Source organism: Cupriavidus gilardii, from assembly GCF_013314895.1.
GTDB lineage: Bacteria > Pseudomonadota > Gammaproteobacteria > Burkholderiales > Burkholderiaceae > Cupriavidus > Cupriavidus gilardii_C.
On record NZ_JABTYE010000021.1, the window covers coordinates 1 to 98,765 of the forward strand.

General features: G+C 66.6%; 95 protein-coding genes, 1 tRNA gene, 2 pseudogenes and 1 riboswitch. Of the genes and pseudogenes, 35 read left to right on the plus strand and 63 right to left on the minus strand.

Features of this window, described 5'->3' with window-relative positions; all coding sequences use genetic code 11:
• Positions 1–20: 20 nt before the first annotated feature.
• Positions 21–737, plus strand: a pseudogene (locus HTY53_RS18995) (BspC domain-containing protein); the annotation flags it as partial.
• A gap of 43 nt (positions 738–780) precedes the next feature.
• On the opposite strand, the gene HTY53_RS19000 reads toward HTY53_RS18995, so the two are convergent.
• Together HTY53_RS19000 and yaaA are read right to left on the minus strand one after the other, a co-directional pair.
• Positions 781–1,938, minus strand: a complete 1,158-nt coding sequence (locus tag HTY53_RS19000; protein WP_174108066.1) for a M14 family metallopeptidase — start codon at positions 1,936–1,938, stop codon at positions 781–783.
• Between the two features lie 77 nt (positions 1,939–2,015).
• Positions 2,016–2,813 (minus strand): peroxide stress protein YaaA, encoded by a 798-nt coding sequence (gene yaaA / locus HTY53_RS19005; protein ID WP_174108067.1) that lies wholly within the window; start codon positions 2,811–2,813, stop codon positions 2,016–2,018.
• Positions 2,814–2,851: 38 nt separating this feature from the next.
• On the opposite strand from yaaA, the gene HTY53_RS19010 reads away from it, so the two are divergent.
• Positions 2,852–3,388 (plus strand): putative toxin-antitoxin system toxin component, PIN family, encoded by a 537-nt coding sequence (locus HTY53_RS19010; RefSeq protein ID WP_174108068.1) that lies wholly within the window; start codon positions 2,852–2,854, stop codon positions 3,386–3,388.
• Positions 3,389–3,498: 110 nt separating this feature from the next.
• Entirely contained in the window at positions 3,499–4,662 is a 1,164-nt protein-coding gene (locus HTY53_RS19015) for a pyridoxal phosphate-dependent aminotransferase (protein WP_174108069.1), read from the plus strand.
• Positions 4,663–4,834: 172 nt separating this feature from the next.
• Here the strand turns inward: HTY53_RS19015 and HTY53_RS19020 are convergent, their stop codons facing one another.
• Entirely contained in the window at positions 4,835–5,476 is a 642-nt protein-coding gene (locus HTY53_RS19020; RefSeq protein ID WP_174108070.1) for a glutathione S-transferase, read from the minus strand.
• Positions 5,477–5,636: 160 nt separating this feature from the next.
• On the opposite strand from HTY53_RS19020, the gene HTY53_RS19025 reads away from it, so the two are divergent.
• The 7 genes from HTY53_RS19025 (at position 5,637) to HTY53_RS19055 (ending at position 13,579) form a co-directional block, all read left to right on the plus strand.
• Positions 5,637–7,160, plus strand: a complete 1,524-nt coding sequence (locus tag HTY53_RS19025; protein WP_174108071.1) for a 3-hydroxyacyl-CoA dehydrogenase — start codon at positions 5,637–5,639, stop codon at positions 7,158–7,160.
• A gap of 66 nt (positions 7,161–7,226) precedes the next feature.
• Positions 7,227–8,006, plus strand: a complete 780-nt coding sequence (locus HTY53_RS19030) for an oxepin-CoA hydrolase, alternative type (RefSeq protein ID WP_174108072.1) — start codon at positions 7,227–7,229, stop codon at positions 8,004–8,006.
• Between the two features lie 72 nt (positions 8,007–8,078).
• On the plus strand, positions 8,079–9,164 hold the full coding sequence (locus HTY53_RS19035) for a phosphotransferase (protein WP_174108073.1): 1,086 nt from the start codon (positions 8,079–8,081) through the stop codon (positions 9,162–9,164).
• A gap of 262 nt (positions 9,165–9,426) precedes the next feature.
• On the plus strand, positions 9,427–10,413 hold the full coding sequence (locus HTY53_RS19040; protein WP_217435677.1) for a Bug family tripartite tricarboxylate transporter substrate binding protein: 987 nt from the start codon (positions 9,427–9,429) through the stop codon (positions 10,411–10,413).
• 183 nt (positions 10,414–10,596) lie between these two features.
• Positions 10,597–10,782 (plus strand): oxidoreductase-like domain-containing protein, encoded by a 186-nt coding sequence (locus HTY53_RS19045; RefSeq protein WP_368041039.1) that lies wholly within the window; start codon positions 10,597–10,599, stop codon positions 10,780–10,782.
• Between the two features lie 20 nt (positions 10,783–10,802).
• Entirely contained in the window at positions 10,803–11,669 is an 867-nt protein-coding gene (locus tag HTY53_RS19050) for an NAD-dependent protein deacetylase (protein ID WP_174108140.1), read from the plus strand.
• A gap of 305 nt (positions 11,670–11,974) precedes the next feature.
• Positions 11,975–13,579, plus strand: a complete 1,605-nt coding sequence (locus HTY53_RS19055) for a hypothetical protein (RefSeq protein ID WP_174108074.1) — start codon at positions 11,975–11,977, stop codon at positions 13,577–13,579.
• A 44-nt stretch (positions 13,580–13,623) separates the two neighbouring features.
• On the opposite strand, the gene HTY53_RS19060 is transcribed toward HTY53_RS19055, so the two are convergent.
• Complete coding sequence (locus HTY53_RS19060) at positions 13,624–14,574, minus strand: LysR family transcriptional regulator (RefSeq protein ID WP_174108075.1); 951 nt, start codon at positions 14,572–14,574, stop codon at positions 13,624–13,626.
• 191 nt (positions 14,575–14,765) lie between these two features.
• On the opposite strand from HTY53_RS19060, the gene HTY53_RS19065 reads away from it, so the two are divergent.
• The 3 genes from HTY53_RS19065 (at position 14,766) to HTY53_RS19075 (ending at position 17,797) form a co-directional block, all read left to right on the plus strand.
• The gene (locus tag HTY53_RS19065; RefSeq protein ID WP_174108076.1) at positions 14,766–16,028 is read left to right on the plus strand and encodes an acyl-CoA dehydrogenase family protein; all 1,263 of its coding nucleotides are present in this window, start codon (positions 14,766–14,768) and stop codon (positions 16,026–16,028) included.
• A 223-nt stretch (positions 16,029–16,251) separates the two neighbouring features.
• Positions 16,252–16,944 (plus strand): glutathione binding-like protein, encoded by a 693-nt coding sequence (locus tag HTY53_RS19070; protein WP_174108077.1) that lies wholly within the window; start codon positions 16,252–16,254, stop codon positions 16,942–16,944.
• Positions 16,945–17,404: 460 nt separating this feature from the next.
• Positions 17,405–17,797: a helix-turn-helix domain-containing protein gene (locus HTY53_RS19075; RefSeq protein WP_174108078.1), complete on the plus strand. Its 393-nt coding sequence runs from the start codon at positions 17,405–17,407 to the stop codon at positions 17,795–17,797.
• 17 nt (positions 17,798–17,814) lie between these two features.
• On the opposite strand, the gene ureG is transcribed toward HTY53_RS19075, so the two are convergent.
• From ureG to HTY53_RS19280, 42 genes are all read right to left on the minus strand, one after another.
• Positions 17,815–18,438: an urease accessory protein UreG gene (gene ureG, locus HTY53_RS19080; protein ID WP_174108079.1), complete on the minus strand. Its 624-nt coding sequence runs from the start codon at positions 18,436–18,438 to the stop codon at positions 17,815–17,817.
• A 32-nt stretch (positions 18,439–18,470) separates the two neighbouring features.
• Positions 18,471–19,163 carry an urease accessory protein UreF gene (locus tag HTY53_RS19085; protein ID WP_174108080.1) on the minus strand — a complete coding sequence of 231 codons (693 nt, stop codon included), beginning with the start codon at positions 19,161–19,163 and terminating at the stop codon, positions 18,471–18,473.
• Between the two features lie 15 nt (positions 19,164–19,178).
• Positions 19,179–19,820, minus strand: a complete 642-nt coding sequence (gene ureE, locus HTY53_RS19090) for an urease accessory protein UreE (protein ID WP_174108081.1) — start codon at positions 19,818–19,820, stop codon at positions 19,179–19,181.
• A gap of 2 nt (positions 19,821–19,822) precedes the next feature.
• Positions 19,823–21,541 carry an urease subunit alpha gene (ureC, locus tag HTY53_RS19095; RefSeq protein ID WP_174108082.1) on the minus strand — a complete coding sequence of 573 codons (1,719 nt, stop codon included), beginning with the start codon at positions 21,539–21,541 and terminating at the stop codon, positions 19,823–19,825.
• Positions 21,541–21,846, minus strand: a complete 306-nt coding sequence (locus HTY53_RS19100; protein ID WP_174108083.1) for an urease subunit beta — start codon at positions 21,844–21,846, stop codon at positions 21,541–21,543. The genes ureC and HTY53_RS19100 overlap by 1 nt, the downstream gene beginning before the upstream one ends.
• Before the next feature lie 29 nt (positions 21,847–21,875).
• Positions 21,876–22,502, minus strand: coding sequence for a HupE/UreJ family protein (locus HTY53_RS19105; RefSeq protein WP_174108084.1), 627 nt, complete (start codon positions 22,500–22,502; stop codon positions 21,876–21,878).
• Positions 22,503–22,605: 103 nt separating this feature from the next.
• Positions 22,606–22,908: an urease subunit gamma gene (locus HTY53_RS19110; RefSeq protein WP_174108085.1), complete on the minus strand. Its 303-nt coding sequence runs from the start codon at positions 22,906–22,908 to the stop codon at positions 22,606–22,608.
• Positions 22,899–23,024, minus strand: a complete 126-nt coding sequence (locus HTY53_RS24960) for a hypothetical protein (protein ID WP_302480487.1) — start codon at positions 23,022–23,024, stop codon at positions 22,899–22,901. The genes HTY53_RS19110 and HTY53_RS24960 overlap by 10 nt, the downstream gene beginning before the upstream one ends.
• Positions 23,024–23,908 (minus strand): urease accessory protein UreD, encoded by an 885-nt coding sequence (locus HTY53_RS19115; RefSeq protein ID WP_174108086.1) that lies wholly within the window; start codon positions 23,906–23,908, stop codon positions 23,024–23,026. Before HTY53_RS19115 ends, HTY53_RS24960 begins: the two co-directional genes overlap by 1 nt.
• Positions 23,909–23,937: 29 nt before the next feature.
• The gene (urtE, locus tag HTY53_RS19120) at positions 23,938–24,630 is read right to left on the minus strand and encodes an urea ABC transporter ATP-binding subunit UrtE (protein ID WP_174108087.1); all 693 of its coding nucleotides are present in this window, start codon (positions 24,628–24,630) and stop codon (positions 23,938–23,940) included.
• A gap of 50 nt (positions 24,631–24,680) precedes the next feature.
• Positions 24,681–25,541: an urea ABC transporter ATP-binding protein UrtD gene (urtD, locus tag HTY53_RS19125; RefSeq protein ID WP_174108088.1), complete on the minus strand. Its 861-nt coding sequence runs from the start codon at positions 25,539–25,541 to the stop codon at positions 24,681–24,683.
• Positions 25,538–26,737, minus strand: a complete 1,200-nt coding sequence (urtC, locus tag HTY53_RS19130; RefSeq protein WP_174108089.1) for an urea ABC transporter permease subunit UrtC — start codon at positions 26,735–26,737, stop codon at positions 25,538–25,540. Before urtC ends, urtD begins: the two co-directional genes overlap by 4 nt.
• A complete protein-coding gene (urtB, locus tag HTY53_RS19135) occupies positions 26,734–28,383 on the minus strand; it encodes an urea ABC transporter permease subunit UrtB (RefSeq protein ID WP_254600023.1) in 1,650 nt (549 codons plus the stop codon). The genes urtC and urtB overlap by 4 nt, the downstream gene beginning before the upstream one ends.
• A 335-nt stretch (positions 28,384–28,718) precedes the next feature.
• The gene (gene urtA / locus HTY53_RS19140; RefSeq protein WP_174108090.1) at positions 28,719–29,975 is read right to left on the minus strand and encodes an urea ABC transporter substrate-binding protein; all 1,257 of its coding nucleotides are present in this window, start codon (positions 29,973–29,975) and stop codon (positions 28,719–28,721) included.
• A 196-nt stretch (positions 29,976–30,171) separates the two neighbouring features.
• Positions 30,172–30,651, minus strand: a complete 480-nt coding sequence (locus HTY53_RS19145; protein WP_174108091.1) for a MaoC family dehydratase — start codon at positions 30,649–30,651, stop codon at positions 30,172–30,174.
• Between the two features lie 94 nt (positions 30,652–30,745).
• Entirely contained in the window at positions 30,746–31,198 is a 453-nt protein-coding gene (locus HTY53_RS19150; protein ID WP_174108092.1) for a MaoC family dehydratase, read from the minus strand.
• Positions 31,199–31,429: 231 nt separating this feature from the next.
• Positions 31,430–32,548, minus strand: a complete 1,119-nt coding sequence (locus tag HTY53_RS19155; protein ID WP_174108093.1) for an acyl-CoA dehydrogenase family protein — start codon at positions 32,546–32,548, stop codon at positions 31,430–31,432.
• Between the two features lie 13 nt (positions 32,549–32,561).
• Positions 32,562–33,764 (minus strand): acyl-CoA dehydrogenase family protein, encoded by a 1,203-nt coding sequence (locus HTY53_RS19160; RefSeq protein WP_174108094.1) that lies wholly within the window; start codon positions 33,762–33,764, stop codon positions 32,562–32,564.
• Between the two features lie 89 nt (positions 33,765–33,853).
• Positions 33,854–34,306 (minus strand): DUF1178 family protein, encoded by a 453-nt coding sequence (locus HTY53_RS19165; protein WP_174108095.1) that lies wholly within the window; start codon positions 34,304–34,306, stop codon positions 33,854–33,856.
• A 146-nt stretch (positions 34,307–34,452) separates the two neighbouring features.
• Positions 34,453–35,097: an NUDIX domain-containing protein gene (locus tag HTY53_RS19170; RefSeq protein ID WP_238510473.1), complete on the minus strand. Its 645-nt coding sequence runs from the start codon at positions 35,095–35,097 to the stop codon at positions 34,453–34,455.
• A gap of 48 nt (positions 35,098–35,145) precedes the next feature.
• A complete protein-coding gene (locus tag HTY53_RS19175; RefSeq protein WP_006576683.1) occupies positions 35,146–35,454 on the minus strand; it encodes a DUF2818 family protein in 309 nt (102 codons plus the stop codon).
• Positions 35,455–35,488: 34 nt separating this feature from the next.
• A complete protein-coding gene (gene nuoN, locus HTY53_RS19180) occupies positions 35,489–36,964 on the minus strand; it encodes an NADH-quinone oxidoreductase subunit NuoN (RefSeq protein ID WP_174108096.1) in 1,476 nt (491 codons plus the stop codon).
• Positions 36,965–36,982: 18 nt separating this feature from the next.
• Positions 36,983–38,449, minus strand: coding sequence for an NADH-quinone oxidoreductase subunit M (locus tag HTY53_RS19185; RefSeq protein WP_174108097.1), 1,467 nt, complete (start codon positions 38,447–38,449; stop codon positions 36,983–36,985).
• A gap of 14 nt (positions 38,450–38,463) precedes the next feature.
• Positions 38,464–40,569, minus strand: coding sequence for an NADH-quinone oxidoreductase subunit L (gene nuoL, locus HTY53_RS19190; protein WP_174108098.1), 2,106 nt, complete (start codon positions 40,567–40,569; stop codon positions 38,464–38,466).
• A 72-nt stretch (positions 40,570–40,641) separates the two neighbouring features.
• Complete coding sequence (gene nuoK, locus HTY53_RS19195; protein WP_174108099.1) at positions 40,642–40,947, minus strand: NADH-quinone oxidoreductase subunit NuoK; 306 nt, start codon at positions 40,945–40,947, stop codon at positions 40,642–40,644.
• 15 nt (positions 40,948–40,962) lie between these two features.
• The gene (locus tag HTY53_RS19200) at positions 40,963–41,604 is read right to left on the minus strand and encodes an NADH-quinone oxidoreductase subunit J (RefSeq protein ID WP_174108100.1); all 642 of its coding nucleotides are present in this window, start codon (positions 41,602–41,604) and stop codon (positions 40,963–40,965) included.
• Positions 41,605–41,740: 136 nt separating this feature from the next.
• Entirely contained in the window at positions 41,741–42,232 is a 492-nt protein-coding gene (gene nuoI, locus HTY53_RS19205; protein WP_006576689.1) for an NADH-quinone oxidoreductase subunit NuoI, read from the minus strand.
• A 98-nt stretch (positions 42,233–42,330) separates the two neighbouring features.
• Positions 42,331–43,395 (minus strand): NADH-quinone oxidoreductase subunit NuoH, encoded by a 1,065-nt coding sequence (gene nuoH, locus HTY53_RS19210; protein ID WP_174108101.1) that lies wholly within the window; start codon positions 43,393–43,395, stop codon positions 42,331–42,333.
• Between the two features lie 30 nt (positions 43,396–43,425).
• The gene (gene nuoG, locus HTY53_RS19215; protein WP_174108102.1) at positions 43,426–45,792 is read right to left on the minus strand and encodes an NADH-quinone oxidoreductase subunit NuoG; all 2,367 of its coding nucleotides are present in this window, start codon (positions 45,790–45,792) and stop codon (positions 43,426–43,428) included.
• A 12-nt stretch (positions 45,793–45,804) separates the two neighbouring features.
• Positions 45,805–47,100 carry an NADH-quinone oxidoreductase subunit NuoF gene (gene nuoF / locus HTY53_RS19220; protein WP_053821438.1) on the minus strand — a complete coding sequence of 432 codons (1,296 nt, stop codon included), beginning with the start codon at positions 47,098–47,100 and terminating at the stop codon, positions 45,805–45,807.
• A gap of 1 nt (position 47,101) precedes the next feature.
• Complete coding sequence (gene nuoE, locus HTY53_RS19225) at positions 47,102–47,602, minus strand: NADH-quinone oxidoreductase subunit NuoE (protein WP_053821437.1); 501 nt, start codon at positions 47,600–47,602, stop codon at positions 47,102–47,104.
• A 166-nt stretch (positions 47,603–47,768) separates the two neighbouring features.
• The gene (locus HTY53_RS19230) at positions 47,769–49,022 is read right to left on the minus strand and encodes an NADH-quinone oxidoreductase subunit D (RefSeq protein WP_174108103.1); all 1,254 of its coding nucleotides are present in this window, start codon (positions 49,020–49,022) and stop codon (positions 47,769–47,771) included.
• A 19-nt stretch (positions 49,023–49,041) separates the two neighbouring features.
• Positions 49,042–49,641, minus strand: coding sequence for an NADH-quinone oxidoreductase subunit C (locus tag HTY53_RS19235; protein ID WP_174108104.1), 600 nt, complete (start codon positions 49,639–49,641; stop codon positions 49,042–49,044).
• 1 nt (position 49,642) lies between these two features.
• Entirely contained in the window at positions 49,643–50,125 is a 483-nt protein-coding gene (locus tag HTY53_RS19240; protein ID WP_151023252.1) for a NuoB/complex I 20 kDa subunit family protein, read from the minus strand.
• 6 nt (positions 50,126–50,131) lie between these two features.
• On the minus strand, positions 50,132–50,491 hold the full coding sequence (locus tag HTY53_RS19245; protein ID WP_006576543.1) for an NADH-quinone oxidoreductase subunit A: 360 nt from the start codon (positions 50,489–50,491) through the stop codon (positions 50,132–50,134).
• A gap of 169 nt (positions 50,492–50,660) precedes the next feature.
• Positions 50,661–50,745: transfer RNA gene (locus HTY53_RS19250), tRNA-Leu, on the minus strand.
• A gap of 199 nt (positions 50,746–50,944) precedes the next feature.
• Positions 50,945–51,313, minus strand: coding sequence for a preprotein translocase subunit SecG (secG, locus tag HTY53_RS19255; protein ID WP_174108105.1), 369 nt, complete (start codon positions 51,311–51,313; stop codon positions 50,945–50,947).
• A 45-nt stretch (positions 51,314–51,358) separates the two neighbouring features.
• A complete protein-coding gene (gene tpiA, locus HTY53_RS19260) occupies positions 51,359–52,099 on the minus strand; it encodes a triose-phosphate isomerase (RefSeq protein ID WP_174108106.1) in 741 nt (246 codons plus the stop codon).
• Between the two features lie 113 nt (positions 52,100–52,212).
• On the minus strand, positions 52,213–53,217 hold the full coding sequence (locus tag HTY53_RS19265) for an NAD(P)H-quinone oxidoreductase (protein WP_174108107.1): 1,005 nt from the start codon (positions 53,215–53,217) through the stop codon (positions 52,213–52,215).
• A gap of 221 nt (positions 53,218–53,438) precedes the next feature.
• Positions 53,439–55,610: a polyribonucleotide nucleotidyltransferase gene (gene pnp / locus HTY53_RS19270; RefSeq protein ID WP_174108108.1), complete on the minus strand. Its 2,172-nt coding sequence runs from the start codon at positions 55,608–55,610 to the stop codon at positions 53,439–53,441.
• A 535-nt stretch (positions 55,611–56,145) separates the two neighbouring features.
• Positions 56,146–56,415, minus strand: coding sequence for a 30S ribosomal protein S15 (gene rpsO / locus HTY53_RS19275; RefSeq protein ID WP_006577035.1), 270 nt, complete (start codon positions 56,413–56,415; stop codon positions 56,146–56,148).
• A 198-nt stretch (positions 56,416–56,613) separates the two neighbouring features.
• On the minus strand, positions 56,614–57,861 hold the full coding sequence (locus HTY53_RS19280) for a branched-chain amino acid ABC transporter substrate-binding protein (protein ID WP_174108109.1): 1,248 nt from the start codon (positions 57,859–57,861) through the stop codon (positions 56,614–56,616).
• Positions 57,862–58,011: 150 nt separating this feature from the next.
• On the opposite strand from HTY53_RS19280, the gene HTY53_RS19285 reads away from it, so the two are divergent.
• Positions 58,012–58,536, plus strand: coding sequence for a hypothetical protein (locus HTY53_RS19285; protein WP_174108110.1), 525 nt, complete (start codon positions 58,012–58,014; stop codon positions 58,534–58,536).
• 23 nt (positions 58,537–58,559) lie between these two features.
• Here HTY53_RS19285 and HTY53_RS19290 read toward each other — a convergent pair whose 3' ends face one another.
• The 9 genes from HTY53_RS19290 to HTY53_RS19330 all read right to left on the minus strand — a co-directional run bounded on the left by HTY53_RS19290 (position 58,560) and on the right by HTY53_RS19330 (position 67,898).
• Positions 58,560–59,123 carry an ankyrin repeat domain-containing protein gene (locus tag HTY53_RS19290; protein WP_174108111.1) on the minus strand — a complete coding sequence of 188 codons (564 nt, stop codon included), beginning with the start codon at positions 59,121–59,123 and terminating at the stop codon, positions 58,560–58,562.
• Entirely contained in the window at positions 59,120–59,839 is a 720-nt protein-coding gene (locus HTY53_RS19295) for a hypothetical protein (RefSeq protein ID WP_174108112.1), read from the minus strand. The genes HTY53_RS19290 and HTY53_RS19295 overlap by 4 nt, the downstream gene beginning before the upstream one ends.
• Before the next feature lie 284 nt (positions 59,840–60,123).
• Positions 60,124–61,662 carry a 2-isopropylmalate synthase gene (locus HTY53_RS19300; RefSeq protein ID WP_053821427.1) on the minus strand — a complete coding sequence of 513 codons (1,539 nt, stop codon included), beginning with the start codon at positions 61,660–61,662 and terminating at the stop codon, positions 60,124–60,126.
• A gap of 373 nt (positions 61,663–62,035) precedes the next feature.
• Positions 62,036–62,539, minus strand: a complete 504-nt coding sequence (lysM, locus tag HTY53_RS19305) for a peptidoglycan-binding protein LysM (RefSeq protein ID WP_174108113.1) — start codon at positions 62,537–62,539, stop codon at positions 62,036–62,038.
• A 208-nt stretch (positions 62,540–62,747) separates the two neighbouring features.
• Entirely contained in the window at positions 62,748–63,635 is an 888-nt protein-coding gene (gene pssA, locus HTY53_RS19310; protein WP_174108114.1) for a CDP-diacylglycerol--serine O-phosphatidyltransferase, read from the minus strand.
• A 26-nt stretch (positions 63,636–63,661) separates the two neighbouring features.
• Complete coding sequence (locus HTY53_RS19315; RefSeq protein WP_174108115.1) at positions 63,662–64,306, minus strand: phosphatidylserine decarboxylase; 645 nt, start codon at positions 64,304–64,306, stop codon at positions 63,662–63,664.
• A 194-nt stretch (positions 64,307–64,500) separates the two neighbouring features.
• Positions 64,501–65,607, minus strand: coding sequence for a ketol-acid reductoisomerase (gene ilvC, locus HTY53_RS19320; RefSeq protein ID WP_174108143.1), 1,107 nt, complete (start codon positions 65,605–65,607; stop codon positions 64,501–64,503).
• A gap of 36 nt (positions 65,608–65,643) precedes the next feature.
• Positions 65,644–66,135, minus strand: coding sequence for an acetolactate synthase small subunit (gene ilvN / locus HTY53_RS19325; protein WP_006577027.1), 492 nt, complete (start codon positions 66,133–66,135; stop codon positions 65,644–65,646).
• Positions 66,135–67,898, minus strand: a complete 1,764-nt coding sequence (locus HTY53_RS19330; protein WP_174108116.1) for an acetolactate synthase 3 catalytic subunit — start codon at positions 67,896–67,898, stop codon at positions 66,135–66,137. The genes ilvN and HTY53_RS19330 overlap by 1 nt, the downstream gene beginning before the upstream one ends.
• 305 nt (positions 67,899–68,203) lie before the next feature.
• Between HTY53_RS19330 and HTY53_RS19335 the strand changes: the two genes are divergently transcribed.
• From HTY53_RS19335 to HTY53_RS19380, 10 genes are all read left to right on the plus strand, one after another.
• A complete protein-coding gene (locus HTY53_RS19335) occupies positions 68,204–68,770 on the plus strand; it encodes an RNA polymerase sigma factor (RefSeq protein WP_174108117.1) in 567 nt (188 codons plus the stop codon).
• Positions 68,767–69,195, plus strand: a complete 429-nt coding sequence (locus HTY53_RS19340; protein ID WP_174108118.1) for a DUF3619 family protein — start codon at positions 68,767–68,769, stop codon at positions 69,193–69,195. The genes HTY53_RS19335 and HTY53_RS19340 overlap by 4 nt, the downstream gene beginning before the upstream one ends.
• Positions 69,170–70,018 carry a DUF3106 domain-containing protein gene (locus HTY53_RS24965; RefSeq protein WP_302480488.1) on the plus strand — a complete coding sequence of 283 codons (849 nt, stop codon included), beginning with the start codon at positions 69,170–69,172 and terminating at the stop codon, positions 70,016–70,018. The genes HTY53_RS19340 and HTY53_RS24965 overlap by 26 nt, the downstream gene beginning before the upstream one ends.
• Positions 70,019–70,248: 230 nt before the next feature.
• Complete coding sequence (locus HTY53_RS19350) at positions 70,249–70,806, plus strand: RDD family protein (protein ID WP_438820974.1); 558 nt, start codon at positions 70,249–70,251, stop codon at positions 70,804–70,806.
• Positions 70,807–70,824: 18 nt separating this feature from the next.
• Positions 70,825–71,835 (plus strand): esterase/lipase family protein, encoded by a 1,011-nt coding sequence (locus HTY53_RS19355; protein ID WP_174108119.1) that lies wholly within the window; start codon positions 70,825–70,827, stop codon positions 71,833–71,835.
• Between the two features lie 205 nt (positions 71,836–72,040).
• Positions 72,041–73,066, plus strand: a complete 1,026-nt coding sequence (locus HTY53_RS19360; RefSeq protein ID WP_174108120.1) for a UDP-2,3-diacylglucosamine diphosphatase — start codon at positions 72,041–72,043, stop codon at positions 73,064–73,066.
• A gap of 74 nt (positions 73,067–73,140) precedes the next feature.
• Positions 73,141–74,256 carry a glycosyltransferase family 4 protein gene (locus HTY53_RS19365; RefSeq protein ID WP_174108121.1) on the plus strand — a complete coding sequence of 372 codons (1,116 nt, stop codon included), beginning with the start codon at positions 73,141–73,143 and terminating at the stop codon, positions 74,254–74,256.
• Positions 74,177–74,656, plus strand: a complete 480-nt coding sequence (locus tag HTY53_RS19370; protein WP_149319401.1) for a diacylglycerol kinase — start codon at positions 74,177–74,179, stop codon at positions 74,654–74,656. The genes HTY53_RS19365 and HTY53_RS19370 overlap by 80 nt, the downstream gene beginning before the upstream one ends.
• A gap of 141 nt (positions 74,657–74,797) precedes the next feature.
• Positions 74,798–75,544, plus strand: a complete 747-nt coding sequence (locus HTY53_RS19375) for a TetR/AcrR family transcriptional regulator (protein ID WP_174108122.1) — start codon at positions 74,798–74,800, stop codon at positions 75,542–75,544.
• Positions 75,541–76,125 (plus strand): TIGR00730 family Rossman fold protein, encoded by a 585-nt coding sequence (locus HTY53_RS19380; RefSeq protein WP_174108123.1) that lies wholly within the window; start codon positions 75,541–75,543, stop codon positions 76,123–76,125. The genes HTY53_RS19375 and HTY53_RS19380 overlap by 4 nt, the downstream gene beginning before the upstream one ends.
• A 48-nt stretch (positions 76,126–76,173) precedes the next feature.
• Here HTY53_RS19380 and HTY53_RS19385 read toward each other — a convergent pair whose 3' ends face one another.
• From HTY53_RS19385 to HTY53_RS19405, 5 genes are all read right to left on the minus strand, one after another.
• Positions 76,174–76,794, minus strand: a complete 621-nt coding sequence (locus tag HTY53_RS19385; RefSeq protein ID WP_174108124.1) for a DUF924 family protein — start codon at positions 76,792–76,794, stop codon at positions 76,174–76,176.
• Between the two features lie 98 nt (positions 76,795–76,892).
• Positions 76,893–77,381, minus strand: coding sequence for a group II truncated hemoglobin (locus HTY53_RS19390; RefSeq protein WP_254600024.1), 489 nt, complete (start codon positions 77,379–77,381; stop codon positions 76,893–76,895).
• Between the two features lie 75 nt (positions 77,382–77,456).
• Positions 77,457–80,162, minus strand: coding sequence for an ABC transporter permease (locus HTY53_RS19395; protein WP_174108125.1), 2,706 nt, complete (start codon positions 80,160–80,162; stop codon positions 77,457–77,459).
• Positions 80,163–80,233: 71 nt separating this feature from the next.
• Complete coding sequence (locus tag HTY53_RS19400) at positions 80,234–80,833, minus strand: DUF4126 domain-containing protein (protein WP_174108126.1); 600 nt, start codon at positions 80,831–80,833, stop codon at positions 80,234–80,236.
• Positions 80,834–80,936: 103 nt separating this feature from the next.
• Positions 80,937–82,028, minus strand: coding sequence for a substrate-binding domain-containing protein (locus HTY53_RS19405; RefSeq protein ID WP_174108127.1), 1,092 nt, complete (start codon positions 82,026–82,028; stop codon positions 80,937–80,939).
• Between the two features lie 165 nt (positions 82,029–82,193).
• Between HTY53_RS19405 and HTY53_RS19410 the strand changes: the two genes are divergently transcribed.
• Positions 82,194–83,090 (plus strand): substrate-binding domain-containing protein, encoded by an 897-nt coding sequence (locus HTY53_RS19410; protein WP_438820973.1) that lies wholly within the window; start codon positions 82,194–82,196, stop codon positions 83,088–83,090.
• Positions 83,091–83,164: 74 nt separating this feature from the next.
• Here the strand turns inward: HTY53_RS19410 and HTY53_RS19415 are convergent, their stop codons facing one another.
• Positions 83,165–84,115, minus strand: coding sequence for a LysR substrate-binding domain-containing protein (locus tag HTY53_RS19415; protein ID WP_174108128.1), 951 nt, complete (start codon positions 84,113–84,115; stop codon positions 83,165–83,167).
• 276 nt (positions 84,116–84,391) lie between these two features.
• Here HTY53_RS19415 and xdhA point away from each other — a divergent pair, with 276 nt between their 5' ends.
• From xdhA to HTY53_RS19450, 7 genes are all read left to right on the plus strand, one after another.
• On the plus strand, positions 84,392–85,921 hold the full coding sequence (gene xdhA, locus HTY53_RS19420) for a xanthine dehydrogenase small subunit (protein ID WP_174108129.1): 1,530 nt from the start codon (positions 84,392–84,394) through the stop codon (positions 85,919–85,921).
• A 17-nt stretch (positions 85,922–85,938) separates the two neighbouring features.
• On the plus strand, positions 85,939–88,350 hold the full coding sequence (gene xdhB / locus HTY53_RS19425) for a xanthine dehydrogenase molybdopterin binding subunit (protein ID WP_174108130.1): 2,412 nt from the start codon (positions 85,939–85,941) through the stop codon (positions 88,348–88,350).
• Between the two features lie 31 nt (positions 88,351–88,381).
• Complete coding sequence (gene xdhC / locus HTY53_RS19430; protein WP_174108131.1) at positions 88,382–89,458, plus strand: xanthine dehydrogenase accessory protein XdhC; 1,077 nt, start codon at positions 88,382–88,384, stop codon at positions 89,456–89,458.
• 61 nt (positions 89,459–89,519) lie between these two features.
• Positions 89,520–90,575, plus strand: coding sequence for an adenosine deaminase (locus tag HTY53_RS19435; protein WP_174108132.1), 1,056 nt, complete (start codon positions 89,520–89,522; stop codon positions 90,573–90,575).
• Positions 90,576–90,645: 70 nt separating this feature from the next.
• Positions 90,646–91,977, plus strand: coding sequence for a guanine deaminase (guaD, locus tag HTY53_RS19440; protein WP_174108133.1), 1,332 nt, complete (start codon positions 90,646–90,648; stop codon positions 91,975–91,977).
• 144 nt (positions 91,978–92,121) lie between these two features.
• Entirely contained in the window at positions 92,122–93,243 is a 1,122-nt protein-coding gene (locus tag HTY53_RS19445; RefSeq protein WP_174108134.1) for a fatty acid desaturase, read from the plus strand.
• Positions 93,244–93,344: 101 nt separating this feature from the next.
• Positions 93,345–93,521, plus strand: a riboswitch (yybP-ykoY riboswitch).
• A 55-nt stretch (positions 93,522–93,576) separates the two neighbouring features.
• Complete coding sequence (locus HTY53_RS19450) at positions 93,577–94,152, plus strand: TMEM165/GDT1 family protein (RefSeq protein WP_174108135.1); 576 nt, start codon at positions 93,577–93,579, stop codon at positions 94,150–94,152.
• Between the two features lie 160 nt (positions 94,153–94,312).
• On the opposite strand, the gene HTY53_RS19455 is transcribed toward HTY53_RS19450, so the two are convergent.
• Together HTY53_RS19455 and uraH are read right to left on the minus strand one after the other, a co-directional pair.
• On the minus strand, positions 94,313–95,521 hold the full coding sequence (locus HTY53_RS19455) for a urate hydroxylase PuuD (protein ID WP_174108136.1): 1,209 nt from the start codon (positions 95,519–95,521) through the stop codon (positions 94,313–94,315).
• Between the two features lie 31 nt (positions 95,522–95,552).
• The gene (uraH, locus tag HTY53_RS19460; RefSeq protein WP_149319441.1) at positions 95,553–95,906 is read right to left on the minus strand and encodes a hydroxyisourate hydrolase; all 354 of its coding nucleotides are present in this window, start codon (positions 95,904–95,906) and stop codon (positions 95,553–95,555) included.
• A 293-nt stretch (positions 95,907–96,199) separates the two neighbouring features.
• On the opposite strand from uraH, the gene HTY53_RS19465 reads away from it, so the two are divergent.
• The 3 genes and pseudogenes from HTY53_RS19465 to HTY53_RS24840 all read left to right on the plus strand — a co-directional run.
• Positions 96,200–96,940, plus strand: coding sequence for a GntR family transcriptional regulator (locus HTY53_RS19465; RefSeq protein ID WP_006576976.1), 741 nt, complete (start codon positions 96,200–96,202; stop codon positions 96,938–96,940).
• 185 nt (positions 96,941–97,125) lie between these two features.
• Positions 97,126–98,532, plus strand: coding sequence for a nucleobase:cation symporter-2 family protein (locus tag HTY53_RS19470; protein ID WP_174108137.1), 1,407 nt, complete (start codon positions 97,126–97,128; stop codon positions 98,530–98,532).
• Between the two features lie 102 nt (positions 98,533–98,634).
• Positions 98,635–98,765 (plus strand): annotated as a pseudogene (locus HTY53_RS24840) (allantoinase); the annotation flags it as partial.

Sequence of the window (98,765 nt, forward strand, 5' to 3'; positions counted from 1 at the left end):
GCTTGTCGGAGTAGGAAGTCGCGCCCGCACCGCGCGGCGCGACTTCCTACTCCGACAAGCAGGCGGTGCCACCGCCGGACAACGACAACTCCCCGACCAAGACCGTCACGCTGCCGTCCACGGGCCGCGTCAGCCTGGCCGAATACCGTGCGCAGATGCGCCAGCAGCTGATGCAGAGCGAGAACGCCAGCGCAGATGTGGCCGATTGCGCCGCGCATGCGAGCTGGGTGGTGCCGCGCTCGGCCACCTACGACGCGCTGCGCATCCCGACCGGCGCGCTGGCATCCGGACAGGCCTCGGTCGAAAGCTGGGAAGGCCGCTTCTCGCGCGGCAAGCAGGCGGTGCCGGTGACCTCGGTGGTCACCTTCTCGGCCGCCGCGCATCGCCGCAACGGCCAATCGGGCCAATCGGGCCAATCGGGCCAATCGGGCCAATCGCGCTGGGACCCGGTCAAGGTCCGCTGCGGCTACGACGACGGCATGATGCTGGCCTACGAACTGCTGGACGACGACGGCGACATCATCGTCGAGCCGGCCGCCAAGCCCGCGGTCAGCGTGGCCCCGCGCAATGCGACCGCCCGGGGCGCAAAGGCGAAGGCGAAGGCCACCAGGTCGAACCGGTCGGGGAAGGCCACGTCGGCCAAATCGTCGGGCAGCGCGAAGAAGGCCACGGCGAAGTCCGGCGGTTCGAGCAGCGCCGGCAAGTCGGCGAAGAAGACCAGCAAGCCGTCGCGCTGAACTTCCCCGCCGCATCGCTGCCGGGTCGGTCCGGCAGCGGCGCTCAGTCGAGCTGCGCCAGGATCGCCTGCAGCATCGCCGCGCCGAGCAGCGCGCTGCGGGCGCCGTTCCATCCGACCTCCGGCTGCGGCAGGTCGGCGTTGTCCTTGAACGGCATCTCCAGCGTCAGCGACAGGCAGCCGAACGCGTGGCCGATGTACTTGGAAGCCAGCTTCAGCGCATCGGCGTTGTACTTGCTCGCCGCATAGCCATGCACGTCCTGGAAGTCCGGCGTGGCGCGCTTGAACGCCTCGACGAAGCGCGCCTGCGCGACGCGCTGGGACTCGGTGAAGCTGGGCAGCATCTCGCTGCCGGCGATGAAGTTGTACGGCAGCCCCTCGTCGCCGTGGATGTCGAAGAACAGGTCGCAGCCGGTCGCTTCGATCGCGCGGCGCACGTGATAGACCTCGGGGCTGGTATCGAGGCTCGGCGCCATCCATTCGCGATTCAGATTGGCCCCGGCGGCGTTGGTGCGCAGATTGCCCAGCGCCGAGCCATCCGGGTTCATGTTCGGCACGATATGGAACACGGCCTTTTGCAGCAGCCGCTCGGCCACGCCGTCGCCGGCCCAGATACCGGTGCCCGTCAATCGCTGCAGCACGCCTTCGACGAACCATTCGGCCATGGTCTCGCCCGGATGCTGGCGCGCGATCATCCAGATCGTCTTGCGGCCGTCATCGCCGCTTTCCGCGGGCGCGCCGATCGTCACCGCCGTCATGGCGCGGCCCTGCACCGTGCTGCCCAGATGCGTCAGCCGCGCGCGCGGCGAACGCTGACAGGTGCCCAGCAGCGCCAGATGGCGCTCCTCCGGATACGGCTCGAAATAGGCGAACCAGATGCTGTCGTGGGCCGGCGTGAATTCGACCGTCATCACTTGCCCGTCGAAGCGCGTCGGCACGCGAAACCACTGCACGCGGTCATACGAGGCCACGGCGCGGTAGTCGCGCCAGCCGTCCGGATAGGTGCAATCGCCGGCGTTCAGGAATTGCAGCCGGCAGGCCTGGCCTGCCGCGCCATGCAGCCCGAAATGGAACCACTGGCGAAAGTCGGCATGCGAATCGGCGCGGATGCGCAGCCGGATATCGTCGGCGCGGTCCAGCGCCTCGACTTCGATCGCACCGGAATCGAACCGGCTGGAGATATGCAGCGCTGCGGTCTTCATGTCAGAGCCTCGCAAGACGAATTCGTGATGGGACGCCGTGGCGCTTTGCCGCCGGCCGATACGCCGGCGCGGCGGCGTCAGTCTTCCAGCCGGCGCCGGAACACCCAGCGCGTCGCGTCCGACGCCTTCGCGTCGTAGGCATAGCCGTCCTCGGCGAATTTTTTCAGGCCGGCCGGGTCGGTGATGCGGCGGGTTACGGCAAAGCGGGCCATGGTGCCGCGCGCCCGCTTGGCATGGAACGAGATGATCTTGTAGCGGCCGCCCTTCCAGTCCTCGAACACCGGCGTGATCACGCGCGCGTTCAGCACCTTGGGACGGACCGCCTTGAAATACTCCTCGGAAGCGAGATTGACCAGCGTCGGCGCGCCCTCGCCCTTCAGCGCGGCGAGATCCTTGTTCAGCAGCTGCGTTACGTCGTCGCCCCAGAACGCATACAGGTCCTTGCCGGCCTCGTTCGCCAGCCGCGTGCCCATCTCCAGGCGGTACGGCTGCATCCAGTCCAGCGGCCGCAACACGCCGTACAGGCCCGACAGGATGCGCACATGGCGCTGCGCGAAGGCGAGGTCATCGTCCAACAGGCTCGGCGCATCGAGCCCTTCGTAGACATCGCCGTTGAAGGCCAGCACCGCGGGCTTGCTGTTGCGCGCGGTGAATTTGGGTGACCAGTCGGCGTAGCGGGTCGCGTTCAGCACCGCCAGCTTGTCGGAGATGTCCATCAGCGTGCCGATTTCCTGCGGCGCCAGCGCGCGCAAACGCTCGATCAGCTGCGCCGAACGCGGGATCAGCCGCGGCAGGTGGCTGGCATTGAGCGGAGGCCGGACGCGGGGCGGCGTCTCGTAGTCCAGCGACTTGGCGGGCGACAGAACGATCAACATGGCAGAATGCGGCAGAAACAAAGTCCAGATTGTAACGAATGCTCAACCCCTCTACCGGGCCGGACACCGCATCCGGCACCGAATCCTTTGCCGACCGTGCATCGCCGCCGCCCGCCGTTTCCGCACCCCGCGTGGTACTGGACTCCAACGTCTGGATCGATCTGCTGGTCTTTCGCGATCGGCATGCCGAGCCGATCCGCACCGCGCTGCAGGACGGCGCGATCGCGCCGCTGATCCGCGCCGATTGCCGCGAGGAATTGCGCCGCGTATTGGCTTATCCGCAGTTCGCTCGCTTCGAGGTCGATATCGACGAGGCGCTGGCCACCGTGGACCGGCTGACCACCGCGGTCGCGCCGCCCTGCCCGACGCAGGCCGAGGCGACCCGGCTGCCGCGGTGCCGCGACGGCGACGATCAGAAGTTCATCGAGCTGGCGCACTTTGCCGGCGCCGATTGCCTGGTGTCGAAGGACAAGGCGGTGCTCAAGCTCGCCGGGCGGCTGCGCCGCAGCAGCGGCGTCGCGGTATTGACGCCGCAGGCCTTCGCGCCGTGGCTGGCCGCACGGCCGGCGCGCTAGAATCGCCGGTCGATGCGGCGCGAGCGAGCCCCGGCGCGCGACTGCGCCGCTCGCCCCGGTTCCTCTCGACATCTCCCTGCCAACCGATTGACGAATTGACGATTGACGCCATGTCCGCCGACGCTCCGCTCAGCCCTCCCCCGTCCCGCCTGCCCAAGGTAGGCACCACGATCTTCACCGTGATGTCGGCGCTCGCCGCCGAGAAGAATGCGGTCAATCTGGGCCAGGGCTTTCCGGACTTCGACTGCGATCCGAAGATCGTCGACGCGGTCACGCGCGCGATGCAGGGCGGCCTGAACCAGTACCCGCCGATGGCCGGCGTGCCGAAGCTGCGCCAGGCCATCGCCGACAAGATCGGCAAGCTTTACAAACGCGCCTACGACGCCGACAGCGAGATCACGGTGACTGCCGGCGCCACGCAGGCGCTGCTGACCGCGATCCTGTGCGCCGTCCATCCTGGCGACGAAGTGATCGTGCTGGAACCGTGCTACGACAGCTATCTGCCCGCGATCGAGCTGGCCGGCGGCAAGCCGGTGCCGGTGATGCTGGACGCCCCGCACTTCCGCATCCCGTTCGACCGCCTCGCCGCCGCGATCACGCCGCGCACGCGGATGATCCTGATCAACACGCCGCACAACCCGACCGGCACGATCTGGCGCGAGGACGATATGCGGCAGCTGGCCGCGCTGCTGGCGGGCACCGATATCCTGCTGCTGTCGGACGAGGTCTACGAGCACATGGTCTACGACGGCCAGGCGCATCAGTCGGTAGCGCGCCATCCGGAACTGGCACGGCGCAGCTTCGTCGTGTCCAGCTTCGGCAAGACCTATCACGTGACCGGCTGGAAAGTCGGCTATGTGGCCGCGCCGGCCGCGCTGATGGCCGAATTCCGCAAGGTCCACCAATTCAACGTGTTCACCGTCAATACGCCGGTGCAGCACGGGCTTGCCGACTACATGGCGGACCCCGCGCCCTATCTCGAATTGCCGGCGTTCTATCAGGCCAAGCGCGACTTCTTCCGGGCCGGGCTGGCGGGTACGCGCTTCAAGCTGCTGCCGTCGGACGGGACCTACTTCCAGTGCGTCGACTATTCGGCCATTTCGGACATGAGCGAAGCGGATTTCGCGATGTGGCTGACGCGCGAGATCGGCGTCGCGGCGATTCCAGTGTCGGCGTTCTATTCGCAGCCGCGCGAATCGGGCGTGGTGCGGTTCTGCTTTGCCAAGCGTGAGGAAACGCTGGCGCTCGCGCTGGAGCGGTTGCGCAAGCTGTAAGGTAGAGCGTGCGGTCGCCGCAATGCGACCGCACGCTGCCCTCTCCGCGGCCCTCTCCCGCAAGCGGGAGAGGGAGTACACCGACGGGATATGAAGCCCATGGTGTTCTCCCTCTCCCCCTCAGGGGGAGAGGGTTGGGGAGAGGGGGTGGTATTGAAGCGCCCTCGCGCCCTTACTTGTTCCGGCTCAGCATCAATTCGGTATTGGCCTTGCGGTCCGCGTTGACCTTCTGCACCGTCGCCCGCTCGCTCATCCGCTTCAGATAGTCCTTGACCGGCAGATCGGCCAGCATGTCGGCGCCGTAGATGATCCTGGTCGCGGCCGACACCAGCGGCAAATGCACCACCGCCGCGCAGTCGGCCAGCGTGAAGCGGTCGCCGGCGATATACGGCGAGAATTTCGCCAGCTTGGCGAAGGCGGGAATGTAGCGGTTCAGCAGCTTCTGCTGGCGCTCCTTGACGCCATCGCTGACCTTGCCGCCGAAAAACGCCTCGGGGTAGAGCTCGCGGACCGTCAGTTCCAGATACAGTTCGAGATACGTGACCAGCTCGCGCACCTTGCCGGCCGCCAGCGGGTCGGCCGGCAGCAGCGGGTTCTGCGGATAGGCGGCCTCCAGGTATTCGGCAATCACCTCCGATTCGCACAGCGTGCCGCCATCGACGACGATGTACGGCACCTTGCCCAGCGGCGAGGCGTCCAGGTCGGTCTCGCCGATCCAGGCCAGCACCTCCTCGAACGGCACATTCTTTTCCATCAGCGCCAGCTTGACCTTGTTGTAGTAGTTGCTGGCGGCAAAGCCGCAGAGCTTCAGCATGGGGTGTCTCCCTTGTTGTGCTGCGTTCTCCCGGACGGGATCGGTGGCCGCGCCTCGGCATTTTGGCCGATCAGCGCACGCGCCTGCGCGGCGGTGTTCACGCAACGGGTGCAAAAACCGCACGAGCGTGCTAATTTAACCACAACTTTTTGGAAGCACGATGAGCACTTTGACTATCGACACCCTCGGCATCGTGGGCACCGGCGCGATGGGCCGGGGCATTGCCCAGATCGCCGCGCAGGCCGGCCTGACCGTCCGCCTGTTCGACACCAATCCCCAGGCCGTCGCGGCCGCCCGGCAGTATCTGCAGGACACGCTGGCCAAGCTTGCCGACAAGGGCAAGATCAGCAGCGACGATGCTGCCGCCACGCTCGCGCGCGTGCAGCCCTGCGGCGCGCTCGAGGAAATGGCCGACTGCGACATGGTGCTCGAGGCCATCGTCGAGCGGCTCGAGGTCAAGCGCGATCTGGTCGCCAGGCTCGAGGCGATCGTGCGTCCGGACGCGGTGATCGCCTCCAATACCTCCTCGCTGTCGATCACCGCGATCGCGGTCGGCGCGAAGCACCCGGGCCGCGTCGTCGGCTATCACTTCTTCAACCCGGTGCCGCTGATGAAGGTGGTCGAGGTGATCGACGGCCTGTCCGGCGATCCGGCGGTCGGCGATGCGCTGATGGCGCTGTCGCGCCGCATGGGCCATACGCCGGTGCGCTGCAAGGACATGCCGGGCTTCATCGTCAACCATGCCGGCCGCGGCATGAACATCGAAGGGCTGAAGGCCGCGCAGGAAGGTGTGGCCGAGTTCGCCGACATCGACGCGATCATGCGCGAGCAGGCGGGCTTCCGCATGGGCCCGTTCGAGCTGATGGACCTGACCGGGCTCGACGTGTCGCACCCGGTGATGGAGTCGATCTACAACCAGTTCTACCAGGAGCCGCGCTATCGCCCGTCGCCGATCACGGCGATCCGCCAGGTCGGCGGGCTGCTGGGGCGCAAGACCGGCGGCGGCTTCTACCGCTATGTCGATGGCCAGAAGCAGCTGCCCGCCACCGCACCGGTGCCGAGCGCGCGTCCGCCCAGCGTCTGGGTCAGCCGCGACAGCGAGCGCGGCCATGCGATGGTGGTCAAGCTGCTGACTGCCATGGGCGTCACGCCCGAGGGCGGCAACGCCCCGTCGGCCGATGCGCTGATCGTGGTGACGCCGCTGGGACTGGATGCCACCACCTGCGCGCTGCAGCAGGGTCTCGATGCGAGCCGTGTGATCGCGATCGACACGCTGCTGCCGTTCGAGGCCACCAAGCGCCGCACGCTGATGACGACGCCCGCCACCAGCGCCGCGATGCGCGACGCCGCCCACGGCCTGTTCGCCAGCGACGGCGTGCCGGTCACGGTGATCCGCGACTCGGCCGGCTTCGTCGCCCAGCGCATCGTCTCGTGCATCGTCAATATCGCCTCCGACATCGCGCAGCAGCGCATCGCGACGCCGGCCGACATCGACCTGGCCGTCAATCTGGGCCTCGGCTATCCGAAGGGCCCGCTGGCGCTGGGCGATGCGATCGGCCCGCAGCTGATCCTCGAGGTGCTGCGCAATATGGAGCGGCTGACCGGCGACATGCGCTACCGTCCGAGCCCGTGGCTGTGGCGCCGTGCGAGCCTCGGCCTGTCGCTGCTGACCGAGGAAGCCTGACGTTTCCGGGCCGCCCTTCCCCGGGGGCGTTCCTTCCATCCAACACGCCAACCGAGCCGAGCCGCCATGCCTGCCCAACTGCTGTCCGAACGCGTCGATGCGACGCTGGTGCTGACCATCTCCAATCCGGAAATGCGCAATGCGCTCGGCCCGGAGATCTACCACGCGACAAAGGAAGCCCTGCAGGCGGCCGAGCAGGACAGCAGCATCCGCTCGGTGGTGCTGACCGGCGCCGACGGCATGTTCTGCGCCGGCGGCAACCTGAACCGGCTGCTGGGCAATCGCGCGCAGCCGCCTCAGGTGCAGGCCGACAGCATCACGATGCTGCATGCGTGGATCGAGAGCCTGCATGCGTTTCCGAAGCCGATCATCGCCGCGGTGGAAGGCGCGGCCGCTGGCGCGGGCTTCTCGGTGGTGCTGGCCTGCGATTTCGTCGTCGCCGCCAGCAATGCGAAGTTCGTGATGGCCTACGTCAAGGTCGGCCTGACGCCGGACGGCGGCGGCTCGTACGAACTGGCGCGCGCGCTGCCGCGCCAGCTGGCGTCGGAGCTGCTGATCGAAGGCAAGACCGTCGACGCGCAGCGCCTCGCGCAGTTCGGCCTGGTCAATCGCGTCACCGAGCCGGGCCAGGCTCTGGCCGAGGCGCTGCGCCTGGGAGAATCGCTGGCCGCGCAGTCCTCGCACGCGATGGGCCGCATCAAGGGGCTGATCAATCAGGCCGGCACGCTGTCGCTGAACGAACATCTGGCCCGCGAGCGCGAGAACTTCGTCGCCGCGCTGCATCATCCGGACGGCGGCGAAGGCATCAGCGCCTTCCTCGAAAAGCGCAAGCCCAACTATGGTTGAAGACCGCGGCTGAACCCCGCCGCGCCGCATCGTTACCGACCCGATCCCGATAAAAAAGATACCGGAGACAGCATGAGCAGCAATCTTTCCCAGTTCGAGGGCACGCGCCCGGTCGCCGAGCAGCAGCGCTTCGATACCGCGGCGCTCGAAGCCTGGCTGCGCGACCATGTCGAGGACTTCGCCGGGCCGCTGACGGTCGAGCAATTCAAGGGCGGCCAGTCCAATCCCACCTTCAAGCTGATCACACCGGGCCGAACCTACGTGATGCGCGCCAAACCAGGGCCGAAGTCGAAGCTGCTGCCGTCCGCGCACGCGATCGAGCGCGAGTACCGCGTGATGGCGGCGCTGGCGAACACCGACGTGCCGGTCGCGCGCATGTACGCGCTGTGCGAAGACGAGACCGTGATCGGCCGCGCCTTCTACATCATGGAGTACGTCAACGGCCGCGTGCTGTGGGACCAGTCGCTGCCCGGCATGAGCCCGAGCGAACGCACCGCGATCTACGACGAGATGAACCGCGTGATCGCGGCCATGCACAGCGTCGACTATCAGGCGATCGGCCTGGGCGACTACGGCAAGCCGGGCAATTACTTCGCGCGCCAGATCGAGCGCTGGACCAAGCAGTACAAGCTGTCCGAGACCGAGAAGATCGAGGCGATGGACGCGCTGATGGACTGGCTGCCGCACCATATCCCCGAGGAAGACCAGGACCTGACCAGCATCGTCCATGGCGACTACCGGCTCGACAATCTGATGTTCCACCCCACCGAACCGCGCGTGCTGGCGGTGCTCGACTGGGAGCTGTCGACGCTGGGCCATCCGATGGCCGACTTCGGCTACCACTGCATGAGCTGGCATATCGCACCGGGCCAGTTCCGCGGCATCGCCGGGCTCGACTATGCGGCGCTCGGCATTCCCGACGAGGCGACCTATCGCCGCATGTACGAGCAGCGCACCGGCCGCGAGATCACCGGCGACTGGAACTTCTATCTGGCCTTCAGCATGTTCCGCATTGCCGGCATCCTGCAGGGCATCGCCAAGCGCGTGGTCGACGGCACCGCGTCGTCGGCGCAGGCGGTCGACGCCGGCAGGCGGGCCCGGCCGATGGCCGAGATGGGCTGGCAGTACGCGCAGAAGGCGAAGCAGCGGATCGCCTGAACGCGAGACGTACGCACCAGGCTGGCTGACAAGGGCTGGCGCGGCGACGAGCCGTGCCAGCCCTTTTTCGTTATGCGTCGCCGAGCTGCCGTGCAGATCGCATTGTCTGACGACATATAACGACGCCGCTACCGCCACCCCCGGGATTTCCCTGAATCGAGCGAAATTTCCCGGTTTTCCCGCTAGACGGCGCGAGGACCGGCTCTTATGATGGCGACCATTGTTGTATGACGACTGACAAATAACCCGTTCCGGAGACATCATGCACGCACGCCGCCGCTTCCTCAGACTGGCCTCCACCGCCGCCCTCGCCGCTGCCGCCGCCCCGCTGGCGGCACCTGCCCTCGCCGCCGACAGCTGGCCGAACCGACCGATCCGGCTGGTGGTGCCCTACCCCGCCGGCGGGTCGTCGGACATCATCGCTCGGCTGATCAGCAAGCAGCTCGGCGAAGCGCTCGGCCAGCCGGTAGTGGTCGACAACCGCCCCGGCGCCAACGGCAACGTCGGCGCCGCCTTCGTGGCGCAGTCCGGCGGCGACAACCACACGCTGCTGCTGTGCGACGTCGGCGCGCTGGCGATCAGCCCGTCGGTCTACACCAAGCTGACCTTCGACCCCGCCAAGGACCTGAAGGGCGTCTCCATGCTGGCCTATTCGCCGCACATGCTGGTGGTCAACCCGTCGGTGCAGGCCAATACGCTGAAGGATCTGGTGGAGATGTCCAAGCGCGGCGAGCTCAATTTCGCCGTGACCGCGATCGGCAGCGCCCCGCATCTGGCCGGCGTGGCCGTGCAGCAGGCCACCGGCGCCAAATGGCAATACGTGCCGTACAAGGGCGGGGCGCAGGCGATCGCCGATACCGTCGGCGGCACCGCACAGGTCCTGATGAACGGCATGCTCGCCACGCTGCCGCACGTGCAAAGCGGCAAGCTGAAGGCGATCGCGGTGTCCAAGCGCACCCGCATGCCGCTGGTGGGCAATCTGCCGACCATCGCCGAACAGGGCGTGGCGAACTTCGAGTCGGGCACGTGGCAGGGCGTGATGGCGCCGGCCAAGATGCCGGACGCGGCGGTGACGCGCCTGAACGCGGAACTGGTACGCATCATCCGTTCGCCGGAAGTGCGCGCGCAACTGGCCGGCCAGGGCGCCGAGGTGGTGACGATGACGCCCGCCGAGACCAACCGCTTCTTCGCGACCGAGAAGACGCGCTGGGCCGCGGTGGTCAAGCAGGCGGGCATCAAGCTCGACTGATGGGTGGTCTGGGGGCCTGAGGGGCCTGAGGGGCCTGAGGGGCCTGAGGGGCCCGAGGACCTGAGGGCCTGAGGGCCTGAGGGCCTGGGACGCTCGACGGGCCTGCCTTGCCCGGCTCGGCACGGGCAAGGCCGAAGCGGCAAGCGTATACTGGCCGTTGCTATAGGTTTTCGCCCGTTCGCTGTGTCCACCCCATCTCCCCACGACGATCCCCGCCCGCTGCCGCCCAACCGGCCCGACGACGACGCCTGCTGCGGCAGCGGCTGCAGCCCCTGCATCTTCGATTTCTATTACGAGGAAATGGAGCGCTACCGGCAGGAATTGAAGGACTGGCTGGCACGGCATCCCGAGGAGGCCGCTTCGTCGTGAGGCTGGACGCTGTCGCCTCGATCGACGCGACCGGCTCCCTGGCGGCCGGCGTACCGCCGCTTGGCGACGTCGATGCGCTGATCGACTTCGTACGACGGCACCCGCGCCTGCTGGTGCTGACCGGCGCCGGCATCAGCACCGATTCGGGCATCCCCGGCTATCGCGACGCCGATGGCAACTGGCGTGCAAGCACGCCGATCCAGCATCGCGAATTTCTCGACTCGCATGCGCGCCGCCAGCGTTACTGGGCGCGCAGCATGGTGGGCTGGCCGATCATGTCACGCGCCCGGCCCAATGATGCGCACCTCGCGCTCGCGCGGCTGCAGCAGGCGGGACACATCGAGGCGCTGGTCACGCAGAACGTCGACGGTCTGCATCAGGCGGCGGGCAGCACCGGCGTGATCGAACTGCATGGCAGCCTTGGCTCGGTCGTCTGCCTGGCTTGCGGCGAACGGCATCCGCGCGCCGACATCCAGCGCGAACTCGAAGCGGCCAACCCGGCCATCGCCGGCCTGTCCGCCGTGCCTTCGGCGGACGGGGATGCGCACCTCGAAGCCGAGGACCTGCACGAATTCTCCGTGCCCCATTGCCGGCGCTGCGCCGGCGTCATCAAACCCGATGTGGTGTTCTTCGGCGACTCGGTGCCGCGCGATCGCGTGGCGGCAGTCCACGGTGCTCTGCAACGCGCCGATGCGCTGCTGGTGGTGGGGTCTTCGCTGATGGTCTATTCGGGCTATCGCTTCTGCGTCGCCGCCGCGCAGGCCGGCAAGCCGGTGGTCGCCATCAACCTCGGCCGCACCCGCGCCGATCCCCTGCTGACGCTGAAGGTGCCGGCGTCCTGTGCCGAGACTCTGGGCCGGATTGCACAGGCATTCTGCGGTCGCTGACGCCAACCGTCGGCCGGCCCCGCTGGGATTACGAAAGTGTCAAAACGTGATAATCCAGCTTCACTGTTGATAGCACCATGGGGCAGCAGCGAGGAACAATTCGACCTTCCGCGCACAAGCGACCGCCACCATTGCGATACAGCGCCGTGAATTCACGCGTTGCCTTGCATGGTGCGGTGGTAATCGAGCGTCCGGCTGCACGCCCGCCATATCGTGACAACCATGCAGTGAATAAACGATAGCACCAAGGGCGGCGCGCGGCATATCGCTCCCGTTGATTTCATCCCCTATCAATCGGACATCCCATGCCTGGTGAATCTCGAATTCAGCAACGCGCCAGAACGTTTGTCGACATTGCGCAGATCGACATCCCCTTCCCGGAATTCCCGAAGACAGCAAAAAGCAATATCCAGCAAATGGGCATGGACCTTGCGACGAGCGCGTACGCGCTGTTTTTCACGCAAGGTTGCCGCATCGAGTTCGCCGGCGAACAAGATGGCGATACGGACCGGAAGGTTCTGTCACTGATGCACAGCAGCGCAGCCGCGGATTCGCAGGAAGACGCCGGCGCCAGGCTGCTGGAGTTCATTCAGAGCAAGCTGCAATCCCAACTTCAGGCGAGCGGCAAACTTTGGCATCCGGGACATGCCGCCGTGCTCGCGGCAACGCTGGGACAGTCGGCGATCTGGAATGCAGAAGGCGAGGCGCTGGCGCGGATCTTTCACGAGCGCAAGTTTGGTCTGCATGCGAAGCCAGCCGAGATCACGATGCGCATTTCGCCGTTGGCCGACGGAAGCGGATGGCGGATCAACAAGCTGATGAACTGGTATTCCTATCGGGACGAGGCCGGGATAACGCATTGCATGGGCACGCTCAATCCGATTCTCGAAATCGACCACCAGATCGATGTCTATTTCGATTCAGCGCACACGCCGATCCGCAACGCCTGGAACTGGCTCACCGGTCGGGAGACCACCGAGTTTCACGGAAAAATCCGCGCCGAAATCAGCCAGATCGCCTGGCGCGACCCGCATCTCGACGTGCCAATGCTTGCCCGTGGCCTGGCCAGACGCTCAAATGGTTTGTCCGACATCGTTTCCGCCCTGATGGAATCGGTTGCCCAGGCTTTTGCCAATGCTTTCCGGGATGGCCGACGCCGCGTGGACGGCGTTGCATTCAAGCCGCTGTCCGCACAGGAGCGCAACACCTTCCTGATGCATCGGCCCCATTCGCTATATGGCCCTCGGGACAACGCAGCATTGGCGCACGACGACAATGAGCTCGCTGCCGTGCAGCAGCTCGAACCCAACCTGGCTGCCCTCGCGCCGACGCGCGCCATGCTGCTCCACCGGCTCGAGCGCGGCGACCGGGACCTGCAGCGTGTACCCGATGTCCCCGGCGCGCTCCGATCCTTTGCCGCTCGCAAGCTCGACAAGCAGGACAGCGGCGCTGCGGAATTCGTCATCGTTCCGACAAATGGCGACGAGCAACTGCATCGACGTACGGGGACACGGCGAACGGACTTGCACTATCCGGCAAGCGCCGCACTGAGCACGGCGCGGGGCACCCAGAGGCCGAGGGCCGCACCAGCGCCGGCCGCTCCTGACGAACAAGCCTCGTCGGCAGAAGAGGCGGCACGACGGCTGCGCGACATTCCTCGGCTCGACGCTTCCGTCCCGCCACCGCAGCAAGAGGCGCCGGTGTCGCCAGTGCCGATGGGTAACTCGGCCGAACATGTCGATCCGCAGCCCCAGGAGCCGGTCGACGCTCCGGCGGAAGAACCTGCGGTACACGATCCATCGCCCGACGAATCGCCGCCCGACCTTCGGCCCGCTCGGTCGCGCACCAGTTCCGTCGAGCAGCGACATGGCGAACCGCAAGTCGCTGCTCCGGTCGCCGAGTCGCCGTGAGCGCCGGCTCGCGGCGCGATCGGGGCAACGCGTGCCGTTGCAGTTCAGGTATTGGCGCCCTTCGGGGCATTGACCTCCGCGGTACCACGACCCAGTTCATCGATCACCGCCATCAACTGCTCCCGCAACCACCGGTTGGCGCCGTCATTCTCACCGCCTGCATGCCAGTACAAGTGCAGTTCCAATGACGGCACCTTGAACGGCAGCGTCAGCAGGCGGTTGCCATACGCCTCGTTGGCGATGCGGGCATAGCGCAGCGGCAGCGTCGCCAACAGGTCGGTGCAACTGACGATGCGGCACGCCGCCGCGTAGTGCTGGCAGCGCAGGCGCACCCGGCGGGTCATACCCATCCGGTGCAGCGCCTGGTCCTCCAGCCCCGCCCCGCGCCGCCGGGACGACACGTGAACGTGCTCGGCCGCCAGATAGCGCTCCAGCGTCAATTCCTTCTTCACCAAGGGATGGTCGCGCCGGGCCAGCACCACCATCGGGTCGGCCATGAACTGCGCGTGGTGAATCGCCGGCGAGACCGGCAGCAGGATATCGATCGCGGCATCGAGCGTGCCGGCCAGCAGTTCCGATTCCATCTCGCGGCGATCGAAGCGGACTGCCGCGATATCGACGTGCGGCGCCACCGCGGCGACGCGCGACATCAGCGGCGGCAGCAACGTCGATTCGAGCGCGTCGCGCATGCCGATGGTGAAGCGGCGCACCGTCGCCGCGGGATCGAAGTGCGGCGTGTCCTGCAGCGTGCGCGCGAACGACTGCAGCGCAGTGCGTACCTCTCCGGCCAGCGAGCGCGCCAGCGGGGTCGGTGCCATGCCCTGCCCGCGCCGCTCGAACAGCGGGTCGTCGAACAGCGTGCGCAGCCGGCCGAGCGCATGGCTGACCGCCGGCTGCGTCAGGTTCAGCTGCCGGGCGGCCGCCGTGATGCTGCCTTCGGTGTAGATGGCGTCAAACACGACGAACAGGTTCAGGTCGATGCGGGAGAGCTGCATGGCGGCGATTGTGTCATGGAATGCAGCAGATTGATACCATCGAATCCAGAAAATTCATTTTTCATATTCCGCGCAATGAGATAGAGTGCCCTCAGTCGGCGTATATCGCGCCCGCCCGCCGCCTGCCGGCCCGTCGCTGTACGGTCCTGCAGCGCGGCGGGGCCAAATCGCAGGGGTTGTGAGGAGACACCATGGATTTCGAATACTCGCCCAAGGTCAAGGAGATGCGCGCCAGGCTGCTGGCCTTCTTCGACCAGCACATCTATCCGAACGAGAAGCGCTTCCACGCCGAGATCCAGGCCAACCGCAAGGCGGGCAACGCCTGGGTACCGAGCAAGCTGATCGAGGAGCTGAAGCCGCTGGCGCGCGAAGCCGGCCTGTGGAACCTGTTCCTGCCGCGCTCGAAGCGCGCGCCCGAAGGGCTGTCCAATCTGGAATACGCGCCGCTGTGCGAAATCATGGGCCGGGTGCCCTGGTCGCCGGAAGTCTTCAACTGCGCCGCGCCGGACACCGGCAACATGGAAACGCTGGAGCGCTACGCGTCGGAGGAACTGAAGGACCAGTGGCTCGAGCCGCTGCTGCGCGGCGAGATCCGCTCGGCCTTCCTGATGACCGAGCCCGACGTGGCGTCGTCCGACGCGACCAATATCCGCTGCCGCATCGAGCGCGATGGCGACCACTACGTGATCAACGGCACCAAGTGGTGGTCGTCGGGCGCCGGCGATCCGCGCTGCAAGGTCTATATCGTGATGGGCAAGACCAATCCCGACGCGGGCCGCCACGAGCAGCAGTCGATGATCGTGGTGCCGGCCGATACGCCGGGGATCACCATCAAGCGTCATCTGCCGGTGTTCGGCTATGACGACGCGCCGCACGGACATATGGAGATCGAACTGAAGAACGTGCGCGTGCCGGCGGAGAACATCCTGCTCGGCGAAGGCCGCGGCTTCGAGATCGCGCAGGGCCGCCTCGGTCCGGGCCGCATCCACCATTGCATGCGCAGCATCGGCGTGGCCGAGCGCGCGCTGGAACTGATGTGCAAGCGCAGCCTTGAGAGGGTCGCCTTCGGCAAGCAGATCGCCCGTCACGGCGTCACGCAGGAACGCATCGCCGAAGCGCGCTGCGAGATCGAAATGGCCCGTCTGCTGACGCTGAAGGCCGCATACATGATGGACACGGTCGGCAACAAGGTGGCCAAGGCCGAGATCGCGATGATCAAGGTGGTGGCGCCGAACGTCGCACTGAAGGTCATCGACTGGGCGATCCAGGTTCATGGCGCGGCCGGCGTGTCGGAGGACTTCCCGCTGGCCTCGTGGTGGGCGCATCAGCGCACGCTGCGTCTGGCCGACGGTCCGGACGAGGTGCACCGCAACTCGATCGCCAAGCTGGAGCTGGCCAAGCATATGAGCCTGAATCCGGACGAGATCCAGATGCCGGTCACGCGCGGCGGCTGAAGCCGTCGTCCGACAAGACACTCCAGGGCGGCTGCGCCGGCAGCCCGCCATCCACGCGCGCAGCCTGTCTGCGCGTTTTTTTCTTCTGTGATTAAATGCGTCGGTCCATTCAACCGGCGTTCCGCTGCCCGCACCGGCAGGCGCCAGCGGCTGCGTGCAGCGGCTTGCACGGTGTTCTGCCGGCGAGTCGGCGGCGCCTCTCTCCCGTCCAGGAGCTTCCTCGATGATCGATGTCTACAGCTGGGCCACGCCCAATGGCCACAAGGTTCATATCATGCTGGAAGAGTGCGGCCTGCCCTACCAGGTCCACCCCATCAATATCGGCGCCGGCGATCAGTTCGGCGAGGAGTTCCTGAAGATCAGTCCGAACAACAAGATCCCGGCGATCGTCGACAGCGAAGGACCGGACGGCCAGCCGATCTCGCTGTTCGAATCGGGCGCGATCCTGGTGTATCTGGCCGGCAAGACCGGCAAGTTTCTGCCCGAGGACGTGCGCGGCAAATACGAAACGCTGCAATGGCTGATGTTCCAGATGGGCGGTGTCGGTCCGATGCTCGGGCAGGCGCACCATTTCCGCATTTATGCGCCGGAGAAGATCGAATATGCGATCCAGCGCTATACCAATGAGGCGCGCCGCCTCTATGGCGTGATCGACAAGCAGTTGTCGAATCGGCCCTGGCTGGCCGGCGACGAATACACGATCGCCGATATCGCGACCTTCCCGTGGCTGCGCAGCTGGCAGAACCAGGGCGTCGAGCTGGACGACTATCCGAACCTGAAGCGCTGGTTCAATACGATCGCCGAACGCCCCGCGGTCAAGCGCGGCGTCGAAGTCCTGGCGCGCGAGCGCAAGCCGCTGCATACCGACAAGGAGCGCGAAATCCTGTTTGGCGCCACCCAATACGCCCGCCGTTGAGCGGCGGTAGTGCCAGGACGGGCGGGTCAGTGATCCTGATCCGCCCGTCCGGTCCGGCGCCTGCGTGTGCGAAGGGCGTGTGAAAAGCAGGCCGCGGAACGAAGGCCCCCGGGCGAATGCCCGGGCCTTTTTCATTGGGCGGCCGGTTTTCGCCGCCGTGCAGGGCCCCCGAAGGAATCACGTGCACCGTTATTCCTTAACAAAGAGGAGCAGTTCTTTAGTTAATTGAGAAACCGGTTCAGGTGAATACCTGTATGACATTCCCTTGCAAACATGAGAAAAAAGCGTTGTGTGCGGTTGGTTTCCCGATGCTTGTGAGGATTTTCAACACTCTCCGCAATCTATAGTGTTTGTATGGCAGCGTTATGCTGTCTGACACCGATTGTGCGACGGACTCTAGGATGTCGAGTCGACCGGCCGAATCCCTTAACTTCCCTCAAATTCCTCTCTCCCCCTGACCATGATCGGCGATCCTCTCAAGCTATTTGGCCAAAGACTAACGGCCCTGCGCAAACAAAGGGGCTGGTCGCAGGAAAAACTCGCGCTCGAAAGCGGAATGGCGCGCTCCTACCTCAGCGGCATCGAACGCGGCCTGCGCAATGTGGCGCTGATCAACATCTGCACCCTGGCCGATACCCTCGGCGTCCCTCCCAGCGAAATGTTGAAGTTCGATAGCGAAAACTCGGTATTGGCGGTGGAGGAATTGCGCACGCCATTCGGCGCCGAAGAAACTACCGCGCAACGCAATGCGCGGCGTTATATGGCAAGGCTGGATAATGACGATCAGGACCTGGTCGCCTCGGTGGCACGGGCCCTCGCCCGCAAGCGCAGTGTCGGACAAAATGCCGCATGATGGCGGCCGCCGCGCGGCTACATCGCCAGCATGCCCTGCCGCTCGATAAATCGGATTACCGTATCAAGACCCTGCCCTGATTTGACGCTGCCCATCACGAAGGGGCGCTCCCCACGCATCTTGCGCGCATCGTTTTCCATTATCTCCAGGTTGGCGCCGACATAAGGCGCAAGGTCGGTCTTGTTGATAACCAGCAGATCCGACTTGGTGATACCCGGCCCGCCCTTGCGTGGAATCTTCTCGCCGCCGGCGACATCGATCACGTAAATCGTCAGATCGGACAATTCCGGACTGAACGTCGCCGCCAGATTATCGCCACCGGATTCGATAAACACCACGTCGGCATCGGGAAAACGCGCCAGCATGCGGTCGACCGCTTCGAGGTTGATCGACGCATCTTCCCGAATCGCGGTATGCGGACAGCCGCCGGTTTCCACGCCCATGATGCGTTCCGCCGGCAGCGCGCCGGAAATCGTCAGCAGTCGCTGGTCTTCCTTGGTGTAGATGTCGTTGGTGATCGCCACCAGGTCGTAGCGCTCGCGCATGGCCTTGCACAGCATCTCCAGCAAGGTGGTCTTGCCGGAGCCGACCGGGCCGCCGACGCCGACGCGCAAAGGAGGAAGTGTCTTGGTACGGGTCATGATGTCTGTTCCGTTTGGATGTGCGGCTGCGCTCAGGAGCGGAACAGCCGCGAATACTGCGTTTCGTGCCGCGCCGACAGCAGGCCCAGCATCGGCGACAGCGTCGACAGCGCTGGCGGTTCGGCATCCGCCCGGCGCGTCGCCTCGGCCACCGCATCCAGTACGCAGCCATGCATGGCGCGCAGGATCTGCTGACCGGCCGCCTGCCCCAGCGGCACTGCCTTGATCGCTGCGGCGATCTGGTTCTCGACCCAGTTGAAGCAGTAGGCCGCCAGCCCGTCCCGCTCGTCGACCTGCAGCGCGACACAGGCCGCGGCGAACGCCGTCGGCAGGCAGACCGGCGACATCGCCGCCAGCGCATCGCGCAGCGCCGCCTCGCCCCATTCCATCTGACCGATCAGCCGCGCCAGCGACCATCCCATCTGCTCCGTTTCGAGCCGCAGCTCGGCGCTCTCGCGGCTGCCATGGAACCAGTCGTTCCAGTCCCGCACGCCCTCGCGATCGCCAGCCCGCCAGGCGCGATGCAGCAGCAGCCACAGCGGCGCTTCCGCATGAGCCTGCACCTGCAGCAGGTTGTCGCGAATCCACTGCCGCGCGCTGTCGGCATCCCGCACGATGCCGCAGTCGATCGCCGCCTCCAGCCCCTGCGAGTAGCTGAAGCCCCCGATCGGCAGCGCCGGCGAGGCGAGATGCAGCAGCGAGAGCAGTTGGGGGAGTTGGGTCATCGCGGGGACAGTGTCCTAGTGCTGACGATCGCGACCGGCATGGTGCGCAGGATGGTCATGCGGATGCTCATGGTCACACTCGTGCGAGTGCGAGTGCGAGTGCGAGTGCGCATGCGAGTGCGAATGCGAATGCGAATGCCCATGGTGCTGATGAAACACCGCCTGGGCCGCCGCATAGTCCTCCGCGAAAGTCGTGTCGTGGCCGTGCTTGTGGCCACCGCCGTAGGCGCCCGCTTCCGGCTCGAACGGCAGCTGGGCGCGTTCGGAATTCACGCCAAGGCGGACCAGCATGTCGGCCAGCACCGGGTCGTATTCCAGACGCAGATAGTCGCGCCCGATCTCGATCGGCGTGTGCCGGTTGCCCAGGTGGTAGGCCGCGCGCATCAGCGCATGCGGATCGTCGGCGCGCGCCTGCAGCACCGACTCGGCGGCGGCCTGCACTTCGACGAAGACGCCCTCGGCGGTCACCAGCAGGTCGCCGCCGCGCAGCACCGTGCCGCGCGGCAGAAAGATCGCGGCCTCTTCGCCGTTGTCGAGCACCGCGCGCAGCCGGCTTTTGCTGCGATCGGCGAAGGGCAGCACCAGCTTCGGTGCGCGGCGCACCAGCACCGGCGCGATACCGTGCGGCGCGGGAAGATGCTTGTCGATCTTGTGCATGGTCAGAACAGGAAATAACGCTGGGCCATCGGCAGCTCGGTGGCCGGCTCGCAGGTCAGCAGCTGGCCGTCGGCGACCACCTGGTAGGTCTCGGGGTCGACGGTGACGCTCGGCTGCCAGTCGTTGTGGACCATGTCGCGCTTGCTGACCGTACGCGTGCCGCGTACCGCCGACAGCGTCTTCTGCAGGCCGTAACGCGCGCCCACATCCGTGGCGAGCGCGGCCTGCGAGACGAAGGTCAGCGACGACCGGTGCAGCGCCCCGCCAGCGCTCGCGAACATCGGCCGATAATGCACCGGCTGCGGCGTCGGGATCGACGCATTGGGGTCGCCCATCGCGGCGGCGGCAATCATGCCGCCCTTCAGGATCAGACTGGGCTTGACGCCGAAGAACGCCGGCTTCCACAGCACCAGGTCGGCCCACTTGCCGACCTCGATCGAGCCGACCTCGTGCGCGACGCCATGCGTCAGCGCCGGATTGATCGTGTACTTGGCGACATAGCGCTTGACGCGGAAGTTGTCGTGGCCGCCGCGCGCATCGTGCGGATCGCCCGGCAGCTTGCCGCGCTGCACCGCCATCTTGTGCGCGGTCTGCCAGGTGCGCAGGATCACCTCGCCGACGCGCCCCATCGCCTGCGAATCGCTGGAGATCATCGAGAACGCGCCGAGGTCGTGCAGGATGTCCTCGGCCGCGATGGTCTCGCGGCGAATGCGGCTTTCGGCGAAGGCGATGTCTTCGGCGATCGACGGATCGAGGTGATGGCAGACCATCAGCATGTCCAGATGCTCGTCGATCGTATTGATCGTGTAGGGCCGCGTCGGATTGGTCGACGACGGCAGCACGTTGGCCTCGCCGCAGACCTTGATGATGTCCGGCGCGTGGCCGCCGCCCGCCCCTTCGGTGTGATAGGTATGAATGGTGCGGCCCTTGAACGCGGCGATGGTCGCCTCGACGAAGCCGCCCTCGTTCAGCGTGTCGGTATGGATGGCGACCTGCACGTCGGTCGCGTCGGCTACCGACAGGCAGGTATCGATCGCCGCCGGCGTGGTGCCCCAGTCCTCGTGCAGCTTCAGCCCGATCGCGCCGGCCTCGACCTGCTCGACGATCGGTTGCGGCAGGCTGGCGTTGCCCTTGCCCAGCAGGCCGATATTCATCGGGTAGGCGTCCACCGCCTGCAGCATCCGCTCCATATGCCAGGGGCCCGGCGTCACCGTGGTGGCATAGGTGCCGGTCGCCGGTCCGGTGCCGCCGCCGATCATCGTGGTGACGCCGCTCATCAGCGCCTCCTCGATCTGTTGCGGGCAGATGAAGTGGATATGGCTGTCGATGCCGCCGGCGGTCACGATCATGCCCTCGCCGGCGATCACCTCGGTGCCCGGGCCGATCACGATCGTCACGCCCGGCTGGATGTCAGGATTGCCTGCCTTGCCGATGCCGGCGATGCGTCCGTCCTTGATGCCGATATCGGCCTTGACGATGCCCCAATGGTCGACGATCAGCGCGTTGGTGATCACGGTGTCGACGCAGTCGCGCGCCAGCCGCTGGCTCTGCCCCATGCCGTCGCGGATCACCTTGCCGCCGCCGAACTTGACTTCCTCGCCGTAGATCGTGAAGTCCTTCTCGACCTCGATGACCAGGGCCGTGTCGGCCAGCCGCACGCGGTCGCCGGTGGTTGGGCCGAACATCTCGGCATAGGCCTGCCTTCCGATTTTCAAGGCCATCACAGCGCTCCCATGATCTTGCCGTTGAAGCCGTAGACGATGCGGTCGCCATCGAGCGCGACCAGCTCGACAGTGCGCGACTGTCCGGGCTCGAAACGCACCGCGGTGCCGGCGGCGATATTGAGCCGGAAGCCGCGCGCGGCATCGCGATCGAAGTCCAGCGCGGCGTTGGTCTCGTGAAAGTGGAAGTGCGAGCCGACCTGGATCGGCCGGTCGCCGGTATTGGCGACCGTCAACCGAATCGTCGCGCGGCCCGCGTTCAGTTCGAGCTCGCCGTCGGCGGGCATCAGTTCACCGGGAATCATGGCGTCTCCTGTCTTTGGTCAGGCCTGGATCAGGCCACCATCAGGCCGACGCCATAGAGCGCGACACCGGCACCCGCGGCGCGCGCGAGCCACGGCGCATGCCGGCGCAGCACCGTGCCGGCGGCGATGCCAGCCAGATGCAGCGCGACGGTCGCCGCCGCAAAACCGCCGACATAGGCCAGCACGGCCGGCAGCGCGCCCGCGCTCGCCGGCAACTCCGCGCCATGCGCATAGCCATGGAACAGCGCGAAGCCGCCAACCAGTGCCATCGCTGCGCCCGCGGGCAGCCGCGCGCGCAGTGCGACCAGCAGCCCGACCACCAGCAGCGAGGCGGCGATCATCGGCTCGACTGCGGGCAAGGCAAAGCCGGCCAGACCCAGCACGGCCCCGACCAGCATCAGCGCGACGAAGGCCAGCGGCAGGCGCAGCACGCCGCCGCCGGCGCGGACCGCGCCGACCGCCAGCGCGCTCCAGACCCCGACCGCGACCATCGCCAGCAGATGGTCGGCGCCGGTCAGCGGATGCAAAAGACCGGAGGCCAGGCTGGCGCCGACGCTCGCCACGTCGTGGCCCGGGTGAGCCAGTGCCGGCGCGCCGGCCAGCATCGCGGCCAGGCCGCCGATGCGGACGGCGACGCGCGGCAAGCCGCATCGCATGACGTGTTGAAAGGAAAGAGAGCGAATGAAACCGAAACGGGGCATGGTGGTCCTCAGTGGAATACGGAAAATGCGACAAGCAACTGGATACAGGCGATCCGCGTCAGACGATCGGCTGATGCACGGTGACCAGCTTGGTGCCGTCGGGAAAGGTCGCTTCGACCTGGATCTCCGGGATCATCTCGGCGACGCCATCCATCACGTCCTCGCGCGCCAGCACCGTGGTGCCGGCATGCATCAGTTCCGCAACGGTGCGACCATCGCGCGCGCCCTCCATGATCGCGGCGGTGATCAGCGCCACCGCTTCCGGATAGTTCAGCTTGAGCCCGCGCGCGCGGCGGCGCTCGGCCAGCAGCGCGGCGGTGAAGATCAGCAGCTTGTCCTTCTCTCTTGGCGTCAGTTCCATCGCCCGTCCTCGGTGTTCGGTTCTTCGTATCCGGCTTCGCCGGGGACGTCGGTCATCCCATCGGCCACCGCTTCGATCATCAAATCGATCATCAAATCGATCGTCAAATCGACCATCACGTCGACCACAGCCGCAGCGGCCTGGCCGCTACCCCGTGGATCGGCACGCGCAACGCGCCCCATGCCGCGACCATCAGTTCGCGTACGGGCTCGATATGGGTGCCCAGCACGCGCAGCAGCAGCATCGGCTGCTCGGTGTCGGCCAGGCATGTCACGCCGGCGCGCAAATCGGCGCGGTACGGCAGGCTCTCCGCGAGTGCTTCCGCCAGCGTCTGCGTCGCACCCGCACCGACCGCCCACAACGTGCCAAGCACCGGCAGGCCGTCGAGCCCGACGCGCGCCTGGCGCAGCGGCGAATCCGCATCGAGGCGGGCATGCTCGCGCCACAGCGTGCGCGTGCCCTGCCCGATGCGCGTGTCCATCCAGGCGGTGCCGCGCTGCCATTGCTCGCCGGAGGCCTGCCTGCCAAGCACCAATGCATCCCAGCCGATCGCGCTGCCGCCCGGCGCGACGTCGACGACGGTAGCGAGCCGCGCCCGCGCATCGTCGAACACGATGTTCTCCTGCGGCAGCCAGTCCAGCCGCGCACCGGCCGCAACCGAGACGCGCACCTGCTGGCTGGCATCGCGGCCCAGCGACTTGTACCACTTGGTCGCGCCCGGTGTGGCCAGCACCGCGTGCGCGCCCGGCTCCAGCGCGATATCGAGATCGAGCACATCGCCGCCCGCGATGCCGGCGGGCGGATGCAGCACCACCGCATGGCAGATGCCGCCCTCGGGGTACAGCGGCTTCTGCACCATCAGCGGCCCGACATGACGGCGTTCGACCAGCGCCGTGCGTTCGCCGCGCACGGCGAAACGCAGCCGCAGCTGCGCGTGCCACGCCGGCGGCATGGCCAGCGTCGCGGCGGCATCGTCGGCGGGGAAATCGGGATGGCGCATCGTTTGAGCCAAGACGAACGATCGATGGCCTAGACCGCGATCATTTCCCGCACGCCCTCGTCTTCCATCCGGCTGCCCTCGCCGCTGGCCACCACCTCGCCGCGGCTCATCACAACATAGTGATCGGCCAGATGGCGCGCGAATTCATAGTACTGCTCGACCAGCAGCACCGTCATGCCGAACTCGTCGACCAGCAGCCGCAGCGCGCGGCCGATGTCCTGGATGATCGACGGCTGGATGCCTTCGGTGGGCTCGTCGAGAATCAGCAGCTTCGGCTCGCTCATCAGCGCGCGGCCGATCGCCAGCTGCTGTTGTTGCCCGCCGGACAGATCGCCGCCGCGCCGTTGCCGCATCGTGCGCAGCACGGGAAACAGCTGATAGATGCGATCTGGCACGCCGGCCGGCTTGCCGCGGCTCGCGGCGCCGATCAGCAGGTTCTCCTCGACGGTCAGCCGCGGAAAGATCTCGCGTCCCTGCGGCACATAGGCGAGACCTGCGGCCACGCGCTCGTAGGGCGGCGCCTTGTCCAGCGTCCGGCCGTTCCAGCGAATGGTGCCGCTGCGCGTTGGCACCACGCCCATCAGGCATTTCAGCAGCGTGCTCTTGCCCACGCCGTTGCGGCCGAGCAGCGTGGTCAGGCGACCCTCGGGCACCTCGAAGCTCACGTCGCGCAGGATATGGCTGCCGCCGTAGTACTGGTTCAATCCGCTGACTTGCAGCATCGGTTTTCCTTTCTGCGCGTCAATCCAGCGCCGCAGTTCAGCGCCGCAGTTCAGCGCCCCAAATACGATTCGATCACGCGCTCGTCGCGCTTGACCGCGTCCAGCGTGCCCTCTGCCAGCACGCTGCCTTCCGCCAGCACCGTGACCTTGCCGGACTCGCCGGCCAGCGCGGCAACGAACTCCATGTCGTGCTCGACCACCATCATCGAGCAGCTGCCGCGCAGGCCATTGAGCAGCGCCGCCAGCTGCATCGTTTCCTCATCGGTCATGCCGGCCACCGGCTCGTCGAGCAGCAGCAGTTGCGGCCGCTGCATCAGCAGCATGCCGATTTCGAGCCGCTGCTTCTGGCCGTGCGACAGCAGCCCGGCCGGCCGATAGGCCTCCTCTTCCAGCCCGATCAGCGCCAGCGTCTGCTCGATGCGGCGGCGGCCATCGCCGTCGAGCCGCGCCCGCAGCGACGACCACCAGCGCTTGTCGGCCTTCATCGCCAGCTCCAGGTTCTCCCAGACGGCGTGCTGCTCGAACACGGTGGGCTTCTGGAACTTGCGGCCGATGCCGGTCTGCGCGATGGTCGGCTCGTTCAGCCGCATCAAATCGATGCTCTGGCCCAGAAACACGCGTCCGGTGACCGAGGCATTGCGCGGCCCGGTCTTGCCGGTGATCACGTCCATCATCGTGGTCTTGCCGGCGCCATTGGGTCCGATCACGCAGCGCAGCTCGCCGTGGTCGATCGACAGCGTCAGCTTGTTCAGCGCGCGAAAGCCGTCGAACTGCACGGTCACGTCCTCCAGATAGAGGATCGGTCCGTGCGAGACATCGATGGCGCCGCGTTCGAGCACACGGCCCAGGCCGGTGGCGTCGCCGCTGTCCGCCTGCGCGGCATCGTGGGCTGGCTTCAGGGCCGCGTTCATGCCTTTCCTCCGCTGCTGGCCGGCACCGCCACGGGTGCAGGCCGGGGTGTCGATGCGCCCGCCGCGTCGCCACGCCGCAGGCGCGCCAGCAGCCCCACCACGCCGTTCGGCAGATACAGCGTCACCAGCACGAACATCGCGCCGAGCAGGAACAGCCAGTACTCGGCGAAGTGCGCGGTGAACAGCGTCTTCGCGCCATTGACCAGAAAGGCGCCGATCACCGGGCCGATCAGCGTGCCGCGCCCGCCGACGGCGACCCATACCGCCATCTCGATCGAGTTCGCCGGCGACATCTCTCCCGGATTGATGATGCCGACCTGCGGCACATACAGCGCGCCGGCGATGCCGCACAGCACCGCCGAGAAGGTCCAGACGAACAGCTTGTAGCCGAGCGGGTTGTAGCCGGAGAACATCACGCGCGTCTCGGCATCTCGCACCGCGGTAACGACCCGGCCCAGCTTCGAGGTCACGATATAGCGGCAGGCGATCAGTCCGCCCAGCAGCGCGAACGCGGTCAGCACGAACAGCACGGTGCGCGTCTCGGGCGCGGCGATGGCAAAGCCCGCAATACGCTTGAAGTCGGTGAAGCCGTTGTTGCCGCCAAAGCCCGTCTCGTTGCGGAAGAACAGCAGCATCGCGGCATAGGTCAGCGCCTGCGTGATGATCGACAGATAGACGCCCTTGATGCGCGAGCGGAAGGCAAAGAAGCCGAACAGCCAGGCCAGCACGCCCGGCACCAGCACCACCAGCAGCAGCGCGTAGCCCAGATGGTCGGTGCCGTGCCAGAACCACGGCAGCTCCTTCCAGTCGAGGAACACCATGAAGTCCGGCAGCTCGCTGCGATAGACGCCCTCGCGGCCGATCGCGCGCATCAGGTACATGCCCATCGCATAGCCGCCGAGCGCGAAGAACAGGCCATGGCCCAGGCTCAGGATGCCGCAGTAGCCCCACACCAGATCGAGCGCGATCGCGGCCAGCGCAAAGCACATGATCTTGCCGATCAGCGTCAGCGCATAGGCCGACAGATGCAGCGGATGCGTGTCGGGCAGGACCAGCGCGCACACCGGCACCGCGACCGCGGCCAGCAGCGCGACCACCGCCAGCGCCAGCCAGCCGCGCGCGGAGAACAAGGGCTGGCGCGCGGGTACGGCCAGCGTGAAGGCGGACCTTCCGGGATCGATCGAGCTTTGCATCATGCCTCCGCGCTGCGCCCCTTGAGCGCGAACAGTCCCTGTGGCCGCTTCTGGATGAACAGCACGATCAGCACCAGGACGATGATCTTGGCCAGCACCGCGCCGTAGAACGGCTCGATGAACTTGTTGATGATGCCCAGGCCGAAGGCGCCGACGATGGTGCCGGCTAGCTGCCCCACCCCGCCCAGCACGACGACCATGAACGAATCGATGATGTAAGCCTGCCCCAGGTCGGGCCCGACATTGCCGATCTGCGACAGCGCGCAGCCGCCCAGGCCCGCGATGCCCGCACCGAAGGCGAAGGCATAGCTGTCGACCTTCCAGGTCCGCACGCCGACGCAGGCGGCCATCGTGCGGTTCTGCGTGGTGGCGCGCACGAACAGGCCCAGCCGCGTGCGGTTCAACACGGCCCAGGCAATCGCCACGACCGCCAGCGCGAACACCACGATGACGATGCGGTTGTACGGAATCACCAGACCGGGCATCCATTGCACACCGCCGCTCATCCAGCTCGGGTTGGCGACTTCGACGTTCTGCGCGCCGAACAGCATCCGCACCGCCTGCATCAGCAGCAGGCTGATGCCGAACGTCGCCAGCAGCGTCTCCAGCGGACGGCCGTACAGATGGCGCAGCACCAGTCGTTCGAGCACAAAGCCGACCGCGGCGGCGGCAAGGAAAGCCGCGGGCAAGGCCGCCGGCAGGTACCAGTCGAAGGCATCGGGCAGATAGGTGCGGAACAGCGTCTGCACGAGCCACGTCGCATAGGCGCCGATCATCAGGAATTCGCCATGGGCCATGTTGATCACGCCGATCAGCCCATAGGTGATGGCCAGGCCCAGCGCGGCCAGCAGCAGCACGCTGCCCAGACTCAGGCCGGCGAACAGATTGCCGATCAGCTCGGCCTGGCGCTCGCTGGCGCGCAGATTGTCGAGCGCCTGCTGCGCGGCGGCGCGCAGTTGCGGGTCCGGCTCGCGGTATTGGCCGTTGTCGCCACGCTCGACCAGCGGCTGCAGCCGCTGGCGCGTGGCCGGGTCGCTGTCGCGGCCGAGGATGCGGATCGCTTCAAGCCGCTCGTCGCGGCTGCCGTCGGCCAGCACGGTATTGGCCCAGATCACGTCGAGCCGGGCACGCAGGGCGGCGTCCGCTTCGGACTGGCGCGCGGTGGCGACGGCCTCGCGCGGTGCGTCTTCGGGACGTTCCAGCAGTGCGGCGATGGCCTGCGCGCGTACCGCGGCGTCGGGCGAGGACAGCAGCAGGCTGCCGGCCGCACCGTCGACCTGCGCGCGCAGGCTGTTGTTCAGGGTCAGCGATTGCAGCGCGCCGGCCTCGACCTCGACCGGCTTGCCGGTGATCGCGTCGAGCACGCGCTCGCCTTCGACGCGAACCATGCCGATGCCCGGCGCGAACTGCAGCGTGTCGTCCTGCAGCGCCTGCAGGATCGGGCCGGCCTGCTTCGGATCGGCCTTGGCCAGCACGGCGATGGCGCCGCGCTTGGCATCGAAATCTTCTTCGGCCAGCGGCTGCAGATCGGCCTGCGTCAGCGCGGCGGCCGCCCACAGCGCGGGCGCCGCGAGCAACAGCGGCAGCGACAACAGCGCGGCGAGCGTGGCGCGCCACCAGGAGGCGCGGGGCAGCATGGGTCGGGACATGGAATCGGTATCGTGGTCGAGGATCAAGCGGTCAACGAAGAACGGACGGGTGGCGGGATGGCGAGCGCCGCTGCCCTCTCCCCCGCCCCTCTCCCGCAAGCGGGAGAGGGGAGAAAACAGGCGGTGCGCTTGCCTTCGGGGAGTCAGTGAGCTTCGGTGGAATGGAAGAACTGACTGTGTTCTCCCTCTCCCCCTCAGCGGAATAAGAGAACCCACTGTGTTCTCCCTCCCCCTCAGCGGAATAAGAGAACCCACTGTGTTCTCCCTCTCCCCCTCAGGGGGAGAGGGTTGGGGAGAGGGGGTGGTTTTCGCCAGGCCCGTCGCCCCAACAGCCTTCACATCACCTTGTCCGGCTTGCCCTCGTTGCCCGCGATGAACGGGCTCCACGGCTGCGCGCGCAGGGGCTTCGGCGTCTTCCACACGACCGAGAACTGCCCGTCGCCCTTGACCTCGCCGATCATCACCGGCTTGTACAGATGGTGGTTCTCGCCCATCGTCAGCGTGAAGCCGCTAGGTGCCTTGAAGGTCTGGCCGATCATCGCGGCGCGGACCTTGTTCGGGTCAGTGGTGCCGGCCTTCTTGACCGCCTGCGCCCACATATGGATGCCGACGTAGGTTGCCTCCATCGGGTCGTTGGTCACACGCTTGTCGCCGCCCGGCAGATTGTTCGCCTTGACCCAGGCCGCCCATTGCTTCTTGAAGGCCTCGTTCTCCGGGTTCTTGACCGACATGAAGTAGTTCCATGCGGCCAGATGGCCGACCAGCGGCTTGGTGTCGATGCCGCGCAGCTCTTCCTCGCCGACGGAGAACGCCACCACCGGCACATCCTTGGCCTTCAGGCCGGCGTTGCCCAGTTCCTTGTAGAACGGCACATTGGAATCGCCGTTGATCGTCGAGATCACCGCGGTGCGGCCGCCCTGCGAGAACTTCTTGATATTGGCGACGATGGTCTGGTAATCGCTGTGGCCAAACGGCGTGTAGACCTCCTCGATATCCTTGTCGGCCACGCCCTTGCTCTTCAGGAAGGCCCGCAGGATCTTGTTGGTGGTGCGCGGGTACACGTAGTCGGTGCCCAGCAGGAAGAAGCGCTTGGCGCCGCCGCCCTCCTTGCTCATCAGGTATTCGACAGCGGGAATGGCCTGCTGGTTGGGCGCGGCGCCGGTATAGAAGACGTTCTTCGACATCTCCTCGCCCTCGTACTGCACCGGATAGAACAGCAGCGCGTTCAGTTCCTCGTAGACCGGCAACACCGACTTGCGCGACACCGAGGTCCAGCAGCCGAAGGTCACCGCGACCTTGTCGTTGCTGATCAGCTGGCGCGCCTTCTCGGCGAACAGCGGCCAGTTCGACGCGGGATCGACCACCACCGGCACCAGCTTGCGGCCCAGCACGCCGCCGCTCTTGTTGATCTCGTCGATCGCCATCAGCGCAACGTCCTTCAGCGACGTTTCCGAGATCGCCATCGTGCCCGACAGCGAATGCAGCACGCCCACCTTGATCGGCTCTTTCGATTGCGCGAATGCCAGCGGGCTGGTACCGATCATCGCCGCGGCGGCCACCGCCGACAGCCTCAACATTTCCCGTCGTTTCATTGCAGCTCCCTAGCTTGTGTTCGAGGAACAACGCACCCCGGGAGGGACTTCTGCAACTAGCGTGCCACCAAAAAAGAACGCGGCATCAAGCCGCGTAGGAGTCTGCCTTGACATCGCCGCACCGTGGCGGTGCGCCGGCGCTTTGCATCACGATGGTGCGATGTCGCAAAGCGGTGCGACGCACCGCGCCGGGGCGTCAGGAATAGCGCCGGCTGATCGATTCCGCGACGCAGACCGGTCGGTCGCTGCCTTCGCGTTCGATGGTGACCTCCCAGGTCGACTGTGCGCCGACCAGGTCCGGTGCATTGGGCGGCGGCGCGATGCGCTCCACCTTCAGCAGCTTGATGCGCGCGCGCAGCCGGCTGCCGACCGGCACCGGCGCGGTGAAGCGCACGCGATTCAGGCCGTAGTTGACGCCGATCTTGACGCCCGGCATCTGCATCGCGCTCTGCATCAATGCCGGCAGCAGCGACAGCGTCAGAAAGCCATGCGCGACCGGCGCGCCGAACGGCGACTCGCGCCGCGCACGGTCGGGATCGACGTGAATCCATTGGTGGTCGCCGGTCGCCTCGGCGAACAGGTTGACCTGGTGTTGGGTGATCTCGGTCCAGTCGCTGACGGCGACCTCCTGCCCTTGCAGGCTTTCCAGCTCCTCCAGCGAAGCGATGGTGCGCATGGTGTCTCCTTGTCGAATGAGGTGGCCGACGATGTGGCCGGCAATGCGGCCGACGATTTAGCCAATGATGTGAGCGGTGTCGTGGCGGAGCGGCTCAGGCGGGCCGGCGGCCGTACATGCCCATGCCCTTGACGGTGCAGACCAGCTCGCCGCGCTGGTTGACCGCCTCCCACTGCGTGTGCACGACGCCGCGATCGGGCTTGGACTGCGACGGGCGCTTGTCCAGCACCGAGACGAACACGGTCAGCGTATCGCCGGCATACACGGGCTTGAGCCAGCGGATCTCGTCGACGCCGGGCGAGCCCATGCTCGCCGACTTCGACGTCATGTTGTCGACCAGCATGCGCATCATCACCGCGCAGGTCATCCAGCCGCTCGAGATCAGGCCGCCGTAGATGCTTTTCTTTGCCGCGTCCTTGTCGACGTGGAAGGGCTGCGGATCGTATTGCGTGGCGAAGCTGACGATCTCGTCCTCGGTGATCAGCCGCGAGCCGAGCTCGCGCCGGCTGCCGACGACGAAGTCTTCGAAGTATTGGGTGTCGGACATGGGGTCTCCTGAGTCCTCGTATCGAATGTGTTCCCCCTCTCCCCCTCTCCCCCTCAGGGGGAGAGGGTCGGGGAGAGGGGGTGGTGCCGATCGCCATCGGTACGACGAGCGCCCCTGCCCTCTCCCCCGCCCCTCTCCCGCACGCGGGAGAGGGGAGAAAACCCTGAATGCAAAAAGCCGCGCCAGACATCACTGTCCGAGCGCGGCTTGTCTTGCCTCAACGGCTGGCCATCATGCCGCCTGCTGGAATTCCGGCAGGCTGGCGAAGCGGCCAAGATGGTGGTCGACATCGCCGAACGTCGTGTTGATCAGCGTCAGCCGCTTGAACATGTGCGCGGCCGGCAGTTCGTCGGTCACGCCCATGCCGCCGTGGATCTGCACCGCTTCCTGGCCGACCGTGCGCGCGGCCTGGCCGACCCGCGCCTTCGCGGCGGACACATAGCGGCGGCGCTCCTCGGGGCTGGCTTCGTCGAAGCGCGCCGCAGCCAGCAGCGTGATCGAGCGCGACTGCTCGGCGTGGATAAACATCTCGACCATGCGATGCTGCAGCGCCTGGAAGCGCGCGATCGGCACGCCGAACTGCTGTCGCGTCTTGGCGTACTCGATGGTGGCGGCGGTCAGCGTGTCCATCACCCCCACGGCCTCGGCGCACAGCAGCACCGCGGCGTAGTCGGCCACCTGCTCGAGCAGATCCCAGCCCTTGCCTTCGGCGCCGAGCAGCTCCCCGGCTGCGTCCTGGAACGTGATGTCGGCCGCGTGCAGATTGTCGATGGTGCGGTAGTCGCGGATGGTGACGCCCGGGCCCCTGGCATCGACCAGGTACAGCGAGATGCCGTCCTGGTCGGCGTTGCCGCCACCGGTGCGTGCCGACACCACCAGCTTGTCGGCCTGCCCGCCGTGGATCGCCACGACCTTGGTGCCGTTCAGCTTGCCGCCCTTGGCGGTCACGCGCACGTCGTTCAACGCGTAGCGCGCCTCGCGCTCGTTGAACGCGGTGGCCAGCTTGATTTCGCCGCCGGCGACCTGCTCCAGCACGGTGTCCTGGCCGCCGGCCTGCTTCAGCGCGTAGGCGGCAGTTACCGTCGCCAGGTACGGCTCGACCACCAGGCCGCGGCCCAGCTCCTGCATCACCACCATCATGTCGATGGCGGTCCCGTTGAAACCGCCCTGCGCTTCGGGCACCGGCAGCGCCGTCAGGCCGAGTTCGACCAGCGCGCTCCAGGCCGCTTCGCTGTAGCCGAGCTCGCTCTTGTAGGCCTTCTTGCGGGACTCGAAGTCGTAGCTCTTGTCGATGAAGCGGCGTACCGCGTCAGCCAGTTGCTTCTGCTCGTCGCTGAGATTGAAGTTCATGGTTCCTGTCTCCTCACAGCCCCAGGATCATCTGGCTGATGATGTTCTTCTGGATTTCGTTGGATCCGCCGTAGATCGAGGTCTTGCGGAAGTTGAAGTAGTACGCGGCCAGCGGCGCGGCGTCGTCGTAGCCGGTCACCGCATGCTCGGTCTCGCACTCCAGGTAGTCGCGGTCGAACGGTTGCGCGTACGGGCCGACGGCTTCGACCATCAGCTCGGTCAGCAGCTGCTGGATCTCGGTGCCCTTGATCTTCAGCAGCGAGGCCTCGGGGCCGGGCCCCTTGCCGGCGCTCTCGCTCGACACCACGCGCAGCACGGTGATCTCGAGCGCCATCAGTTCGATTTCCAGCGCGGCGACCTTGGCGCCGAACACCGGATCTTCGAGCAGCGGCTTGCCGTTCTTCTGCTGCTGGCGCGCGATGCGCTTCAGGAAGCCGAGCTCGCGCTTCGAATTGCCCACGCGGGCAATGCCGGTGCGCTCATGGCCGAGCAGGTACTTCGCGTACGTCCAGCCCTTGTTCTCTTCGCCGACGCGGTTTTCGACCGGCACCTTGACGTTGTCGAAGAAGACCTCGTTCACCTCGTGGTCCTCGTCGAGCATGATGATCGGACGCACGGTGATGCCGGGCGTCTTCATGTCGATCAGCAGGAAGGAGATGCCCTCCTGCTTCTTGGCTTCGGGATCGGTGCGGACCAGGCAGAAGATCATGTCGGCGTGCTGGCCGAGCGTGGTCCAGGTCTTCTGACCGTTGACGATGTAGTGCTTGCCGTCCGGAGTCAGTTCGGCACGGGTCTTCAGCGAGGCCAGGTCCGAGCCCGAGCCCGGCTCCGAGTAGCCCTGGCACCACCAGTCGGTGCAATCGAGGATGCGCGGCAGATAGTACGACTTCTGCTGTTCGTTGCCGTACTTCATGATCACCGGCGCGACCATCGCGACGCCGAAGGGCAGCACGCCGGGCGCGCCGACGCGGGCATTTTCCTCGTCCCAGATATGGCGCTGGGTGGCATTCCAGCCGGTGCCGCCGTACTCGACCGGCCAGTGCGGCGCCGACCAACCCTTGCCCGCCAGGATCTTGTGCCAGCGGACCAGATCGTCGCGGTTGGGCCGGCGGTGATTCAGAATCTTGGCGCGAATGTCCGCCGGCAGGTTGGCTTCCAGCCAGCTGCGCACTTCCTCGCGGAAGGCGTTGTCGGCCGCCGTGTAGTTGAGATCCATGCCCGTCTCCAGTGATGCCGGCTGCGGCCGGCAAATTGTTCTGGCCAACGCGCCGTCGCACCGGCGCGAAGGCGGGCACGGGACGCGATTCAGTGAGCCGTCTGCTTCAGCGCATCCGGCACCACGAGCGGAAACGTTTCGATGCCCTCCTCGGCGAGCGCCTGCACTTCCTCCGGCGACGCCGTCCCGCGGATGCCGCGTTCCGGTGCCTCGTCGTAATGCATGCGCCTGGCCTCCTCGGCAAAGCGCGGCCCCACATCCTCGGTCTGCGCCAGCACCTGCCTGACCGCCTTCAGATACAGCGATTGCAGGGCAACCTGGACCGCCTGTGCCTGCTGCCCCGGCGCCTGCGGCGTCGGCTGGCGCTCGGCCGCACCGGACAGATTCAGGCGCGGGGCGCTGGGCAGCCGCGTCACCGCGTGGTCGCCGCAGACAGGACACTGAACGAGATCGCGAGAGATCTGCGATTGCGCATCGTCCTCCGAAGCAAACCAGCCTTCGAACCGATGGTCATGCGCACAGCGCAGGTCGAGCACCTTCATGATGTTTCCAGCCCGTCAAAGCAATATTAGCCGTGAATCGCAAATTTGTGAACGGTCGTTCTAATTTTTTCCTGACCGCTGCCAGCCCAAGGGCCGGCGTCTGGGGAAGATGGTAGCGCGCCGGGGAATTTAAAGGTGGGCAGTCCTCAGCCGGGCACCCTCTGCTCCCCCGGCTGCCAGGCGCCCGACAGCACCTTTTCCAGCCAGAACGCGCCGATGATGGTCTTGACGTCGGTGATGCGGCCCTGGCGGACCCAGTCGATCACCTGGCCGGCCGGCACGATCAGCGTTTCCAGGAATTCGCCGTCGTCGAGCGCCGCCTCGCCGGCGGTCAGGTCGCGCGCCAGGAACAGGTCGATGAACTCGGTCGAATACGAGATCACCGGATGGATTCGGGTCAGATAATCCCAGCGCGCGGCGCTGTAGCCGGTTTCCTCGCGCAGTTCGCGCTCGCCGCAGCGCTGCGCCCCTTCCTCGGGATCGAGCTTGCCCGCCGGAAACTCCAGCATCACCTCCCGGACCGCATAGCGGAACTGGCGCTCGAGCAGCACGGTGCCGTCGTCGAACAGCGGGATCATCATCACCGCGCCGGGGTGCTCGACATACTCGCGGCCGGCCTGCTTGCCGTCGGGCAGCCGCACGATGTCCTGCTTCAGCGTCAGAAACTTGCCCCGGTGCAGCGTCGCGGACGCCAGCGGGACTTCCGTCAGATGGTCGTCGCCGCCGGCGTCGAGCGCTTCGGGGGAGACCAGGGGGGCAGCCTTGGAGGCTTTCGATTGGGATGACGACATGAACGCTCCGGGATGGCGAGGCCGCCGAAGGTCATGCCGGGTTCGGCGTCAGCTCGCGCGATGTTTGACCAGATACTGCCAGGTGTAGCCGGGGAAGGCGAACACCAGCATCAGGCAGGCGGTGATCGCGTAGAACTGCCAGCCCTGGGCAAAGCGGTTGCCCAGGCCGGCCTCGACGGCGAAACCGACCGCGCCGACCAGCAGATAGTAGACGATCAGCTCGGCGAGCCGCATCCAGAACGGCTTGCGCGGCTTGCCGAGCGGGATCACCGCGAACAGGCGCTGGTTGACGAACGGCAGATTGGCACAGGCCAATGCCAGCAGGATGACAAACCAGCCGCCCGCGGATGCGCTCATTGCGGTTTGCGTGGTGTTCGCGTGGGCCGGGGGCTCAGGCGCCCAGCGTGGTGCGCACGACCTGGTAGCACAGGTTCATCAGCGCGGCCGGGAAGATGCCCAGCACGACGATGACCAGGCCGTTCAGGCTCAGCAGCGAACGCAGACCGCCCGATGCCTCCAGCACTTCCTCGCCGGCCGGCACGTCGAAGTACATCAGCTTGACGATGCGCAGGTAGTAGAACGCACCGATCAGCGAGAACAGCACCGCCACCACGGCCAGCCACGACATGCCCGCGGCGACCACGGCTTCGAGCACGGCCAGCTTGGCGTAGAAGCCCACGGTCGGCGGAATGCCGGCCAGCGAGAACATCATCACCAGCATCAGCAGCGCGAACCACGGGTTCTTGCGCGACATGCCGCGCATGTCTTCCAGCGTTTCCGCCTCGAAGCCCTTGTTGGTGCGCAGCAGGATGATGCCGAAGGTCCCCAGCGTGGTCAGCACATAGGTGACCGCGTAGAACATCGCCGAGCCGTAGGCGCTGGCGGCACCGTCGGTCTGGCCGCCCGCCACACCCGACAGCATGCCGAGCAGCAGGAACCCCATGTGCGAGATGGTCGAATACGCCAGCATCCGCTTCAGGTTGCTCTGCACGATCGCGGTCAGGTTGCCGATCGCCAGCGACACCACCGCCAGCACCGACAGCATGATCTGCCAGTCCACCGCCAGCGGCAGCAGGCCCTCGACCAGGATGCGCAGCGTCATTGCGAAGGCGGCCAGCTTCGGCGCACCGGCAATCAGCAGCGTCACCGCGGTCGGCGAGCCCTGGTAGATGTCCGGAATCCACATGTGGAACGGCGCGGCGCCCAGCTTGAAGGCCAGGCCGGCGACCAGGAACACCACGCCGAAGGCCAGCATCGTCGTGTTGACGCGGCCGGACTCGACCACGCGGAACACTTCGCCAAGATTCAGCGAACCGGTGGCGCCGTACATCATCGACATGCCGTACAGCAGGAAGCCCGAGGCGAGCGCGCCCAGCACGAAGTACTTCATCGCCGATTCCGACGTCACGCGCGAATCGCGGCGCAGCGCGACCAGCGCGTAGGACGACAGCGACAGCAGTTCCACGCCAAGGTAAAGCGTCAGGAAGTTGTTGCCGGTGATCATCACGATCTGGCCGCCCAGCGTGAACAGCGCCAGCATGTAGAACTCGCCGGCGTACAGGTCACGATCGCCGAGGTAGCGGCGCGTATAGACCAGCGTCACGAACAGCGCCAGCGCCGAGAACGACGACAGCACATTGGCCATCGGGTCGATCACCGCCAGGTTCGAGAAGGCGTAGTGGGTCTCGCCGCTGGCCGCGTTCAGGCCGAACCAGACGGTCAGCACCAGCGTGATCAGCAGCGACAGCGGATAGGCGACGCTCGAGCGGCTCTTGCCGCGCGCCAGGTCGATCCAGTTGACCGCCGCGATGGCGATCGCGAGGAAGATGATCGGGGCGACAGCGGCCCAATTCGTGGTCGATTCCATGATTCGTTCTCTCCCTGCTTACAGCTTGGACTGCGCCACGTGCGACAGCAGGTTGACCACCGATGCGTGCATCACATCGGTAAAGGGTTTCGGATGCAGGCCCATGTACAGCGTCATCGCGGCCAGCAGGCCCAGCATGACGAACTCGCGCTTGTTCAGGTCGACCAGCTCGGCGACGTGCTGGTGCTTGATCTCGCCGAACACCACGCGCTTGACCATCCACAGCGAATAGGCCGCGCCGAGAATCAGCGACGTCGCGGCGGCCAGGCCGATCCAGAAGTTGTACTGGACGCCGCCCAGGATCACCATCCACTCGCCGACGAAGCCCGAGGTGGCCGGCAGGCCGCTGTTGGCCATCGCGAAGAACACCGCGAAGGCCGCGAACTTCGGCATCGTGTTGACCACGCCGCCGTAGTCGGCGATCTGGCGCGAGTGCACCCGGTCATAGAGCACACCGATGCAAAGGAACATCGCGCCCGAGATGAAGCCGTGCGAGATCATCTGCACGATGCCGCCCTCGATGCCGATCTCGCTGAAGATGAAGAAGCCCAGCGTGACGAAGCCCATGTGCGCGATCGACGAGTACGCGACCAGCTTCTTCATGTCGGCCTGCACCATCGCCACCAGGCCGATGTAGATCACGGCCACCAGCGAGATCGCGATGATGAACGCGGCCAGGCTGTGGCTGGCGTCCGGCGCGATCGGCAGCGAGAAGCGCAGGAAGCCGTAGGCGCCCAGCTTCAGCATGATCGCGGCCAGCACGACGGAGCCGCCGGTCGGCGCCTCGACGTGGGCGTCGGGCAGCCAGGTATGGACCGGCCACATCGGCACCTTGACCGCGAAGGCGAGGAAGAACGCCAGGAACAGCAGCACCTGCTCGTTCATCGACAGCTTTGCCTGATGCCATTGCAGGATCTCGAAGCTGCCGGTCTTGTTGTACAGGTACAGCAGCGCGACCAGCGTCAGCAGCGAGCCGAGCAGCGTGTACAGGAAGAACTTGAAGGCCGCGTAGACCCGGTTCGGACCGCCCCAGACGCCGATGATGATGTACATCGGGATCAGCGTGGCCTCGAAGAACACGTAGAACAGCATGCCGTCGAGCGAGGCGAACACGCCGACCATGATGCCCGACAGGATCAGGAACGAGGCCATGTAGGCCGCCACGCGCTCGGTGATGACCTCCCAGCCGGCGATCACGACGATCACCGTGATGAAGGCGGTCAGCACCACGAACCACATCGAGATGCCGTCGACGCCGAGGTGGTAATGGATGTTGAAGCGCTCGATCCACGAATACTTCTCGACGAACTGCATCTGCGCGGTGCCGCGGTCGAAGTTCAGGATCAGCGGCAGCGTCACCAGGAAGCTGACGATCGAGCCGAACAGCGCGGTCCAGCGGACGAAGCCCGGGCTGCGATCCGAGCCGAAGGCCAGCACCAGCAAGCCGAAAAAGATAGGCAGCCAGATAGCGAAAGAGAGAACCATTTTCGTTGTATTCCTTACTTGGCGCCCACCGCGCTAGCCGAGAAGATCGTGATCGACAGCAGCACCAGCATGCCCAGGATCATCGCGAATGCGTAGTGATAGATATAACCCGACTGCACGTAGCGGCTGACCGAGGCGAACCAGCCGACCACGCGCGCGGCGCCGTTGACCAGCAGGCCGTCGATCAGGCCCTGGTCGCCGCCCTTCCACAGGCCCGTGCCGAGCAGGCGCGCGCCGCGGGCGAACACCGCTTCGTTGATGGCGTCCATGTAGTACTTGTTGTCGAGCAACTTGTACAGGCCGCTGAAGCGTTGCTGGATCGCCGCCGGGATGTCCGGACGCTTCATGTAGAAGAACCACGACAGCACCACGCCGGCCAGCGCCAGCCACAGCACCGGGGTCTGCAGCGAGTGGACGCCCATCGCCACCCAGCCGTGGAACATGTCGGCCAGCTCGCGCATCGCGTGGTGGTTCTCGCCGACGAAGATCACGTTCTGGAAGGCCACGCCGTTCTTGAAGAAGTCGCCGAACAGCATCGGTTCGATCGCGATCGCACCGATCACTACCGACGGGATCGCCAGCAGCACCAGCGGCAGCGTCACCACCCACGGCGACTCGTGCGGCTTCTCGCCCGGGGCCAGGCCATGGTGATGATCATCGCCATGCGCCTCTTCCTCTTCGGCCGCGTGGTCGTGATGCAGATGCGGCTTGCCGAAGCGTTCCTCGCCGTGGAAGACCAGGAAGTACATCCGGAACGAGTAGAACGCGGTGACGAAGACGCCGGCCATCACAGCGAAGTAGGCGAAGCCCGAACCGGCGATATGCGACTCGGCGACGGCCTCGATGATCGAATCCTTCGAGTAGAAGCCCGAGAAGAACGGCGTGCCGATCAGTGCCAGCGAACCGACCAGCGAGGTGATCCAGGTGATCGGCATGTACTTGCGCAGGCCGCCCATGTTGCGGATGTCCTGGTCATGGTGCATGCCGATGATCACCGAACCCGCGGCCAGGAACAGCAGCGCCTTGAAGAAGGCGTGGGTCATCAGGTGGAACACCGCGACCTGGTAGGCCGAGGCGCCCAGCGCGACCGTCATGTAGCCCAGCTGCGACAGCGTCGAGTAGGCGACCACGCGCTTGATGTCGTTCTGGATGATGCCGAGGAAGCCCATGAACAGCGCGGTGATGGCGCCGATCACCAGCACGAAGGACAGTGCGGCGTCCGACAGCTCGAACAGCGGCGACATGCGGCTGACCATGAAGATGCCCGCGGTCACCATGGTGGCCGCGTGGATCAGCGCCGAGATCGGGGTCGGGCCTTCCATCGAGTCGGGCAGCCAGACGTGCAGCGGGAACTGCGCCGATTTGCCCATCGCGCCGATGAACAGGCAGATGCAGGCCACCGTCAGCATCATCCAGTCGGTGCCCGGGAAGGTCACGGTCGCCAGCTGGTCGCGCGCGGCGAACACCTCGGTGTAGTTCAGGCTGCCGCTGTAGGCCAGCAGCAGGCCGATGCCCAGGATGAAGCCGAAGTCGCCGACGCGGTTGACCAGGAAGGCCTTCAGGTTGGCGAAGATCGCGGTCGGACGGGTGTACCAGAAGCCGATCAGCAGATACGAGACGAGACCCACCGCTTCCCAGCCGAAGAACAACTGCAGGAAGTTGTTGCTCATCACCAGCATCAGCATCGAGAAGGTGAACAGCGAGATGTACGCGAAGAAGCGGTTGTAGCCGGGGTCGCCCTGCATGTAGCCGACGGTGTAGATGTGCACCATCAGCGAGACGAAGGTCACCACCACCATCATCATCGCGGTCAGGGAGTCGACCAGGAAGCCGACCTCCATCTTCAGCGGGTGGCCGTCGAACGGCAGCACCATCCACTCATAGACCGTGGCGTTGAAGCTGGCCCCATCCACCATCACGTCGCGCAGCACGAGCAGCGACAGCAGGCAGGCGATCGCCACGCCGAGAATGGTCACGGTGTGGGCGATGGCGCGGCCGGCGCGCGTCTCCGACGAGAACGATCCGAAGAACTTGGTGCCGAACAATCCCGCGATGGCCGCGCCGGCGAGCGGCGCCAGCGGAATCGCGAGCAGCAGGTTGGGGTTGAGCGTGGTTGCCATAGGACGCTTGTAGGTGTGCGGTCGGGTGCGGTCGGTTGGGTGACGTGTTTCGACAGGAGCGGCTCGCGGGCATCAGCCCTTGAGCGCGTCCAGGTCGTCGACGTTGATCGTGTCCAGATTGCGGAACAGCACGACCAGGATTGCCAGACCGATCGCCGACTCGGCGGCGGCCACCGTCAGGATAAAGAAAACGAAGACTTGTCCGGCCAGGTCGCCCAGATAGTGCGAAAAGGCGACGAAGTTCATGTTGACCGCCAGCAGCATCAGCTCGAGCGCCATCAGCAGCACGATCACGTTCTTGCGGTTCAGGAAGATGCCGACGATGCTGATCGCAAACAGGATCGCACCGAGCACCAGGAAATGGGCGAGAGAGAGCACGTCGTTCCCCGATCTTCAGTTCTTGTTGGCGGCGTCGGCTTGCTCGCCGGCGGCTTGCGCGGTCTGTGCCGGCATCGAAACCAGCCGCACGCGGTCGGCGCGGCGGGTGCGCAGCTGTTCGGACACGTCCTGCGCCTTGGTGTCCTTGCGGCGGCGCAGTGTCAGCGCGACCGCGGCGATGATGGCCACCAGCAGGATGATGCCGGCCACCTCGAAGGCGTAGATGTAGTCGGTGTAGATCAGCTGGCCGAGCGCGCCGGTGTTCGAGTAGTCCGAACCCTGCGGCATCGGCTTGAGCGGTTGCGTGGTGCCGATGAAGTTGCGCACCAGCACGATCGCCATCTCGGCGATGATCAGCGCGCCGACCACCGAGGCCAGCGGCACATAGGTCCAGAAGTCGCGGCGCAGGTGCTCGATATCGATATCGACCATCATCACGACGAACAGGAACAGCACCATCACGGCGCCGACGTAGACCAGCACCAGCAGGATGGCGAGGAATTCGGCCTGCAGCAGCAGCCACAGCGCGGCTGCCGTGAAGAACGACAGCACGAGGTACAGCGCCGAGTGCACCGGGTTCTTGGCGGTGATGACTTTCAGTGCGGAGAGCACCAGCACCACAGCGAAGACGTAGAAGATGGTGGTCGTGAATTCCATGGTTCTCGTCGTGCCGCACGGCACAGGCCACCCCCGGCGGCCTGCCCTTGCGGCATCCTTCTAGTTGCCCCTTGCGGGGCCCGATTCAATATGCAGCCTTGCGGCCAGGTTCGCGCCGGTTGCCCGGTTCGCGCGATCAGCGGTACTTCGCGTCCGCCGCCTTGGCCGCCGCGATCTGCGGCTCGTAGCGGTCGCCCACCGCGAGCAGCATGTCCTTGGTGAAATACAGGTCGCCGCGCTTCTCGCCGTGGTACTCGAGAATCTGGGTTTCGACGATCGCGTCGACCGGGCAGGCTTCCTCGCAGAAGCCGCAGAAAATGCACTTGGTCAGATCGATGTCGTAGCGCGTGGTACGGCGGGTGCCGTCGGCGCGCACGTCCGACTCGATCGTGATGGCCAGCGCCGGGCAGACCGCTTCGCACAGCTTGCAGGCGATGCAGCGCTCCTCGCCGTTCGGATAGCGGCGCAGCGCGTGCAGGCCGCGGAAGCGCGGCGACACCGGCGTCTTCTCCTCGGGGAACTGCACCGTGATCTTGCGGGCGAAGAGATAGCGGCCGGTCAAGGCCATGCCCTTGAAGAGTTCCTTCAGGAGCAGGCTGTTGAAGAAGTCCTTGATGGCGAGCAGCATGACGATTGCTTCCTAGTAATTCCGCCGGGCGCGGCGCGTGCGCCGCGGCCCGGTCTGGCCCGTCCCGGTCAGCCTCGTGACCGGGATCGGCGGCGATTTCAGTGCCAGATGTTCCAGGGCGACTTGATCCAGATCGCCACGATGATCAGCCACGCGACGGTCAACGGAATGAAGACCTTCCAGCCCAGGCGCATGATCTGGTCGTAGCGGTAGCGCGGGAACGAAGCGCGGATCCAGATGAACACCGACAGCAGCAGGAATACCTTGATCAGCAGCCAGAAGAAGCCGGGGATCGCGTTGGTGACCACGCTGTCGACCGGGGGCGCCCAGCCGCCGAGGAACATCAGCGCGGTCATCGTCGAGATGACGATCATGTTGATGTATTCGGCCAGGAAGAACAGCGCGAAGCCCATGCCCGAGTACTCGATCATGTGGCCGGCCACGATTTCCGATTCGCCTTCCACCACGTCGAACGGGTGCCGGTTGGTTTCGGCCACGCCCGAGATGAAGTAGACGCCGAACATCGGCAGCAGCGGCAGCCAGTTCCACGACAGGATGTTCAGGCCCATGTTGGCGAAGTAGCCGGTGTTCTGGCCGTTGACGATCGACGACAGGTTCAGGCTGCCCGACACCATCAGCACGGTAACCAGGGCAAAGCCCATCGCGATTTCATACGACACCATCTGCGCGGCGGCACGCATCGCGCCGATGAAGGCGTACTTCGAGTTCGAGGCCCAGCCGGCCAGGATCACGCCGTAGACGCCGACCGAGCTGATCGCCATCACATACAGCAGGCCGGCATTGACGTCCGCCATCACGACCTCGGCCTGGAACGGAATCACCGCCCAGATCGCCACCGCGGGCATCAGCACCATCAGCGGCGCGATCAGGTACAGGCCCTTGCTGACCTGCGAGGGCGTCATCACTTCCTTGAGCAGCAGCTTCAGCACGTCGGCGATCGGCTGCAGCAGGCCCAGCGGGCCGACCCGGTTCGGGCCGATCCGCACGTGCATCCAGCCGATCAGCTTGCGCTCCCACAGGATCAGGTAGGCCACGCACAGCAGCAGCGGCACCACGATGACCACGGCGCGAATCAGGATCCACAGCGGCGTCCATGCGCCACCGAAGACGGCCTGTCCCTGCGAGGTAATCCAATCGATCATCTTTCTCTCTCGCCTGTCGTATTCGCTTCTTTAAGCCGCGGCCACCGGGGCCAGTTCGACCGCCTTTTCCACCAGCACGGTGCCGAACATCGGCCCCAGGCCGACGGCGGCCGGCGTGGCCGCCGACACGCGCACCGTATTGGCGGGCAGACCTTCTTCCAGCACGGCTGGCAGCACCACGCTGCCCTGCCCCTGCGTCACGCGCACCGGGTCGCCGGCGACCACGCCAAGGGCGGCGAACAGATCGGCCGACAGGCCCACCTGCATCGCACGGCGCGCGGCGGCGGTCAGCTGCAGCGAATCGGCACGGCGCACGATCGCGTCCGAGTGGTAGATCGGCACGTCGGCGACGCGCTCGATCGCCGGCACGGCGCCATCGGCTGCCGGCGCAGCGATCTGGATCGCCGCGGTGGTCCGGTTGTTCAGGCGCGGGCCGATTTCTTCGGCCAGGGCCTCGTCGCGGACCGATTCGGCGGTCTCGTAGTCGAAGCCCGGCACGTCAAGCAGATTGCCGAGCACGCGCAGCACCTTCCACGCCGGACGGGTCTCGCCCAGCGGACGCACCACGCCGTTGAAGCTCTGCGGCACGCCTTCGCAGTTGACGAAGGTGCCCGAGGTCTCGCTGAACGGCGCGATCGGCAGGATCACGTCGGCGTATTGCAGCGCGGCGTCGGAGCGGAACGGCGACAGCACGATCACGGTGCCGGCCTGGCTCAGCGCGGCCAGCGCGCGTTGCGGGTCGGCGCTGTCGAACTCGGGTTCGGCGTTCAGCACCACATAGGCCTTGCGCGGCGTGTCCAGCATGGCGCGGGCGTCGGCCCCGCCCTGGCGCGGCAGCGCGCCGACCAGATGCGCGCCGACGGTGTTGGCCGCTTCGGTCAGGAAGCCCAGCGTGGCACCGGTGTTGTCGGCGATCCACTGCGCCAGCGCATGCAGCGCGGCAAATTGCGGATGGCGGACCGCCTCGTTGCCGATGAACACGGCACGGCGCTCGCCCGACAGCAGGGCCTGCGCGGCCGCCTCGGCCAGCGCGCCACCATCAAAGCCGTCCGTGCCCGCCGGCGCGGCCACACCCTTGGCGGCTGCAACCGCACGGGCCACGCCCGCCAGCGCGCCGGCCCACGCCGACGGCGCCACGGCGATGCGCGCTGCCAGCGGCATCAGCAGATCTTCGGGGCTGGCGCCCAGCACGGCAACGCGTGCGCCCTTCTTGGCGGCCTGGCGCAGGCGCGAGGCCAGCAGCGGCTGGTCCTTGCGCAGCGAGGCGCCGATCACCAGCGCACCCTGCAGCGTCGACACCTCAGCGATCGGCATGCCGAGCCACGGCGCGCCCTCTACCGGCGCCGAGAAATCGGCCTGGCGCAGGCGGAAGTCGATATTGTCGCTACCGAGGCCGCGCACCAGCTTGCCGAGCAGATAGAGCTCCTCGACGGTGGCGTGCGGGCTGGCCAGCGCGGCAATCTGGTCGGCACCATGCTCGCGCTTGATGCTGGCCAGGCCGTTGGCGACGTATTCGAGCGCGGTCTGCCAGTCGGTTTCGAGCCACTGGTTGTCCTGCTTGATCATCGGCCGGGTCAGCCGGTCGGCGCTGTTCAGGCCCTCGTACGAGAAGCGGTCACGGTCCGACAGCCAGCATTCGTTGATGGCTTCGTTATCCAGCGGCAGCACGCGCATCACGCGATGGTTCTTCGACTGGACGATCAGATTCGTGCCCAGGCCGTCGTGCGGCGACACCGACTTGCGGCGCGACAGTTCCCACGTACGCGCGGTGTAGCGGAACGGCTTGCTGGTCAGCGCGCCGACCGGGCACAGGTCGATCATGTTGCCCGACAGCTCGGAGTCCACCGTCTTGCCGACGAAGGTCGTGATCTCGGAATGCTCGCCGCGGTTCAGCATGCCCAGCTCCATCACGCCGGCCACTTCCTGGCCGAAGCGCACGCAGCGGGTGCAGTGGATGCAGCGCGTCATCTCTTCCATCGAGATCAGCGGGCCCACGTTCTTGTGGAACACCACGCGCTTCTCTTCCTTGTAGCGCGATTCGGAGGCGCCGTAGCCGACCGCCAGATCCTGCAGCTGGCACTCGCCGCCCTGATCGCAGATCGGGCAGTCGAGCGGGTGATTGATCAGCAGGAATTCCATCACCGATTTCTGGGCCTTGACCGCCTTCTCCGAATTGGTGAAGACCTTCATGCCCGCGGTAACCGGCGTGGCGCAGGCCGGCAGCGCCTTCGGCGCCTTTTCGACCTCGACCAGACACATGCGGCAGTTGGCCGCGATGGACAGCTTGCGGTGATAGCAGAAGTGGGGGATGTAGGTGCCCAGCTTGCGGGCCGCTTCCATCACCAGGCTGCCTTCCGCAACCTCAACCTTCTTGCCGTCGATTTCGAGTTCAACCATGTTCTGCCACGCTTAGATGTAGGCCGGAACCATGCACTGCTTGTGTTCGACGTGATATTCGAACTCTTTCCAGTAGTGCTTGAGCATGCCGCGGACCGGCATCGCCGCCGCATCGCCGAGCGCGCAGATGGTGCGGCCCATGATGTTTTCGGCAACGTTGTTGAGCAGGTCCAGGTCTTCCTGGCGGCCTTCACCATGCTCGATGCGGTTCACCATGCGGTAGAGCCAGCCGGTGCCTTCGCGGCACGGCGTGCACTGGCCGCACGATTCTTCGAAGTAGAAATAGGACAGGCGCAGCAGCGAGCGAACCATGCAGCGCGTCTCGTCCATCACGATCACGGCGCCCGAGCCCAGCATCGAGCCGGCCTTGGCGATCGAGTCGTAGTCCATGTCGGACGCCATCATCAGGTCGGCCGGCACCACCGGCGCCGACGAGCCGCCGGGGATCACCGCCTTGAGCTTCTTGCCGCCGCGCATGCCGCCGGCCAGTTCCAGCAGCGTCGCGAACGGCGTGCCGAGCGGAATCTCGTAGTTGCCGGGACGCTCGACATCGCCCGAGACCGAGAAGATCTTGGTGCCGCCGTTGTTCGGCTTGCCCATCTTCAGGTAATTCTCGGGACCGACGGCCAGCAGGAACGGCACCGCGGCAAACGTCTCGGTGTTGTTGATCGTGGTCGGCTTGCCGTACAGGCCGAAGCTGGCCGGGAACGGCGGCTTGAAGCGCGGCTGGCCCTTCTTGCCTTCCAGCGATTCGAGCAGCGCGGTTTCCTCGCCACAGATGTAGGCGCCATAGCCGTGGTGGGCATGCAGCTGGAAGCTGAAGCCCGAACCCAGGATGTTGTCACCCAGGAAGCCGGCCGCGCGCGCCTCTTCGAGGGCTTCCTCGAAGATCTTGTACTCGTTCCAGATCTCGCCGTGGATGTAGTTGTAGCCCACGGTGATGCCCATCGCGTACGCGCCGATGGCCATGCCTTCGATCAGCGCGTGCGGGTTGTAGCGGATGATGTCGCGATCCTTGAACGTGCCGGGCTCGCCCTCGTCGGTATTGCAGACCAGGTACTTCTGGCCCGGGAACTGACGCGGCATGAAGCTCCACTTCAGGCCGGTGGGGAAGCCCGCGCCGCCGCGGCCGCGCAGGCCCGACGCCTTGACGTCGGCGATCACCTGCTCGGGCGGGACCTTTTCCGTCAGGATGCGCTTGAGCTGCTGATAGCCGCCGCGCTTGACGTAGTCTTCCAGATGCCAGTTCTTGCCATCCAGCCCGGCCAGGATCAGCGGCTGGATATGGCGGTCGTGCAGACAGGTCATATTACTTGTCCCCCTTGGCAGCGGCTTCGGCCTTGAGCTCGTCGACCAGCGCGTCGAGCTTGGCATCGCTCATGAAGCTGCACATGCGGGTGTTGTTGACGATCATCACCGGGGCGTCGCCGCAGGCGCCCATGCACTCGCCTTCCTTCAGCGTGAAGGTGCCGCACGGGGTCGTCTCGTTGTAGTCGATGCCCAGCTTGCGCTTCAGGTAGTCGCCGGCGCGTTCGCCGCCGGACAGTGCGCAAGGCAGGTTGGTACAGACGGTCAGCTTGTAGCGGCCGACCGGCTTGGTGTCGTACATGTTGTAGAAGGTGGCCACTTCCTCCACCCACACCGGCGGCATGTCGAGGTACTTGGCCACGAATTCCATGACTTCCGGGGACACCCAGCCCACTTCGCCCTGCGCCACGGCCAATGCCGCCATCACGGCCGATTGCTTCTGGTCGGCCGGATACTTGGCGATCGCGCGATCGATTTCCTTGAGAGCTTCTGCTGATAGCATGGTCGTTGCCGTGGTGTTGCCTAATGCGCCGATTTACAAGCGAAGCGCGCCAGCCGGTGGCGCGGTTCGCATCAGTTGCAGCCGTCGCTGCGTTGTCCTCGCAGGCATGAGCCCCATGCCGGCTTGCCGCGGTCGGTCCGGATCGTCGTCCGGAGGCGGCACGTCGTTAGCGGTCGATCTCGCCGAACACGATGTCCTGCGTACCGATGATCGTCACCGCGTCCGCGATCATGTGGCCCTTGGCCATTTCGTCGAGCGCGGCCAGGTGGGCGAAGCCCGGTGCGCGGATCTTCAGACGGTACGGCTTGTTCGCGCCGTCGGAGATCGCATAGATGCCAAACTCGCCCTTCGGGTGCTCCACCGCCGCGTAGGTCTCGCCTTCCGGCACGCGAATGCCTTCGGTGAAGAGCTTGAAATGGTGGATCAGCTCTTCCATGTTCGACTTCATGTCGACCCGCGACGGCGGCGTGACCTTGTGGTTGTCGCTCATCACCGGGCCCGGATTGCGGCGCAGCCAGTCGACGCATTGCTTGATGATGCGGTTGGACTGGCGCATTTCTTCCACCCGCACCAGATAGCGCGAATAGCAGTCGCCACCCACGCCAACCGGCACGTCGAAGTCCACCTTGTCGTAGACCTCGTAGGGCTGTTTCTTGCGAAGGTCCCACTCGATCCCCGAGCCGCGCAGCATCGGGCCGGTGAAGCCCATCTGCAGCGCGCGTTCCGGGCTGACCACGCCGATGCCGACCAGGCGCTGCTTCCAGATCCGGTTGTCGGTCAGCAGCGTCTCGTACTCGTCGACGTACTTCGGGAAACGGTTGGTGAAATCCTCGATGAAGTCGAGCAGCGAGCCGGAGCGCGCCTCGTTCATCGCCTTGATCGCCCGCTCGTTGTGGACCTTGGACGCCTTGTATTGCGGCATCGTGTCAGGCAGGTCGCGATAGACGCCGCCCGGACGATAGTAGGCCGCGTGCATGCGCGCGCCCGAAACCGCCTCGTACATGTCGAACATGTCCTCGCGCTCGCGGAAGGCGTACAGGAACACTGCCATCGCGCCGACGTCGAGCGCGTGCGAGCCGATCCACATCAGATGGTTCAGCAGGCGCGTGATTTCGTCGAACATCACGCGGATGTACTGCGCGCGGATCGGCACGTCGATGCCGACCAGCTTCTCGATCGCCATCACATAGGCGTGTTCGTTGGCCATCATCGACACATAGTCGAGACGGTCCATGTACGGCACGCTCTGGATCCACGTCTTGGTCTCGGCCAGCTTCTCGGTGGCACGGTGCAGCAGGCCGATGTGCGGATCGGCGCGCTGGATCACCTCGCCGTCCAGCTCCAGCACCAGGCGCAGCACGCCGTGCGCCGCCGGGTGCTGCGGACCGAAGTTCAGGGTGTAATTCTTGATATCTGCCATCGCGGGTTCTCAGTGCCGGTCAGTGCTTCAGGCCGCCGTAGTTTTCCTCGCGGATCACCCGTGGCGTCAGCTCGCGCGGTTCGATCGTGACCGGCTGATAGATGACGCGCTTCTGCTCGGGGTCGTAGCGCATCTCGACATAGCCGGACACCGGGAAGTCCTTGCGGAACGGATGGCCGACGAAACCGTAGTCGGTCAGGATGCGGCGCAGGTCCGGATGGCCTTCGAAGATGATGCCGTAGAAATCGAACGCCTCGCGCTCGAACCAGTTGACCGAGTTCCACACGTCGATCAGCGACGGGATCACCGGCATGTCGTCGTCCGGCGCGAACACACGCACGCGCAGGCGCCAGTTATGCGCCAGCGACAGCAGATGCGAGACCGCGGCGAAACGCGGGCCGTCCCAGGCGCCGTCGCCATAGGTGGAATAGTCGACGCCGCACAGGTCGATCAGCTGTTCGAAACGCAGCGACGGATCGTCGCGCAGGATGCGGGCCGCTTCCAGGTAATCGTCGGCCTTGACGATCAGCGTCAGCTGGTCGAGCGACTCCACCAGCTTGGCGATGCGATTGCCGAGCGCCTTCTCCAGCGCGGACTTCAGGGTATCGAGCTTGGCCATGTCAACCCTTGCGCGCGATGGTGTTGGTGCGGCGGATCTTGTTCTGCAGCTGGATGATGCCGTAGATCAGCGCTTCGGCCGTCGGCGGGCAGCCCGGCACGTAGATGTCGACCGGCACGATCCGGTCGCAACCGCGCACCACCGAATACGAGTAGTGATAGTAGCCGCCGCCGTTGGCGCACGAGCCCATCGAGATGACCCAGCGCGGCTCGGCCATCTGGTCGTACACCTTGCGCAGTGCGGGGGCCATCTTGTTGCACAGCGTGCCGGCCACGATCATCACGTCCGACTGGCGCGGCGACGGGCGGAAGATCACGCCGAAGCGGTCCATGTCGTAGCGCGACGCGCCGGCATGCATCATTTCCACGGCACAGCAGGCCAGGCCGAAGGTCATCGGCCACAGCGACCCGGTGCGGGTCCAGTTGATCAGCTTGTCAGCGGTAGTCGTGACGAAGCCTTCGTTCAGAACGCCTTCGATTGCCATTTCACATCACTCCCAATCGAGCGCGCCCTTTTTCCAGATGTAGACGAAGCCCACGATGAATTCCAGCAGAAACACGCCCATGGCGATGAAACCCGGCCAGCCGATGTCCTGCAGGGCGACGCCCCACGGGAAAAGGAAAGCGGTTTCGAGATCGAACAGAATGAAAAGGATGGCGATGAGGTAGTAGCGCACGTCGAACTTCATGCGCGCGTCCTCGAACGCTTCGAAGCCGCACTCGTAAGGCGAGAGCTTGGCGGCGTCGGGCTTGTTCGGACCCAGGATCCGGCCGATCGACATCAGCGCGAGGCCGAGCACGACGCCGAAGATGATGAAGACGAGAACGGGGAAATAGGCTTCGAGATTCAAGGTACGGCCAGCCTTATCTGGAATGTTGTCAACAGCACCAGCTGAAGCGGCGTCCTGTTGCCCACCCCAAGCGCCCAACGCCATTGCGCAGACATCACGGCGCCGCCTTGCGGACTGCCGGAGTCCCTCACCGGGGCATTGCCCGGGAGCAGACTCCGATCAAGTTGTTTGGTGCCGACGGCGAGACTCGAACTCGCACAGCTTTCGCCACTACCCCCTCAAGATAGCGTGTCTACCAATTTCACCACGTCGGCTGGGGGAGAAACAATATTGCCTGGCGCCGGGTTTCAAGCCCTTCGGTATGCTGGTTTTGCGGCCATTTTTGCTATTTGGCTGCGCTGCCAGGAACCGTCGCTGGGGAATCGTTTCAAGCCCTGCATTCTAACCCATGATCGCCACTTTGTTCAATGCACAAGTGCAAAATGTTCGGCAATCCCGGGCGCGAATGCCGGATTATTTCGGCACGGCGGGAGCCGCCGGCGCCGAGCCTGCAGCAGCCGGGGCCGATGCAGCCGGCACCGAGGCGGCCGGGGCCGGAGCGGTCTGCGGAGCTGCGCCCATCACGCCCAGCGAGGCCGACGGGCGGTAGTTGCCCAGCAGCGTCAGCGCCAGCGTGCAGACGAAGAACAGCGTGGCCAGCACGGCTGTGGTGCGCGACAGGAAGTTGGCCGAGCCGGTGGCGCCAAACAGGCTGCCCGAGGCGCCCGAGCCGAACGCCGCGCCGACGTCGGCGCCCTTGCCGTGCTGCAGCAGCACCAGCCCGATCACGCCAAGTGCCGACAGCACCTGCGCGACCATCAATAGAGTTTTCAGAATTGCCATGGATTCGATTCGCTTGCCTGATTCAGACGGTCGTTGCGGCCGGCATCAGGCGTTGCCGATCGCGAGAAAATCTTCGGTTTTGAGGGAGGCGCCGCCGATCAGCCCGCCGTCGATGTCGGCCATCGAAAACAGCTCGGCCGCATTGTCCGGCTTGACGCTGCCGCCGTACAGGATCGCCATGCGCTGCGCCACGCCGGCGTCGCGCGCGGCGACCTGGGCGCGCAGGAAGGCGTGCACGGCCTGGGCCTGCTCCTTGCTGGCGGTCTTGCCCGTGCCGATCGCCCAGACCGGCTCGTAGGCCAGCACCACGCGACCCAGCTGCTCGACCGACAGCGCTTCCAGCACCGCCTGCAGCTGCCGGCCGACCACCGCCTCGGTCTCGCCCGCCTCGCGCTGCGCCAGCGTCTCGCCGACACAGATCACCGGCACGATGCCGAATTCCAGGGCCCGCAGCGCCTTGGCCGCGACGGCGGCATCGCTCTCGCCATGATAGGTGCGGCGCTCGGAATGGCCGACCAGCACGTAGCTGACGCCGAACTCGGCCAGCATCGACGCCGCCACCTCGCCGGTGAAGGCGCCGCGGGCCTCGGCCGACACGTCCTGGGCACCCCAAGCGACCTGGCTGCCCGCCAGCAACGCCTGGCACTGCGCCAGATACGGGAACGGCGCGCAGACCGCGAGGCTGGCGCCCGCAGGGGCGCCAGCCTTGATACCGTTCAGCAGGGCCTCGTTGGCAGCCAGGCTGCCATGCATCTTCCAGTTGCCGATGACGAGCTTTTGTCTCACGAAAGCGCCTCTCAAAATCAAACCCGCTATTCTACCGTGCGCGGGGGCGAGGCGCTACGCCGATCGGGCGGAAAGCGCGCCGGGGCCCCGCGTCCACCAGTGCTGCCGGCCCGTCACCAGGTCAGCACGATCTTGCCGACATGCTCGCTCGACTCCATCAGACGATGGGCGTCGGCAGCCTGTGCCGCCGGGAAGACCTGGTGGATCACCGGCTTGATGCTGCCGTTGGCCAGCAGCGGCCACACATGCTCGTGCAATGCACGGGCAATTTCGCCCTTGAACGAGGCCGGACGCGGACGTAGCGTCGAGCCGGTGACGGTGATGCGGCGGCGCAGGATGTCGCCGAGCGGAATCTCCGCCTTGGCCCCGCCGAGCAGCGCGATGATGACGATGCGGCCGTCGTCGGCGATGCACGACAGCTCGCGCGCCAGATAGGGGCCCGCCACCATGTCGAGGATCACGTCGACACCGCGGCCGCCGGTCAGCGTCTTGACCTCGGCGGCGAAGTCCTGGGTCTTGTAGTTGATCGCGCGGTCGGCGCCGAGATCCTCGCAGGCGCGGCACTTCTCGTCGCTGCCGGCGGTGACGAACACCTTGTGGCCCAGCGCCTTGGCGATCTGGATCGCGGTGGTGCCGATGCCGCTCGAACCGCCCTGGATCAGCAGCGTTTCTTCCTTGCCGCGCGGGCCGCGACCGAGATAGCCGCGGTCGAACACATTGCTCCACACGGTGAAGAAGGTCTCGGGCAAGGCCGCGGCTTCGATATCGCTGAGCCCCTGCGGCACCGGCAGGCACTGTGCCAGCGGTGCGGTGCACAGCTGCGCGTAGCCTCCGCCCTGCACCAGCGCGCAGATGCGATCGCCAATCTTCAGGCCGAAGCGATTGTCCGGATGCGACAGGTCGCCGCCGACGATCTCGCCCGCCACCTCGAGTCCCGGCAGATCGGACGCGCCCGGCGGCACCGGATAGTTGCCGGTGCGCTGGAACACGTCCGGCCGGTTGATGCCGGCCGCGGCGACGCGGATCAGGACTTCACCGGGACCGGGCGTCGGATCGGGACGCTCGGTCAACTGCAACACGTCGGGGCCGCCGTATTCGCGGATCTCGATGGCTTGCATGCTGGCTCCTTGAAACTGAAACCGCGCGTGGTGCGCGGCAGGGATGCGAAAAAGGAAGGGAAATAAAAAGCGCGAACGAACGCGCGCTTGCCCTGAGGGACTGGCGGCAGTGTAAACAAAAAAACGGCCGGGCATCGCCCAGCCGTTCTTCGGTACCAATTGCGCCTGACCTCGAACCCGCCGCCTCCGCTTGCCGGAAACGGCGGCTTCAGCGCAGCAGCTTACTGTTGCTCGCTGCCGGCGGGGGCCGACGATTCGGCCGGCGCTTCGGCGTTGGCCAGCGGGGCAATCGAACCGCCCTCCTCGGCCATCGCCGCCTTCAGCGACAGACGCAGGCGACCCTTCTCGTCGGCCTGGATCAGCTTGACGCGGACCTGCTGGCCTTCCTTGAGCCAGTCCTTGATGTCCTTGACGCGCTCGTTGACGATCTCCGAGATATGCAGCAGACCGTCCTTGCCCGGCAGGATGTTGACGATGGCGCCGAAGTCCAGCAGCTTCAGCACGGTGCCGTTGTAGATCTTGCCCACTTCGGCTTCCGCGGTGATGCCCTCGATGCGGCGCTTGGCCTCGGCCATGCCTTCGGTCGACGTCGACGCGATCGTGATCGTGCCGTCTTCCTGGATGTCGATCGTGGTGCCGGTTTCCTTGGTCAGCGCCTGGATCGTCGAGCCGCCCTTGCCGATCACCTCGCGGATCTTGTCCGGATGGATCTTCATCGTGATCATGCGCGGCGCGTGCTCCGACAGCTCGGTGCGCGCGTGGCCCATCGCCTCCTGCATCTTCGACAGAATATGCAGGCGGCCTTCCTTGGCCTGCGCCAGCGCGACCTGCATGATCTCCTTGGTGATGCCCTGGACCTTGATGTCCATCTGCAGCGCGGTGATGCCGTTGTCGGTGCCCGCCACCTTGAAGTCCATGTCGCCGAGGTGGTCCTCGTCGCCGAGGATGTCGGTCAGCACGGCGAACTTGTTGCCTTCCAGGATCAGGCCCATGGCCACGCCGGCCACATGCGCCTTGACCGGAACGCCGGCGTCCATCAGCGCCAGGCAGCCGCCGCAGACCGAAGCCATCGACGAGGAGCCGTTCGACTCGGTGATTTCCGAGACCAGGCGGATCGTGTAGGCGAACTCGTCCTCGGCCGGCAGCACCGGGATCAGCGCGCGCTTGGCCAGACGGCCGTGGCCGATCTCGCGGCGCTTGGGCGAACCCACGCGGCCCGTCTCGCCGGTGGCGAACGGGGGCATGTTGTAGTGGAGCATGAACCGGTCGCGGTATTCGCCGGCCAGCGCGTCGATGATCTGCTCATCGCTCTTGGTGCCGAGCGTGGCCACCACCAGCGCCTGGGTCTCGCCGCGGGTGAACAGCGCCGAGCCGTGCGCGCGCGGGAGCACCGACGAACGGATCTCGATCGGGCGCACGGTGCGGGTATCGCGGCCGTCGATGCGCGGCTCGCCGGCCAGAATCTGGCCGCGGACGATCTTCGCTTCCAGGTCGAACAGGATGTTGCCGACCTCGACCTTGTCGAACTCGACGCCGGCCTCGGCCAGCCTGGTCTCGACCGCGGTGTAGGCTTCCTTGATCTTCTGCGAGCGGGCCGACTTCTGGCGGATCTGGTAGGCCTCCTGCAGCAGCGGCGCGCCGAATTCGGCCACCTTGGCGATCAGCGGCTCGTTCTTCGCCGCCGGCGCCCAGTTCCACTCGGGCTTGCCGCCTTCGCGCACCAGCTCGTGGATCGCGTTGATCGCGACCTGCATCTGCTCGTGGCCATAGACCACGGCGCCCAGCATGACTTCTTCGGACAGCTGGTTGGCTTCGGATTCGACCATCAGCACGGCACGCTCGGTGCCGGCCACGATCAGGTCCATCTCGGAGCTGGCCAGCTGGCTGCGGGTCGGGTTCAGCAGGTACTGGCCGTTCTGGTACCCGACGCGTGCGGCGCCCACCGGGCCGTTGAACGGAATGCCCGAGACCGCCAGTGCGGCCGAGGCACCGATCAGCGCCGGGATATCGGCCGGCACTTCAGGGTTCAGCGAGACGACGTGGACCACCACCTGCACGTCGTTATAGAAGCCTTCCGGAAACAGCGGACGCAGCGGACGGTCGATCAGGCGCGAGGTCAGCGTCTCGTTCTCCGACGGACGGCCTTCGCGCTTGAAGAAGCCGCCCGGGATCTTGCCGGCGGCATAGGTCTTCTCGATGTAGTCGACCGTCAGCGGGAAGAAATCCTGGCCCGGCTTGGGTTGCTTGGCGGCCACCACGGTGGCGAGCACCACGGTGTCCTCGACATCGACCAGCACCGCGCCGCCGGCCTGGCGGGCGATTTCGCCGGTTTCCATGCGGACCGTATGCTGGCCCCATTGGAATTGCTTGACGACCTTGTTGAACATGGACATGAGCGTTCCCCTGTGTGCTTGCACGGCGACGGGCCATCGGGCCCGCCGGCGTGCCGGCGCCCGCGTGATGCAGCCGCGGGCAATGCTGCCGGATCGCTGTCAGGCGCGGTTGCAGGGAAGTGCTATGCCATTCCAGCGCGTCACCGGGCGGCGGTCGATGCAGAACGATCGAGGCCCGCGTCGATGAGGCGCTGGAATGACACAAAGCCCTGTTTCCTTGCCGGACTCCGGTGTCATGGTTAAAAAAGAACGAATTAACTTACTCCGTTGCGCATCGTGGCGCAACGGCAACGGCGCCCGGCCGGGCCGGCCGCCCGCGGTGCCATCGGCGTCGCGGCATTTGCCGCTGCAGCCGATTCGCCGCGCAAAAAACAAAATGCCTGCATCAGCAGTGCTGACGCAGGCATCCTGGCGTCACGCCGGGGCGTGCGGTGCGAGACGCGGTACGAGGATCGACCATGCAGACCATGCCGCCATCGGCATCGCCATCCCCGTCCCTTCCCTGACCTGAGCGGCCGGCCTGACCTGGCGCAATTTACTTGCGCAGACCCAGCTTTTCGATCAGCGCGCGATAACGGTCGGCGTCGTTCGACTTCAGGTAGTCCAGCAGGCGGCGACGACGGCTCACCATGCGCAGCAGACCGCGGCGGCTGTGGTGATCCTTCATGTTGGCCTTGAAGTGCGGGGTCAGTTCGTTGATGCGCGAGGTCAGCAGAGCGACCTGTACTTCGGGGCTGCCGGTGTCGTTGGCGCCACGGGCGAACTGCTTGATGACTTCGGACTTGTTGATATCGGCTACGGACATGCTATTTCCTTTCACTTGCGAACGTTGCAGCGCCAGGCCGCGAACGTCGTGCGGGATAAAGATGCGGCTTGCGCCGCACCACTGCTTTGCCGCCGGGTGCGCCCGCGTTGCCGCGAGTGCCGCCTGGACGACAGCCGCGCATTATAGCGCAACTGCAGTGGCCGGGCAAAACTGGCCGGCTGCCCGCCTTCCGAATCCCTACGGCCGCTCCATCCTGCAGGTGGTGGCCCGGGTGGTCTGGGCCGCCTTCAGCCGCTTGACGGTACGGAAGCCGAAGCCAGACCCCTCGTTGTCGAAGCGAACGTCGCCACCCTGGCGCTCCATCATCGACACATAGAGCGGCTGCAGCACCTGATGATCGTCCGCGCGCACCGTGGCGTCGTGGAATTCGTTGACGTAGCGCATGTCCTCCAGCGCCCGCGCGACCTTGATGGCATCGGTCGAACCGGCCTGCTCGATGGCGCGCGCCAGCATCTCGACCATCATCTGCATGCGCAGGTGGACGTAGTCGTCCTTCGGCTCGGGATAGCGGCTGCGGAAGGCCTGATAGAACGCGTCCGACGCGGCGCCGCCGACGTTCGGATGCCATTCTGCGACCGCCAGCACGCGGCCCACGCCGGCATCGCCCATCGCCGCCGGCGCGCCCAGGCCATTGCCGTAGAAGGTATAGAACTTGGCGCCCAGGCCGCCCTCGCGCGCGGCCTTGACTATCAGCGTCAGGTCGTTGCCCCAGTTGCCGGTGATCACTGCGTCGGCGCCGCTCGCCTTGATCTTGGCGATATACGGCGCGAAGTCCTTGATCTTGCCGATCGGGTGGAACTCGTCGCCGACGATCTTCACATCGGGCCGCTTGGCTGCCAGCATGTCGCGCGCCAGCCGCGATACCTGGTGGCCGAAGCTGTAGTCCTGCGCGATCAGATAGACGCGGCGCACGCTGGCGTCGGCGCGGATGACCTCGGTCAGCGCCTCCATCCGCATGTCGGCGCCCGCATCGAAGCGGAAATGCCAGAAGCTGCAGTTCTCGTTGGTCAGCGCCGGATCGACCGCCGAATAGTTCAGGAACAGCACGCGGGCATCGGGCTGGCGGCTGTTGTGACGGTTAACGGCGCCCACCAGCGCGGCGGCCACCGCGGAGCTGTTCCCCTGCAGCACGAAGGGAATGCGGCGGTCGACCAGCGCGCGGAACTGGATCAGGCTTTCATCGACATTGCCCTTGCTGTCGAAGGTGACGAGCTCCAGCGGGCGCTGCCCTTCCGCGGTGCGGACGCCGCCACGGGCATTGACCCGCTCGATCGCAAGGCGAAGATTGCGCACCACCGCTTCGCCGGCATTGGCGAACGGGCCCGACAGCCCGTCGATCATGCCGAGCCGGATCGGCTCCTGCGCCGCCGCGGCTCCTCCCGCCAGGGCCAACAGGCAAGCCCCCAGCCACCCCTTCCAAACCATCGATCGCCCTCCGCGAAAGCGCAGCATGGTAAGCCAGTGCTCACCGCCTTGCAATCGTGCCGGCGCGGCGCGGCCGCCTCACCGCGATGCCATGCGGCGCCTGCGGCGCTACACTTGCGCTATCCGTTGCCATGAAGGTCGAGGATCGCAATGAAAGCACTGGAAAGCATTGGCCGCTGGCTGGCGCTCGGCACCGCGGGCGCACTGTTGACGGCCTGCGTGTACCTGCAGCCGGTACAGGAGGCGCAGAAGCTGATCGGCGCACCGGAAAGCACGGTACGCGCGACCTTCGGCGAGCCGACCGATATCTACCGGCTGGACGACGGCACCGTGCGCTGGATCTATTCCAAGCAGCCGCTGGGGCGGCAGGCCTATGCGGCCGACTTCGACACCAGCGGCAAGCTGACTCGCTTTCGCCAGATGCTGACCACCACGGAGCTCTACAAGGCCAGGGTGGGCACCTGGACCAAGCGCGACGTCGCCGAGCATTTCGGCCTGCCACGCGAGCCGACGCAGTACTTCCCGCTGATGCGCCGCGATGTCTGGTCGTACCGCTTCCTGCATGAGGACAACTGGCCGTCGCTGTTTCATTTCTATTTCGACGACGCCGGCGTGTTGCGGCAGACCCAGATCACGCCGGATCCGCTGGCCGATCCGCGCGAGACGATCCGGTAGATTCGGGGTTCAGTGTTCAGTGTTCAGTGCCGGCGGCCTGGGGAAGCCGGCCCCCCCTCCCCTCGGCTTCGCGAGCATGCCGGCGCCCCGTCCGCCGGCTCGGCGCGCGTGTTCGGGTCCTGAATCGCCGATGGCTGGCAGCCATATTTGACCAGGGATTCGATCAGCCACGAATCTGCCGATCGCGCTTCGAGCCTGGCCAACGCGCAATCCCAGATCGTCTGCCCCGCCCGATTGGTTCGATCGGCAAAGCGCAGTGCATGCCTCGACGTATTGCGGGAATCCGTCATTGCCGCCTGCTGCAGAAAACGGCGCACCGCCTCCTTGTCACCATGCATGACAGCCAGGTGGACCGGTGTATTGCCTTCGTAGTCGGAGGCGAAGATCGGCGGCGTTGCCTGTCCGTCCGGCTCCGCCCTTCCGTTCGCCCGCGCCCGCGCTTTTTTCCGCTCTTCGTCCGCGCGCCATGCCTCTGTCGCGATTCCAACCCGCACGAACAACGGGTCGAGCACCTCCCGGATTGCCAGCCGGGGATCGCGCGCCACGTGATGCAGCACGGTTCTGTTGTCGCTATCGACTTGCGTCAACGCTGTCGCGTCGTATCGCAGGAATTGCACAACGCCCTCGGGAGTCGCAATCCGGCTGCAGAAGATGTTCTGCACCAGCCGGGGGGCTGCCTGTCCAGCCCGCGAGCCAAGGTCGCTCGACCCGCCTCGATGGCTTCGCGTCGGCACTTGACGATGTTCGCGGGCAACGCAGCGTCGAGTTGGCGCAGCAGTTGACGTTCGTCCCGCCAGGCTCGTCGCCCCTTGCTCCTCAGGCAGCGGAGCCAGTCCCAAAGCGCCCTGAACATCGGCCAGGCCGATTCGCTGACCGTAGTCCACCTTGCCGCGCCGCGCCGCTCGACCACGGCGAACCGCTTCTCGCAGGAGCGACCCTGCACCTGCAGCAACCCGCCGGCCGCGACGTGCTCCAGCGCCAGTTTGCGGCTGATGGTACGACCGGAAAGGAGCGCATCGAGGTCCACGGCCTGGACCACCGCGGCCCGCAAGCGCCTCGCCAGACCGTCTGCGAGCAGCCGTTCCTGCCGACGGTCTCTTCGCACGGGCTTGCCCCGCTCGGCAAGCAGGCAGGCGCTGGCGTACTGCCTGTCCCACTTGACCCGGTAGCTGCGCCCGCCGATCAGCAACGGCGTACCGAGCGCAATGCGGTGCCTGTCGCCATCCCCCACATCCTTCACTTGTTCCGCATTCGACAAACTGAGCGGCACGGAAAACTCACTGACCACAAACGACATCGACATCCCACTCGCACAAAGGTACTGCGGTCACACACAAGAATTCGCCTCCACGAATCCTTGCGAACCGCGACCGCGATGATCGTGCAGTGCTGGCGCGACGGCTTCCGGTTTCCTCGCCGCTGTGTGCTTTTGTCACATTCCAAAGCGTTTGGCGATGCCTTTCGGCCCGCCCATGCAGGGACAAACAAAAACGCCGATCGTCCCGAGCAGTGCTCGCGAACGACCGGCGTTGCCGTCGGCTTGGTCGAGTTGGTCGTATCGGCCAGAAGGCCGGACAAACGAATCGATCAGATCTGCGGATTGATCTTCTGTACTGCCTTGTCGTGCAGCTTGTTCAGCGCCGCCAGATAGGCCTTGGCCGATGCCGCGACGATGTCCGGGTCGGTGCCCACGCCGTTGACGATGCGGCCGGCCTTGGACAGCCGCACCGTTACCTCGCCCTGCGCCTGCGTGCCGGTGGTGATCGCATTGACCGAATACAGCACGAGCTCCGCGCCGCTGTTCACCTTGCCTTCGATCGCATGCAGCGTGGCGTCGACCGGGCCGTTGCCCTCGCCTTCGCCGGTGCATTCCTGGCCATCCATGTTGAACACCACGCGGGCATGCGGCCGCTCGCCGGTTTCCGAGCGCTGCGACAGCGAGATGAAGCGATAGTGCTCATTGGCGTCATGCGCCTCGTCCGAGACGATTGCCATGATGTCTTCGTCGAAGATCTCGGCCTTCTGGTCGGCCAACTCCTTGAAGCGCGCGAAGGCGGCATTGACCTCGCTCTCGCTGTCGAGCTCGATGCCCAGTTCCTGCAGGCGCTGCTTGAACGCGTTGCGGCCCGACAGCTTGCCCAGCACGATCTTGTTGGCGGTCCAGCCCACGTCCTCGGCCCGCATGATCTCGTAGGTGTCGCGCGCCTTCAGCACGCCGTCCTGGTGGATGCCGGACGCATGGGCAAAGGCGTTGGCGCCGACCACGGCCTTGTTCGGCTGCACCACGAAGCCGGTGATCTGCGAGACCAGCTTCGAGGCCGGCACGATCTGCGTGGTATCGACGCCCACGTCCAGGTTGAAGTAGTCGCGCCGGGTCTTGACCGCCATCACCACCTCTTCGAGGCTGGTGTTGCCGGCGCGCTCGCCCAGGCCGTTGATCGTGCATTCGATCTGGCGCGCGCCGCCCAGCTTGACCGCGGCCAGCGAGTTCGCCACCGCCATGCCCAGATCGTTATGGCAGTGCACCGACCAGACCGCCTTGTCCGAATTCGGAATGCGCTCGCGTACCGAGCGGATCAGCGCGGCATAGCCTTCGGGGACCGCATAGCCGACCGTGTCCGGCAGGTTGATCGTGGTCGCGCCTTCGTCGATCACGGCTTCCAGCACGCGGCACAGGAAGTCCATGTCCGAGCGGCTGCCGTCTTCCGGCGAGAATTCGATGTCGTCGGTGAACTGGCGCGCGAAACGCACCGCCAGCCGCGCCTGCTCGTAGACCTGGTCCGGCGTCATCCGCAGCTTCTTTTCCATATGCAGCGCCGAGGTGGCGATGAAGGTATGGATACGGAAGGAGTTGGCGGGCTTCAGGGCCTCGGCTGCGCGGGCGATGTCCTTGTCGTTGGCGCGCGCCAGCGAGCAGATGGTCGAGTCCTTGACGGTCTGCGCGATCGCGCGGATCGCCTCGAAGTCGCCGTTCGAGCTGGCGGCGAAGCCGGCTTCGATCACATCGACCTTCAGGCGCTCGAGCTGGCGCGCGATGCGGATCTTCTCCTCGCGCGTCATCGAAGCGCCGGGCGACTGCTCGCCGTCGCGCAAGGTGGTATCGAAAATGATCAGTTTGTCCGACATGGAAAACGCTCCTGGGGGATAAGTGCTCGAACGGGTTTCGGCGGTTTCGGTTTCTGTTCCGGGTGCCCCGCTGCCTGCCGGTCGCATCGTCGCCACTGGCTGCGGCACAATGCAAAACGCCCCGGCGTGCAGGGATGCAGGCCGGGGCGTGGATAAATCCTGTGCGACTTCGCGTTAAGGTATCGCTTCCTCAGCGCGCGCGCGTCCCGACCTGGCTGCCTAGTAGGCTACCTAGCAGGGTACGGGCGAGTCGGGCTTGGCGCGAAATCATGGCAGCGAATATAGCCGAGATGGCTACGGCGCGCAACACGCGGGTTTTCCCCAGCGGCCGCGCGCCGGCCTGCCCCCGGACGGTGCGGGGACGCGGCGCAGCTCAAGGCTTGGGCGGAATGCGCAGCTTCTGACCCGGATAGATCTTGTCCGGATGCGACAGCATCGGGCGGTTGGCCTCGAAGATCGCGTTGTAGGCGTTGGCATTGCCGTAGTACTTCTGCGCGATCGCCGACAGCGTGTCGCCCTTGGCCACGGTGTGCCATTGCGCCGATTCGGATTCGACGTTGACCGACATCTTGTCCTCGACCTGCTCGACGCCTTCGACGTTGCCGCAGCACAGGATGATCTTCTCGCGCGTGGCCTGGTCCGGCGCGACGCCGAACACCGTGACCTTGCCCTGGGCGCCGTCGACCTGCACCGACAGGCCGGTCGCATCGAGTCCCATCTTGCGGATGTAGTTTTCGATTGCTTCGCCGGCCGTGCGGTTGGCCGCTTCGGCCTTCTGCGCGGCATCCGCGGGCGCGGCCTGGGCCGGCTCGGCCGCCTTGGCTTCGCGGCCGAACAGCTTCTCGCCTGCTTCCTTGATGAAATCCAGCACGCTCATGGGATTCTCCTTGTGTTCAGTGGCAAGTCGGTAGCCGACGATGGCTACGCGGCGGGCCGCCATGCCTGCCGGCATGACGCCACGGCAACATACCGCGAATTGCAAGAACATCACAAGCGTATCGCAAGGAAAACGCCAAACAAAAAAGGCGCCGAAGCGCCTTTCTCGTACATGCAGCCGACATCCAGGTCGTCGCGGCGGGGTCGGATCAATCCGGACCGCCCGCCTGGGAGCGCGCCACGCCGCCCTGCTCGCCGTGCATCGCGCGCCAGCCCCACAGCACGTAGCCGGAGATCGCATAGCCGACGAACAGGCCGAACAACGCCACCGGCGGATCGCTCGACACCACCACGAACAGAACCATCACCAGGATCATCACGCCGAACGAGACGCGATGGCGCACGTCGAGCGCCTTGCCGCTGTAGAACGGCGCGTTGGTGACCATCGACAGCCCCGCGTACAGCGTGATCGTGAATGCCACCCACGGCATCCACAGCTCGCGCACCGGCAACTTGTTGTCGATCGCCAGCCAGACGAAGCCGGCCACCAGCGCAGCCGCCGCGGGGCTCGGCAGGCCCTGGAAGAAGCGCTTGTCGACCACGCCGATATTGGCGTTGAAGCGCGCCAGCCGCAGCGCCGCGCAGGTGCAATAGACGAAGGCCGCGATCCAGCCCCACTTGCCGAGGTCCTTCAGGATCCATTCGTACATCACCAGCGCCGGCGCGACGCCGAACGAGGTCATGTCCGACAGCGAGTCGTACTGCTCGCCGAATGCGCTCTGCGTATTGGTGATGCGCGCCACGCGGCCGTCCATGCCGTCGAGCACCATCGCCGCGAAGATCGCGATGGCGGCGACATCGAAGCGCATGTTCATCGCCTGCACGATGGCGAAGAAGCCGGCGAACAGCGCCGCCGTGGTGAAGGCGTTCGGCAGCAGGTAGATGCCGCGCCGGCGCGGCCGCACGTATTCGACCTCGAGCTCGTCGTCGTCCGCCGGATCGATTTCCGGGCCCCGTATCTGGTTATGGCGGAACGGCCGCAGATGGGTCACGTTGCCGCCGATGACGCGCTTGTTGCGCCGGTTGAATGCACCCATGCCGAATCTCCTCGATCGCCCGTGGCTCAATCCAGCTCGGCGAGGATCGTCGACGAAGCCGATACCTTCTCGCCGATCGTCACGCGGGGCCGGGCGTCCAGCGGCAGATAGACATCGACGCGCGAGCCGAAGCGGATGAAGCCGTAGCGCTGGCCGCGCGCCACCGTGTCGCCAACGCGCGTGTAGCACAGGATGCGGCGTGCGATCAGGCCGGCGACCTGCACCAGCGTGACGACCTTGTCGTCGCCCGCGCGGCGGATCACCACCGCGTTGCGCTCGTTCTCGGTCGACGCCTTGTCGAGGTCGGCGTTGACGAACTGGCCAGGGAAATAATCGATCTTCTCTACCTTGCCGTCGACCGACACGCGGTTCGAATGCACGTTGAAGACATTCATGAACACGCTGATTTTCAGCGCCTCGCGACCGGCGTAGGGGTCCTGGGTCTTCTCGACCGCGACGATGCGTCCGTCGGCCGGTGCCAGCACCGCATTGGGCTGCGTCGGGATCGGCCGCGGCGGATCGCGGAAGAACTGCAGCACGAACACCGTGACGATCCAGAACGGCAGCGCCCACCAGAATCCCGCGCTGGCATGCACCAGCAGCGAGATGACAAAAGCGCCGGCCAGAAACGGCCAGCCTTCACGGGCGATCAGCGGATGGGGATAGTTCATGCAGTGGGAAAGAGGTCAATGGAGGTCAGTCAAGTCTGACAAGGATAACAAAAAGCCGCCCAGCCCTCGCCCGTTTCCCTCGGCGGACCATGGTCTGGCCATGGCGACCGCCTCTGGTGGGGACGGAAGGCTGGACGGCTGCGGGGCTGAGGCCGCGCCAGCCGGCAAACCCGGCGGCGCGGCGTTCGGCACGCTTAGTTCTTCGACTGGTCGACCAGCTTGTTCTTGGCGATCCAGGGCATCATCGCGCGCAGCTTGGCACCCACTTCCTCGATCGGGTGCTCGGCGGTCAGACGGCGGCGCGAGATCAGGGTCGGGGCGCCGGCCTTGTTCTCGAGCAGGAAGCTCTTGGCGTATTCGCCGGTCTGGATGTCCTTCAGGCACTGCTTCATGGCCTTCTTGGTCTCCTCGGTGACGACGCGCGGGCCGGTCACGTACTCGCCGTACTCGGCGTTGTTGGAGATCGAGTAGTTCATGTTGGCGATGCCGCCTTCGTAGATCAGGTCGACGATCAGCTTCAGCTCGTGCAGGCACTCGAAGTAGGCCATTTCCGGCGCGTAGCCGGCTTCGACCAGCGTCTCGAAACCGGCCTTGATCAGCTCGACGGTACCGCCGCACAGCACGGCCTGTTCGCCGAACAGATCGGTCTCGGTCTCTTCGCGGAAGTTGGTCTCGATGATGCCGGCACGGCCGCCGCCGTTGGCGGTGGCATACGACAGCGCGATGTCGCGGGCGGCGCCCGACTTGTTCTGGTGCACCGCGATCAGGTGCGGCACGCCGCCACCCTGGGTGTAGGTCGAACGCACGGTGTGGCCCGGGGCCTTCGGCGCGATCATGATCACGTCGAGATCGGCACGCGGAATCACCGCGCCGTAGTGCACGTTGAAGCCGTGGGCGAAGGCCAGCGCGGCGCCTTCCTTGATGTTGTCGTGCACTTCGTTCTTGTAGACGTCGGCGATCTGCTCGTCCGGCAGCAGGATCATCACCACGTCGGCGTCCTTGACCGCTTCGGCCACTTCCTTGACCTGCAGGCCGGCGTTGACGGCCTTGTTCCACGACGCGCCGTTCTTGCGCAGGCCGACCGTCACCTTGACGCCCGAGTCGTTCAGGTTCAGCGCGTGGGCGTGACCCTGCGAGCCGTAGCCGATGATGGTGACGTTCTTGCCCTTGATCAGGGACAGGTCGGCGTCCTTGTCGTAAAACACTTTCATGATGATTCCTTCGCTCTTTTTCCGATGTTGGGAGTCGACGACGCGCCGCGCATGCTGTTGGCGCCGGCGCGCCGCCGTCGATACTGCAATGAGGTGTGGTGGGGGTTGCCGCGCGAGAGACCGGCGTCAGACCTTCAGGATGCGCTCGCCGCGGCCGATCCCCGAGCCGCCGGTACGGACGGTCTCCAGGATCGCGCTGCGATCGATCGCATCGAGGAAGGCATCGAGCTTGCTGCCGTTGCCGGTCAGCTCGATCGTGTAGGTCTTCTCGGTGACGTCGATGACCCGGCCGCGGAAGATGTCCGCGGTGCGTTTCATCTCCTCGCGCTCCTTGCCGACCGCGCGCACCTTGACGAGCATCAGCTCGCGCTCGATATGCGCGCCTTCGGTCAGGTCGACCACCTTGACCACCTCGACCAGCCGGTTCAGATGCTTGGTGATCTGCTCGATCACGTCATCCGAGCCGGTCGTCACGATCGTCATCCGCGACAGCGAGGCGTCCTCGGTGGGCGCCACGGTCAGCGTCTCGATGTTGTAGCCGCGCGCCGAGAACAGCCCGACCACGCGGGACAGCGCGCCCGGTTCGTTCTCCAGCAGGACCGAAATGATGTGTCGCATCACAGGTCCTCCGCGCCGAGCAGCATTTCCGAAATGCCCTTGCCCGCCTGCACCATCGGCCAGACGTTTTCGGTCGGGTCGGTCTGGAAGTCCAGGAACACGGTGCGGTCCTTCAGGCGGAAGGCTTCGCGCAGCGCCGGCTCGACGTCGGCGGTCCTTTCGACGCGCATGCCGACGTGGCCATAGGCCTCGGCCAGCTTGACGAAGTCGGGCAGCGCGTCCATGTAGGAGTGCGAGTAGCGGTTGTCGTACTCGATCTCCTGCCACTGGCGCACCATGCCCAGGTAGCGGTTGTTCAGCGCGCAGATCTTGACCGGGGTGTCGTACTGCAGGCAGGTCGACAGTTCCTGGATGCACATCTGGATCGAGCCCTCACCGGTCACGGTGACGACCTCCTTGTCCGGGAACGCCTTCTTGATGCCCATCGCGTACGGCAGGCCCACGCCCATCGTGCCGAGGCCGCCCGAGTTGATCCAGCGGCGCGGCTGATCGAACTTGTAGAACTGCGCGGCCCACATCTGGTGCTGGCCGACGTCCGAGCAAACGAAAGCGTCGCCCTTGGTCAGTTCCCAGATCTTCTCGATCACGTACTGCGGCTTGATGATTTCCGAATTGCGGTCGTACTTCAGGCAGTCGACCGAGCGCCATTGCTCGATCTGCTCCCACCAGCGCGACAGCGCCTCGCGCTTGGGCTTGACGTCGCTGGCCTGCAGCTGGGCGATCAGTTCCTGCAGCACGTCCTTGACGTTGCCGACGATGGGGATGTCCACCTTGATGCGCTTCGAGATCGACGAGGGGTCGATGTCGATATGGATGATCTTGCGCGGCTGCGAGGTGAAGTGCGCCGGATTGCCGATCACGCGGTCGTCGAAGCGCGCCCCGATGGCGATCAGCACGTCGCAGTTCTGCATCGCCATATTGGCTTCGTAGGTGCCGTGCATGCCGAGCATGCCGACGAACTGCTTGCTCGTGCCGGGGAACGCGCCCAGGCCCATCAGCGTGTTGGTGACCGGATGGCCGGTCAGCGCAGCCAGCTGGCGCAGCTCGTCGCTGGCATTGGCGAGCACCACGCCGCCGCCCGAATAGATCAGCGGCCGCTCGGCGCTCTGCAGCAGCGCCAGCGCCTTGCGGATCTGGCCCGAATGCCCCTTGTTGACGGGGTTGTACGAGCGCATGTCGATCGCCTTCGGGTACTCGTACCGGCAGGCGTTGCGCGACACGTCCTTCGGGATGTCGACCACCACGGGGCCGGGACGGCCGGTGGCGGCGATATAGAAGGCCTTCTTGATGGTCGCGGCCAGATCGCGCACGTCCTTGACCAGGAAGTTGTGCTTGACCACCGGGCGCGTGATGCCGACCGTGTCGCACTCCTGGAAGGCGTCCTGGCCGATCGCGTGGGTCGGCACGTTGCCGGTGATCACGACCATCGGAATCGAGTCCAGATAGGCGGTGGCGATGCCGGTGACGGCATTGGTCACGCCGGGACCCGAGGTCACCAGCGCGCAGCCGACCTTGCCGGTCGCGCGCGCATAGCCGTCCGCGGCATGAACCGCGGCCTGCTCGTGGCGCACCAGGATGTGCTCGATCTTCTTTTGCTTGTACAGCTCGTCGTAGATATACAGCACTGCGCCGCCGGGGTAACCCCAGACGTATTCGACGCCTTCTTCGGCAAGTGCGTGGACGAGGATTTCCGCCCCGATCATTTCGGGTGCGGCAGATGAATTGCTGTCGGCGTGGGAGAATTCCGCGCTGGGCATGTTCATGTCAGTCCTTTGCAATTTTCGGCAAAAAATTGTTTGGATGCTCTCTGCCGGGCTTGTGGCACGGGTTCAAGCGGTGCGCGTCTGCATGGGAGACCGCCTCATAAGCGGCCAGATGAGACAACCACTGATGTCGTGAACCGTCGATGATACTGCATCGCACCAGCGCGGTCTATGACCTCGTATCGTGTCGCCGGGGCGACACGGCAGCCCGGTTATTTGCTAGCATCGGCGCATTTTGCTGATTTCCGGGCTGCCGGCCGCCCCGCCACGGTGCGGTATTCGCGCCGGCCGCCCTCGCCCGCCGCATGGCAACCGAACAGGAACTATCCGATTTTCTCGCCAGCGCCGAACGCCGCGCCTTCAAGCACGCGGTATTCGCAGTACGGGACGAACAGGCCGCCCTGGACGTCGTCCAGGACGCCATGATCAAGCTGGCCGAAAAGTACGGCGACCGTGCCCCGGCCGAATTGCCGCCGCTGTTCCAGCGCATCCTGCAGAACACCATCCACGACTGGTTTCGCCGCCAGAAGGTACGCAACACCTGGGTCACGCTGTTTTCCAACCTGCGCGACGAGCGCGACGGCGACGACACCGATCTGCTGGAAGCACTGGAAAGCGAGCCGGGTTCGCAGGCGGCGGAGAGCAGCGCCGACCGGTTCGAGCGCGTGCAGACCATGCGGATCATCGAAGAAGAAGTCCAGCGCCTGCCCGCCCGTCAACGCGAGGCCTTTCTGCTGCGTTACTGGGAGGATATGGACGTCGCGGAAACGGCCGCTGCCATGGGATGTTCCGAAGGCAGCGTCAAGACCCACTGTTCGCGCGCCACGCATGCCCTGGCGCAGGCGCTGCGCGCCCGGGGACTCCGACTATGAACAGCAGAAACGCATCCGAGATCGAGCAACGCCGCCTGGCCCGGCAGATCACCGCCATGCTGGACGCCTCCGCCAACCAGGTGCCGGACGATATCGCCGCCCGCCTGGCCGCCGCACGCCGCGTGGCGCTGTCGCGCCGCCGCGTTGAAGCGCCTCAAACATCACCCCGCCTTGTCGCGGCCGGACCGTCGCTGCATGGCGACGCGCGCCGGACCCTGCGGCCGCTGGGCGACTGGGTGCGCCGGCTCGGCCTGGTCTGGACGCTGGTGGCGCTGGCCGGCGGCCTGGCCGGCATCTACCAATGGCAACAGCAGCAACGGATCGAGGAACTCGCCGATGTCGACGCCGCCATGCTGCTCGATGAACTGCCGCCGGCCGCGTACGCGGACGAGGGCTTCCATGTGTTCCTCAAGCATGGCGAATAAGCCGACCGGGGTCCCCGCGCGTCGGGGACTCGCGCTGCTGCTGGCCGCCGGCCTGGGCGCCGCGGCGCTGTGGTGCCTGACACCGCCCGCCCATGCGCGCGACGCCGTGGACGCCGGCGCCAGGGCGCCGAGCCCGGTCGCCACCCCGGCCAACCCCGCCGTCCGTGCGGCCCGCCCCGCGTGGTCGGAGCTGACGCCGGCGCAGCAGCGCGTGCTGGCGCCGCTGGCCGGCCAGTGGAACACGCTGACCGAGGTGCATCGCCGCAAATGGCTGCGCATCGCCGCCCGGTTCGAGGAACTGGCGCCGGCCGAGCAGCAGCGGCTGCATGCGCGCATGACCGAATGGGCGAAATTGACGCCGGAGCAGCGCCGGCTGGCGCGCGAGAACTTCCAGATCCATCGCACCGTGCCGGTCGAGCGCAAGACCGAAGCCTGGGACCGCTACCAGCAACTGCCGGAGGCCCAGAAGCGCCAGCTGGCCGAGGCCGCCAAGGTGCCGCCGCGCCCCGGCGCGGTCAGCGCGCTGCCGTCGAGCCGCAAGCCGCCGATTTCGACGACGACGCCCGCGCGCGCCATGCCGCATGCGTCGAGCGCTGCCTCGGCGTCCGCAGCCGCGGCCAGCGCCGCCGCGGTCCTCTCCGCTTCCGCCGCGCTGGCGGCGGGCGCCCCCCCCCCCCCGGCCCCCCCCCGCGGGGCGGCCGGGTCGGCGCCCGCCCGTGCCAGCCCCCCCCCCCACCCCCCCCTCCGCCCTGCCGCCCCCTCGGCCGCCCTCCCCCAAACCCCCCCGGCGGCGAACGCCGACACCTTCTCTCGCGGCAACTGATCCGCCCCGGTCGCGCTATCGGACCGCCGACGCCGCCCAATCCTTTCCTGCCGATACCGTCCCGCCCGATTCAGGGCAACGCGAAGCCTTTGGCATAATGCCGCTGCCCATCACGCCAGCGGCACGGCCCTGGTCCGCGCCCGGGCGATCCGATCCCTACGGCCACTACGGCCACTACGGCCACAATGGCCACAATGGCTCTTATTCCGCCCATGTCCGCCAAGCCCGCCATCGACGCTGCCGAACCGCGTACCGAGCCGACCGCCGCACAACAGGCTGCAACGCAGGCCCCGGCGCAGGCGCCCACCATCCGCCGCCGCATCGCCTGCATGTTGTACGAAGGCGTGCTGCTGTTCGGCGTGCTGAGCGCTTCCACCGCCCTCTATCTGCTGGCCCGGCCGCTGCTGCGCGAACTGCGCGTCGATACGCCGCTGACCATGCAGTTGTGGAGCTTTCTGGTGATGGGCCTCTATTTCACCTGGTTCTGGCAACGCACCGGCCAGACGCTGCCGATGCAGACCTGGCGCATCCGCGTCGAAGGCGCCGACGGCAGGCCGCCGCGCTGGCCGCGCGCGGCGCTGCGTTATCTGCTGGCCTGGCTGTGGCTGCCGCCGTCGGCGGCGGTCGGCCATGCGCTGGGTCTCGTCAAGGGTCCATTCGTCGGCGTGCTGGCGGCCGGTCTGGCGCTCTGGATCCTGCTGGCGTTCCTTGACCGGCGCCGCCAGTTCCTGCATGACCGGCTCGCGGGCACGCGGCTGGTCGACCTGCGGCCGCCGCGCCAGCCATGATGGCGACGTGAGGCCGACATGAGACTGACGGCCACCGCGGTCCGCCGCATCGCCGTGGCGATGCAGCTCGGCGGCGCGTACGGTGTCGCGCAGGCGCTGGTCTGGCTGGCCGACTGGAACTGGATAGCGGCGCTGGCCGGGGCCATCGCCACGGTGCTGGCGCTGTTTGCGCTGTCGATAGCGATGGCCTTCGCGATATCGGTGGGCGGCACCGGCGCGTTCGGCGCCGGCATGCCGATGCTGCCTGCGGCGCTGCAGGCCCATCGCGCCGCCTCCCGGCTCGGCCCGCGGCAGGCCCTGCTCTGCTTTGTGCGCGAATGCATCGCGGTGTTTCGCATGTTCAACTGGCTGCAGCCGTTCCGCCATCGCCGCCCGCTGACGCCGCCTTCCCAAATTGCAGGGCGGGCCGCGGGTTCGCGCCCGCCGGTGCTGCTGGTGCACGGCTACGGCTGCAATCGCGCGGTCTGGCTCGACCTGCAGCCCGCGCTGGCGGCCGCCGGCTATCGCTGCGAGGCGATCGACCTCGAGCCGATGCTGGCCGATATCGACGAATATGCCGACGCGCTCCTCGCCGGGATGGACGCGTTGCACCGTGCCTCCGGCCGCGCACCGCTGCTGCTGTGCCACAGCATGGGCGGACTGGCCGCGCGCGCGGCGCTGGCACGCGCCCGCCGCGAAGGACGTCCGGCTGCCTGCGCGGGCATCGTCACGCTGGGCACGCCGCACCACGGCTGCACGCTGGCCAGCATCGGCAGCGGCGCCAACGCGCGCCAGATGCGCTGCGGCAACGACTGGCTGCAGGCGCTGGCGCGCAGCGAAAGCCCGCGCGATCGCGCCGCGATGGTGTCGATTTTCAGCTGGCACGATTCGATCGCCGGCCCGGCCGAAACCAGCTGGCTCGACGGCGCCGACAACGTGGCGCTGGCCGGCATCGGCCATGTCACGCTGCTGCGCGACGCGCGCGCGACCGACGCTACGCTGTCGGCGCTGGACCGCCTCGCGCGCGCTCCGGCGCCGACCGCGTCCTGATCGGCCGCTTCCCGATCGGCCAATTCCGCGTCGGACGATTTGCGCGTCGGTCGATTTCCACGTCGGCCGATTCCGGGCGGTCGATTTCCGCGTCGGTCACGCCCTCCGACCGTCTTTACGGTTGGTCACATGTCATTCATGTTTCCGTCATGGCGCCGTCATCGACGGCTGGCTCAATGCAGTCATCGCCGTCACCGGGGCCGCCATGGTCAGTCCACTCCGTTCCGCCCGGGCACATCTGGCCCGCGCCGCGCAGCGACTGCGCGGACGCTCCGACCCGATGCTGCCGCTGGCCGCCATTCCCGGCATGCCAGCCGCCTTCATGCCGCCCGGTCTGGACCGTGCGCCGACCGCCGCCTTCCCCGCCGGCACAGACCACCTGAGCCATCAGGACCGGCGCGATCCGGTCCCGGCCACCGCCCCCTCCCCCGAGCCACCTGAAGTCGAGCGCTACCGCGCGATCTGGCTGTCCGACATTCATCTGGGCACGCCGGGCTGCCAGGCCGACTACCTGCTCGACTTCCTCAAGCACAACGAGTCCGACACGCTGTACCTGGTCGGCGACATCATCGACGGCTGGCAGCTGCGGCGCGGCTGGTACTGGCCGCAGAGCCACAACGACGTCGTGCAGAAGCTGCTGCGCAAGGCGCGCAAGGGCACCGAGGTCATCTACGTGCCGGGCAACCACGACGAGGTCGCGCGCCAGTTCGATGGCCTGGCCTTCGGCGACGTGGTGGTGCGCGAGGAAGCGGTGCATGTGACTGCCACCGGCCGGCGCCTGTGGGTCGTCCACGGCGACCTGTTCGACGGCGTGGTGCAGCACGCGCGCTGGCTAGCGTATCTCGGCGACACGCTGTACACGCTGATCCTCGCGCTGAACCGGCATTTCAACCGCATCCGCGCGCGGCTGGGCTTTCCCTACTGGTCGCTGTCGCAGTACCTGAAGCACCAGGTCAAGAACGCGGTCAACTACATCAGCTCGTTCGAACACGCGATGGTCGAGGAAGCGCGCCGGCGCGGCTGCGACGGCGTGGTCTGCGGCCATATCCACAAGGCCGAGATCCGCGAGGTCGACGGCCAGCTCTACTGCAACGACGGCGACTGGGTCGAGAGCCTGTCGGCGCTGGTCGAGACCATGGAAGGCGAGCTGAAGATCGTCTACTGGACCGCGCTGCGCGACCCCGCGCCGGCCGTCGCGCGCCGCACGCGCAAGAGCGCGGTGGCGGCATAGCGCCGCACCCTGTTCGATCATCGACCGACCGCCGCCAGGAAACCGATACCGCGGCCGCGCCGCAAGGACACACCATGAAAATCCTGATCGTCACCGATGCCTGGGAACCGCAGGTCAATGGCGTGGTTCGCACGCTGAAGTCGACCCGTCGCGAACTGCAGGCGATGGGCCATACCGTCGAACTGCTGACGCCGCTTGAATTCCGCACGGTACCCTGCCCGACCTACCCCGAGATCCGGCTGTCGCTGCTGCCGGGCGCGGCGGTGCGCCGGCGCATCCGCGAATTCGCCCCGGACGCGCTGCATATCGCTACCGAAGGCCCGCTGGGTCTGGCGGCGCGCCGTCATGCGGTGCGCCAGAAGCTGCCGTTCACCACCGCCTATCACACCCGCTTTCCGGAATACGTGCAGGCGCGCTTCGGCATTCCGCTGGCGTGGACCTACCGCTTCCTGCGCTGGTTCCACGGCCCGGCGCAGGCGGTGATGGCGCCCACGCCGGTGGTACTGCAGGACCTGCACCGCTATGGCATCGAGCATGCGGTACTGTGGACGCGCGGCGTCGATCTCGACGTGTTCGTGCCGCAGTCGGTCAACGTGCTGAACACCGCCCACCCGATCTTCCTCTATGTCGGCCGCGTCGCGGTCGAGAAGAACGTCGAGGCCTTCCTTGCGCTGGACCTGCCCGGCTCCAAGTGGGTGGTCGGCGACGGCCCGGCGCTGCCGGCGCTGCGCGCGCGCTATCCGAACGCGAATTATCTGGGCGTGCTGAGCCAGCCCGAGCTGGCCAAGGTGTATGCTTCGGCCGATGTCTTCGTGTTCCCGAGCCGCACCGATACCTTTGGCCTGGTGCTGCTCGAAGCGCTGGCCAGCGGCCTGCCGGTCGCGGCCTATCCGGTCACCGGCCCGATCGACGTGCTGGGCGACAGCGACGCCGGCGTGATGCACGAAGATTTGCGCGAGGCCTGCCTCGAAGCGCTGCGCATCGACCGTGCCACTGCACGCGCGCACGCCGAACGCTTTTCGTGGCGCGCCGCGTCCGAACAGTTCCTCGCGCATCTGCGACCGCTGCACGGCATGCCGAACGGCCAGACCGCGCGCCCCCGACAAGATCATGGCGAAACCCCCTCTTCCCTCCGACAACTCCGTGCCGAAGCCGACCTTGCCCCGCGAGAACGGCGACTACACGATTGAAGACAACCCCCACAAGGGCAATCGCGGCATCGCCCGCGCCTGGCGGGCCGCGGTCAATTCGCTGTCCGGCCTGCGCTATGCGGTGCTCGAGGAAAGCGCGTTCCGGCAGGAGCTGACGCTGGTCGCGGTGCTGACGCCGCTGGCGTTTCTGCTGCCGGTGACCGTGGTCGAACGGATCCTGCTGCTCGGCACGCTGCTGCTGGTGCTGATCGTCGAGCTGCTCAATTCGAGCGTCGAGGCCGCGGTCGATCGGATCTCGCTGGAGCGGCACGGCCTGTCCAAGCGCGCCAAGGATTTCGGCAGCGCGGCGGTAATGCTGGCGCTGGTGCTGTGCGGCGGCACCTGGCTGGCGATCGCCGCGCCCCATGTGGTGGGCTGGCTGCGCGCGCTGATCGGCTGAACACGCGGCCGAGCACGGATCGCGGTGTCACGGCGCCGCAGGGCCGCGGGTGACGGCATTGCATATAATCGCAGTCCGTCCATTCGCAGTGCGCCGGGCCGTTCGTTCGCGGCCCGCGACTGTCCTAGCTTGCCCGGCCTCATGGAATCCAAACCCCAGACCGGTCCCCGCCGCACGCGGGACCGCATCCTCGATGTCTCGCTTCGCCTGTTCAACGAGGTCGGCGAGCCCAACGTGACGACCACCACCATCGCGGAGGCGATGGAGATCAGCCCCGGCAATCTGTACTACCACTTCCGCAACAAGGACGACATCATCACGTCGATCTTCGCTCGCTTCGAGCAGGAAATGGAGCGCCGGCTGAAGCTGCCGGACGACCACAAGCCGACGCTCGGCGAAAGCTGGGGCTATCTGCAGTACATGTCCGAGTTCCTGTGGAACTACCGCTTCCTGTACCGGGACATCAACGATCTGCTGGCCCGCAACCGGATGCTGGAGACCAACTTCAAGCGCATCGTCGAGCAGAAGAAGCGCTTCGCGCAGGAGATCTGCCGCCAGTTCCTCGACGACGGCGAGATGGAAGCCACGCCGGATCAGGTCGACGCGATCTGCACCAATATCGTCGTGGTCGCGACCTACTGGCTGTCGTTCCAGTTCGTGCAGCATCCGCGCCAGTACAACGACCCCGAGCAGATCCGCGGCTATCTGCACAGCGCCAGCTATCACATCTTCTCGATCCTTGCGCCGTATCTGCGCGGCAACGCGCGCCAGACCTTCGATCAGCTGGCGCGCGAGTTTTCCGCGGCCAAGGCGCAGGGGGAACCCTCGGGCACGGCCGGCGCGCCGTCGCCCTCCTATCCCAAACCACGACAGGAAGGAAAGCAGTGAAATCGGTTTGCGTCTATTGCGGTTCGAGCCCCGGCAACCGCCCGGAATATGCGGAAGCAGCGCGCGAAATGGGCCGCGTGATGGCACAAAAGGGCCTGGCACTGGTCTACGGCGGCGGCAAGGTCGGCCTGATGGGCATGGTGGCCGATGCGGTGCTCGAGCATGGCGGCACCGCGATCGGCATCATCCCCGAGGCGCTGATGCACAAGGAGATCGGCCACGCCGGCCTGACCGAGCTGCACGTAGTGCGCAACATGCACGAGCGCAAGCAGATGATGGCCGACCGCGCCGACGCCTTCGTCGCGATGCCGGGCGGCATCGGCACCTACGAAGAACTGTTCGAGACTTTCACCTGGCTGCAGCTGGGCTATCACGCCAAGCCGGTCGGCGTGCTCAATGTCGCGGGCTTCTATGACGGCATGCTCGGCTTCCTGCGCCATGCGGTCGGCGAAGGCTTCCTGAAGCAGGAACACGCCGGCCTGCTGCGAGTGGCCGATACCCCGGACGGCATCCTGTCGTCGCTGGCCAACGTGCCGCAGCTGCGCGTCGACAAGTGGCAGCAGGCCCGCGACAAGACCTGAGCAGCAATGGAGCGGCGAAGCGGACGTAGAACGACGCCCGCCGCCGTCTCAGAACGAGGATCCGGGCTGACGCAGGAAGGCCAGCTCCTGATCGGTGCTGGGCCGGCCCAGCACCGCATTGCGATGCGGAAAGCGGCCGAAGCGCTCGATCACCACGCGGTGCCGCTCGGCCCATTCGACCACATCGACCCGACCTGCGGTGTCCTCGCGCAGCGCGGTCATCAGCTCGACCGCCGCGTGCTGCGCGTCCAGCGCTTCCGCATGCTCGAACGGCATATAGCAGAACATCCGGTGATAAGGCGTCGGCAGGCACCGGTCGTCGCCGCGCTCGACCATCCGCCTTGCGAGCGCCAGCGCCTGGGCATCGGTGGCAAAGCTGCGCGGATCGCCGCGGAACATGTTGCGCGGGAACTGATCGAGCAGCACGATGCGCGCGCAAACCGTTTCCGGCCCGACCTCGGCGGTGTTCTCGACGAACGACGACCAGCCGTCGGTGCCCGCATGCGCGGCTTCCCATGCCGGCAGGAATTCGGCCCGCACGCGGGCGTCGAATTCTTCGCTGCGTGTAAACCACATCGCCCGCTCGCGATCCCAGTCGGGGGAGTCCGGCGTGCCGAACCAGAACGCCAGGATGCGCGCGGCCAGATTGTTGTGATTGGTTTGGTCCATCGTTTGCAATTTCCTTCCTGAATCGAATTCCGCGATGAAGGACTCCCTCTCCCCCTCAGGGGGAGAGGGCTAAACAGTCGGCGACTCAGGTCGGCAGCTCACCGCGCCACGTTGCGCATCCAGTCGGCCGTCTGAAACAACGCCTGCAGCAGCCGCATCTGCAGGTCCTCGGACAGGCCGACGTCCTGCATCGCCATCGCCATGCAGCGCATCCACTGGTCGCGCTCGCTGATGCCGATCTCGAACGGCAGATGGCGGGCGCGCAGCCGCGGATGGCCGAAGCGTTCGATGAAATGGTTGGGACCGCCGAGCCAGCCGCACAGGAACCAGAACAGCTTGTCGCGCGAGCCGTCCATCGACGGCGGATGCAGCGCGCGCAAACCGGCGAACTCGGGCTCGAGGTCCATCAGGTCGTAGAAGCGGTCGACCAGCTCGCGCACGCGCGCTTCGCCACCGATCAGGTCGAACGCGGTGGGCTGCGGCGCGTCGTTGGTGGCCTTGTCGGTTGCCTTGTCGGTTGCCTTGTCGGTTGCCTGCTGGTCGGCTACGGGAATAGTGTCGGCATGCTGCCGGGATACGTCGGACATTGCGGTTCGGATCAACGGAATCGGTTTGCCGGCGACGGCGCCGCCGCGCGGGCGGCCCGGGTTCTGGCCGCCTCTTCAAGCCTCGCGCAGCGTGGCAAGCGCCGGCTGGCGCAGCACGTCGCGCAGGCCCAGCCAGCCGCCGGCAAAAGCGCACAGCATGCCAGAAACCACGCCGACCGGCACGATCCACGGATTGAGCACATAGGAGAAGTCGAACACGAAGCGGGACAGCGCCCAGCCGACCGCGATCGCTCCGATGCTGGCCAGCAGCCCCGCCAGGCCGCCGACCACCAGGAATTCGGCGTACTGGGTCTGCTTGATGGTCGCCGCCGAGGCGCCCAGCGCCTTCAGCAGCCCCGCGTCGCGGCGGCGCTCGTCGCGCGCGCCGGCCAGCGCGGCATAGAGCACGGTGACCCCGGCGGCCAGCGTAAAGGCGAACAGGAACTGCACCGCGGCGATGACCTGGTCCAGCACGCCCTGCACCTGCCGCAGGATCAGCTCGGTATTGACGATCGTGATGTTGGGAAAGCGCGCGCTCAGCGCGTTGCCCAGCGACGCCTGTTCCGGCTTCAGATGGAAGGCGGTGATGTACGTCTCGGGCAAGCCCTGCATCATCGACGGCGGCAGGATCACGAAGAAATTGACGCGCATCGAGCTCCAGTCGAGCTTGCGCAGCGAGGTCACCGGCGCCTCGATCTGCTGGCCCGCCACGTCGAAGCGCAGCGTATCGCCCAGCTTCACGCCCAGCGTCTTGGCGATGCCCTCCTCCATCGACGCCTCCGGCCGCTTGCCGTCGAACCAGCGGCCGGCGACCACGCGGTTGCCGTCGGGCAGCGCGTCGGTATAGGACAGGTTGAACTCGCGCTCGACCAGATTGCGCGCGCGGCCCTCCTCGAAGCGCGAGGCCTGCACCGGCTCGCCGCCGATATGCGTCAGCCGGCCGCGCACCATCGGATAGAGCAGATCGTCGATCCCGTCGCGGGCCAGCATCTGGCGCAGCGGCTCGCGCTGGTCCGGCTGGATATTGATGATGAAGCGGTTGGGCGCATCGGCCGGCGTGGCGTTGCGCCACGAATCGATCAGATCGTTGCGCGTCATGCCGAGCAGCAGCAGCGCCATCAGACCCACCGCCAACGCCACCGTCTGCAGCACCGTGACCGCGCGACGGCGCTCCAGCACTGCCAGCGCGAAGCGCCAGCCCACCGCACGCCCGGCCGATCTGCCGCCGACCAGACGGCCGCGCACCAGCCGCGCCAGCAGCGTCAGCAAGCCCAGCGCCAGCAGCGCGAACACCACGCCGGCGCCGGCGAAGCCGCCCGCGGTCAGCAGGCCGAGCTTGAGGTCGCGCGCCGCCACCAGCAGCAGCGAGACAAAGGCGCCCAGGCCCAGCGCATAGGCGATCCACACCGAGATCGGCGGCATGCCGACATCGCGGCGCAGCACCCGCAGCGGCGCGACCCGCGTCAGCGCCAGCAGCGGCGGCAACGCAAAACCGATCAGCAGCACCAGCCCGGACAGCAGCCCGATCACCGCCGGCAGCGCGGACGGCTGCGGCAGCGACACGGTCAGCAGATTACCCAGCGACAGCAGCAGGCCGTAGTGGCCAAGATAACCGAGCACGACGCCCAGCGCCGCGCCCAGCACGCCGACCAGCAGGAATTCGAGCCCGAAGGCCAGCAGGATCTCCCTGCGCGACAGCCCCAGGCACTTGTAGATCGCGCACGCGTCGGTATGGCGCTGCATATAGCGGCGCGCCGACATCGCGATCGCCACCGCGGCGATCATCGACGACAGCACCGCGACCAGCGACAGGAAGCGCTCGGCCCGGTCCAGCGTGGCCCGCATCTGCGGCTGGCCCGAGTCCAGCGACTCCACGCGGGTATTGCGCAGCCCGCGCCGTTCGATCTCGCGCTCGGCCCACTGGCGATAGGCGACGCCCGCCGCCTCCGGTCCGGCCACCAGCAGCCGGTAGCTGACCCGGCTGCCCCAGCCGATCAGGCCGGTCGCCTCGAGATCGGACAGCGGCAGCATCACGCGCGGCGCGAAGTTCATGAAGCCGCCACCACGGTCCAGTTCCTGCGTGATGATCCGCTCGATGCGGAAGCTGCGGCTGCCCAGCCGCAGCGTGTCGCCAACCTGCACGCCGAGCCCGCCGAGCAGCGCCTCGTCGACCCATACCGTGCCTGGCGCCGGGATGCCGCCGGCCGGCTCGCCCGGCGCGCCGGGCGCGGTGGCGGTCTTCAGCGTGCCGCGCAGCGGATAGCCGGGGCTGACTGCCTTCAGCGCGGCCAGCTGGCTGGCCGGCGCATCGCCATCGGCCGAGGCGGCGCCGGGCTGCCCGGCGTTGCCTTGATCGGCACGCTCGGCACTGTTCGCACCGGCAGCGCTGGCACCGTTGGCCTCGCCGCCCGGCCGCGCCACGGTCGCCATGCTCGGGAAGGTGACGGTCTGTGCGACCTTCAGCCCCTGGGTGGCAGCCTGCGCCGCGAAGGCCGGATCGAACGGCTGGTCGGCCACCAGCAGCACGTCGGCGCCGATCAGCTGGCGGGCGTCGCGCTCCAGCCCCTGCCGCATCCGGTCCGACAGGAAGCCGACGCTGGCCAGCGCCGCCACCGCGAGCACCAGCGCGAACAGCAGCAGCGTCAGCTCGCCGGCACGCCAGTCGCGCCGCGCCATCCGCCACGCCTGCGCCCACGGCGAGAAACGCGCCCCGGCATGGGGAACGGCGACGGGGCGCACTAGCGCAGGGGCGGCGGAATCCGCGGCGGAATCGGTCGGCATGATGTCGTGGTCGGGGTATTCGCAGTATTCGGTTTGAGGCGTGGATGGCGCCAATGATGGTGCGATCCCGGTCAGTACGCCGCCGGCGGGCCGCCCTTGCGGGTCAGCGTGCCATGCAGCTTGCGCACGCCGCGCCACAGCTTGGGCAACAGCCACAGCGCCAGCAGCAGGCTGATCGCCAGCAGCACGAAGAACAGCACCGGCAGGAAGAACGCCAGCAGCAGGCTGCCGGTGGCCGTCACGTCCTCGGTGAATGAGGCCGCCCAATTCGAAAAGGGTTCCGGCGACACATTGATCAGTGCGCGGGTGCCCGCCTTGGCGGCATGGGCGGTTCCGGCCAGCGTGCCGCCGATCAGGCCGGCGATCACCATCCATTGCGGATCGAGATTGCCGAAGGCGGCGGCCGCCAGGATCGCGCCGGCGGGAATGCGCACGAAGGTATGAAAGCCGTCCCACAGCGAATCGAAGCCCGGGACCTTGTCGGCGATGAATTCGGCCAGCGCCAGCACTGCGGCTACGCCGATCACCCAGTTCGATGCCAGCGGCTGCAGCCCGGCCGGCAGATCGAGCCAGCCCATGCGGGCCAGCACGCCGGCGGCCAGCACGGCCAGATAGAGACGGAAGCCGCTGGCCCAGGACATGCCCGCGGCCAGCGCGGCGGTTTCCAGCATCGGGACGCCCTCGCAGAGTCAGAGTCGGGGCCGGCGGCGCCGGCCATGGGCGCAGTGTAATACGGGCGAGTCAGCGGCCTGCCCGGGACGGCCGCGACAGTGCTTACTCCCGCCCGTCCGCCCCGTACCAGGGCAGCACCTGCTCCGGCGCCAGCAGCCCGCGCTGCTCGGCCAGCGCATAGCCCGGCAGCGCGGTGATGCGGGCGCCGATCGCCGGATCGGCCAGCAGCGCCAGCAGCGCGTGGGCCCACGGCGCAAACTGGTCGGCCTTGCGCAGCGCCAGGTAGTAGACCTCGCGCGTCAGCGGCACGAAGGCCAGCCCGTACGCCTCGGCGTTGACGCGCAGGCCGAAGCCGACCTCGGCGCGGCCGGCATGCACCGCCTCGGCGACCTTTTCGTTGCTGAACTCGGGCTGGTCATAGCCGGCGACCTGGTCGGCATACAGGCCCTGCGCCGCCAGCAGCTGGTCGAACAGCAGGCGCGTGCCCGAGCTGCGCTGCCGATTGACGAAGCGCGCCTGCGTACGGACCAGGTCGCGCAGTTCGCGGATCTCGCGCGCCCGCGACGGCGCGACGATCAGCCCCTGCTCGCGCGACGCCACGGGGATCAGCCGCACCGAGGACGGGCGCAGCCATTTGCGCAGCGTCACGTGTGCGACCGATCCGGCGGTCTGGATCGGCGCGACATAGAAGCCCGCCAGCTCCGCCTGCCGCTCGTGCAGGCAGATCAGGCCCTCGACGCTGCCGCAGAACACGGTATCGAGCTGCAGGCCCTCCGGCTGCTCGTTCAGCGCCGCCGCCAGCACCTCCATCGCGGGATCGTGGCTGCCGGAGAAATGGATGCGCGTCTGCGGCCGGGCGGCATCGTCCAGTTCCGCGGCGAACTCGGCCAGCGCCTTGCGCACCGCCGGATCGACCGCCTCGCGCAGCTTGACCTCGGCCCGCAGCAGACGCTCGCCGAAGCGCGTCAGCGAGGCGCCGCGGCCGCGCTCCATATCAAGCATGTTGCGCCCGAGCAGCGCCTCCCAGTCGCGCATCACGCCCCAGGCATGCCGGTACGACAACCCCACCTTGGCGGCGGCACGATGCAGCGAGCCGGTCTCGCGCACCGCCTGCAGCAGCAGGAACACCTTGCCGTTGGCACGCGGGTTGTCGTCCGTCGATACCACCGGAAACAGTTCGAAATGGAATGTCATATGTTCCGCTGTTCTTATTTACTTTGTTCTTGGAGTGCCGGGACAATCATGGCGCCCGTACAAGCTTGCGCAGATTAGCGGAAGCTTCGGATGTTGCGCATTGTCACCGAAGCGGATGGGCGCACGCAATTATGTTCAGATAAACATAACAAGAGGAATTCCGACATGCCGTTTCCCATGCTGGGTCGCCAGTCCGGCCTATCCGGCCCATCCCGCCTATCCCGCCTATCCCGCCACCCCCGCGCGCTGCCGCGCTTGGTCGCCGCCGTCCTGCTGTCCGCGGCCTCTCTGCTCGGCAGCGGCGCCGCCTTCGCCGGCGAACTGAAGCTGGCGACCACCACCAGCACCGAAAACTCCGGCCTGCTCAAATACCTGCTGCCGCGCTTCGAGCGCGACAGCGGCGTCACGGTCAAGGTGATCGCGGTCGGCTCGGGCAAGGCGATGAAGATGGGCGAGATGGGCGACGTCGACGTGTTGCTGGTGCACGCCCGCAAGATGGAAGACGCCTTCGTCGCGGCCGGCCACGGCGTCGACCGGCGCGACGTGATGTACAACGACTTCATCGTGGTCGGGCCGTCGGCGGACCCGGCAAAGATCGCGGGCAGCAAGGACGTGATCGCGAGCTTCCGCAAGATCGCCGCCAGCGGCGTCAAGTTCATCTCGCGCGGCGACAATTCGGGCACCGACGTGATGGAGAAGTCGTACTGGAAGGAGGCCGGCGTCGAGCCCAAGGGCCAGCCCTGGTACGTCAACGCCGGGCTCGGCATGGGCGAGGTGCTGACGATGGCGGCGCAGATGCCCGGCTACACGCTGTCCGATCGTGCCACCTATGGCGCCTATCGCGCCAAGACGGGCCTCGCCATCGCGGTGCAGGGCGATCCGAAGATGTTCAACCCATACGGCATCATCGCGGTCAACCCGGCCAGGCATCCCGGCATCAACTACGCGGATGCGCGCAAGCTGATCGAGTGGATCACGTCGAAGGCCGGCCAGGACGCCATCGCCAGCTACAAGGTCGAGGGCGAACAGCTGTTCTTCCCCAGCTACAAGACCGGCTCCTGACTTCGCTGGCTCCCGACTTCGCGGCTCCCGATTGCCGGTCGGGAGCCTGGCCCCTCCCGCAGCTTCACCGCCGCTCAGGGCTCCGCGGCCATCTCCAGCCGCGGCAACAGCGGCAGATCGGCCGCGACCTCGGCGATCATCCGGCGCAGCCACAGCACGTCCGGCGCGGCGTGGCAGCGTTCGTGCCATAGCTGGTAGAAGCGCATGCGCGGAAACGACACCGGCGCCGGCACCATCCGGATCGGCAGGTACTGCGCATAGTGCGCGGCGAACTGCCGGCCGGTCGTGAACACCATGTCGGTCTTCATCAGCACATACGGCACCAGCCCGAAATAGGGCAGCGTCACCTGGATGCGGCGCTTGTAGCCCTGCTCCGCCAGCGCCTGGTCGATCATGCTGCGCTGCATGGACGCATACGGCGCCGGCGCCAGATGCGGCATCTCCAGGTAGTGCTTCAGCGACAGCCCCTTGCGCGCCAGCGGATGCTGGGCGCCCAGCATGCAGACCACCTCGTCCTCGAACAGCGGCGAGATATGCAGATGCTCGGGCGGCGACAGCCAGTTGCCGATCACGATATCGAGCTTGCCCTGCTCCAGCTCCTCCAGAAAATCGGTGGCGCTGGTCAGCGGATGGACGAACAGCTTTGCACCCGGCGCCAGCCGGCGCACCCGCTCGACGATATTGGGCAGGAAGAACGCATCCAGATAATCCGGCGCGCCCAGATGGAAGGTGCGATCCGTGGTGGCCGGATCGAACTGTTGCGGCGGCCGCGCAATGCGGTCCATCGCCGCCAGGCTCTGCTCGGCCAGTTCCAGCAGCTCGCGGCCGCGCTCGGTGGGCACCATGCCGCTCTTGCCGCGCACCAGGATGGCATCGCCGGTGATCTCGCGCAGGCGCTTGAGCGTATTGCTGATGGCCGGCTGCGATTGCCCCATCCGCACCGCGGTGCGCGTGACGCTCTGCTCGGTCAGCAGGGTATGCAATACCCGAAGCAGATAGGTGTCCAGATGGTCGCGTCCGTGCATGGTGAATTCGTCCGGCCTGATAAACCTGCGGCCAGTGGCGTGGGGATAAGGATCGGCGCATAGTGTATGCCAGCCAACCTGGCAGCGGTCAATTCGGCGCAAACCCGCGGAAAGTCCTGGCCAAGCGGCCTAATACGCCGGTTGCGGCGCGGCCGGAGGCCGCGGCGGCGGTGCCGCGGGCGGCGTGCACGCCATGATGGGGCATATCACCTGGGCCGAATATTGCTACTCGGCGCGAGTGCTATGTTTGCCCCATCGCAAGGAGATAACACGACCATGGAGACACAACCCATCCGCTTCTACCATCGCGGCCAGGTTCAGCAGGTCACCGATGCCCCGATCACCCGCACCGTGCTGCAATACCTGCGCGAAGACGCGCGCTGCACCGGCACCAAGGAGGGCTGTGCCGAAGGCGACTGCGGTGCCTGCACCGTGGTCATCGGCGAACTGCAGCCCGATGGCGAGTTGAGCTTCAAGGCCGTCAACTCCTGCATCCAGTTTCTCCCCACGCTCGATGGCAAGGCGCTGATCACCGTCGAGGACCTGCGTCAGGCCGATGGCTCGCTGCATCCGGTACAGGAAGCCATGGTCGAATGCCATGGCTCGCAATGCGGCTTCTGCACGCCGGGCTTCGTGATGTCGCTGTGGGCGCTGTACCAGCAGCACCAGCCGGGCGGACCGGCGCCGGACCGGCAGACCATCTGCGACGCGCTGACCGGCAACCTGTGCCGCTGCACGGGCTACCGGCCCATCATCGAGGCGGGCCAGCGCATGATGTCGCTGCCCGCGCCGCACGCGAGCCGGCTCGAGCCGAAGGCGATCGCCACCGCGCTGCGCACGCTGATGCGTGAGGATACCTTCCACTATCGCGATCCGTCGGGCGCCTGGTTCCATGCACCGCGCACCGCGTCGGCCTTCGCCGCGCTGAAGGCGGCCGAGCCCTCGGCGCGTATCCTGGCCGGCAGCACCGACGTCGGGCTGTGGGTCACCAAGCAGTTCCGCGAACTGGGCAATCTGCTCTATGTGGGCCAGGTCGAGGACCTGCAGCAGATCGTCGAACGCGAAGGCGTCATCGAGATTGGCGCAGCCGTCTCGCTCGAGCGTGCCTACGCCGCACTCAACCAGGCCCATCCCGAACTCGAAGAACTATGGAAGCGCTTCGCCTCGCTGCCGATCCGCAATGCCGGCACGCTGGGCGGCAATATCGCCAACGGCTCGCCGATCGGCGACTCGATGCCGGCGCTGATCGCGCTCGGCGCCGAGGTCGTGCTGCAGCATCGCGATGGGCGCCGCACGCTGCCGCTCGAGGACCTGTATCTGGCCTATCAGAAGACCGCGATGGCCGAAGGCGAATTCGTCGCGGCGCTGCGCGTGCCGGTGTCCGGGCCTCAGCACTTCCGTACCTACAAGCTGTCCAAACGTTTTGACGAGGACATCTCCGCGGTCTGCGCCGCCTTCGGCATCACGGTCGCCGACGGCGCGGTGCGGCAGGCCCGCATCGCCTTCGGCGGCATGGCGGCCACGCCCAGCCGCGCCGCCCATGCCGAGGCCGCGCTGCTCGGCCAGCGCTGGGACGAAGCCGCCGTCAAGACGGCGATGGACGCGCTGTCGCAGGACTACACGCCGCTGACCGATATGCGCGCCACCGCCGAGTACCGCGCCCGCGGCGCTGCCAACCTGCTGTACCGCTTCTGGCTGGAGACGCGCGACGATGCGCTGCCGGCCGCCGCCGTCAACGTCCGTGCGATCGGGGCGGGCAGCGTGCCGCCTGCCACGGCCACCGCGGCCACCACGGCTACCGTTTAAGTAGAGGAGCGATCGGAATGAACAAGCAAACCGAGGCCTTCCTGCTCGACACCGGTGTCGCCAACGGCGGTGCGCCCGTGACGGCGGACTTCAACAGCGGCGACCTCGCCGCGCATATTGCCGCCGAAGCGCCGCCGCAGATCGGCGTGTCGCGCCCGCACGAGTCCGCGCATCTGCATGTGGCCGGCACGGCGACCTATACCGACGACATTCCCGAACTCGCCGGCACGCTGCACGCCGCGCTCGGCATGAGCGCCCGCGCCCATGCCCGCATTCGGTCGATCGCGCTGGACAAGGTGCGCGCCGCGCCGGGCGTGGTGGCGGTGCTGACGGCCAAAGACATTCCGGGCACCAACGACTGCGGCCCGATCATCCATGACGATCCGATCCTGGCGAGCGACACGGTGCAGTTCGTCGGCCAGCCGATCTTTATCGTGGTGGCCTCGTCGCACGATGCCGCGCGGCGCGCGGCGCGGCTGGCCGCGATCGATTACGAGGACCTGCCGCCGATCCTGTCGCCGGAGGCCGCGCACGAGGCACGCAGCTACGTACTGCCGCCGATGCATCTGGTGCGCGGCGAACCGCGCCAGCATCTGGGCACGGCAACGCATCGCGACAAGGGCCATATCCGCCTCGGCGGCCAGGAGCAGTTCTATCTGGAAGGCCAGATCGCCTACGCGGCGCCGAAGGAAAACGACGGCATGCACGTGTGGTGTTCGACCCAGCATCCGACCGAGATGCAGCACGCGGTCGCGCATGTGCTCGGCTGGCAGGTTCACCAGGTGCTGGTCGAATGCCGGCGCATGGGCGGCGGCTTCGGCGGCAAGGAATCGCAGTCGGCGCTGTTCGCCTGCTGCGCGGCCCTGGCCGCGTGGAAGCTGATGTGCCCGGTCAAGCTGCGTCCGGACCGCGACGACGACATGATGATCACCGGCAAGCGCCACGACTTCGTGTTCGACTACGAAGTCGGCCACGACGCGCAGGGCCGCATCGAAGCCGTCGCGGTGGAAATGGTCTCGCGCGCCGGCTTCTCGGCGGACCTGTCGGGCCCGGTGATGACCCGCGCGATCTGCCACTTCGACAACGCCTACTGGCTGCCGCACGTGCAGATCGACGGCTACTGCGGCAAGACCAACACACAGAGCAATACCGCGTTCCGCGGCTTCGGCGGCCCGCAGGGCGCGTTTGCGATGGAATACATCCTCGACAATATCGCGCGCACCGTCGGCCGCGATGCGCTCGACGTGCGCCGCGACAACCTGTACGGCAAGACCGAGCGCAACGTGACGCCCTACGGCCAGACCGTCGAGGACAACGTCATTCATGAATTGCTGGATCAGCTCGAGGCCAGCAGCGACTACCGCGCCCGCCGCGAGGCCACGCGCGCGTTCAACGCGAACAGCCCGGTGCTGAAGAAGGGCATCGCCATCACGCCGGTCAAGTTCGGCATCTCGTTCAATGTCGCGCACTTCAACCAGGCCGGCGCGCTGGTGCACGTCTATAACGACGGTTCGGTGCTGGTCAATCACGGCGGCACCGAGATGGGCCAGGGTCTGAACACCAAGGTGGCGATGGTGGTCGCGCACGAGCTGGGCATCCGCCTCGAACGCGTGCGCGTGACCGCGACCGACACCAGCAAGGTGGCCAATACCTCGGCCACGGCCGCCTCGACCGGCACCGACCTGAACGGCAAGGCCGCGCAGGACGCGGCCCGCCAGATCCGCGAGCGGCTGGCCGCCTTTGCCGCGCGCCAGGCCGGCGTCGAGCCGTCCAGCGTGCGCTTCGGCGACGATCTGGTGGTGGCGGGCGAAATGCGCCTGGGCTTTGCCGAACTGGCACGGCAGGCCTACGTCGCCCGCGTGCAGCTGTGGTCCGACGGCTTCTATGCCACGCCAAAGCTGCACTGGGACCAGAGCAAGCTGCAGGGCCGGCCGTTCTACTACTACGCCTACGGCGCGGCCTGCTCGGAAGTGCTGGTCGACACGCTGACCGGCGAATTCCGGCTGCTGCGCGCCGATGTGCTGCACGATGTCGGCCGCTCGCTGAACCCGGCGATCGATATCGGCCAGGTCGAAGGCGGCTTCATCCAGGGCATGGGCTGGCTGACCACCGAGGAGTTGTGGTGGAACAAGGACGGCAAGCTGATGACGCATGCGCCGTCGACCTACAAGATCCCGACCGTCAACGACTGCCCCGAAGAGTTCAACGTCCGGCTGTTCGAGAACCGCAACGCCGAGGACAGCATCCATCGCTCCAAGGCGGTCGGCGAGCCCCCGCTGCTGCTGCCGTTCTCGGTGTTCTTCGCGATCCGCGATGCCATTGCCAGCCTCGGCGGCTATCGCATCAATCCGCCGCTGCACGCGCCGGCGACCAGCGAAGCGATCCTGAACGCGGCCGACGCCGTGCGTACGGCAGCCGGGATCGCCTGACCGGCGCCGCTCAACATCACCGGACGCGATCATGCAGGACGCCCCGCTCAAGCCCTTCCGCTTTGCCGACGCCGCCGCGCTGGTACGCGCCGGCGTGCCGGTGACGATGGTCACCATCGTCGAGGTCAAGGGCTCCGCGCCGCGCGAGCCCGGCATCCGCATGCTGGTGACCGGCGACGATCTGATCGGCACGATCGGCGGCGGGCATCTGGAATGGCGCGGCATGGCGATCGCGCGCGAGATGCTCGATGCGGCCGCGCCTGGCGACGCTTCCTCGCTCGCCACCGATGCCACCCGCCGTATCGTGCGGATTCCGCTCGGGCCCGCGCTCGGCCAATGCTGCGGCGGCGTGGTGCAGCTTGGCTTCGAGCGGCTGGGCCCGGCCGATCTCGAATGGCTGGACGCGGTGGAAGCGGCCTTTGCCGCGCGCCGCACCGTCACGCGCACGGTGCCCGCCGCCGGCCCCGTCCGCCATGCGATCGACCGCACGCCACTGCCGACGCTGCCCGCCGTCACGCTGCACGAGGACGGCAGCTGGACCGACCTGCTGGCCCCCGACGAGATGCACGTGGTGCTGTTCGGCGCAGGCCATGTCGGCCATGCGCTGGTCAAGGTGCTCGGCACGCTGCCGTGCACGGTCCATTGGGTCGACGAGCGCGATACGCTGTTTCCCGGCGGCCTGCCCGCCAACGTGGTGGCCGAGGCCACCGATACGGCCGAGGCGGTGGTCGACCACGCGCCGCCCGGCAGCTACTTCCTGGTCATGACGCACAGCCACGCGCTGGACCAGGCACTGTGCGAACGGATCCTGCGGCGCACCGACTTCGCGTACTTCGGGCTGATCGGCTCGAAGACCAAGCGCGCCCGCTTCGAACACCGGATGGTCGAGCATGGCATCGACCCGGCCGCCTTTGCGCGGATGACCTGCCCGATCGGCGTCGGGGGCATCACCGACAAGGCTCCGGCTATGATTGCAGTTGCCATCGTCGCTCAGCTGCTGCAAGTGCGCGATCAGCGCCTGGCCGCGCTGCGCTCCGACGCACCGGCAATGCAGCGGGACGGCGGGCAACCGGGCGAGAGCAACAGCGACAGCCCCGCCCACCGGTAACCGCGCCGGCCAACTGCTCGAACGCGAACAGCAGGCCGGCATAGCAAAAAAGGATTCCCCCATGACGCTCGACGCCGCGCTCGCGGACCGCATCCGCCGCACCCCCAAGGCCGAACTGCATGTGCACATCGAAGGGACGCTCGAGCCCGAGCTGATCTTCCGGCTCGCGCAGCGCAACCGGGTCAAGCTGCCGTATCCCAGCGTCGAGGCGCTGCGCGCCGCCTACGCGTTCACCGACCTGCAGTCCTTCCTCGACATCTACTATGCGGGCGCCAGCGTGCTGCTGACCGAGGAAGACTTCTTCGACATGACGATGGCGTACGTCGAACGCGCGGTGGCGGACAACGTGCGCCACGCAGAGATCTTCTTCGATCCGCAGACGCATACCGCGCGCGGCGTGGACATCGAGATCGTGATCGACGGCATTGCCGACGCGCTGGCGCAGGCACGCACGCAATATGACTTCTCCAGCAGCATGATTCTTTGCTTCCTGCGGCATCTGTCGGAGGAAGACGCGTTTGCCACGCTGGAAGCGGCGCTGCCCTATCGCGATCGCTTCGTCGGCGTCGGCCTCGATTCGTCCGAGCGCGGCAATCCGCCCGAGAAGTTCGCGCGGGTGTTCGCCCGTGCGAAAGAGCTGGGCCTGCATCGCGTGGCCCATGCCGGCGAGGAAGGCCCGGCCGACTATGTCCGCGACGCGCTCGACATCCTGCAGGTCGAGCGGATCGACCACGGCGTGCGTGCGATCGACGATCCGGCGCTGGTCGAGCGGCTGGCGCGCGAGCGCATCGCGCTGACGGTCTGCCCGCTGTCGAACCAGAAGCTCAAGGTCTATCCCGACCTGCGCGACCATTCGCTGAAGAAGCTGCTGGACGCGGGCGTCGCGGTGACGATCCATTCGGACGACCCGGCCTATTTCGGCGGCTATATGAACGCCAATTGGGAAGCGACCTTCGAGGCGCTGCCGCTCGATGCAGCCGACGCGCACCGGCTGGCGCGCAACAGTTTCGAGGCGAGCTTCCTGCGGCCGGCGCTGAAGGCCGAATACCTGACCGAGGTCGACCGCTTCTGGCAATCGGCCAGCCCCACGACGCCGGCGAGCGCGGCGACGGCTTGATGCCGTTGCGGCCCTGACCGGCGCAACATCGGCCGACGCCCCCGCGCCGGCCTTCCTTAACCCCACGACCATGAACCAGACCACCAGCTCCTCTTCCCCGACCGGTACCCATCGCGCCATCCGTGGCCGCGTGCTGCATTTCCTGCGCGACCCGCAATTCCATGATGACGCGTATCAGTATTGGGAAGACGGTGTGCTACTGGTCGCCGACGGCCGCATCGCCGCGGCCGGGCCCTACGCCGAGCTGGCGCCGTCGATCGCCCCGGGCACCGAGGTGATCGACCATCGCGGCAAGCTGATCGTGCCGGGCTTTATCGATACGCACGTGCACTACCCGCAGACCGACATGATCGCGTCGCCGTCGCCGGGCCTGCTGCATTGGCTCGATACCTATACCTTCCCCGAGGAGCGCCGCTTCGCCGAGCCCCGGTACGCGGCCGCGGTGGCGAGCTTCTTCGCCGACGAGCTGCTGCGCAACGGCACCACCAGCGCGCTGGTCTGGAGCACCGTGCATGCGACTTCGGCCGACGCGCTGTTCGCCGAGAGCCATCGCCGCAATCTGCGGCTGGCGACCGGCAAGGTGCTGATGGACCGCCATTGCCCGGAATTCCTGCGCGACACCGCGGAATCGGGTGCGCGCGAATCGGCCGACCTGCTGTCGCGCTGGCATGGCAAGGGGCGCCTGTCCTATGCGATCACGCCGCGCTTCGCGCCGACGTCGACCGAGGCGCAACTGGCTGCCTGCGGCGAGCTGGCGCGCGCCTACCCCGATGCGCTGATCCAGACCCACGTGGCCGAGAACCGCGACGAGGTCAAATGGGTCGCCGAGCTGTTCCCGCAGGCGCGCAGCTATCTGGACGTCTACGATCGATACGGCCTGCTGCGCCCGGGCGCGTTCTACGGCCATGCGATCCACCTGGATGACGACGATCGCCGCCGGCTGGCCGACACCGGCGCGGCGGTCGCGCACTGCCCGACCTCGAACCTGTTCCTCGGCAGCGGTCTCTACGACTTCCACCAGTCCGACGCGCACCGGCTCAATCTGACGCTGGCCACCGACGTCGGCGGCGGCACCTCGTTCTCGATGCTGCGCACGATGAACGCCGCGCACAAGGTCGCCCGGATGGGCGGCTATCACCTGACCGCGCTGCGGATGTTCTACCTGGCCACGCGCGCGCCGGCCGATGCGCTCGGATGGGGCGATCGCATCGGCAGCTTCGCGGCGGGCAACGAGGCCGACTTCATCGTGCTCGATCCCGAGGCCACGCCGCTGCTGGGCCGCCGCAGCGCGCGCTCGGAAACGCTGGAGGAACAGCTGTTTGCGTTTGCGATGCTCGGCGACGATCGGGTGATCGACAGCGTCTACGTGATGGGCCAGCGGGCGGAAACCGCCACGGCATAGCGCGTACGGCAGCGGTACTGAAGCCACTGGGTCCCCGCCTTCGAGGGGACCCGGCGGCTTCCGTCTTTGCTTGACCCCGGTCAAGGCCGTTGTGGTCGATCTGCATTACGCTGGCCCCCGCCATTCGACAATGCCGATGCCAATATGACCACACCTGCTGCACCCGCCGATGCCGTCCGATCCGGCGTTCCACCCGAACCGCTGTCGCCCGACGCTGCGCTGCCGCCGCGCAAGATCATCCGCGGCTGGTTGATGCCGCTGTCCGAACGCAGCACGCCGCGCGCGCTGCTGCTGTTCGCGCTCGACGCGACGCTGTTCCTTGCCGCCCTCGCAGCGCTCGTCATCGCTTCGCACTGGCTCGCCAAACTCGCGCTCGGCGTGCTGGCGGGCGTGCTGATCGCCCGCCTGTTCATCCTCGGCCACGATGCCTGCCACCAGAGCCTGACGCCGCGGCGGCAGCTGAACAAATGGCTGGGACGGATCGCCTTCCTGCCGTCGCTGACGCCGTACAGCCTGTGGGAAGTCGGCCATAACGTCGTCCATCACGGCTATACCAACCTGAAGGGCTTCGACTTCGTCTGGGCGCCGTACTCGATGGAGGAATACGCGGCGCTGCCGTGGTGGCGCCGCGCGCTGGAGCGGCTGTATCGCAACGGCCTGGGCGCCGGGCTGTATTACCTGATCGAGATCTGGTGGCTGAAGCTGTTCTTTCCCAGCAGGCGGCAGATGGCGACGCGGCGGCCGGTCTTCCTGGCCGATTGCGTGCTGGTGGCCGCCTTCGCCGTGCTATGGATCGGCGGGCTGATCGGACTCGCACTCGCCACGAACCAGTCGGCGACGCTGCTGGTGATCGCCGGCTTCGTCGTCCCGTTCCTGGTCTGGAACGCGACCGTCGGCTTCGTGCTGTATGTCCACCATACGCACGAAAGCGTGGCCTGGTACGCCAGCAAGGCGATGTGGGCGCGCGCCCAGCCCTTCGTCTCGACCACGGTCCATCTGCGCTTTCGCCATGGCGTCGGCACGCTGCTGCACCACATCATGGAACACACCGCCCACCACGTCGACATGAGCGTGCCGCTGTACCGGCTCAAGCGCGCGCAGGCGCTGCTGGAGCGGGCGCTGCCCGGCCGCATCGTGGTGCAGAACTTCTCGTGGCGCTGGTATTTCGATACCGCGCGACGCTGCAAGCTGTACGACTTTCAGGCGCTGTGCTGGACCGATTTCCGCGGCCGCCGCACCACCGCGCCGTCGCCGGTGCCGGCGTAGCGCGCTTGCTTTGGGCCCGGTTTGGGCTCGGCCTGGGCGCGATCCGATGCGCCGCAGGGCCACCGCGGTATGGACGGCTGCCTCGCACACTGGCTATAATCGCGCTTCCCATTGGGGAGTAGCCGCCCTGCCGCGCGACACCGCGTTGTGCGACAGGGGCGTACGTCAACAGACTTGACCGCTTGCGGTTATGGCGTGCGCAGCTTTCGGAACGGTGCAATGCCTGTTCCAGGGCCTGGCGAGACCGATGACGTCGTTTTTCGGCTGGGCCGGGGAAAACGCACGTCATTGGCATCTCGCGATGCGTCCGGCCCGCTGCTCCGATAACAACGAATGGAATCCCTGCTCGTCTCGACCGGTATCGTCGCCCTCGCGGAAATGGGCGACAAGACCCAGCTGCTCTCGCTCATTCTCGCTGCGCGCTACCGCAAGCCCATCCCCATCATCCTCGGCATCCTGATCGCGACACTGGTCAATCATGGCCTGGCCGGCGCCCTCGGCGGCTGGATCACGCAAATGGTCGGCCCGGCGCTGCTGCGCTGGATCCTGGGCCTGGGCTTCATCGCCATGGGCGCATGGATGCTGATCCCCGACAAGCTCGACGAGACCGAGAAGCCCAAGGCGGTCAAGGGCGCGTTCGGCGTGCTGTGCGCGACCGTCGTGGTGTTCTTCTTCGCCGAGATGGGCGACAAGACCCAGATCGCCACCGTCGCCCTCGCCGCGCGCTTCAGCACCGATATCCTCGCCGTGGTCGCCGGCACTACCATCGGCATGATGCTGGCTAACGTGCCCGCCGTGCTGCTCGGCGAACGCTTCGCGCACCGTCTGCCGATCCGGCTGGTGCACCGCATCGCCGCGGCGGTGTTCGTCGTGCTCGGGGTGGTGGCGCTGATGGATATCGGGCGCTGATCGGGCGAAACCGGCGTCCGCTGAGACGCCGCCACCGAACGCGTCATACGGATACCAAGCCATAAAAAAACGGGGCTTTCGCCCCGTTCAAACCCTCGCCGGTCCGGTACTGCGGTCGCCGACTGCGCGGCCACCGGACCGTCGATCACCGATCGGTGGGTTATTGCGTCGTGTTGGCGCCGGCCTCGAACCACTGGCCAAGCAGCGCGCGCTCGTCGTCCGTGATCTGCGTGACGTTGCCCAGCGGCATCGCCTTCTGCTGCACGGCCTGCTGATAGATCAGCTGGGCGTGCGCCTTGATCTCGTCCGGCGTCTCGAGCTTGATGCCCTTGGCCGCGGTCGGCATCATCTTCGGCGCTTCGGCATGGCACTGCACGCAGCGCGCGTTCATGATCTCCTGCACCTTGGTAAAGCTGACCTTGGTAGCGGTGGCGCCGTCCGGTTGCGCGGCCACCGGCTGGCGCGGCTGCGGGGCGATCATCACGGCGACCACGCCGAGCGCGGCGACGCCGGCGGCAGGCCACGCGATATTGATCTTGCCCTTGTGCTTCAGGATGAAGAACTGGCGGATCAGCACGCCGGCCAGCATGATCAGCACCAGCACCACCCAGTTGTGCTTGTGCGCGTAGGTCATGCTGTAGTGGTTCGACAGCATCGCGAACAGCACCGGCAGCGTGAAGTAGGTGTTATGCACGCTGCGCTGCTTGGCGTTCTTGCCGTGGATCGGGTCGACCGGCTTGCCTTCGCGCATCGCGGCGACGGTCTTGCGCTGCCCCGGGATGATCCACACCAGCACGTTGGCGCTCATGATGGTGGCGATCATCGCGCCGGTCAGCAGGAACGCCGCGCGGCCCGAGAACAGGTGGCAGGCCACATAGGCGGCCAGCACCACGTACAGCGCCACCAGGATGCCGACCGTCCGATCGCTCTTGCCGAACACGCGGCAGATGCAGTCGTAGACCACCCAGCCCACCAGCAGATACGCCAGAGCCAGGCCCACCGCCGCGCCCGGCGACATGTCGTAGACGTTCTTGTCGATCAGGAACGTGCTGGCGTTGAACAGGTACAGCACCACCAGCAGCGCGAAGCCCGTCATCCAGGTCGAGTACGACTCCCAATAGAACCAGTGCAGGTTCTCGGGCAATTTCTTCGGCGCGGTCAGGTATTTCTGCGGGTTGTAGAAGCCCCCGCCGTGCACGGCCCACAGCTCGCCGCCCACGCCCTTGTCCACCAGGTCGGGATCGACCGGCTTTTGCAGGCTGTTGTCCAGCCAGACGAAGTAGAACGACGAGCCGATCCACGCGATCGCGGTGATCACGTGGGCCCAGCGCAGCAGCAGATTGGCCCAGTCGAGAATATAGCCTTCCATCTCTTGTCTCCTGTTTCCCTCGCTGCGCGAATCAGCTGCCGCGGTAGGTCGAATACGACCACGGCGACACCAGCAGCGGCACGTGGTAATGCGCGTTCGTATCGGCAATGCCGAAGCGCAGCGTCACCACGTCGAGAAAGGCGGGCTCGGGCAACTGCACGCCGCGCGCGCGGAAATAATCCCCGGCGCCGAATTCGAGCTCATAGACGCCGACGGCGAAGTCGGCGCCTTCGAGCAGCGGCTGGTCGCAACGGCCGTCGTGATTGGTCACAACGGTCTTCAGCGTTTCGCGGCGATTGTCAACAATTTTGGAAAGGGTAATCGACAGGCCTTGGCCGGGAATGCCTGCGGCGGTGTCGAGAACGTGGGTGGTCAAGCGTCCCATGGTCTGGTTCCTTAGCACGTGGGTGGTGAGAGGCGCCGCTGCCTTCACTAGCACCATTTGTGGGTATGGTGCCCGCTCGGTACGTCTTTTCAACGCATCCCGGCGCAGAACTGGTGCATGGCGACAATGCGCTGCACCAATCCGGATGACAACTGCGGGATTACCCGTAGTTGTCGAAAACCTGGTTCGGTTTTGTTGACAATATTGAATGCACAACCAAATAATTGTCAACAATTTTTGGATCGGCGCCATTGCACGATGCGCGGCCGAACCGTCCACCAGCGGGTGCCACGATGTCCAAGACTCTCAAGCTGATTGCCGGCGCCGATGAAGGCGCCGCGCCCAACGAAACGAAGCCGCGCAAGGGCTCGGTCGAAGAGCGCATGTATCACGAGATCTACGACGCGATCATGGAACACCGGCTGCCGCCGCGCACCAAGCTGACCGAGCATTCGCTTTGCGAGATCTATGCCACCGCGCGCCACACCGTGCGCAAGGTGTTGGCCCGCCTCGCGGCCGACGGCATGGTGGATCTGGAACCCAATCGCGGCGCCTTCATCGCCAGCCCTTCCACCGACGAGGCGCACGACATGTTCGAACTGCGCCAGATGCTGGAGCGCGCCGTGCTCGAGAAGCTCGCCGCGCAGCGCAATGTCCGCAGCGTGATTGCGCCGGTGCGCCAGATGGTCCAGCAGGAACGGCAGGCCTTCCTGAACAACGAGCGGCCCAAGTGGATCCGCCTGTCGGCCGAATTCCATACCGCGCTGGCCGAGTTGTCCGGCAACGCGCTGCTGGTCACGATGATGCGCCGCCTGGTGTCGCGCACCACGCTGATGATCGCCAGCGTCGAGGCGCCGGGCAACAACGCCTGCTCCTTCGACGAACACGAGGCCATTCTCGATGCGCTGGAACAGGGCGACGCCGCCCTGGCGCAATCGCGCATGGCGCACCATCTCGGCGCCTGCGCCGACCGCGTACAGCCCGACGACCCGGGCAGCTTCGACCTTCGCAGCGTGCTGGGACGCTCCACCTAGCACGCTGTTCCACCCTGCCGGCGCCCCCGCCCAGCTTTCGCAGCCCGCCCAGCCACGCGCACCCTCGCAGGTGCCGGCAGCGGGACCAGGCCCGACTTCGTTTCGTTCGAACGACCGGGCCGGACGCACCAGAAGGCATGCGGACGCCAAGCAAACGTCCAACCATCGGAGAGGAGACAAACACAATGACAAGCGCAAGCACCACGGTCCCCACGGACCTGACCAATGAGCGCCTGCCCTCGGGGCGGCTGCTCGCGCTCGGGCTGCAGCATGTACTGGTGATGTATGCCGGCACCGTGGCGGTGCCGCTGATCGTCGGCGGCGCGCTGAAGCTGCCGAAGGACCAGCTGGCCTTCCTGATCAATGCCGACCTGTTCGCCGCCGGCATCGCCACGCTGATCCAGGCGTTCGGCTTCTGGAAGTTCGGCATCCGTCTGCCGGTGATGATGGGCGTGACCTTCGCCTCGGTGGCGCCGATGATCGCGATCGGCTCCGATCCCAATATCGGCCTGCTGGGCATCTACGGCGCGGTGATTGCGTCAGGCCTGTTCGGCATCCTGATTGCGCCGATGATGGGCCGCATGCTGGGCCTGTTCCCGCCCGTGGTGACCGGCACGGTGATCACGCTGATCGGCGTGTCGCTGATGCGGGTCGGCATCAACTGGGCCGCCGGCGGTCAGCCGACCACCCGCACGGTGATCGACGGCGTGGCCAAGGAAGTGCCCAACCTCGCCTATGGCGACCTGACCAATCTGGGCATCGCCGCACTGGTGCTGGTCATCATCCTGCTGCTGACCAAGTACGGCCGCGGCCTGGTGTCGAACTGCGCGGTGCTGCTCGGCATCATCGCCGGCACGCTGATTGCGATGGCGATGGGCAAGGTGTCGTTCGAGGGCCTGCACGAGGCAAGCTACGTGGCCGTCATCACGCCGCTGCATTTCGGCATGCCGACCTTCCACTTCTCGGCGATCCTGTCGATGTGCATCGTGATGGTGATCACGCTGGTCGAATCGACCGGCATGTTCCTTGCACTGGCGGACATCACCGGCAAGCGGCTGTCCAACGCCGATCTGACGCGCGGCCTGCGCGCCGACGGCCTGGGCACGGTGATCGGCGGCGTGTTCAATACCTTCCCCTACACCTCGTTCTCGCAGAACGTCGGCCTGGTCACGGTGACTGGCGTGCGTTCGCGCTATGTCGCGGCGGCGGGCGGCCTGATCCTGATCGCCTTCGGCCTGTTCCCCAAGATGGCGCACGTGGTGGCCTCGGTGCCGCAGTTCGTGCTGGGTGGCGCCGGCATCGTGATGTTCGGCATGGTTGCCGCGACCGGCATCCGCATCCTGGGCTCGTGCGACTTCAACCGCAATCGCCACAACCTGTTCATCGTCGCGATCTCGATCGGCTTCGGCATGATCCCGACGCTGTCGCCGACCTTCTTCCAGAACCTGCCGAGCTGGACCCATGCGATCACGCACAGCGGCATCGTGCTGGGCACGGTGGTCGCGGTGGCGCTGAACCTGTTCTACAACGGCATCCAGTCGGCCGACGAAGCGTTGCGCAACGCGGCCGCGAATACCCACGGCACGGAATGAGGCCAGCCGTGCGATGGTCCGCGCCGCCGCTGCTGTTGCTGCCGCGGCGGCGCGGGCGGGGTCGATGCCGTGCGGCCCGTTTTGACAACCCGAGTGACCCTGATGACAAACCATAACTATCCACGCGATCTGATCGGTTACGGCAGCCAGCCGCCCCACGCCCAATGGCCGGGCGGCGCGCGCGTTGCGCTGCAGTTCGTGCTCAATTACGAGGAAGGCGGCGAGAACTGCGT

Bases quoted from the DNA above. Each gene is read 5' to 3' on its own strand.
- HTY53_RS19000 (WP_174108066.1), bottom strand. From the start codon at position 1,938: ATGAAGACCGCAGCGCTGCATATCTCCAGCCGGTTCGATTCCGGTGCG.
- yaaA (WP_174108067.1), bottom strand. From the start codon at position 2,813: ATGTTGATCGTTCTGTCGCCCGCCAAGTCGCTGGACTACGAGACGCCG.
- HTY53_RS19010 (WP_174108068.1), top strand. From the start codon at position 2,852: ATGCTCAACCCCTCTACCGGGCCGGACACCGCATCCGGCACCGAATCC.
- HTY53_RS19015 (WP_174108069.1), top strand. From the start codon at position 3,499: ATGTCCGCCGACGCTCCGCTCAGCCCTCCCCCGTCCCGCCTGCCCAAG.
- HTY53_RS19020 (WP_174108070.1), bottom strand. From the start codon at position 5,476: ATGCTGAAGCTCTGCGGCTTTGCCGCCAGCAACTACTACAACAAGGTC.
- HTY53_RS19025 (WP_174108071.1), top strand. From the start codon at position 5,637: ATGAGCACTTTGACTATCGACACCCTCGGCATCGTGGGCACCGGCGCG.
- HTY53_RS19030 (WP_174108072.1), top strand. From the start codon at position 7,227: ATGCCTGCCCAACTGCTGTCCGAACGCGTCGATGCGACGCTGGTGCTG.
- HTY53_RS19035 (WP_174108073.1), top strand. From the start codon at position 8,079: ATGAGCAGCAATCTTTCCCAGTTCGAGGGCACGCGCCCGGTCGCCGAG.
- HTY53_RS19040 (WP_217435677.1), top strand. From the start codon at position 9,427: ATGCACGCACGCCGCCGCTTCCTCAGACTGGCCTCCACCGCCGCCCTC.
- HTY53_RS19055 (WP_174108074.1), top strand. From the start codon at position 11,975: ATGCCTGGTGAATCTCGAATTCAGCAACGCGCCAGAACGTTTGTCGAC.
- HTY53_RS19060 (WP_174108075.1), bottom strand. From the start codon at position 14,574: ATGCAGCTCTCCCGCATCGACCTGAACCTGTTCGTCGTGTTTGACGCC.
- HTY53_RS19065 (WP_174108076.1), top strand. From the start codon at position 14,766: ATGGATTTCGAATACTCGCCCAAGGTCAAGGAGATGCGCGCCAGGCTG.
- HTY53_RS19070 (WP_174108077.1), top strand. From the start codon at position 16,252: ATGATCGATGTCTACAGCTGGGCCACGCCCAATGGCCACAAGGTTCAT.
- HTY53_RS19075 (WP_174108078.1), top strand. From the start codon at position 17,405: ATGATCGGCGATCCTCTCAAGCTATTTGGCCAAAGACTAACGGCCCTG.
- ureG (WP_174108079.1), bottom strand. From the start codon at position 18,438: ATGACCCGTACCAAGACACTTCCTCCTTTGCGCGTCGGCGTCGGCGGC.
- HTY53_RS19085 (WP_174108080.1), bottom strand. From the start codon at position 19,163: ATGACCCAACTCCCCCAACTGCTCTCGCTGCTGCATCTCGCCTCGCCG.
- ureE (WP_174108081.1), bottom strand. From the start codon at position 19,820: ATGCACAAGATCGACAAGCATCTTCCCGCGCCGCACGGTATCGCGCCG.
- ureC (WP_174108082.1), bottom strand. From the start codon at position 21,541: ATGGCCTTGAAAATCGGAAGGCAGGCCTATGCCGAGATGTTCGGCCCA.
- HTY53_RS19100 (WP_174108083.1), bottom strand. From the start codon at position 21,846: ATGATTCCCGGTGAACTGATGCCCGCCGACGGCGAGCTCGAACTGAAC.
- HTY53_RS19105 (WP_174108084.1), bottom strand. From the start codon at position 22,502: ATGCGATGCGGCTTGCCGCGCGTCGCCGTCCGCATCGGCGGCCTGGCC.
- HTY53_RS19110 (WP_174108085.1), bottom strand. From the start codon at position 22,908: ATGGAACTGACGCCAAGAGAGAAGGACAAGCTGCTGATCTTCACCGCC.
- HTY53_RS24960 (WP_302480487.1), bottom strand. From the start codon at position 23,024: ATGGTCGATTTGACGATCGATTTGATGATCGATTTGATGATCGAAGCG.
- HTY53_RS19115 (WP_174108086.1), bottom strand. From the start codon at position 23,908: ATGCGCCATCCCGATTTCCCCGCCGACGATGCCGCCGCGACGCTGGCC.
- urtE (WP_174108087.1), bottom strand. From the start codon at position 24,630: ATGCTGCAAGTCAGCGGATTGAACCAGTACTACGGCGGCAGCCATATC.
- urtD (WP_174108088.1), bottom strand. From the start codon at position 25,541: ATGAACGCGGCCCTGAAGCCAGCCCACGATGCCGCGCAGGCGGACAGC.
- urtC (WP_174108089.1), bottom strand. From the start codon at position 26,737: ATGATGCAAAGCTCGATCGATCCCGGAAGGTCCGCCTTCACGCTGGCC.
- urtB (WP_254600023.1), bottom strand. From the start codon at position 28,383: ATGTCCCGACCCATGCTGCCCCGCGCCTCCTGGTGGCGCGCCACGCTC.
- urtA (WP_174108090.1), bottom strand. From the start codon at position 29,975: ATGAAACGACGGGAAATGTTGAGGCTGTCGGCGGTGGCCGCCGCGGCG.
- HTY53_RS19145 (WP_174108091.1), bottom strand. From the start codon at position 30,651: ATGCGCACCATCGCTTCGCTGGAGGAGCTGGAAAGCCTGCAAGGGCAG.
- HTY53_RS19150 (WP_174108092.1), bottom strand. From the start codon at position 31,198: ATGTCCGACACCCAATACTTCGAAGACTTCGTCGTCGGCAGCCGGCGC.
- HTY53_RS19155 (WP_174108093.1), bottom strand. From the start codon at position 32,548: ATGAACTTCAATCTCAGCGACGAGCAGAAGCAACTGGCTGACGCGGTA.
- HTY53_RS19160 (WP_174108094.1), bottom strand. From the start codon at position 33,764: ATGGATCTCAACTACACGGCGGCCGACAACGCCTTCCGCGAGGAAGTG.
- HTY53_RS19165 (WP_174108095.1), bottom strand. From the start codon at position 34,306: ATGAAGGTGCTCGACCTGCGCTGTGCGCATGACCATCGGTTCGAAGGC.
- HTY53_RS19170 (WP_238510473.1), bottom strand. From the start codon at position 35,097: ATGTCGTCATCCCAATCGAAAGCCTCCAAGGCTGCCCCCCTGGTCTCC.
- HTY53_RS19175 (WP_006576683.1), bottom strand. From the start codon at position 35,454: ATGAGCGCATCCGCGGGCGGCTGGTTTGTCATCCTGCTGGCATTGGCC.
- nuoN (WP_174108096.1), bottom strand. From the start codon at position 36,964: ATGGAATCGACCACGAATTGGGCCGCTGTCGCCCCGATCATCTTCCTC.
- HTY53_RS19185 (WP_174108097.1), bottom strand. From the start codon at position 38,449: ATGGTTCTCTCTTTCGCTATCTGGCTGCCTATCTTTTTCGGCTTGCTG.
- nuoL (WP_174108098.1), bottom strand. From the start codon at position 40,569: ATGGCAACCACGCTCAACCCCAACCTGCTGCTCGCGATTCCGCTGGCG.
- HTY53_RS19200 (WP_174108100.1), bottom strand. From the start codon at position 41,604: ATGGAATTCACGACCACCATCTTCTACGTCTTCGCTGTGGTGCTGGTG.
- nuoI (WP_006576689.1), bottom strand. From the start codon at position 42,232: ATGCTGCTCGCCATCAAGGACTTCTTCAACAGCCTGCTCCTGAAGGAA.
- nuoH (WP_174108101.1), bottom strand. From the start codon at position 43,395: ATGATCGATTGGATTACCTCGCAGGGACAGGCCGTCTTCGGTGGCGCA.
- nuoG (WP_174108102.1), bottom strand. From the start codon at position 45,792: ATGGTTGAACTCGAAATCGACGGCAAGAAGGTTGAGGTTGCGGAAGGC.
- nuoF (WP_053821438.1), bottom strand. From the start codon at position 47,100: ATGACCTGTCTGCACGACCGCCATATCCAGCCGCTGATCCTGGCCGGG.
- nuoE (WP_053821437.1), bottom strand. From the start codon at position 47,602: ATGCTATCAGCAGAAGCTCTCAAGGAAATCGATCGCGCGATCGCCAAG.
- HTY53_RS19230 (WP_174108103.1), bottom strand. From the start codon at position 49,022: ATGGCAGATATCAAGAATTACACCCTGAACTTCGGTCCGCAGCACCCG.
- HTY53_RS19235 (WP_174108104.1), bottom strand. From the start codon at position 49,641: ATGGCCAAGCTCGATACCCTGAAGTCCGCGCTGGAGAAGGCGCTCGGC.
- HTY53_RS19240 (WP_151023252.1), bottom strand. From the start codon at position 50,125: ATGGCAATCGAAGGCGTTCTGAACGAAGGCTTCGTCACGACTACCGCT.
- secG (WP_174108105.1), bottom strand. From the start codon at position 51,313: ATGGCAATTCTGAAAACTCTATTGATGGTCGCGCAGGTGCTGTCGGCA.
- HTY53_RS19265 (WP_174108107.1), bottom strand. From the start codon at position 53,217: ATGCAAGCCATCGAGATCCGCGAATACGGCGGCCCCGACGTGTTGCAG.
- pnp (WP_174108108.1), bottom strand. From the start codon at position 55,610: ATGTCCATGTTCAACAAGGTCGTCAAGCAATTCCAATGGGGCCAGCAT.
- rpsO (WP_006577035.1), bottom strand. From the start codon at position 56,415: ATGTCCGTAGCCGATATCAACAAGTCCGAAGTCATCAAGCAGTTCGCC.
- HTY53_RS19280 (WP_174108109.1), bottom strand. From the start codon at position 57,861: ATGGTTTGGAAGGGGTGGCTGGGGGCTTGCCTGTTGGCCCTGGCGGGA.
- HTY53_RS19285 (WP_174108110.1), top strand. From the start codon at position 58,012: ATGAAAGCACTGGAAAGCATTGGCCGCTGGCTGGCGCTCGGCACCGCG.
- HTY53_RS19295 (WP_174108112.1), bottom strand. From the start codon at position 59,839: ATGTCGATGTCGTTTGTGGTCAGTGAGTTTTCCGTGCCGCTCAGTTTG.
- HTY53_RS19300 (WP_053821427.1), bottom strand. From the start codon at position 61,662: ATGTCGGACAAACTGATCATTTTCGATACCACCTTGCGCGACGGCGAG.
- lysM (WP_174108113.1), bottom strand. From the start codon at position 62,539: ATGAGCGTGCTGGATTTCATCAAGGAAGCAGGCGAGAAGCTGTTCGGC.
- pssA (WP_174108114.1), bottom strand. From the start codon at position 63,635: ATGGGTGCATTCAACCGGCGCAACAAGCGCGTCATCGGCGGCAACGTG.
- HTY53_RS19315 (WP_174108115.1), bottom strand. From the start codon at position 64,306: ATGAACTATCCCCATCCGCTGATCGCCCGTGAAGGCTGGCCGTTTCTG.
- ilvN (WP_006577027.1), bottom strand. From the start codon at position 66,135: ATGCGACACATCATTTCGGTCCTGCTGGAGAACGAACCGGGCGCGCTG.
- HTY53_RS19330 (WP_174108116.1), bottom strand. From the start codon at position 67,898: ATGAACATGCCCAGCGCGGAATTCTCCCACGCCGACAGCAATTCATCT.
- HTY53_RS19335 (WP_174108117.1), top strand. From the start codon at position 68,204: ATGGCAACCGAACAGGAACTATCCGATTTTCTCGCCAGCGCCGAACGC.
- HTY53_RS19340 (WP_174108118.1), top strand. From the start codon at position 68,767: ATGAACAGCAGAAACGCATCCGAGATCGAGCAACGCCGCCTGGCCCGG.
- HTY53_RS24965 (WP_302480488.1), top strand. From the start codon at position 69,170: ATGTGTTCCTCAAGCATGGCGAATAAGCCGACCGGGGTCCCCGCGCGT.
- HTY53_RS19355 (WP_174108119.1), top strand. From the start codon at position 70,825: ATGAGACTGACGGCCACCGCGGTCCGCCGCATCGCCGTGGCGATGCAG.
- HTY53_RS19360 (WP_174108120.1), top strand. From the start codon at position 72,041: ATGGTCAGTCCACTCCGTTCCGCCCGGGCACATCTGGCCCGCGCCGCG.
- HTY53_RS19365 (WP_174108121.1), top strand. From the start codon at position 73,141: ATGAAAATCCTGATCGTCACCGATGCCTGGGAACCGCAGGTCAATGGC.
- HTY53_RS19370 (WP_149319401.1), top strand. From the start codon at position 74,177: ATGGCGAAACCCCCTCTTCCCTCCGACAACTCCGTGCCGAAGCCGACC.
- HTY53_RS19375 (WP_174108122.1), top strand. From the start codon at position 74,798: ATGGAATCCAAACCCCAGACCGGTCCCCGCCGCACGCGGGACCGCATC.
- HTY53_RS19385 (WP_174108124.1), bottom strand. From the start codon at position 76,794: ATGGACCAAACCAATCACAACAATCTGGCCGCGCGCATCCTGGCGTTC.
- HTY53_RS19390 (WP_254600024.1), bottom strand. From the start codon at position 77,381: ATGTCCGACGTATCCCGGCAGCATGCCGACACTATTCCCGTAGCCGAC.
- HTY53_RS19395 (WP_174108125.1), bottom strand. From the start codon at position 80,162: ATGCCGACCGATTCCGCCGCGGATTCCGCCGCCCCTGCGCTAGTGCGC.
- HTY53_RS19400 (WP_174108126.1), bottom strand. From the start codon at position 80,833: ATGCTGGAAACCGCCGCGCTGGCCGCGGGCATGTCCTGGGCCAGCGGC.
- HTY53_RS19405 (WP_174108127.1), bottom strand. From the start codon at position 82,028: ATGACATTCCATTTCGAACTGTTTCCGGTGGTATCGACGGACGACAAC.
- HTY53_RS19410 (WP_438820973.1), top strand. From the start codon at position 82,194: ATGCCGTTTCCCATGCTGGGTCGCCAGTCCGGCCTATCCGGCCCATCC.
- HTY53_RS19415 (WP_174108128.1), bottom strand. From the start codon at position 84,115: ATGCACGGACGCGACCATCTGGACACCTATCTGCTTCGGGTATTGCAT.
- xdhA (WP_174108129.1), top strand. From the start codon at position 84,392: ATGGAGACACAACCCATCCGCTTCTACCATCGCGGCCAGGTTCAGCAG.
- xdhB (WP_174108130.1), top strand. From the start codon at position 85,939: ATGAACAAGCAAACCGAGGCCTTCCTGCTCGACACCGGTGTCGCCAAC.
- xdhC (WP_174108131.1), top strand. From the start codon at position 88,382: ATGCAGGACGCCCCGCTCAAGCCCTTCCGCTTTGCCGACGCCGCCGCG.
- HTY53_RS19435 (WP_174108132.1), top strand. From the start codon at position 89,520: ATGACGCTCGACGCCGCGCTCGCGGACCGCATCCGCCGCACCCCCAAG.
- guaD (WP_174108133.1), top strand. From the start codon at position 90,646: ATGAACCAGACCACCAGCTCCTCTTCCCCGACCGGTACCCATCGCGCC.
- HTY53_RS19445 (WP_174108134.1), top strand. From the start codon at position 92,122: ATGACCACACCTGCTGCACCCGCCGATGCCGTCCGATCCGGCGTTCCA.
- HTY53_RS19450 (WP_174108135.1), top strand. From the start codon at position 93,577: ATGGAATCCCTGCTCGTCTCGACCGGTATCGTCGCCCTCGCGGAAATG.
- HTY53_RS19455 (WP_174108136.1), bottom strand. From the start codon at position 95,521: ATGGAAGGCTATATTCTCGACTGGGCCAATCTGCTGCTGCGCTGGGCC.
- uraH (WP_149319441.1), bottom strand. From the start codon at position 95,906: ATGGGACGCTTGACCACCCACGTTCTCGACACCGCCGCAGGCATTCCC.
- HTY53_RS19465 (WP_006576976.1), top strand. From the start codon at position 96,200: ATGTCCAAGACTCTCAAGCTGATTGCCGGCGCCGATGAAGGCGCCGCG.
- HTY53_RS19470 (WP_174108137.1), top strand. From the start codon at position 97,126: ATGACAAGCGCAAGCACCACGGTCCCCACGGACCTGACCAATGAGCGC.